This window comes from Mesorhizobium argentiipisi (SeqCode) (assembly GCF_037179585.1).
Classification (GTDB): domain Bacteria; phylum Pseudomonadota; class Alphaproteobacteria; order Rhizobiales; family Rhizobiaceae; genus Mesorhizobium; species Mesorhizobium argentiipisi.
In genome coordinates this window covers 1-102391 of sequence record NZ_JAPYKO010000022.1, presented here as the reverse complement: position 1 = coordinate 102391, position 102391 = coordinate 1, and the positions used below count along the sequence as shown (strand labels likewise).

The following is a 102391-nucleotide window of genomic DNA, read 5'->3' as shown; positions in this document are numbered from 1 at the left end:
TCTTCGCCGCCGAGAAGCTTAACTGTCTCGGCCCAGCCATCATCAACAAGCGATTCGTGTGTCATCCCCAGCGTAGAATCACAACCGATTCCGCGCCGCAATACCCTATCTTAGCGCCTATGCCCTCGAGGGGGAGATCATCCGCGCCAACAAAAAAGCCGCCGGGTTGCCCAGGCGGCCTTGAGTTCGAAGTTTCGAAGTCAGCTCAGTTCAGCTTGGCCTTCACGTCATTGAGCGCCGACTTGAACAGGTCGGCACCGGCCTTGGCATCGACCTTGGCGGCGAGCAGCGCGCGAGCGGCTTCGACGGCGATGTCGACGGCCGAGGCGCGCACTTCGCTGACGGCCTCGCGCTCGGCCTGGCTGATCTTCTGCTCGGCAAGCGCGGTGCGTCGGGCGACATAGTCCTCGGTCTTCTTGGCCGCTTCGGAAGCGAGCAGCTCAGCCTCGCGCTTGGCGGCGGCGACGATGTCGGCAGCCTCCTTCTCGGCTTCCTTACGCTTCTGCTGATACTGGCCGAGCAACTGCTGGGCTTCTTCACGAAGCTTGCGCGCCTCCTCGAGCTCAGCGCTGATCTTGGCCGCGCGGGTGTCGAGCGACTTGGCGAGCATGACCGGCACCTTCAAATAGATGACGGCGCCGAGAAAGATGATCAGGGCGATGGTAGCCCAGAGCGTGGCGAGTGATGTGGCGTCCATGATCCCTATCCTCACCGGCTCGCGGATTTGACCGCGGCCGCGATTTCGGACTTATCGGCCTTGCCGCCGACAAGCGCCTCGACGATGGCCGACGTGGTGTCCTCGGCGATCGTGCCGACTTCCTTCATCGCCTTGGCCTTGATCGAGGCGATGCTCGCCTCGGCCTCGCCAAGCTTCTTCTCGAGCTCGGCCTCGAGCTTCTTGCGCGTGCTCTCGGCGTCCGCTTTGGCAGCGTCGCTTGCCTGCTGGCCGATCTTGTTGGCGTTGGCCTTGGCCTCCGCCAGCTCCTGCTCATAGGCAGCAACGGCGGCATCCGCCTCGCCCTTCAGCCTTGCGGCATGATCGAGATCCTGGGTGATGCGGTCGTTGCGGACATCGATGATGCTGCCAAGACGCGGCATCACAACGCGCTTCAGGAACAGGTAGAAGAGCCCGAAGGTGATGACCAGCCACAGTATCTGTGACGGGAAGGTCTTGGCATCGAACGGCGGGAACGCTTCATGCTCCGCGGCAGGCACAGCGGTGCCTGCATGCGTATCGCCCTCGGCAGCGGCCGGCGCTGTTTCTTGCGCGTAGGCAGATGTCACGAACATCTCATTCCCCTGTCCATGGAACGGGGCCGCACCATGCGGCCCCTTTCGTCAGCTCTGGCTCTTACTTGAAGACCAGGAGCAGAGCGATCAGGAGCGAGAAGATGCCCAGAGCTTCGGTCACGGCGAAGCCGAAGATCAGGCGGCCGAACTGGCCATCGGCAGCCGAGGGGTTGCGGAGCGCGCCCGAGAGGTAGCTGCCGAAGATGTTGCCGAGGCCGATGCCCGCGCCGCCCATGCCGATGCAGGCGATACCAGCGCCGATAGCAGCTGCTGCAGTTGCGTCCATTTCAAAACTCCTGTGGTTTCTCTATTCGTTGCAGTTGGTACGTTGGGTATGCTGGCGCCGGGGCGCCGGTGAAAAGAGATCAATGGCTCGGGTGCAGGGCGTCGTTCAGATACATGCAGGTCAGCACTGCGAACACATAGGCCTGCAGGAAGGCGACCAGCAGCTCGAGCGCGGAAAGCGCGACGGCCATCGCAAGCGGCAGGACCGAGCCGGCGACGCCCAGGGCGCCAAACGCGCTCAAGCTGACGACGAAGCCCGAGAACACTTTGAGCGTGATGTGGCCGGCCAGCATGTTGGCGAAAAGACGAACCGAGAGGCTGACCGGGCGCGAGACGAAGGAGATGATTTCGATCGCCACCACCAGCGGCAGGAGATAGCCAGGCACGCCATGCGGCACGAACAGCTTGAGGAAGCCGAAGCCGTGCTTGGCGAAGCCGTAGACGATGACGGTGCCGATGACCAGGATCGCCAGGGTGAAGGTGACGATGATGTGGCTGGTGACGGTGAAGAAATAGGGAAACAGTCCGATCAGGTTGGCGACCAGCACGAACATGAACAGCGAGAACACCAACGGGAAGAACTGCATGCCCTGCTTGCCGGCGGCGTCGCGCAGCATGTTGCCGACGAATTCGTAGGCCATCTCGGACACCGACTGCAGCCGGCCCGGGATGAGCGCGCGGCTCGCCGTGCTCATATAGAGGAAGGCCGAGGCCAGCACGATCGTCACGACCATGAACAGGGAAGAGTTGGTGAAAGAGACGTCGTAGCCGCCAATATGCAGCGGGATGATCGCATGGATCTGGAACTGGTGGATCGGATCGACCTTGTCAGCAGCAGCCACTTTAAATCCCCGTCAAAGCCACAACCGGCTTCTTAAGTTCACTTCGGCGCCTTGCGGCGCCCCACTTCATTCTTTCGGCTCGCGCGGCTTGCCGCCCTGGCCGAATTCGGATGTCAGTCCCGCCGAGCGCAGGACATTGAGTATACCGGCGCCAAAGCCCAGCAACAGGCCGACGATCAGACCCCAAGGCGCTATTCCCGCCAGGCGGTCGATGATCCAGCCCAAGCCGACGCCGACCACCACCCCGGCGATGAACTCGCTGGACAGTTTCAGCGCCTGACCGTAACCGGTCGCAGCTTTCGCTTCGTCTTTCCCCTCGAGCCGGTCCGTGCGTCTCGTCGCAAGCGATGCTTCGAGATCGCGCCGGCGGCGCTCAAGTTCGTCGTCGCGGATGGTGGCTTCTGGCTGCCTGCCGCGGCCGGTTTCTCCGGTTCCGTCTGGCCCGGTTTTGTTGGCCATCGCAACCCCCCTGCCCGGGCAGACGATTGCCGTCCGTCCGCTTCTAAAGTCGCCGGCAACATAGTTAGAGGGTCCGCGCCCGTCAAGCCACGGGCCGAACTTCCAAGCGACGTATTTTTGGCAACAAAATCAATTGTTTATCGAGGTGCGACATCGTGCCCTTCACGCCCGCGTGAGGACTCGGCGCGAATCCGCGCGACAAGCCGCGTCCGGCGGGGCGTCCGGGGCACCTGAGGAAGGACAGCCGGAGGCGTCGTTCAGGCGCCTCGGCTTGAGCCGCCTAAAGCGCGTCGCGATCTTTCAGATTCGCTCCATGCGCTTTAGGTTTTGATTTCGCGCATGTCTTTGTCCCGAAACCGCTTACCAATTTCGGGAGACATGCTTTAGCGGCTCAGCTCCAGCCGCCGCCATAGGTACGATAGAAGATATGCAGGCCGATCCTGGTCATGCGCTGCATGGCGCGCGCCCAGCCCGGATGGACGTAATTGGCGTAGTAGTGCGTCGACGAGCCGACCTCGGGAATAAAGATCTTGCCGGCGGTGACGGCCATGGCGACCTCCTGGGCGGTCTTGTAGGAAGCCTGGTCGGTGATGCTCTTCTTCCTGCCGTCGCAGGCGAAGGAGAACTGACAGCGGTTGAACCAATCGTCGTTCTGGTAGACGACGCCGCAGATCGTCTTCGGATAGGCCGGGTTGCGGACGCGGTTGAGGATAACCTGGGCGACCGCCGCCTGGCCGCGGACCGGTTCGCTGCGCGCCTCGAAATAGATACCCTTGGCAAGGCAGGCCTGCTCGGGTTGGGAAAAGACGCTCGCCGGCAGCGGGTTCTGCATCCAGGCGTGGTCGCCCTTGCCCATCGGCGGGATGAAGCGGCCGTTGTTCGGATCATCCTGCAGCAACGCCTCGAAGGGCGACGCCTTGGCGTAGTCGGGCGCCGACTGCGCATAAGCGGTGGCGAGGATGTCCGGCTTGTCATTGTTGACGAGGGCGACAAGTGCCGCCGGCAGATCCGGATCCGGCTTCTTGTCTTCGCGCAGATGGAAGGCCTGGGCGATCTGGACTTCCTTGCCCTTGATGCCTGGCTTGGCGAAGGTGAGCTTCAGGTCGCTATCCATCGCGGGACGCAGCAGCGAGGAGGTGCGCTTGAAAATCGAGCCAGCGCTGAAATTCTTGGGGGGCGCGACCGGCGAGACCTGGACGATACGGCCCTTCTTGTCGGCGCGCACGACACGATCCTCATCGGGCGTCGCGCCGGCGGTGTTGCCTTTGCCGCGGAAGGCGACGGTGCCCACGCCCGGCAAATTCACGCCGGAGCCGGAGAGCGAGCCGGTGGTGGTGGAATCGACGAAAGGCATTTCGGCCGCATGCACCGAGCCGGCGGCGGACTTCTCGATATAGGCGTTCCAGCGGGTGTCGGACGATTCCAGGCCGGAGATCAGGCTTGCCATATCCTGATAGGCGACGGCCGACGGAAAGCCGATCCAAATGCCGAGCCCGAGCACCAAAGGAGGAAGAAAGGAACGTTTTTTCGCAACGGCGGCGGCGGCAAGCCGCATGGAAACGCGTCGATGCACTGAACTCTCCAGAACGCTACTGACCCCGGAGAGCCAAAATGAAGCATTAACCTTGATGCGGGGTTAACGACATCGATCATGTTCTTTTCATGTTTGAGGAAAGCCGGCTTGCGATTTCCACAGCGGTCCGATGAGGAATCAGGCCCGGGTGGATGCATCAGCTTTGGGTGGATCAGGCCTGGCGCAGGAAGATCGGCCAAGCGAGCGCCGCGCAGATTGCCGCCGCAAGCCACACGCCCGGCCATGCGAAGACCACCAGCAGCCACGGAATGGCGATCGGCACCAGGCAGAAGCCGATGAACACAAAACTGTTGGCAAGGCTGAGCGCGGTGCCGACATGACCGGCGCCGGCAAGCGTGGCAAGCTCGGTATAGGCGACCCCGTGCCAGGCGGAGACGGATATGCCGGCGACGACGACCATCAGCGGAAGCAGCGGCAGCAGCAACGGCGATCCGGCGGCGCCGATCACCAGAAGCCACAGCACCAGGAAGGCTAAGGCGCTCAGCGCGCTGCAGACTTTCAGGAACGGCCGGCGGTTGCCGTGGCGGTCGGTGAAGCGGCCGCTCCAGACGCGCATCCCCATGGCGCCCGTCTGAACGGCGGCGAGGCTGGCGCTGGTCACGAAGGTGCCCATGCCGGCGAAGTCATGCAGGAAGACCGAGGCGAAGGTCAGCACCGCGACCTGCGGAAAGCAGAGCAGGCCGATGGCGGTCGAGATGCGCCACACCTCGATGTTGCGCAAGGGCGCCGGACCGCTTGCAGTCGCCGCACCAAGACCTCCGCTTTCCACTAGCGGCTCGTGCAGCCAGCGCCAGGCAAAATAGGCCGCGAGCGCGGAGACGACCGCAAGCAGGCCGAAGACCGCGGTGAAGCCCACAGCCAGCGCCAGGGAAGGCAGGATGAGCGCGCCCAGCCCGCCGCCGAGCGGCACCGCCGTCTGTCTGATGCTCATGGCGAAGCCGCGTTCGCCCTCGCCGAACCAGCCCATGATGGCGCGGCCGCTGGAGCCGTTGACGCTGCCGCCGAGCAGGCCGACGACGAGCAGGCTTGCCGAGAGCAGCGCGACGCCGGGCACCGCCATTTTTGTCGGCACGACGAGCATGGCCATAATGAAGAGCCATGCCGCCGTCGCGCCCAGTCCGGTCAGGAGCACGCGGCGGTCGCCCCAACGATCGGTGAGCACGCCCCAGGGCAATTCGCTCAGCGCCACGCCGAGGCCGAGAAGCCCGAGCGCCAGGCCGAGCGAGGCATTGTCGAGATGGTAGCCCTGGCGCATCACCACCGCCGTCGCCGGAATGCCGGAGAAGGTGGCGGAGAAGCCGGCATTGGCGGCGACGCCGATGCCGAGAACTTTCCAGCGATGGTTGGGGCCGAAGGCGCGGCGGGCGGAGGCGCCGGCGCATGCATCAGGCGGTTGGCAGTCGTTGCGTGCGACGATAGCGGACATGGTTCCATTCCCGTGACGGCCGGCTAACGGCTTGACGGGCCGGATGTAGCGCCATAGCTTCGTCCATAAAATCAGGAATTTTTTGACCAACAATCCTGAGAATCGGGATGATCTCATGCGCCGCATAACATTCGACCTCGATGTCCTCAGGACCTTCATCACCGGCATGGAGTTGGGCAGTTTCGCCAAGGCGGCCGAACGGCTCGGGCGCTCGACGTCCGCCGTCAGCGCACAACTGAAGAAGCTGGAAGAGCAGGCCGCGACGCCGGTTTTCCGTAGGGCGGGACGCGGCCTGGCGCTCACCGAGGCCGGCGAGACGATGCTTAGCTATGCGCGGCGGCTGATCGAGCTCAATGACGAGGCTGCCTCCGCTATCCGTGACGTCGAGCTGGAGGGCTGGGTGCGGCTCGGCCTGCAGGAGGATTTCGGCGAGGCCGTGCTGCCCGAGGTGCTCGGCCGCTTCGCCCGCGCCCATCCCAAGGTGCGCATCGAAGCGCGGATCGGCCGCAGCCACGACCTTGCCGAGCGCGTCCTGTCAGGCAATCTCGACCTCGCGCTTGCCTGGCATGACGGCACGACCCTGCCCTACAGCCGGCATGTCGCCGACGTGCAGGCGCGCTGGATCGGCCCGGCCAAGCCGATCGAGGCAGGTCAGCGCAATGGCGAGCCGCTGCCGCTGGTGGTGTTCGAGGCGCCGTGCCTCTTGCGCACCGTCGCGACCGAAACGCTCGACCGCGCCGGCATGCGCTGGCGCATGGCCTTCTCCAGCCCCAGCCTCGGCGGTATCTGGGCGGCGGTGGCGGCGGGTCTCGGCCTGACGATCCGCACCGACATCGGCCTGCCAGCCAATGTCAGAGCAATCGCGCCGGGCGTGCTCGGGCTGCCGGCGCTGCCGATGATGGCACTGCACCTGCATCAGAAGGACGCCGAGCTCGACCCGGTGGCGATGCGGCTGGCGGAGATTCTTTTGCAGGCGGCGCTGGAGACGCTGCCTGAGGGAGCGCGAACCGGCGATGGGCTGCGAGAGGTCGCGTGAGATCTTGGCCCCTATCGCGCTCGTCATTCTATGGCGAAGCGAGGAGCGAAGCGACGCGCGCATACCATAGAATCCATTCCGTTACCTTGCGCGAGGGATGCAGCGGTGCAGAATTCTGAACCGCCGCGGCGCCTCGAAGTCACGAAAATGGATCCTCGGGTCTGCGCGCGTCGCTTCGCTCCTTGCTCCGCCCGTGGATGACGAGGGATCAGCGTCGGCGCTTTCCCAGAAGTCACCGCTTCTTCGCCCTACCCGCAAACGGATTGTCCGACGTGCGTAGCGCCATGCGGATCGGCACGCCGGGCATGTCGAAGGCCTCGCGCAGGCTGTTGGTCAGGTAGCGGACATAGGATTGCGGCGTCGCGTCCGGGCGCGAGCAGGAGACGACGAAGCCCGGCGGGCGGGTCTTGGCCTGGGTGACGTATTTGATCTTCAGCCGGCGGCCGGCGACGGCGGGCGGCGGGTGATGCGCGAGGATGCCTTCCAGCCAGCGGTTGAGCTTGCCGGTGGAGACGCGGCTGTTCCACACCTTGTGCGTCTTGATGACGCTTTCCATCAGCTTGTCGAGGCCGCGCCCGGTCTCGGCCGAGACCGTCACCGCCTGGATGCCGCGCACCTGGGGCAAGAGCCGCTCGGTCTTTTCGCGCAGCTCGGCCAGCAGCTCCTGCGGGTTGTCGATCAGGTCCCATTTGTTGAAGGCGATCACCGGCGCCCTGCCCTCGCGGATGATGAGATCGGCGATCTGCAGGTCCTGCTTCTCGAAGGGAATGGTGGCGTCGAGCACGATGATGACGATCTCGGCGAAGCGGATGGCGCGCAGGCCGTCCTGCACCGAGAGCACTTCCAGCTTTTCATGGATCCTGGATTTGCGGCGCATGCCGGCCGTGTCGAACAGCTTTATCCTGCGGCCGCGCCAGTCCCAGTCGACCGAAATGGAGTCACGCGTGATGCCGGCTTCCGGGCCGGTGAGCAGCCGCTCCTCGCCGATCAGCGCATTGATCAGCGTCGACTTGCCGGCATTCGGGCGGCCGACAACGGCGATGCGCAGCGGCTTGGTGTCGTCATAGGACGCTTCAGCGTCGGGGTCGGCGATGTCTTCGCCGATCAGCACCTCGCTGGCGGCGATCTCATCGCTGTCCTCGTCCTCGTTCTCGCCGAAGGCGCGTTCCTCGCCGAGCGCTTCTATCACCGCGTCACGCAGGTCGGGCATGCCCTGGCCGTGCTCGGCCGAAACCGGGATCGGCTCGCCAAGGCCGAGCTCCCAGGCTTCCAGCATTCCGCCTTGAGCGCCGCGCGCCTCGGCCTTGTTGGCGACGAGCACCACCGGTTTGCCGGATTTGCGCACCACTTCGGCGAAGGTGCGGTCGTCGGGCATCAGCCCGGATTTGGCATCGACCGTGAAGAAGATGAGGTCGGCCTCGCGGATCGCGATCTCCGTCTGCTGGCGCATGCGGCCGGGCAGTGTCGAAGCGGCCGCGTCCTCGAAACCGGCGGTGTCGATGACGTCGAAATGGAGATCGTAGAGCTTTGCCGCATGAACGCGGCGGTCGCGCGTCACACCAGGCGTGTCGTCGACAAGCGCCAGCTTCTTTCCGACCAGCCGATTGAAAAGAGTCGATTTGCCGACGTTAGGCCGGCCGATGATGGCGACTTTGAAGCCCATCCCGGATCACGAAGCGTTGCCCGACCCGCGGATCAGCTCGGACATCAGCTGTGCCCGCTGGCGCACATTGCGCGGGGCGGCTTCGTCCGAAGAGATCTGGTCGAACAGTTTGAGCGCGTCGGCCGACTTGCCGTCCTTCCAGGCGGCAAGGCCGAGCGCCTCGCGCGCCGAGTGGCGCAGCGGATTGGTGTCGGCGGTGAGTGCCTCGATGCGGCTTGAGACGTCGGCGTAGGAACCGTGATCGACGAGCAGCAGCGCGGCCCTCAGCCGCGCGATGTCGCGGATGCCGGCGGGAATGGCGTTGTCGGCGGCGACCTCGTCGAAATCCTTGACCGCGCCGTCGACGTCGCCCTTGTCGGCCTTGACGGTCGCGGCGCGCATGCGGGCGAGCAGCGGATAGGCGCCGTAGCCGTCCTTCTCCAGCTGATCGAGCGCGGCGATCGCCTCGTCGTTCTTGCCGTCATTGGCGAGCTTCAACGCAGCCGAGAAGGCGTCGCCCGAACGGTTGGCACGGCTCTCGTCCCAGTATCGGTAGCCGACGACGGCCGCCGTTCCCAGCACGATAAGGATGGCGATGCCGAGAATGGCCGGGCCAAAACGATCCCACAGCGCCTGCGCCTGCTCGCGACGAATCTCTTCGTTGACTTCGCGGATAAAACTGTCGTCCGACATCAATCAAAACCATTGCTGCCCCAGAAGGGGGCGCTTCTTGAGCCCCGCGTTTTAGCGAAATTTCGTCGGCATGGAAGGGGGCGGGCCGGAAAATCGGCTGGGAATGCCCGGCCCCGGCGGAGCTTGCCCGAACGCAACCGCGCCACATTTGCGCGATAGCCGGCTTCCGATCAGCCGGAGACGTCCCCGCCAGAAGGTTGCCAATGCTTCGTTCATACCGCGTCCTTGCGTTCAGTCTCGCCTCGCTCGCCTCAGCCAATGCCGCCTTCGCCGATCCGCCGAAATCGCCAGCCGCTTTGCCGGCCAAACCGAAACAGGTCGTGCTGATCTCGTTCGACGCCGCCCGCGAGATCTCGCAATGGCAGCGCAGCCGGGCGCTGGCAAAGCGCACGGGCGCGCATTTCACCTATTTCCTGTCCTGCGTCTTCCTGCTCTCTCCCGAGACGCGGCTGCAATATGCCGGCCCCGGCAAGGCCGCCGGCAAGTCCAATGTCGGCTTTGGCGCCTCGAAACAGGATGTCGCCGAGCGCCTGGAACAGGTCCGGCTGGCTTCTGCCGAAGGCCACGACATTGGCAGCCATGCCTGCGGCCATTTCGATGGCAAGGACTGGAGCAAGGCCGACTGGGTGGCCGAATTCGCGTCCGCGCGGCGCATTTTCGAAAACGCCTATGCGATCAACGGTATTTCTCCCGAGCCGCCCGGCTGGCGCGATTTCGCCCGCCATACCGTAACCGGTTTTCGCGCGCCCTATCTGTCCACCGATAAGGCGCTTTACGATGCGCTGCCCGAGGCTGGCTTTGAATACGACGCGAGCGGCGTCTCGAACGATCCGGCCGTGCCGCCGACCCTGAATGGCACAACCCGCTTTGCCCTGCCGCTTATACCGGAAGGGCCGAAATCGAAGCCGGTGGTCGCCATGGACTATAATCTCTATGTCCGCCACTCGAATGGCTTCGAGAAGCCGTCGATGGCGGACGCATTCACCGAGCGCGCCTACCAGGCGTTCCACTCCGCTTTCGAGGCTCAGTACAACGGCAAGCGCCTGCCGCTTGAGCTCGGCTTCCACTTCACATTGATGAACAACGGCGCCTACTGGAATGCGCTGGAGCGCTTCGCCGGCGACGTCTGCGTGAAGGCCGATGTCGAGTGCATCAGTTTCCGCGACTATGTCACGCGCCGGCGCGCTGGCCAGGCACAGGCGAGTGTGGGCGGCTAACTGGACCGGCCGCGCTCTAGCCTGCCGGCTGATCTTCGGGACGCATGCCAGCTTGCTCGCGTTCTAGATAGTGTTGATCGATAATCGGCAGTTGCTCGCCCTGCAGCGTCGCTTCGAAGGCTCGCAAACGTTTGTGCACCGACTGCAGTTCGACAATCGTCGACCAGGAATTCAACAGGAATTGAAGCGAATTCGTCACCTTGCCGAACGCGTTCGATATCTGATTCAGGGCGCCGAACGTGATCTTATGCGCAACCAGCGAGGGCCCAAGGATAAGCAACGAGAAGATGTTGTCGGCCTGCAGATAGGTGTAACGCACGACATTGAAATAGATGTAGTGGAAATATAGCTTGAAATAATTGCGGCGGACATTGGCGAATAATTGTGTCGTCGTCGCCGGCTGAGCCCGATCGGCATGATCTTCGCCGTAGACGAGTTCCTTGCGATAGGCTGCCTCGACGCGCTGGTTGCGGAACTGCAGGCCCGGCAGCTTGAGACCCGCCACCATGACGGAAATCGTTCCGAACAGACACCAACCCAATGCGGCAACGACCAGTGGCTGCGGGACCGTGCCGATGATCGGTAATTCGGTGATGTGGGCCTGCAGTTGAATCAAAACCGGTAGAAAGGCGATCAGGGTCATGATCGACTGGACGAAGGTCGAGCCGAGATCCTCCATGATCTGCGAGAAGCGCATCGTGTCTTCTTGGATACGCTGTGAAGCGCCCTCGATGTGGCGTAGTCGGCCCCAGTTGGCGATGAAGTAATCGTTCATCGCGGTGCGCCAGCGGAAGATCCAGTGGCTGACGATGAAGGCATTGACCACCTGCACGTTCATGCCGACCAGCGCCAGCCAGGAGAAATCGGCCAAGCCCTTGTAGAATTCGGTGTCGGTCGAGGCCGTCGTTCCCGACATCAAGCCCTGAACGTAGTCGAAGAACGGGCCATACCAATTGTTGACCGCAACCGAGACCTGAACGTTGAAGTAGATGAAGAACAGGATGACCGCAGTCATCAGGATCGACCAGTTCTGCCACGGGTGCGGGGCGTACCAGCTCCAGAAGGCGTAGAAGATCACCACGCAGGCCACGAAGTAGATGTAGAACCACAAGAACGGCTTCGACCACAGCACCGCGATGCCGATGATGGGCGGCGTGCCGGCCGCTACCGACGGCAGGCCGAAGACGGCGCCCAATTGCTCGCCGCCGAAGAACCAGAACAGGATCGCGGCAAGGCTCCAGACGGCGGCCGATGTGAAGAAAAGCTTCGGCTGCGGGAAAAAGGATACGAACACTGTGGCGGGTTTCCTCGGTCTGACCGCAATCAGCGGCATTGCTGTTCGGCGGGCATAAAGTCACACATTGGGGGGAAAGAAAATGCCCGTGCCCGATGCCCGGCATCGAACAAGCCGCAAATCATGGCGATTTTCGCGCAGCCGACCAGGCAATGACGCCGGAGGCGAGCAGCGCCGCCGCCGCCATCGTCGAGGCAAGCACGTAATTGCCCGAGGCCTGGGCGAGCAGGCCGGCTGCGATCGGGCCGACGATCTGGCCAAGACCGAAGGCTGCCGTCATCACCGCGAAGATGCGGCGAGGCGCCCTGGGCGCGAGCTGCCTGCCCATCTGCAAGCCCAGCGCCGTGATGGCGATGAAGGTGCCGCCGAGCAGGACGCCGGCGATCAACGGTCCGGCGGCGCCCTTGACGACGACACTGGCGGTGACGCCGACCACCTCGACCAGGCAGCTCGCGGCGTAAGCGGCATAGAGCCCTATCCGGCCGGCGAGCCTCTGCCAAAGCCAGGTCGAGGGAAAGCCGGCGAGGCCGGCGACCATCCAGACAGCGGCCTCGAAGACGCGCCCGCCGCCGCCCTGGCGGACGATGGCGACCAGGAAAGTGGCTGTCACCACATAGCCGAAGCCGAACAGTCCGTAGGCGACGATCATCTTCACCAGGGACCTGTCCTTCGGCAGCGCCGGCTCGCGCCCGTCGGTGACATTGGCCGGGGTGGCCGAGCCGGCGAGCAGCGCGACGACAAGCAGGCCGACGGCCGAAAGCGCTCCGGACCAGAGCCAGCCCGCGGCCCAGCCCGCATGTTCTGAGACGAGGATCGCCAGCAGCGCCGAGGACACGGCAATGCCGAGGCCCACGCCACCGAAATGCAGCGCCTGCAAATCGCGGCGGCCAACCTCAGCCAGATGGCTGAAGACGATCGAGGCCATGAACACCATGACGAAGGCGCTGGCGAGGCCGGCGAGCAAGCGGATGACGAGGAAGGCGGCTATCGTCTCGTTGAGTCCCATGAGAGCGGCGAGCACGGCGCTGGCGGCGAGGCCGGCGAACATCAGCACGCGCTCGCGGCCATGCGCCCAGCCGCCGGCCGCGGCAAAAGCGCCAATGAGGTAGCCGACATAATTGGCGGAAGCGATCCAGCCGGCATCGGCCGGCGTCAAATGCAGCTCCTCCATCATGCCGGGCAGGATAGGCGTGTAGACGAAGCGGCCGATGCCCATGGCGACGGCGAGCGCGACCATGCCGGCGAGAGCAAGCCGCAAGGGAGATGGCGAGGCGTTCATTGCGGTGCACAGTAAGTCTGCGCGCCCGCGAAACAATGCGCTTGCGTTGGGCCAGCGCCGGCAATCGCGCCGAACCGGCGTTAGGGACGGGTCATGCCCGCGGTCTCGTACACGGTGCGGCTGGCCGTCAGCCGGAAGGGCATATCGCCGAGCTCGCGCTCCGACATGGTGTCGAGCACCGGATGCGACAGCGGATCGCTGATCCAGCGAGCGATCTCGCCGTCCTCGGGCGGCCCCGCCTCGGCAACCGAAAGCCCTCTCAGAAAAGATAAAATCTTCATGGGGCTACCTCATTGTTCAAGGTTGCTTCGGCTAAATTCTGCCGTTTCCTGTCGGGTTTCAATTGAGATTTCGGTCCGTTCACTTTAGAAAAACTGGATGGCTATGCTGAACCGCGTCCATCTCAACGGCCTGCGCGCCGTGGAAACCGTCGCCCGGCTTGGATCGCTGGCGGGAGCGGCGGCGGAGCTAAACGTCTCGGTCAGCGCCGTCAGCCAGCAGGTCAAGCGCACGGAAAAGCAGTTGGGACAGGCGCTGTTCGAACGGACGCCAGGCGGGCTCGTGCCGACGGAATTCGGCGCCGCCTTCACGGCGCGGCTCAGCGCCGGCTTCCGCGAGCTTGCGCAAGCGGTGGCGCTGGCCGACGAGGCCAACGAGTGCACGCTGGTCGTCTCGGTGGCGCCGGCTTTCGCCTCGAAATGGCTGCTGCCCCGGCTGTCGCGGCATTTCGCGCGATACCCGAATGTGCTTTTGCGCATCGATGCGTCGGCCAGGGTCGCCGATCTCGACCGGTCCGACATCGATATCGCCATCCGCCTCGGTGACGGCAAATGGCCGGGCGGGCGCGCCGAGCTTCTACTTGCCCAGGAAGTGTTTCCGGTCTGCGCGCCCTCGATCGCGGCCAGGCTGAAGTCGATCGGCGATCTGGCGCAGACCTGCGCCATCACCGACGAGCGGGCGATGTTCAGCTGGGACGGCTGGTTCGAGGCGGCGGGCGTCGAGCCGGTCACCTTCCAGAAGGGCGCCCGTTTCACCGATCCGATGCTTTGCCTGGAATCGGCGATCGCCGGCCACGGCGTGATGCTCGCCTGGCAGTTGCTGACCGCCGACGCGCTGGCCGACGGCCGACTGGTCGCGCCCTTCGGGATCAGGGCGGAGAGCGGGCTCGGCTATTGGCTGGTGACCTCGGGCACCAAGAGCGAAAGCCGCAAGGTGCGCGACTTCAAGGCCTGGATCCGCGAGGAGATCGAGGCGACCATGGCGCAGTTCCGGGCGTTGGACAGCGCCGCATAACCGCTCCGCACTCTTCAACGACGCGGTTCGTCCTGCTTGAGAGCAGGCCCAGTCGATCGCGGTGGAAAGGTCAATCGCAGCGGTCTATGTAAGGATGAGAACCCCAACAAATAGCAGGCAGGATCATGACCACACATTCGCGCGGCGTTTCGGCAAGCATCGACCCGGTGAAGCTCGACCGGCTGGCGGAAGTCGCCGTCAAGGTCGGGCTGCAGCTGCAGCCGGGACAGGACCTGGTGCTGACCTCCTCGATCGCGGCGCTGCCACTGACCCGCCGCATCGTCGAGCACGCCTATAAGGCGGGCGCCGGGCTGGTGACGCCGATCTTCAACGACGACGAGATCACGCTGGCACGTTTCCGCTATGGGGCGGACGCCGGCTTCGACCGCGCCGCCGGCTGGCTCTACGAAGGCATGGCGAAGGCGTTCTCCAACAATGCCGCTCGGCTCGCCGTGCGCGGCGAGGATCCGTCGCTGCTCTCGTCGCAAGATCCGGCCAAGGTGGCGCGCGCCAACAAGGCGAACTCGATGGCCTACCAGCCGGCGCTGGAGAAGATCACCGGCTTCGACATCAACTGGAACATCGTCGCCTATCCCGACCTTGCCTGGGCAAAACAGGTGTTTCCGGGTGAGCCGGACGACGTCGCGGTGGTGAAGCTTGCCGACGCCATCTTCTCGGCTTCGCGGGTCGACGTCGAGGACCCCATCGGCAATTGGAAGGCGCACAACGCCGCTCTGGCCGAGCGCACGAAATGGCTGAACGAGCACAGTTTCGACGCGCTGCATTTCACCGGGCCGGGCACCGACCTGATCGTCGGGCTGGCGGACGGCCATGAATGGATGGGCGGTGCCTCGACGGCGAAGAACGGCATCACCTGCAACCCGAACATCCCGACCGAGGAAGTGTTCACCACGCCGCATGCAAGGCGCGTCGAGGGCCATGTCTCCTCGACCAAGCCGCTCTCCTACCAGGGCACGCTGATAGACGACATCTCGGTGCGCTTCGAAGGCGGGCGGATCGTCGAGGCCAAGGCCTCGAAGGGCGAGGATGTGCTGCAGAAGGTGCTCGACACCGATGAAGGCGCGCGGCGTCTCGGCGAGGTGGCGCTGGTGCCGCATTCCTCGCCGATCGCGAAGAGCGGGCTGTTGTTCTTCAACACGCTGTTCGACGAGAACGCCGCCTGCCACATCGCGCTCGGGCAGTGCTATTCGAAATGCTTCGTCAACGGTGCGTCGCTCAGCCAGGACGAGATCGCGACGCGCGGCGGCAACAAGAGCTTCATCCACATCGACTGGATGATCGGCTCCGACAAGATCGACATTGACGGCGTGGCCAAGGATGGCGGCCGCGTGCCGGTGATGCGCAAGGGCGAGTGGGCGTAACGGCTCTCTCGCCAACGAGAGATAGGATGGCCTTCGACATTGCGGTGAAGCGTGTCTATGAGCCGCCGGCGAAGGCCGACGGCCAGCGGGTGCTGGTCGACCGCCTCTGGCCGCGCGGCGTCAGCAAGAAGGACGCGGAACTGACGCTATGGCTGAAGGAGATCGCGCCGAGCGACGAACTGCGCAAATGGTTCGGCCACGAGCCCGAGCGCTGGCCGGAATTCCAAAAGCGATATCGGGCCGAGCTCGACGCCAACAAGGAAGCGGTGGCGCAGCTGCGCGGCCTGGTGCGCGAGGGCAAGGTGACGCTGCTCTACGGCGCGCATGACGAGGCGCACAACAATGCGGTGGCGCTGGCGGACTATTTGCGAGGCGTGAGAGAACTTCGCTAAGTTGGCGATGAGCGAAAGCGGAGGCGACGTCCGATCTCCCCCCTTGCGGGGGATGCCCGGCAGGGCAGAGGGGGTGCTGTCCCTCCAGCCTCTCAATAATCAAAAAGCGCATACTTGAGGCAGGTTCGCGTCGCACGTTGCGCCGCGTTCCTTCACACCCCCTCTGGCCTGCCGGCCATCTCCCCTGGGGGGAGATTGGCAGCTTCGGCGTCCCGCCTACTTCACCGCCTCCTCATAAACCTCTGGCTTGAAGCCAACGACAACGTCATCCCCCACCTCCAGCACCGGCCGCTTGATCATCGTCGGCTTGGCGAGCATCAGCTGCTTCGCCTTCTTCTCGTCCAGCCCCGCCTTGTCCGCCTCCGGCAGCTCGCGAAACGTGGTGCTGCCTTTGTTGAGCAGCTTTTCCCAGCCGACCTTGCCGACCCAACCGCGGAGCCTGTCGGCCTCGATCCCCTCTGCCCGGTAGTCATGAAAGCGATAAGGGACGTCATGGCTCTCCAGCCAGACGCGCGCCTTCTTGATCGTGTCGCAGGTGGTGATGCCGTACATAGTGATGGTCAAGACGGGCCTCTGTCAGATGGGTTTTCGAATCCGGCAGAAGCCTAGGCCGGCCCTATAAGCTTTGCCAGCGCTTTGCGCCGGTGCGATTTTGCTGGGGCACGGTGGCCGACCAGCTTGCGGATCATGCGAAGATGATTTGAGAAACAGACATGGCGGCCTGGATATCAACCGAGGTCGCCATGCCCGATCTTTCAAATCAAGCTGCGAAAGGCGTGCGCAGCCGAATGCCGGCAAACCTCAATAATAGAAACGCTCTTCGCTGATCTTGCCGTTCTTGACGGTGTAGAGGCCAACCTCATCCATCTTGACGCGCTCCCCGGTCGATTTGGGCGTCACGTCGAAGCTGAAGCGCAGGGCGAACTGGTCACCATTGACATAGGGACCCTCGATCGAGCCGCCGTGAACCTCATGGTTGGCTTCCCACCAGGCGCCCTTCTCCTTGACGGCTTCCTTGCCGTTGCAAACGGCCATCGGCCCTTCCATGGCCTCGTAGCTGACGATGTCGTCGGCATTGTATTTCGCGGCAGCGCCGTGGCTGTCGCCCCGCTTGAGGAGCTCGGTGAAATCTTTGGCAATTTCGGCAGTGGTCATGATTTCCTCCCGGTTTGGACCAGACATCAAGTAGGTATCGATCGTTCGCCTGCCACCGACGGCCGGCTCCGCAGGTGACAAATCGTGTCAGGATGGTGGCAACCTGGCCTATGGCGCGGCCATCAGGGGCCAGCGGTTCAGATCTTTGTAGATCGTCAGCCCGCGCGGGCTGTGAACGAGGACGAACTCCCTTGCTACAAAGCTGATCGGATCGATGGGCTGCCTGGGAATGAATTTCTTGTCATAGGCAAGCGTCATGTGCGGAACGAAATGATCTGCCGATTTGAGACCGTTTGCCTTCATCGCAACGCCAATCAACCGGCTGAGTTCGCAGACCGGTCCATCGTCTGCCAAAAGCACGAACGGACGCGATGGCGGCCTGCCTTTTGCCGCCGGGCGCCCGGGAAAACTTACGGCATGGACTAAACGTGACTTCAAACGCCGGCATTTCAACCAATTGGCCGGCTCGCTTTGCCGCGAATTCGATTTTCGATCTAAGTCTTTTGTAATCACCGACATGTTGTTGACTGACGTGAAATCGCTCTTTCAGCAGCAGCGACCCGGTTATCCCATTGAGATCGCACAAAAGTCTCTGCAATGACTAAAACGCGGCACGATCCTTGGCCTGCACAAACAGCGCGAAGAACACGCGATCCCGCAGCTTCGGCTGCAGTGGAGGAATCGGAATGCCGAATTCAAACTCTTGCTGCCGAGACATGTGTACTCGTTCGGCTGAGAACGCTCCTGTTAAAACTCCTTAGCCAGAACAAAACAGGAACATTGACGAGAGTCAAGAGCGGACGATCTTCACGTCTATGAAGTCAATAACACCCGCGCTCGATCGCAAGCCGCCGAACCAGCGCCAGTACGGTGTCGATGGTCGGCGTCGGCTGGCCGGTCAGGCGGCCGAGCTCCTGCACGGCGGTGACCAGCGCGAAGATCTCCATCGGGCGGCCGCGCTCGAGGTCCTGCAGCATCGAGGTCTTGTGCTCGCCGACATCGCCGGCCCCCTTGATGCGCCGGTCGACGGGGATGAGGAAGCGCACGCCGAGCATCTCTCCGATCGCCTGCGCCTCCAGCATCATGGCGCGGGCGACGGCGCGTGTGGCTTCGTCGGCGACGATGGCCGCAAGCGTGCTGCCGGTCAGTGCCGAGATCGGGTTGAAGGAAAGATTGCCCCAGAGTTTCACCCAGATCTCCGAGCGGATGTCCTCGCGCACCGGCGCCTGCAGCCCGGCCTTGACCATTTCGCGGGCAAGCCCGGTCACGCGCTCGCTCTTCTCGCCGGAAGGTTCGCCCAGCGAAAAGCGCGTGCCCTCGACGTGGCGGATGAGGCCCGGCGCATCGACCTCCACGGCCGGATAGACGACGGAGCCGATGACACGCTCCGGTCCGATGCGCTGCCAGATCGCGCCACCGGGATCGACTGCGTTGAGCCGCGTGCCTTCGAGAGCGCCGCCCGCCTTGTAGAAGTACCACCAGGGCACGCCGTTCTGCATGGTGACGACGGCTGTCCCCTCGCCCAAGAGCGGCGCGATCTCGTCCAGCGCCGGGGCCAGCGAATGCGCCTTCAGCGCCAGCACGACATAGTCCTGCACGCCGAGCTCCTCGGCGCGTGCCGCCGCTTTCACCCGCGCCACCGTTTCCTTGCCGTCCTCTATCAGGCGAAGGCCGTCGGCCTTGATGGCCTCGAGATGCGCGCCGCGCGCCACAATCGACAGATCGACAGAACCGGAGATCGCCAGCTTCGCGGCGAGGTAGCCGCCGATCGCGCCGGCGCCAAAGACTGTAACGCGCATCAGCCGAGCCCGAGCTTGGCCGCCAGCCCGATGCGCTGCAGCTTGCCCGTCGCGCCCTTCGGGATCTCGTCGAGGATCACCACCTTGCGCGGCACCTTGAAGTCGGCGAGCCGGGTCGATGCAAAGCCGCGGATATCGGCCTCGCTGGCGCTCTGGCCTTCGCGCAGCACGACGGCGGCGGCCACTTCCTCGCCGAGCTTGTCATGCGGCATGGCGAAGGTGACGACCTGCGCCACCGCGGGATGATCCATCAGCACGCCGTCGACCTCGAGCGGCGAAATCTTCTCGCCGCCGCGATTGATGATCTCCTTCAGCCGGCCGGTGACGCGCAGATAGCTGTCCTCGTCGAGCACGCCCTGGTCCCCGGTGTGGAACCAGCCATGGGCGAAGGCGCTGGCATTGGCATCCGGGTTCTTCTCGTAGCCCGCCGTGACGTTCGGTCCGCGAATGACGATCTCGCCGACCTCGCCGGCTTTGAGCAATCGCCCGTCCGGCGCCATGACGGCAACTTCCGGTCCGGCCGACGCACCGACGCTGCCGGGCTTGCGCAGTCCCGGCGGCAAACGGTTGGACGCCATCTGATGCGCGGCCTCTGTCATGCCGTAGGCCTCGATCACCGGGCAGCCGAAGGTCGCTTCGAGCTCGGCCATCACTTGCGCCGGCAGCGAAGCGGACGACGAGCGGATGAAGCGCAGCTTCGCCTCGGCAAGCTGTTCGGGATTGCGGGCGGCGCGCGGCAGGATCGCCTGGTGCATGGTGGGCACGGCCGTGTACCAGCTGGGCTTGGCTTCGGAGAGCCATTGGAAGAAACGCAGCGCGTTGAAGCCCGGTGTACAGAAGACGCTGCCGCCGGCGGCGAGCGAGGACAGCACCGCGGCGATCAGGCCATGGATGTGGAACAGCGGCATGATGTTGAGGCAGCGGTCGGCGGGGGTCAGCCCGAGCGTCGCGCCGATATGCGTTGCCGACGCCGCGAGATTGGCGTGGCTGAGCGGCACGAGTTTCGGCCGCGACGTGGTGCCGGAAGTGTGGAGCAGCAGCGCCACGTCGCCATCCTCGATGGATCCGGATGAAACTGGTGATCCAACGGGCTCGCCCTCGATCGTGAAGGTGCCAGCTGGGGACCCTTCAGGCACGACCAAACGCAGTACGGAGATGCCGAGGCGCTCGGCGACTTCGACCGAGGGACCTGCCTCGTCCTTGCCGACCAGGATCGCCTTGACGCCGATATCGGTCAGATAGAAATCGAGCTCGTCGGCGCGGTAGGCCGGATTGAGCGGAGCGGTGGACGCGGCCGCCGCCACGGCGGTGAAGGCAGTGGCCATTTCCGGGCCGTTCGGCAGCACGATGGCAACGCGGTCGCCGCGGCCGATGCCGAGGGCGTTGAGCCGAGCAACATTCTCATGGATCAATCGCCGCAGCCCGCCATGCGAGAGTGCCGTCCGTTCGGGCGCGGCGATGGCCGGCGCGTCGTCGGCTCCGGGGGCAAGTCGATGGGCAAGATCGGTGGCGTTTTCGCTGTTTGTCATGGTTCCAGACTATGTTTCGAACGATCGGCCGATGTCCAGCGCTGCTCAATATCCGAGCGCCAGGCCGTCTTTGCGCGGATCGGACGCGCCGGTCAGCGTGCCCTTTTCCCAGTCGATCAGCACCGCCTGTCCGCCGCCCAGCGGGTGGTCGGGCTCCACAACACGATGACCACGCCGGCGCAGGCCTTCGACGGCATCAGGATGCACGCTTCGCTCGGCCTCGACGACGTTGTGGTTATAGAAGACGCGGGCTGCATCGATCGCCTGCTGCGGGTCCATGCCGAAGTCGATCATGTTGGTCAAAAGATGCACATGGCCGAAGGGCTGGTAGCCGCCACCCATCACGCCGAAGGGCATGAGAGCACGGCCATCCTTCGTCATCATGCCCGGCATGATCGTGTGCATCGGTCGCTTGCCGGGCGCGATGGCGTTCGGGTGCTTCGGATCGAGACGGAAGCTGGAACCGCGGTTCTGCAGCACGACGCCTGTCTTCGGGCCGACCACGCCGCTGCCGAAGGAATAATAGGTCGAGTTGATGAAGCTCACCGCGTTGCGGTCGCGGTCGACGACGGAGATATAGACCGTGTCGCTGCCCGGAAGATCGAGGCGCGGCAGATGGGTCATGGCGCGCTCGGGGTCGATCGCTGCGCGCAAGCTATCGGCATAGGCAGCGGAGAGCAGCCCCTTGACCGGCACGTCGACATGATCCTGGTCGGCGAAGAACGCATCGCGATCCTGATAGGCGAGCCGGCCGGACTCGATCTCGAGGTGCAGGCGCGCGGCGCCGTCCGGATCGAGCGCGCCGAGGTCGAAGCCGGACAGCAGGTTCAGCATCAGAAGCGCGGTCAGGCCCTGGTTGTTGGGCGGCATCTGGTGGATGTGGTAGCCGCGGTAGGAGGTGCTGACCGGGGTCCGGTAATCGCCCCTGGTGGCGGCGAAATCGTCGAGCGTATGCAGGCCGCCGAGCGCGCGAAGCCGTCCGACCAGATCCTCCGCGACCGCGCCTTCGTAGAAACCGGCGCGGCCCTTCTTCGCGATGATGCGCAGCGTCTCCGCCAGCTCCGGCTGGCGATGAACATCGCCGGCCTTGGGCGGCTTGCCGCCCGGCAGGAAGATGCGCGTCGCCACCTCGTCGGCAAAGAGGTCGGTCTCGGGCTCATGCCAGTCGAAGGCGACGCGGTCGTGCACCACATAGCCTTCTTCCGCGTATCGGATGGCCGGAGCGAGCGCATCGGCCAAACCCTTGCGGCCGTGATCCTCCAACAACCGGCACCAGGCGTCGACGGCGCCTGGGATGGTGACAGCGTGCGGACCCTGCTTCGGGAGCTCGCTGAATCCCTTGTCCAGATACCAGTCGACCGTCGCGGCCTTTGGCGCACGGCCTGAGCCGTTGAAGGCAAGCACGTTGCCGTCGCCCTTCGGGCAATAGAGGACAAAACAGTCGCCGCCGATGCCGGTCGACTGCGGCTCGACCACGGCCTGCACCGCGGCCGCGCAAACCGCGGCGTCCATCGCATTGCCGCCCGCGCGCAGCATGTCGATGGCCGCAAGCGTGGCGAGTGGATGCGAGGTCGCGGCCATCACCTCGGTGGCGCGGACCGGCGAGCGGCCGGGGAACTGGAAGTCACGCATGCGGTTCTTGGTATCCCTGTATCAACGTCCGCGGCCGAAAAGCTGGGCGGCGAACAACAAGATGATCGATAGCACGATCAGGCAAGTCGAAATGGCGGCAATCGTCGGATCAATCTGATCACGCAGCGCATTGAACATGCGCAGCGTCAGCGTCGTGGTCTCGCCGCCGGAGATGAACAGCGACACCACCACCTCGTCGAAGGAGGTGATGAAGGCAAACAGCGCGCCGGAGACGATCGAGAAGCGTATCTGCGGCATCGTCACCTGGAAGAAGGCGGAGAAGCGGCCGGCGCCGAGGCTGCGCGCCACCATCTCCTGGTTCATGTCGTAGGACCGCAACCCCGAAAGCACGGTCAGCACGACCAGCGGCAGCGCCTGCACTGTGTGCGCGATGACCAAGCCGGTCAGTGTGTTGTTGAGGCCGATGCGGGCATAGAGGAAAAAGGTGCCGATGCCGATCAGGATGACGGGGATGATCAGTGAAGCGGTGAGCAGCGCGTTGATCGCGCCGGTCAGCCGCAGCGTGCGGGTGTTCATGGCGTAGGCCGCGGCGGTGCCGAGCAGCGTCGCGACGATCGCCGTCATCACCGCAACCTTGACCGAGACAATGGTGGCGTCGCGCCATTCGACCGAGCCGAAATAGCTTTCATACCAGCGCAGCGACCATTCCTGCGGCGGGAACTCTAAGAGCGACGAGCCGGAAAAGGACATGATGACGATGATCACCGACGGAGCGATCAGGAACAGCATGACAAGGCCGCCGAGCGCATAGAGCCAAAGGCGTTGCCGATGCGAGATGGGCAGGGCATTTTCCATGCTCATCGCTGACTCCACACACCGGTGGCGCGGGCGCCGAGCAGCCAGTGGAAGAGGCCGAGCAGCGCCAGCGTGACGGCGAGCAGCACGACGCCGAGGGCGGCGCCCGCGCCCCAATTGGAATAGAGGCTGGTGGTCTGCTCCATGCGCATCGCCCACATGATGACCTTGCCGCCGCCCATCAGCGCCGGAGTGACGAAGAAGCCGAGGCAGAGCACGAAGACGATGACCACGCCCGAGGCCAGGCCGGGCAGCGACAGCGGGAAGAAGACCTGCCGGAAAGTCGCGGCCGGGCTGGCGCCGAGATTCATACCGGCGCGCAAGCAGTCGACGTCGATGGTCTTCATCGAGGCGTAGAGCGGCAGCACCAGGAAGGGCAGCATGATGTGGGTCGTGCCGATCACCACACCGGCGAAATTGTTGGCGAGCGGCAGCGGTTGGCCGATGAGGCCGATATCCATCAGCCATGTATTGACCAGCCCCTTGCGCTGCAGGATGACGAGCCAGGCATAGGTGCGCACCAGCACCGAGGTCCAGAACGGCAGGATGACGAAGATCAGGCACACCCCGGCAGCGCGGCGCGGCAGTTGCGACAGCATATAGGCCAGCGGATAGCCGAACAGCACGCAGGCGCCGGTGACGACGAAAGCCACCTTGAAGGTGGTGACGAAGGTCTTGATGTAGGAGGCCTGCTCGAAAAAGCGCGCATAATTGGCGGCGCTGAGCTGACCGCTCTCGTCGAACAGCGAAAGCCAGAACAGCCAGCCGATCGGTACGATGATGACGGCGAAGACCAGAAGCAGCCCGGGCGACAAAAGCGCGAGCAGGCCACGCGATTCCCGCCGCGCGTCGGCGCGCAAGGCATCGATATTGAGCGCCCCATCGGGCCGTCCGGCGTGGTCGAGGCTGACGGACGCAATGCTCATTGGTCCGCCACCAGCACCACGTCCTGCGCATCGATGCCGAGCGTTATCGGCTCGCCCGGCGCCGGCAGTCTCGCCAGCACGTCGAAGCGGCAATAGTCGCGCAAAATCACCTGCCGGCCGTCCTTGAGCGTCGCATAGCAGACGAAGCTGTCGCCCTGGTAGATGACGTCGCCGACCGTTGCCGGCAGCGCATTGATGTCGCTAGTCTGTTCGCCAGCGATCAGGCGCAGCTTCTCCGGCCGCACCACCATCAGGTGCCGGCCCGAGGACGGCATTGGATCCTTCATGCGCAGCTTGTTGTCTTCATGCCAGACGCCGCCATTGCGGCATTCAACCGGAATGAAGCTGGATTCGCCGATGAAGCCGGCAACGAACTTTGTTTTCGGCCTAGCGTAGAGGATCTCGGGCTGATCGATCTGCTCGATGCGTCCGGCATTCATGACGGCGACGCGGTCCGACATGGTGATCGCCTCACGCTGGTCGTGCGTGACGTAGACCGTCGTCATGCCAAGCCGACGATGCAGGTTGCGGAGCTCGATCTGCATATGCTCGCGCAGGCTCTTGTCGAGTGCGGACAGCGGCTCGTCCATCAAAACGATGCGCGGCTCGAAGACAATGGCGCGGGCCAAGGCCACACGCTGGCGCTGGCCGCCGGAGAGCTGGTCGACGCGCCGTTCGCCGAGGCCTTTCAACTGTACTAGGTCCAGCGCCCGCTCGACACGCTCGGCCGTTTCGACCGTCGACACACGACGCTGCTTCAGCGGAAAGGCGATGTTGTGGAAGACGTTCATATGCGGAAACAACGCATAGTTCTGGAACACCATGCCGATATTGCGCTTGTGCGGCGGCATGGTGATGATCTCCTCGCCGCCGACCCTGATGGAGCCGGCATTGGCCCGCACGAAGCCGGCCAGGATCATCAAGAGCGTCGTCTTTCCCGAGCCGGACGGCCCGAGCAGCGTCAGGAATTCGCCCGCCGCCACGTCGAGGCTGAGATCGCTGAGGATGGAGACTGCACCGAAGCGCTTCTCGATACCGCTGATGCCGATGGGAAGCGCGGACTGCGCGAGAGACAAGAGCATCTCCTTCAACTCCTGATCATTTTCGCGAAACGATGCGGAGCGGCGTATCAGAAGCCGCTCCGACAGTTTCTGGTTACGCAATTCCGGTCGGGAAACCGCTGCGCACTTTCCTGGAATTGCTTAGCGTTACTGCTGGATCAGATTGTTGAACTTCTCGGTCGCCTCGACGAGGGTATCGCGCCAGAAGGCGGGATCCTGCAGCACCTGTTTCTTGACGTTCTCCGGCGCGGAATTGATGTCCTTGATGAGCTCGGGCGGAATCTTGCCGGTCTCGAAGGCCTTCTCGTTGGCCGGGCCATTGTCGACATAGAGCGGCAGGTTGGCCTGGAGGTCGGGGCTCACGAATTTGGCCAGCGCCTTCATAGCGACGTCCTTGTTCTTCGAGCCCTTCGGGATGACCATGCAGTCGGCGGTGAGCACGCCCTGATCGAAGGAGAAGCTGACCGGCGCGCCTTGCTTCTTCAGCGTGCCGGCGCGGCCGTTCCAGATGCTCGCCATGTCGACCTCGCCGTCCTTCACGAGCTGCATGGCTTGCGCGCCGGAGGTCCACCAGGCATCGATATGGCCCTTGACCTTGTCGACGGATTGCAGCGCGCCGTCGACGTCTACCGGATAGACTTTGTCGATCGGAATGCCCTTGGCAAGCGCGGCGACGCTCAGCGTCTCCGTTGCCTGGCTGCCGGAGAGCGCGCGGCGTCCAGGGAATTTCTCGACATTCCAGAAATCGGCCCAGGTCTTGGGGCCCTTGTCGCCGAAAACATCGGTGCGATAGATCAAGACCACCGACGTGTAGGAAATGCCGACCCAATCGTCGTGGACAAGCTTCGGGTTGATGCCGCTCTTGTCGATAACGTTGTAGTCGAGCTTCTCGAACAGGCCTTCCTTCGAGCCGCGCGCGCATTCGTCGGCGCCGAGTTCGGTGATGTCCCATTTGACGGCATTACCGGTGACCTGCAGCCGCACGTCGTCGAGGCCGTTGGTGGTGTCCTGCTTGATGGTGATGCCGAGTTCCTTGGCCGTCGGATCGAAGAAGGCCTTGGTCTCCGCTTCCTGATAAGTGCCGCCCCATGAGGCGACGGTAATGGTGTCGGCGGCCGAGGCCGGAACGGCGACCGTGGCCAGTAGGCAGGCGACGGCCAAGCCGTTAATACAGAGTCTCTTCGTCATTTTCGCTTCTCCAACCGGTGTTCCCGTTATCGTTGATTTGGTATGCGAATTTGTATACAATTTTGAGTGTAATTCTCTGGAAGCCGATGTCAACATGGGGCATCGGGTTTTTTGGTGGAGGGAGAAGCAGGACGGTTCGGACCGGCAGCGCGCCCCCGAAACGGTCTGTTCAAGCAGGCGCTAAAAGGCACTAGACTGCGATTCCATGACTGACCGTTGGAGGCGGGACGCTTGAGCAAGGAGAGAAAGAACACGCTGCGCGACTCGGTGTTCGAGGCGCTGAAGGCGTTGATCATCACCGGTCAGATCCCGCCGGGCGGTCGCGTGACGGAAAACGAGATCGCCGAGCGCCTGAAAGTCAGCCGCACGCCGGTGCGCGAGGCCTTCAACCGGCTGGAGCGCGACGGGCTGGTGATCGGGCGGCCGCGCCAGGGTTATGTGGTGGCCGAGTTCAATCTGACCATGTTCCGCGAGGCTTTCGACATCCGCGAACTGCTTGACGGGCGCGCGACGGAGCTGGCGGCGGCCAATGCGACCGCCGCCGACAAGGCGAAGCTGCGCGACATGCTCGCCGAATGCGAGCGGCTGGCGGCGATCCCGGACCGCAGCACCAGGGAGAAATTTGAGGAGCTCCAGGTCGGCATCGACCTGCACCGGGTGATCGCCGAGATCAGCGGCAACGAGATGCTCCACGGCATGCTTTGCGGCATCCTCGACAAGTGCCAGCAATATGTCTGGACGGAGCTCCTGTGGCTGGACGAATGGAAGCTCACCCGCGAGGAACATGCCGGCATTGTCGACGCGATCTGCGCCGGTGACGTCACGCTGGCCGGCGAGCGCGCCCGCGCGCATGTCCGCGGCTCGCGCGAGAACATCCTGCGCCTGCTGCAAGCCAAGTCCGATTATCAGGGATTCTTCGCCAAGGCGTCTTGAGCCTGGGCCCGTCCATCAGCTGGAAAGCATGGGGCAGTTGGCGCCGCGCCGCAGGCTGACATGCGCCACGTCGCCAACGCCGAACTGAGAGCCGTCGGCGCGGCGCGGCGCGTCGATGACGATCGGAGTCCCCTGCCCTAGCTCGGCATGCAGGCGCAGCGTGCGGCCGTGGAAGACGACGCCGCTGACCCGCGCCGGCGCGGTGCCTTCGCCGGCTTCACCAGCAACCAGCAGATCTTCCGGGCGCACGCCGATGGTGCGCATGTCGCCGGCGGCCGGCGTCTCGCCGCTGTCGGACGTCGCCTCCAGCGGCAAGTCGCCGGCGGCAAAGCGCAACCGCTCGCCGTCGCGGCCGAGGAAGCGCGACTGCAACAGGTTCATCGTGCCGATGAAAGAGGCGACGAAACGCGTTGCCGGACGATCGTAGAGCGTGGCCGGCGGCGCGATCTGCTCGATGCGGCCCTTGTTCATGACGACGATGCGGTCGGAGATCGACAGCGCCTCGGTCTGGTCGTGCGTGACCATGACGAAGGTGGTCCCCAGCCGCGACTGCAGCCGCTTCAGCTCGACCTGCATCTGCTCGCGCAGATGCGCGTCGAGCGCCGACAGCGGCTCGTCGAGCAAAAGCACACGCGGCTCGCAGACGATGGCGCGGGCTAAGGCGACACGCTGGCGCTGACCGCCGGATAGTTCCGAGACGCGGGCGCGCAGCTTGTCGGCGAGGCCGACCATGTCGAGCGCCTCGCGGACGCGGCGCGCCTGATCGGCGCCGGTGAGTTTGCGCAGCGACAGGCCGAAGCCGACATTGGCCGCGACATCCATATGCGGGAACAGCGCGTAGTTCTGGAAGACCGTGTTGACAGGCCGGTCGAAAGGCCGCAGCCCGCTGATGTCGCGGCCATCGAGCAGCACATTGCCGCTCGACGGGCTTTCGAAGCCGGCGATGACGCGCAAGCTGGTCGTCTTGCCGCAGCCGGACGGGCCGAGGAGGGTCAGGAACTCGCCCGCGGCAATATCGAGATCGACAGTATCGAGACCGACCACACCACCCGGAAAAACCTTCGAGACTTTGTCGAGACGAACGAGCGCGTCAGGCGCCATCGCGCACCTCGGACGGCTTTGTCGTGTTGACCCATAGGATCTGGCAGCGCTCGGCGCCGGGATTGCGGAAGGCATGCAGCAGCGTGCTCTTGAAGGCGAAGCTGTCGCCGGCTTTCAGCACATAGGTCGTGGCGTCTACCACCAGCTCGACTTCGCCGTTCATGACGAAGCCGAATTCGTGGCCGGCATGGGCGTAGGCTTCCGCCGTGCCGCCGCCGGGCTCCACGGTGACCAGCATGCCGGTGAGCGTCGCCGCCGGCGGCGACAGCAATGCCTTGGCGATGCCTTCGGATTTCACCGGGATCGAGCGCCGCTTGTCGGCACGCACGCAATAGAGATCGTTGACCGCTTCATTGCCGTCCGTGATCAGCGCCGACGGTTCGATATCGAGCGCCGCCGCCAGCGGCCAGATCACCTTGACGCGCAGCGAGGACATGCCGCGCTCGATCTGGCTGAGCGCACCGATGGAGATGCCGGCCTTGGCCGCGAGCTCGGCCAGCGACAGCTTGCGCTCGAGCCTGAGCGCCCGCACGCGGCGGCCGACGCGGATATCGGCATCGTCTTTCGGCTTTGCCGCCGCTTCGTCAAGAATGTCCATGCAATGGTCCTCGTTGTCTTTCCACCGGTGCGGCGCAGCGCCGCCAGGCTCCCCCTTCTCCCCCTGTGGGAGAAGGTGTCGCCGAAGGCGACGGACGAGGGGTGCTCCAGCTTGGCGACGACGGCGATCCGTCCAACACCCCTCATCCGTCTCGGCGCTGCGCGCCGATCCACCTTCTCCCACAAGGGGAGAAGGGGAATCCGCGCCACTCAGCCCCCTGCCTTCACCTTCTCGAACATCTTCGCCACGTCGTCATTCTGCTTCATCGGCCCGGTGAAGACGGTGCTCTTCAGCATCACCTCCGGATCGGCAGGCAGCTGCAGTTTCTCCAGCTCCTCCTTCGACACGCCGGCGAAGGCGGTCGAGAGTGAGCTGCCATAGCCATAGGACTGGATCAGGAACTTGCCGGAGTCGGCGTCGAGGCGGCTGTTGATGAAGTCATAGGCGAGATCGACGTTCTTGGCGTCCTTGAGCATGACGAAACCGCAGGCCCAGGTCAGCATGCCTTCCTTCGGCTTCATGAACTCGACCGGCACGCCCTGCTTCTTGAGCGAGGTGGCGGACGCATTCCAGGTCATGGCGGCGACCAATTGGCCGCTGGCCAGCGCCTGCTCGACCGAGGTCATGTCGGTGGTGTAGCTCGACAGCAGCGGCCGCTGCTCGCGCAGCTTTTCGGCCACTTTGTCCATCTGGTCGGGCGTCATGTCGAAGGGGTTCACGCCCGCCAGCAACGCCGCGACGATCGGCGTGTCGTGCACGGCGTCGATCGTCGCCATGCGGCCGGCATATTGCTTGTCCCACAGAAGGTTCCAGCTCGCCTCGGGGTTCTTCACCAGATCGGTGCGGTAGAGGATCGAGGTGTTGCCCCAATCCCACGGCACCATCCACACCTTGCCGTCGCCGGCCTGCAGGTCGGGCAGGTTCTTGAACACCGGAAAGATCGAATCCCAGTTCTTGATGCGCTTGGTGTCGATCGGCTGCAGCAAGCCTTCCTTGTTCCAGCGCGCCACCTTGTCGTAGCAGGGATGCGCGATGTCCGGGCGGAAGCCGGCCTTGACCTTGGTGAAGGCGTCGTCGTCGTCGCCGAAGATCGTCGCTTCGACGCCATCGGGATGCGCGGCAAGGAAGCTCTTGTTGAAGTCGGGCAATTCGTAGCCCGACCAGGTGAAATATTGCAACTTGTCGGCGGCAAGTGCGGCCGTCGACGACAGCGCGAGCGCCAGTGCGGCAAGGCCGGCCCGGGCTTTTTGTCCGGTGAGCGATTTCAGGTGGACTGTCATTTTCGTTCTCCTCTTCTTTGTTGTGGTTCAGGCTGGATTGCGACGCGCGGCGCCGAGGCCGCGATGACGAAGGATTTCGGCTGTGCCGGCGATAATGAAGGAGACAGTGAGGATCACCGTGCCGAGCGCCATCACGGTCGGCAGCGAACGCGGAAAGCGCAGCTGGCTCCAGATGTAGAGCGGCAGCGTCGGCTCGGTGCCGGCAAGGAAAAAGACGACGATGAACTCGTCGAAGGAAATCAGGAAGGAGAGCATGAAAGCCGACAGCACGGCGGGCAAGCTGAGCGGCAGCATGACGCGCCGGAACGTCGTCCAGTCGGAAGCGCCGAGGTCGAGCGCCGCCTCGCGGATCGTCTTCGGGATGGCGGCGAAGCGGCTGCGCATCACCACGACCGTCGTCGGCAGCGCGACCAGGATGTGGCCGAGCACGATGGAAACGCGCGATGGGCCGAGGCCGATCAGATTGACCAGGATCAGCAGCGAAATGCCGACGATGACGCCGGGGATCAGGATCGGCAGCCGGGCGATGGCGCTGATCGTAGCGGCAACCGGCGAGCGGCCGTAGAGATCCATGTAGGAAACGGTGATGCCGCAGAGCGTCGCGCCGAAGGCGGCGATGACGCCGATGACCAGGCTGTTGGCCAGGGCGCCGGAGAGCGCCGGATTGCCGTAGAGCGTGCGGTACCATTCAAGCGTAAAACCCTGCAGCGGGAACGCCGCCTGGATGGAATTGTTGAAGGAAAACAGCGGGATCAAAAGCACCGGCAGATAAAGGAAGACGAGATAGCCAAGCACATAAAGGCCGAGCCAGCGGCCGCCTGCGTTGATGTCGGCCCGGGCGCTCATGTGCGGCTGCCGAACCGGCGGTCGGCGCCGCGCGCGACCAGCACCACGCACAGGATCACCAGCATGACGCATACCGAGAGTGCGGCGCCGAACGGCCAGTCATTGGCCTTGCCGAATTGCGACTGGATCAGCGTGCCGATCATGGTGCTGGCGGGGCCGCCGACCATGGCCGGCGTGACATAGTCGCCGACCGTCGGCACGAAGACGACGAGCGCCGCGGCCAGAACGCCCGGCATTGAGTTGGGCAGCACGACGCGGCGGAAGCTGGTGAAGGGCCGTGCGCCGAGATCGGACGCCGCTTCGAGCAGCGATTTCGGGATCGTATCCAGCGCCACATAGATCGGCAGGATGGCGAAAGGCGCGTAGGCGTGGGCAAGTGTCACCACTACCGCGGCCGGCGTGTTGAGGAAGGCGAGCGTCGGCTCCGACCACAGGCCGGTCTCGATGAAGGCCGAATTCAGCACGCCGTTATAGGCAAGTACGATCTTCCAAGCGAAGACGCGAAGGAGATAGCTGGTCCAGAAGGGCAGCGTGACGAGGAAGAGCAGCAGGTTACGGCGGCGGCCGGCATGAAAGGCGAGATAAAAGGCGACCGGATAGGCGGTGACGACGGTCGCCAGCGTCACTAGACCGGCAATCACCAGCGAGCGCAGCGTCACCGTCCAGTAGAGCGGATCGGTGGCCACGGTGACGAAATTTTCGACCGTCAAACCAACCCCGAGCAGCGAGCCGTCATTTCCCCTGAAGGCGAGAAAGACCACCAGGCCAAGCGCGAACAGGATGAGGAAGAATGTAACCAGCCCGCCGGGCAGCAGCATGGCGAAGCGGAACACCGGCGAGATACGGGTTTCCGGCGATGGCCGCGCTGCAACGATGGTCGACATCGGAGTGCCTATTGGCTCCATCGGATTTTTGAAATCGACTGATGTTTTTTCATATTTGTGAAACTGTCAAGCAGATTCGCTTGTGCGCTGCACGCATTCGGCATCAACGCTCGAAAGCGTCGAGTATGCGGTACCAGGTGATTGCCGCGGCGACGCCGACTTGGCGGAAGGCGTGGAATGGGATCGGCCGGATCGGCGAGAGCGGGAAAGGCAATTGACTGACGTCTCCGGTCGCGAGGTAATCCGCCATGCGCTTGCCGAGCGCGCTCATCAGCCCGACGCCCCTGCCCTGGCAGCCGACGGCCGCGAGCAGGCCCTTTTCCGGCTCGTGCAGATGCGGCAGGTGATCCGGCGTCAGCGCCACGCGGCCGAACCAGCGCTTTTCGATGGCGATGCCGGCAAGCGCCGGATAGAGGCGCAGCAGCGCGCGTTCGCAATGCGCCCAGTCGGCGGCGCTTGAAGGCAGCGTCATGCGGCCACGGCCGCCCAGTACCATCCGGCCATCGGGACTCCGTCGGTAATAGACGAGGATGCGGCGGGAATCGGAAACGGCTTGGCCGCCGGGCAGGATGCTTGCGGCAAGCTCGGCCGGCAGCGGCGCGGTGGCGATCTGGAAGGAATGCAGCGGCACGATTGTTTGCGCGAGGCCCGGCAGAAGGCCGTCAGTATAGGCGTTGGTGGCGAGCACGACCGCCTTGGCGCGCAACTCGGCGCCGCCTTGCGTCGAGACCCGCCAGGCGCCGGCCTCTTTGGCGAGCTTCACCACCCGCTGGTGCTCGGCGATGCTGGCGCCGGCGGCCGCCGCGACGCGGGCGAGTTCGAGCGTGTAGGACAGCGGATCGATGACGCCGGCGCGGCGGTCGAGCCAGCCGCCGAGATAGCCTTTGGCGCCGGTCATGGCCGCGATCCCTGCCTGGTCGAGCAGCTCGACGTCGGCGCCCCGCGAGCCCCATTGGCGATCCCGGTTCGCCGCGGCCTTCAGCGCGGTCTCGGTGTGCGCGGCCTGGATCCAGCCGTTGCGCGTGAACGGCACCGCCAGCTTCTCGTCGCGGATCACGTCGAACACGGCATCGGCCGTCGAGGCGGCGAACGCGACAAGGGCTTCGCCGCGCTCCTTGCCGAAGTGTTCGATCAACCACTCCGGATCGTATTTGAGGCCGGGAATGACCTGGCCGCCATTGAGGCCCGAGGCGCCCTGCCCGATCGCGCCGGCATCCAGCACCTGAACGGAAAGGCCCGCGCGCGCCGCATGCAGCGCGGTCGACAGCCCCATAATGCCGCCGCCGACGATGACCGCGTCCAGCGTGGCACCGGCCGAAAGCTCAGACTGGAACGCCGTAGCCGCCTGGGGCTTTCGCCAGATCGGATCGGAAAAGGCTGCGGCCAAGAGGATCACCTACGCGCTGGAGCTTCGTGAAAATCCTATTGCCGATTTCATAGATTTGAAAGAGCGCTTCGCTGGGCCAGTTCGGCCGTGGCTGTGACAGCACATGCATGGTCATAAATGTTGCGGCTGGCGGGATAGACGTTTCCGCGAAATCGGGGAAAAGTGCCGCGCGCGAAAAAATTGAGAGGAATGATGCCATGACCGATCCGACCCGCCTGCCCGCCGATGGAATTTTCGTCGGCCGCGCCAAGACCAGCGCCGCTTCCCATCCGCTGGTGGTGACGGTGCGGGACGGACAGGTCATCGACGTCACCTCGAGCGCGGCGCCTACAGTGCGCGATCTTTGCGAGCTGAAGGATCCGGCTGACTATCTGCGCTTGGCCAAGGGCAAGGCGATCGGCGCGCTGGAAGAGATTGCGGGGAACAGCTTCGAGGCCAAACGTGACGCCGGTAAGCCCTTCCTGCTTTCGCCCGTTGACCTGCAGGCGGTGAAGGCCTCCGGCGTCACCTTCGTCGTCAGCCTGCTCGAGCGCGTCATCGAAGAACAGGCGCGCGGCTCGGCCGAAAAGGCCGACGCCATCCGCGCCGACATCGCCGGGCTGATCGGCCACGATCTGTCGAAGCTCAAGCCCGGCTCGCCGGAAGCGATGGAAATCAAGGCCAAGCTGATTTCGCGCGGGGCATGGTCGCAATATCTCGAAGTGGGCATCGGCCCGGACGCGGAGATCTTTACCAAATGCCAGCCGATGGCTTCCGTCGGCTTCGGCGCCGATGTCGGCCTGCATCCGGTCTCCACCTGGAACAATCCGGAGCCGGAGATCGCCATGATCGCCGACAGTTCGGGCCGCATCGTCGGCGCCACGCTCGGCAACGACGTCAATCTGCGCGACGTCGAAGGACGCTCGGCGCTGCTGCTCGGCAAGGCCAAGGACAACAATGCTTCCGCTTCGCTCGGGCCGTTCATCCGACTCTTCGACGAAACCTTCTCCATCGCCGACGTGAAGCGCGCCACGGTGCGGCTCAGCGTCGAGGGCGAGGACGGCTTCTCGCTGGAGGGCGCGAGCTCGATGGCCGAAATCAGCCGCTCGCCGGAGGAACTGGTCAAGGCGGCGATGGGCCCGCATCACCAGTATCCGGACGGGCTGGCGCTCTATCTCGGCACCATGTTCGTGCCTTCGAAGGATCGCGGCGAGAAGGGCAAGGGTTTTACGCACAAGATCGGCGACATCGTCACCATCTCGTCGGAAAAGCTTGGCGCGCTCACCAACCGCGTACGGCTGTCGCCCGACTGCCCACACTGGACCTACGGCGCCAGCCACCTGATGCGCGACCTGGCCAAGGCGGGGCTGATCTAAAGCCGCACCAGACGGCGGTTGGTTCGAGGCCAATCCGTGTAGCGGATGGCCGATGGTGTCGCTTGCCCAATGAATATCACCGCAGCTGATGCAATCTGATGGGATTGCTGATGGCGCGTGCGCCTGTGCCAACATCCATTGGCGATGGAGGCTTGCCAGCGCCGGAAAAAGAGAATGCTCTAGACGTTCCGGTCGGCGCCGGCAGGAGATGCGGTCCAAGGCCGCGTCGCGCTGATCCAGGAGGAGAGTTTCAACATGGGAGGAAATCGAATGCTTTCGCGGCTAAGACTGCTCGTACTTGGCTTGATCGCCATGCTCGCCATTCCGGCGATGGCCGAGGCCAAGACGTTCTACTGGATTTCGCATGGCGGCCCGGCCGATCCGGTCTGGACCTACTTCCTGGCCGGCGCCAAGCAATGGGCGAGCGACACCGGCAACAAGGTGAACACCTCCTTCCACAATGGCGATGTGGCGTCACAGCAGGAGGCCGTCCGCGCCGCCATCTCGGCCAAGGCCGACGGCATCGTCACCACGAGCCCCGATCCGGGCAGCCTTGTCGAGATCGTCAAGGAAGCGCGCGCGGCCAATATCCCGATCATCAACTTCAACACGCCCGATCCGAAGGCGAACTTCAACGCCTATGTCGGCGGCGACAACGTCACCTTCGGCAAGCACTGGGCGCAATACCTGGTCGACAAAGGCCTGGTAAAGAAGGGCGACTTCGTCTGGATGCCGGTCGAGGTCCCCGGCGCCACCTATGGCGTGCAGGAAGAAGAAGGCATCAAGAGCGTGTTCGGACCCGCCGGCATCACCTATGAGGTGACCGAAGCGACGCTCGACCAGGCCGAAGTGATCAACCGCATGGTCGACTACCTCACCGCCCACAAAGGCAAGGTGAAGGCCATCATCGGCCTCGGCGATCTCGTCACCGGCTCGATCAAGCGCGTGTTCGACCAAGCCGGCGTCAAGCCGGGCGAAATCCCGGTCGTCGGCTGGGGCAACTCGCTCGATACCACGCAGGAAGTGCTGAACGGCTATGTCAATGCCGGGCAGTGGCAGGACCCGCAGGCGACCAGTTATGTGGCGCTTTCGCTGGCCAACATGGCCGCCAGCGGCATTCCCCCGGGCTTCAACGTCATCACCGGCGCGCTCTATGAGAAGGACACCGCCGGCGTCTACGACAAGATCCTGTCCGGCAAATAATCCCTGACATTTGCGGTCGCGGCTTTCGGGCCGCGACCGCTTTCCAGTACCGTCGAGCCCTGTCTGATCGGAGTGGGCTTCAGCCAATCGTTCACGCCGCGGGCTCAATGGAAAACCGTTCCTTCATTCAAAGTTTCATCGCGCGAGCGGAATTCGGTCCGCTGGTGCTGCTTATCGTCGAGCTCGTCGTCTTCTGGGGCATCAATCCCGACTTCCTGTCACCGCAGAACATTTCGAACATCCTGGCCTTCACCGTCGAGCTCGGCCTGATCGCGCTGGCAATGACCTTGCTGATGACATCGGGCGAATTCGACCTTTCGGTCGGCTCGCTGTTCGGCTTCTCGCCGGTGCTGATGTGGACGCTCTACAACAGCGGCGTCACTTCGCTGGAGGTGGGCCTTTTGATCGCGCTGATCGTTGCTGCCCTGATCGGGCTGGTGAATGGCTGGTTTGTCACCCAGCTCAAAATCCCGTCGTTCCTGGTGACGCTCGGCATGCTGCTGGTCGTGCGCGGCTCGGCGCTGTTCATCACCGACGGCTTCCCGCAGCGCACCTGGAGCGCCGAAGGCAGCTGGCTGGCGAACATCCTAGTCGGCGATTTCTATGTCGGCCCCTTCCGCATCTACGCCTCGCTGTTCTGGTTCATCGGCGCTGCGATCGTGCTGGGCTATGTGCTGACGCAGAGCCGGACCGGCAACTGGATCCAGGCCGCCGGCGGCAATCCGAACGCGGCCCGTGCGCGCGGCGTCAACGTCAGCCGCGTCAAGGTCGGCCTGTTCATCCTCTCGGCGTTGATGGCCTCGCTGGCCGGCGTGATCTCGTCGCTGCGCACATCGGCCGCCAACCCCAACAGCGGCACCGGCTACGAGCTCGAGGTCATCGCCATGGTGGTGATCGGCGGCACGGCGCTGACCGGCGGACGCGGCACCATCATCGGCACGGTGCTCGGCATCCTGATCCTGCGCGTGATGCGCAACGGCATCGTGCTGATCGGCGTGCCGGGGCTCGCCTACAATATCTTCATCGGCGCGATCATCCTCGGCATGATGGCGCTGCATTCATGGCTCGAACGCCGGCACCAGGCGGGGACCTAAGACGATGGCCGAACCGCTCATCCGCATGACAAACATCCGCAAGTCCTACGGGCGCGTGCAGGCGCTGGTGGACGCCAATTTCCATGTCAATGAAAAGGAAATCGTCGGCCTGCTGGGCGACAACGGCGCCGGCAAGTCGACGCTGATCAAGGTGCTGTCGGGCGCCGTGCCGCTGACCAGCGGCGACATCTTCATCCGCGGCAAGAAGGTCACGCTGCGCAGCACCAGCGACGCGATCGCGCATGGCATCGAGACAATCTACCAGGACTCGGCTCTGGTCACGCAGCTGTCAATCGCGCGCAACCTGTTCCTCGGGCGCGAGCCAATCAAGGCGCCGCGCTTCCTGAACCGCATGGACCAGGATGCAATGAATGCGGTGGCGCGCGACCTGCTCAGGCAGGTCGGCATCACCAAAAACATCCCGCCGACGACACCGATCGGCTCGCTGTCGGGCGGCGAGCGGCAGGCCGTGGCGATCGCGCGCGCCATGCATTTCGACAGCGATCTCATCATCCTCGACGAGCCGACCAACAATCTCGGCGTCGCCGAGACGCAAGGAGTCTTAAGCTTCGTGCGCAGCGCCCGCGATTCCGGCCATTCCTGCATCTTCATCGCGCATAACATCCATCACGTCTTCCAGGTGGTCGACCGCATCGTGGTGATGCGCCGGGGCAAGGTGGTGGCCGACGACATCGATCCGAAAAAGACAACGGTCGCCGAGGTCGAGCGCGTCATCACCGGCATGTCGGACAAGGAAATCCGCGACGCGATTTCCGACGGCCCGCAGCAGCATGGCTGAGGGCTGACCGGCAGGCCGATCGGCGGCCGGCAGCCGCTTCACGCCCGCCGCTGGCACAGGATTGCATCAGCGCCTATGACTGGACCCATGAAAGCCACCGTAGCCGACATCGCCCGGAGCTGCGGCCTGTCGACCGCGACCGTCGACCGGGTGCTCAACAACCGCCCAGGCGCAAGCGCGGCCAATCGGCAGCGCGTGCTGGAAGCGGCCAAGCAGCTCGGTTATCTGCCGACGCTCGACCAGGTCGTGCTGCCGTCGAAGCCGGCGCATCTCGAATTCTTCCTGCCGATCGGATCCAACGCCTTCATGGCCGATCTCGCCCATCACATCGAGGATTATGCCCAGCGCCTGCCGCTGGTCGCTTCCTGCCGCATCCACAACCTTGCCGGCATTTCGCCGGGCGCGCTGCAGAGCGCTCTGGAGAATCTGTCGCTCAAGGCCAATGGTGTCGGCGTGATCGCTGTCGATCATCCGCGCACGCGCAACATCCTGCGCGAGCTGGTCGACGCCGGGATCCGACTGGTCACGCTGATTTCCGACGTGCCGGCCGCGCCCCGTTCGGCCTATGTCGGCATCGATAACCGCGTGGCGGGCCGCACCGCGGCGCTGCTGATGGGCCGCTTCCTTGGCGGCCGTACCGGACATCTGGCGATGGTGGTCGGCTCGCGCTCCTATCGCGGCCACGAGGAGCGCGAGATGGGTTTTCGTTCGGTGCTCGCCGAAGAGTTTCCCAACCTCACGGTTTCAAGCGCCGCCGAGAGCAATGACGACCCGGACGCCAGCTATCGCGCGACCATCAAGGCGCTGCACAACGAACCGGAGCTGCTCGGCATCTATTGCGTCGGCGCCGGACGGTCCGGCGTGGCCAAGGCCTTGCTCGAGATCAAGCCGCGCAAGAAGCCGGTCTTCATCTGCCACGACCTGACCAAGGAAACACGGCGCTATCTCGTCGACGATCTCGCCGACGTTGTCATCGACCAGAATGCGCGGCTGATCGCGGAGCAGTCGGTGATCCGCCTGCTCGGCTCCATCGCCTCGTCGGCGCCGTATCTGACGAAGAAATTCATCGAGCCGCGGCTGATCTTCAAGGAAAACGTGCCGGTGCAGTAGCGCGGGCGGCCGTTCGCTTATTTGTCTGACGATTGATCCCGCAATTCTGCACAGCAGCTATGCAGGTTTCGCAATTGCCGAATCGTTAGGCACCTCGTATTTATCTGGGTGTCGGCCGTCTCCTCCTCCCAGATGTGATGCCGACGCTGAGTGCGGTACACCTCCTCCCGTGCCGTATTCGAAATCGAGCCCGCTGCCACCTCCTCCCGGCAGCGGGCTTTTTCTTTGCGTGCCAAAGGCGGAGGCGAAGCCACCTGATGCTATGCTGACCAGGTACGCGCCTAGCCTTTCGCCGTCACCAGATTGGAGCTGAGTTCGAAAGCGACTCCCGATCCATCCGCGTAAGACTGCAGCACGGGCGCGCTCCCGCTCATGATGTCCTCCACGACGTGCTTGCGTTCCTGATCGGCCATTGCCTTGCCGGCGGCGCTCATGCCGACCAGGGCCATCGTGTTCAACCGCAGGAGAGGCGCCCCGTCCTCAAAGCGTATCCTGCGCGATATTGTCCTTGACCGGACGTCGTGGAAGCCGGCGTCCCGGAGCAGCGCCTCGATCAGCGCCACATTCCCAAAGCTGTGGCGCAGGTCCATCACCGGGCCGAGGAGGCGCTCGGCGACGCGGCGGAGATCCCGAAAGAAGCGGATTTCATCATCGGGGCGCCACGTGGCAACGGCCAGCCGGCCGCCCTGCGCCAGTGCTCGCCGCATCTCCGCCGCCGCAGCGGACTTGTCGGGAAAGAACTGCAGCCCTTGTTGACAGACGACCACATCGAACTGCTCTCCGTCATGGAGGGGCAGTGCACCGGCATTGCCTAAGCGCCAATCGATGTCTGGCGCCACGGTGCGCGCGACAGCAAGCATATCTGCGTTGATGTCGATGCCGAGGACATATCCGGCGGCACCGAGCCGTTCCCTGGCAACCCTGGCAACTATTCCCGTGCCGCAGGCGATGTCCAACACACGATGGCCTGGAGACAGCTTCAGTTCTTCGAAGGTCACTTCGGCCCAGGGGCGGAAGAGAGGACCCACGAGCCAGCGCTCATACATCTCCGGAAAACTTGCCTGACCCATCGTCTAGCGCCCGTTTCCGGAACAGCATAACAGAATCAGGACGAGGCGAAGAGATCAGCGCGCCCGGAACGAGGCGATGAGGCTTTCGGCCATGCGCACGAATTGCGCGCTCGGGCCTTCGGCGCCGACGCTCTGCATTGAGACGCGCGCGCCTTCGAGCAGCAGCGACAGCGTGTCGGCGAGAAGCTCAGCCTGGCCGATGCCGGCATCGCGGCAAAGCGCGACCAGCTTTTCGCGCTGGGCTTCCTTCAGTTCCTTGATGACGCGCCTTGCCGGGTGATCGGTCTCGGTGAGCTCGACGGCGGCATTGGCCATGTCGCAGCCGCGGCTGTCGGCGCTCAACAGCTCCGAAGCCTTTTGGACCCAGGCATGCAACTGGGCGAGCTTGTCGCCGGGATGCTTGGCCTCGAACTCGTCCCAGATCCTCGAAGCCTTCGCCGCTGTTGCGCGCAGGCATTCGACGATCAATTCGTCCTTCGATTCGAAATGACGGTAAAGCGTCATCTTGTTCGTGCCGGCAGCCTCGGTGATGGCGTCGACGCCCACACCCTTGATGCCGTGCTTGTGGAACATGTCCTGCGCCGTCTCCAGGATTCGGTCCCGGGGGCGGGAACGCTCCGCGACGCCGTCAGTCATCATGATCTCCTTTCGCCGTTTCCAAAAAAAAAAGTCGCCACCTCTTGACTAGGGTGTTACCGGTCTGTAACTTCCAGCATGTTACTTACTGGTAACACCTATATCACTCGCCGTCAAACGACAAGGCCTTCCGATAGCCCTGCCAGAGTGAGATAGGACGCAAAACCTGCCTGTCATGCGGCTTCGGCCGGTGAATTTGAGAAAAAGCGGTCCGTGATCAAGCGATGCGGGCCGAGCAAGGAGCCGCTCCTATGCAAAAGCGCAAAGACCTGACGATCGACGAAGCCATCCGGGATCCGATGATCCGGCTGGTGATGAAGGCGGACGGGATCGACCCCAAAGCCTTCGAACGGATGCTGCGCCAGCGCGCGGCCGACCGGACGCCGGGCAATATCCCGCCATCCTTCCTGCAGGATTCCGGCTCCGGCCGGGCCCGGCGCCTGCGCCATTTCGCAAACCCGTTCGGCGAGGCGTCCGCATCATGGTGAGCTTCTTCATCCACCGTCCGATCTTCGCGTCGGCGATCGCCATCATCATGGTGCTCGCCGGCGCGATCGCCTACTTCCTGTTGCCGGTCTCGCAGTTCCCCGACATCACGCCCCCGCAGGTCGTGGTCAGCGCGCACTATCCCGGCGCCAGCGCACAGGTCGTTGCCGATACGGTCACCACGCCGCTCGAGCAGCAGATCAACGGCGTGCAGGGCATGACCTACATGTCATCGACGAGCTCGAACGACGGCTCGTCGACCATCACCATCACCTTCGATGTCGGCTATCCGCTGAGCACGGCGGCCGTCGACGTGCAGAATCGCGTCAGCCAAGCGGCATCCTCCCTGCCGGCCATCGTCAACCAGGGCGGCGTGACGATCAAGAAGCAGAATCCCAATTTCGTGCTGATCGTCGACCTGACCTCGCCCGACGGCTCGGTCGATCCAGTGGCGCTGAGCAACCTCGCCTATCTGCAGGTGGTCGATCCGCTGAAGCGCCTACCCGGCGTCGGCGACGTGCAGATCTTCGGCGAGCGCCGCTATTCGATGCGCGTCTGGCTCGACCCGGACAAATTGGCCAATCTCGGCATCACCGCCGTCGATGTGCAGAACGCGATCTCCGAGCAGAACGTGCAAGTGGCAGCGGGCAAGATCGGCCAGTCGCCGGCGCCCGCCGGCACCGCCTTCGAGATGCAGGTCAATGCGGTGGGCCGCCTGAGCGACCCGAAGGAATTCGGCGATATCGTCGTGCGCGCCAATTCGCAGAACGGCTCGCTTGTACGGCTGCGCGACGTCGCCCGCATCGAACTCGGCGCGCTGCAATATTCGTCCTCCGCTTTCTTCGGCAAGGACCCGACCGTGGTTTTGGCCGTCTACCAGATGCCCGGCTCCAACGCCCTCGACCTGCAGCAGCGTGTCAAGGACAAGATGCAGGAGCTGTCGAAGCGCTTCCCGAAGGGCGTCAGCTACGCCATGCATTACGACACGACGCGCTTCGTGTCGGCCTCGATGCACGACGTGCTGATCACGCTCGGCGAAGCGCTGGTGCTGGTCGTCGCGGTGGTGTTCATCTTCCTACAAAGCTGGCGCACCACCATCATCCCGACCATCGCCATTCCCGTCTCGCTGATCGCGACGCTGGCGGTGATGTATATGCTGGGCTTCTCACTCAACATGCTCTCGCTGCTCGGCATGGTGCTGGCGATCGGCCTCGTCGTCGACGACGCGATCGTCGTGGTCGAGAATGTCGAGCGACAGCTGGAAGCCGGGCTCAAGCCGCTGGCCGCGACGCGCGCGGCGATGGCCGAGGTGACCGGACCGATCATCGCCACCACCGCGGTGCTGATGGCGGTGTTCGTCCCCGTCGCTTTCATCCCGGGCGTCTCGGGCCGGCTCTATAACCAGTTCGCGTTGACCGTCGCGATCTCGGTCGGCATCTCGGCCTTCAACTCGCTGACGCTGTCGCCTGCGCTGAGCGCTGCGTTCCTGCGCCATCGCGGTGAGACGCAGTTCGTGCTGTTCCGCTGGTTCAACGCCGGCTTCGACTGGCTGTCGCATGCCTATGCGCATGGGGTGCGCATTCTGATCAAGCTGCGCTGGATCATGCTTGGCCTGTTCGCGGCCGGCCTCGTCGCCACCTATTTCGTCTGGCAGAAATTGCCCTCGACCTTCCTGCCGGTCGAAGACCAGGGTTATTTCTTCGTGGTCATCCAGCTGCCCGACGGCGCGTCGCTCGAACGCACCGACGCGGTGGCACAGAAGGCGCGCGACATCCTGCAGAACACGCCCGGCGTCGACATTGTCGGCTCGATCAGCGGCCTGAACTTCCTGACCAGCGCCGCGCAGTCGAACTCGGCGGTGGAGTTCGCCATCCTGAAGCCGTGGGACGAGCGCGGACCTGACCAGAGTGCGTCGAAACTGGTCGAGCAGGTGCGCGGCAAGCTGTTGCAGATGCCGGATGCGTTCGCGCTGTCCTTCGACCCGCCGTCGATCCCGGGCATAGGCACCACCGGCGGTTTCGAGTTCCAGGTGGAGGACCTCTCGGGGCGCGGCAGCGCTGCGCTGAACGACGTCACGCAGGCGCTGATCGCCGAGGCGCGCAAGCAGCCGGAGCTCAACCCGCAACAGCTGTTCTCGTCCTTCTCGACCTCGACGCCGCAGTTCAACTACGACCTCGACCGCAGCAAGGCGAAGCTGCTCGGCCTTAACCTGCCGGACGTCTTCAACACGCTGCAGATCTATCTCGGCTCGCTCTACGTCAACGACTTCAACCTGTTTGGCCGCACCTTCCGCGTGACCATCCAGGCCGATAAGGACGCGCGCGCCGACGCCACCGACATCTCGCGGCTCTATGTGCGCAACGCGTCGGGCGGCATGGTGCCGCTGAGCACGCTGGGCAGGCTGGTGCCGATCGTCGGACCGGAGACCGTGCCGCATTACAACAACAACGCGTCTGCCCTTATCAATGGCGGTGCCGCCCCCGGCTTCTCGTCCGGACAGGCGGTCGCGGCCATGGAGCGGGCGGCGGCGAATGTGCTGCCGCGCGACTTCGGCTACGAATGGACCGGCATCACCTATCAGGAGCTCAAGGCCGGATCGATCGCCTCGGTGGTGTTCGGACTGGCGATCGTCTTCGTCTTCCTGATCCTGGCGGCGCAGTATGAAAGCTGGGCGATGCCCTTCATGGTGCTGCTTGCCGTGCCGCTCGCTCTGTTCGGCGCCTTCATCGTGCTCCTGCTGCGCGGCATGCAGATCGACGTCTATTCGCAGATCGGCTTCGTCATGCTGATCGGCCTGGCGGCGAAGAACGCGATCCTGATCGTCGAGTTCGCCAGACGCCGACGCGAGGAAGGCTTGACCATCGTCGAAGCGGCGATGGAAGCCGCGAGGCTTAGACTGCGGCCGATCCTGATGACCGCCTTTGCCTTCATCCTCGGCGTGCTGCCGCTGATGTTTGCGACGGGCGCAGGCGCCGCCAGCCGGCAATCGATCGGCACCACCGTCTTCGGCGGCATGGTGGCGGCGACCATCCTGTCGCTGGTCTTCGTGCCTGTCTTCTACGCCGTGATCGAGCGGTTGCGCGAACGCGGCGAAAGGGAGCCTGCCAAGGCGCACGACGATGCACCTCAGCAGGACGAAATTGAACCGACCGCCGAGCCGGCGCTTCAGCCGCTGGCCCAGGCAGCCGAATAAGAATTGGAGATCAATTATGCGTAGATGGAAAATCGCCTTGGGGACGGCCGTCGCGCTGGGCGCGATCTCGGTGGCCAGCGTGCACTTTCTCGACATGGGCAATTTGAGCGGCGGCGCAGCGGGTGCTGCGCCAGCGCCGGCGGCCTTCGTGATGCCGGTGCCGGTGGTGAATGTCGTGAAGAAGACGCTGCCGATCTATCTCGACTATGCCGCGCGGGTGGAGTCGATCCGCAGCATCACGCTGCAGGCGCGCGTACCGGGCTATCTGCAGGAGCAGACGGCGGCCGACGGCAGCGACGTCAAGCAGGGTGACCTGCTCTACCGCATCGCGCCCGACGACTATCAGGCCGCGCTCGACCAGGCGAAGGCGCAGGTGCAGCGCGATACCGCGACGCTCGAATATGCAAAGTCCAATCTCGGCCGCGGCACCGACCTTGCCAAGGCCGGCTATCTCGACAAGGACAGCTTCGACCAGCGCACCAGCAATCTGCGCACGGCCCAGGCCGCCCTTGCCGTCGACCAGGCGGCGGTGCGGACGGCCGAGCTCAACCTCGGCTATGCCGAGATCAAGGCGCCGTTCTCGGGCCGCATCGGCCGCAACCAGGCTTCGGTCGGCACGCTGGTCAGCGTCGCCGGCACGGTGCTCAACACGCTGGTGCAGCTCGATCCGATCTACGTGACCTTCAATCCGAGCGAGACCGACCTCGTGCAGATCGAGCAGGCGAAGGCCAACGGTCCGATCGCCGTCGACGTGCTGTTGCCCGGCGAGACCCAGCCCAGCCAGAAGGGCGAGCTGACGTTCATCGACAACACGATCGACCACTCGACCGGCACGATCACCGCGCGCGCCACGATCGGCAATGCCAAGTTCACGCTGCTGCCCGGACAATATGTGCGGGTGCGGCTGCATGTGAAGGAACAGCCCAACACGCTGATGGTGCCGCAGGTGGCGCTGGGTTCCAGTCAGCTCGGCAAGTACCTCTATGTCATCGGCAAGGGCAACACCGTCGACCAGAAGCTGGTCTCGCTTGGGCCCACCGACGGCGACCTGATTTCCGTGACCTCCGGCATCTCCGAGACCGACCAGGTGATCACGGGCAATTTGCAGAAGATCGGACCCGGAATGCCGGTTTCTCCCTTGCCGCAACCGAAACCGGCCAGCTGATAACCCCCATCAGTTTCCGGTCCGACGGCGCCCTCGACACCCACGTCGGGGGCGCCGTTTTGTTATGCGGTTTCAGACGGCTCCGACGTCGGCTCCGTGCGCGGCTTCGCGGGATTGCTTGTAAGCAGCGCGACCAATCCGGCAATATCGGCGCGCTCGGCCTTGGCCGGCAGCATGAAGGCGCAATAGGGCTGGCCAAGGCGAACGGAGACGGACGACAGCGCAATCAATCGGCCCGCCTCCAGATCGGCACTCGCCATCACCCTCTGTCCCAAGGCTATCCCAAGCCCCCAGCCGCGCGGCGCCGATCGCCAGGCTGGAGAGACCCACGCGTCGGCCATGCGATGGGTCGGGCGCGCGGTTGTCCCCGGCGGCGGCGAACCAGTCCACCCAGCTCGGATGCGAGGCGTAGTTGGGACCCCAGTTGGTGTGGATGAAATGGCTCTCATGCACATCGGCCAGGCCGGACGGCCCCTTCCCGTAGCGCTGCCAGAACTCAGGGGCGGCGACCGGCAGCACCTCATCATGAACGAGCCGCACCATCTTCAGCGCCGGATAGTGATAATCTCCATAGGAGATGCGCAGGTCGATGTTCTGGCGCATGACGTCGACGGGATCATCCTCGACCCGGACATCGATCGCCATCTGCGGAAAACCGTCGAGCAGCACCGCGAGCCTCGGCGCCAGCCAAAGCTCCGCAAGGGAGAACGGCACACTGACCACAAGGCGCGTGCGCAAACCGCCTTCCAGCATGCGTCGGCCGACCGCAGCGATCTCGCCCAGCGCATGCGCCGTCTGCGGATAGATGGCGTGGCCGGCATCGGTCAGCGCGATGCGGTTGCCGTTGCGCACGAAGAGCTGCTTGCCGAACCAGTCTTCCAGATTGCGGACCTGTTGGCTGACGGCGGCAGAGGAGACACCGAGCTCGCTTGCGGCAAGCGTGAAACTGCCGGCGCGGGCCGCGACCTCGAAGGTCCGCATCGCATTTAAAGGCGGAAATTTTTCCACGTTTACCCTCGAAAGTTTTTCTTGGGAGAGCCTAACAATTTTCCTCGTTGCGGCAAAGATTTCCTTGCCGTGTAGTGACCTCCGGATTTCGGAGGTCGCTATGATCGAAAACATTCTCGACCTGGATCGCTACCCGCTGAACCGCGAAGGCAGTGCCGAATGGCAGCAGTTGGTGGGCGAGTCCAAGGCTGCGCTCGCGGCAAACGGCATGTTCAACCTGGAAGGGTTCCTGCGCCCCGGCATTGCCGAAAAGGCCGTCGCCGAGATCCGGCCGGTGATGGACACGCGCTCGCATGTCCACAAGCGCATGCACAACATCTACTTCAAGCCGTCGATCCCGGAGCTTTCGCCCGACCATCCGGCGCTGCGCAAGGTCGAGACGATCAGCCATACGGTCTGCGCCGACCAGATTCCCGGCAGTATCGTTTTGTTGATCTACGAATACGAGCCGCTGGTGCGGTTCCTGGCGGCGGCGATGGACAAGCCGCAGCTTCATGTCATGCAGGATCCGCTGGCCCGCGCCAATGTCATGGGCTACCGCGCCGGCGAAGCGCTCAACTGGCATTTCGACCGCTCGGAATTCACCACGACGCTGCTGCTGCAGGCGCCGGACCGTGGCGGCGACTTCGAATACCGCACCGACCTGCGCTCCGACGACAACCCTAATTATGATGGCGTGGCGAAGCTGCTCGAGGGACGCGATCCCGAGGCAAAAATCCTGCGCATCAAGGCCGGCACGCTGAATGTCTTCCGCGGCAAGAACACAGCGCACCGCGTCACCACCGTCGGGGGTAGCCGCGAACGCATGATCGCCGTGTTCTCCTACTATGATCGTCCGGGCGTCATGTTCACCGATGAGGAGCGGATCGGCTTCTACGGCCGCGCCGCCTGAGACTGCCGACACAAAAATCCGGAGCTCCTGGAAGTCGACTATTGTTAGATTGTCGACAATCTGCTTGTCTTGCAGAAATTCCTATCGGGGTGAGCGCATGGCAAAGCTGGATTTCGGTCCGATCGCGGATACGACGCGCAGGGCGGAGATCGTCGCCCTGCTGCGGCGTGCCATCCTGACCGGACAGTTGGAGCCGGGGCAGAAGCTCAATGAGCTTAGGATTTCCGAGCAGATGCGGGTGAGCCGCGCGCCGCTGCGCGAGGCGATGCGCGAGCTGGTGCAGGAAGGCATCCTGACCAGCATTCCTTATGCCGGGACCTTCGTCATCGACGTCACCGCCAAGGACATCATCGATGCCTATTCGCTCAACAAGGTGCTCGATGAATTCGCCATCGAACTCACCTGGCCGCAGCGCGACCAGCGCTTCTTCGACGAGCTCGACCGCCGCCACGAGGCGGTGAAGCAGGCGACGCGCGCCGTCGATACCACCCGACAGATCGAAACCGCGCTGCAGCTGCACGGACTGGTCTACGAATGGGCCGATAATTCGGTGCTGCTCGAAACCTGGCAGCGGCTGACCAGCCGGCTGCAGATGTATTTCGCCCTGCATCAGCGGGCGCTCAACGAGCCGGTTCCGGCCGAGGGCGTGCACGAGACCTATGTGGCGCTGCTCAAAGGCGCGGATTTGCGAGCCGCCCAGCACCATGCGCGCGAGCATATCGACGTCGATTTCGAAGAGCTTCTTGCCTATGCGCGCGGACTCGAAAAGCGCGCGTCGAAGAACTGACACGCAAGGGACAACACCAAGTGAAGATCAAGAACATCAAGGCCTATCATGTCGTGCAACCCTTCGTGGACGGGCCCTACCGCATGTCGAAGGGACGCGTCGCCGACTGTTTCGATGCGGTGATCGTCGCCATCACGTCCGACAGCGGCGTGACCGGCTGGGGCGAGATGGCGCCGCTCGGCAATTTCTATTCGGCCGCCTTTCCGGCGGGAACGCGCGCGGGCGTGCCGGAGATCGCGCCGCATCTCATCGGCCAGGATCCGCGCGGGTTTGCCGGCATCGGCCGGTTGATGGACACGGTGTTGAAGGGCCATCCTTACATCAAATCGGCGCTCGACATGGCGTGTTGGGATCTCGCCGCACGCGCGGCCGACGTACCGCTTGTGACCATGCTCGGCGGCCGCGAGAGCGATGTGGCGGAGACCTACCGGGTCGTCACCCATGGCACGCTCGATCAGATGGCGGCTTTGGCCAAGCGGATCATTGCCGAGGGCTGCCGCCGCCTGCAGGTAAAGGTCGGCGGCATCGTGCATGACGACATCGAGCGCGTGACCACGGTCGCCGCGGCCGTGCCGAAGGGCACGGTGATCTTCTGCGATGCCAATGCCGGCTGGACGCCGTATCAGGCGCGCCAGTTCGCCGACGCCACGCGCGGAATCGACTACACGTTCGAGCAGCCCTGCACGACGCTCGAGGAGAACATGTCGGTGCGCCGCATACTCGACAAGCCGATGGTGCTGGACGAATCCGTCACCTCGCTGGGCGAAATGCTGGAGATCCACCGCCTCGGCGCTGCCGACGGGCTGACGCTGAAAATCTCACGGCTGGGCGGCGTAACCCAGACCCGCCTGATCCGCGACGTCGCCGTCGATCTCGGCTTCATGATCACGGTCGAGGACACTGGCGGCGCCGAGATCGACACGGCGGCCATGGCGCATCTGTCGCTGTCGACGCCGGCGGAGCGTCGGCTGCACGCCATCGCCTTCCACGAATGGGTGACGGTGCGCACGGCCAGGAATGCGCCACCGGTGACCGGCAGCCACATGGGCATCCCCGACGGCCCCGGCCTCGGCATCGATGTGGATCCCGCCCTGCTCGGCGAACCCTTCTTCGAGATCGGCTGAGATGAAGATCAGGCGCGTCAAGGCGACCCCGATCAACTACAGGCTGGAGGCGCCTTACGTCGGGGCCTTCGGCGAGCTCGACGGCTTCTCACCGACTGCGTCAGCTGGCCGATGGACATCACCGAGGAAGGCCCGTTCGCGCCGAAGAACAACACCGTGCCGGTGCCGGAAAGCCACGGCCTCGGGGTCACGCTGTCGCGGGAGAAGCTCGCCGCCTGCCGTCGCGACTTCGTCGAAAACGGCCCCTGCAACAAGTATCACGACCCGGAAAAGCCGGGGACCTACCGCAGACTGCCGCTGAATTAGGAGGATGTCGAAAAGCTAGCAGGACTTATCTTGAAAAAGGCGGCCACAAGTCGCCCGGCCGACAGACAGTTCATCAAGAAAATCTGACTTTCCCGTCCCAACCAGCGGATGGACCGGTCGGAACCGCATGCTACAGTCCGTCGACGGATATTTATGGGTGCCGGGAACAGGAGAACTTCACGGAACTCGCAAATTGAATGCACTCGCCAACCACAACAACTGGGGAAAGGGCTTAGACCCATGAGCAAGAACTATCGCATTCTCGATCTCATCCGGCGCGGCCGCACGCCACTCGAAAACCATCTGATCGACGGCCTGATCGACGGCCGCATCAGCCGCCGCGAATTCGTGCGCCACGGCAGCCTGCTCGGCCTGTCGCTGCCGCTGCTCGGCCGCATCGGCATGGCGGCCGGCTTCGGCGCGGCGCCCTCGCTCGCTCGCGCCGGCGCGCCCGGCGCCACCATCCGCGTCGGCAGCAGTGTGCCGGCGGCGGCGATCGACCCGGTCACCATTGCCGACGCCGGCGGCCTTTTGGTCATGCAGCAGGTCGCCGAGTTCCTTTGCGTCGACGGTCCGGACCTGGTGCTGAAGCCGGCACTGGCGGAAAGCTGGTCGCCCAACACCGACGGCACGGTTTGGACCTTCAAGCTGCGCAAGGGCGTGAAATTCCATTCTGGCGGCGAGATGAAGGCCGAAGACGTGGTCGCCAGCATCGACCGGCTCGCTGACCCCGCCAATTCGTCCAACGCGCTGTCGGTGTTCAGCGGCATCCTGCAGAAGGGCGCGACCAAGAAGGTCGACGACTACACGGTCGAATTCCACCTCGACGCGCCGAACGGCAACTTTCCCTACATGGTCTCGTCGGACAACTACAACGCCGTCATCATCCCGGCGAGCTACAAGGGCGGCTATGAGCAGAGCTTCGACGGCACCGGCCCGTTCAAGCTCGAGAAATACACGCCCAAGGTCGGCGCCTCCTTCGTGCGCAACGACGACTACTGGGGCGACAAGGCCTTGCCGGACCGCACCGAATTCACCTTCTTCACCGACATCCAGCCGCAGATCCTGGCGCTGCAGGGCGGCCAGATCGACATCATCAACCAGATGCCGGTGCTGGCGGGCGTCGCCGTGCTCAATGACCCGAACGTCGACGTCATCAGCCTGAAGTCGTCCGCGCATCAGCAGCTGCATATGCATTGCGACGAGGGCCCGACCAAGGACGCCCGCGTGCGCCGCGCCATCGCGCTCTGCCTCGACCGCGAGAAACTCGCCGCCGGCCTGATGAAGGGGCGTTCGGCACTCGGCAACGACAGCCCGTTCGCCCCCGTCTATCCTTCGACGGATACCAGCGTGCCGCAGCGCAAGCAGGACATCGCCCAGGCCAAGCAACTGATGGAAGCGGCGGGCGCCGGCAAGGGCTTCAAGATGACGCTCACCACCGAGCGCTATCTGGAAATCCCGGAATACGCCCAGCTCATCCAGAACTGGGTCAAGGAAATCGGCATCGAGCTCGAGCTCAACATCCTCGACCAGAGCGCCTATTACGGCGATGCGGTGTTCGGCAAGTCGAACTGGCTGGATTCGGCGATGGGCATCACCGACTACGGCCATCGCGGCGTGCCTAACGTCTATCTCGCGGCACCCTTGAAGAGCGACGGCACCTGGAATGCCGCCCACTTCAAGAACAAGGACTACGACCAGATGGCGGCGAGCTATATCGCGGCCCTCGACCTCGAGGCGCAGAAGGCCACCGCCGGCAAGATCCAGAAGCTGCTGCTCGAGGAAACGCCGGTGATCTTCGGCTACTTCTACGACTACCTGACGGCGATGGCGAAGGGCGTGACGGGCGTGCAGCCGACCGCCATGTCGCAGCTGTTCCTCGAGAAGGCGTCGAAGGCCTAGGCGGAGAAGAACAATCCTCCAAACAGCCGGCTCTCTTTTCCGAGGGCCGGCTCCAACAGGAGTATTCGCCATCCTCTCCTTCCTCACCCGGCGCCTGGCTCTGTCGCTCGTCACGCTGTTTTTGCTCAGCGTCATGGTGTTCCTCGGCGGCCAGGTGCTGCCGGGCAATGTAGGGCGGGCAATATTGGGGCCGTTCGCCGACCAGCGCGCGGTCGACGCGCTCAACCATTCGCTCGGCGTCGATCGGCCGCTGCTTGTGCAGTACGGAAGCTGGATCTGGAACTTTCTTCACGGCGATATGGGGACGTCCTATGTGTTCCGCGCGCCGGTGGCCCCCTTCGTCATCGAGGCCTTGGGCAATTCGATGAAGCTGGCGCTGGTCGCCTTCGTGCTGGTGGTGCCGATCGGCATCCTCGGGGGCGTGATCGCCGCTCTCAATTTCAACCGGCCGCTCGACCGCATCATCAGCCTCGGCGGCCTGTCGGTCACGGTGCTGCCGGAATTCGTCACCGGCATCATCCTGATCCTGATCTTCGGGGTGTGGCTGCGCTGGCTGCCGATCGCCGCCGCCTGGCCGAAAGGCGCCGGCGTCTTCACCCAGCTCTACTACCTGATCCTGCCCTCGCTGCCGCTTTTCTTGGTGCTGTTCGGCTATATCGCGCGCATGGCGCGCTCCGGCATGATCGAGGCGCTCGATTCCGACTATACGCGCACTGCCGTTTTGAAGGGCCTGCCCTGGCGCACCGTGATCTGGCGCCATGTGCTGCGCAACGCGCTGTTGCCGACCATCACGGTGATCGCCACCCAGACCGGCTATCTCATCGGCGGGCTGGTCGTGATCGAGACGCTGTTCCGCTACCAGGGCATCGGCTCGCTGATCTTCACCGCCGCGCGCGGCAAGGACTTTCCGATGCTGGAGGCCGGCATCCTGACGATCGGCATCGTCTATGGGGTGGCCACGCTTATCGCCGATTTCCTCTATTCCGTGCTCAATCCGCGCATCCGGCTGGGAGCAGAGCAATGAGCGCGACCGACGCCCCCGTCAGCCTGCCGACGCCCGACACCGCACAGCGCAGCCCCTGGGGCGAGGTGCTGCATTCGCTCTCCAGGTCCGGCACCTTTCTCACCGGGCTTGCGATCGTTGTCTTCTGGATCGTCTGCGCGCTGTTCGGCCAGCACTTCGTCCCCTACGATCCACTGGCAAGCGACATTATCAACGCGCTGACGCCGCCTGCGGCCGATCACTGGTTCGGCACCGACCAGCTCGGCCGCGACGTCTTCTCGCGCGTCATCGTCGGCTCGCGCGACATCCTCACCGTGGCGCCGCTGGCAACCATCCTTGCGACCATTGCCGGCACGGCGCTTGGCCTCGTCATCGGCTATTTCCGCGGCATCGTCGACGACATCGTCAGCCGCGTGCTGGAAGCCTTCATGGCGATCCCGGTTGTGATCATTGCGCTGCTCGCCATCGTCGCGCTCGGCACGTCCAAGATCACCGTCATCGTCGTCATCGGCCTGAGCTTCGCACCGATCATTGCCCGTACCGTGCGCTCGGCGGTGCTGGCCGAACGTGAGCTCGACTATGTGGCCGCGGCAAAGCTGCGCCACGAAGGCGCCCTGCACACGATGTTCGTCGAGATCCTGCCCAACGTCATCCCGCCGATCCTGGTCGAGACCACGGTGCGGCTGGGCTATGCCATCTTCGCGGTCGCCACGCTCTCCTTCATGGGCTTCGGCATCCAGCCGCCCTCGCCCGACTGGGGCCTCTCGATCTCCTCCAACTACGGCATGATCGGCGGCGGCTTCTGGTGGACGGTGCTGTTCGATGCCCTGGCCATCGCCTCGCTGGTGATCGGCGTCAACCTGGTGGCCGACGGCGTGCATGGAGCGTTCAATGACTGAGCCTGGCCAGGCCGCCAACGCGCTCGAGCTGAAGGACCTCTCGGTCGCCTATCGCGTCGGCCGCCGCAACCGCGCGGTGCTGCGCAACGTCAACCTGACCATCAAGGGCGGCGAGGCCTATGGCCTGGTCGGCGAATCCGGCTGCGGCAAGTCGACGGTTGCGCTCTCGGTGGTGCGCTATCTGCCGCGCAACGGCTCAATCACCGGCGGCTCGATCGCGCTCGACGGCAAGGATGTGATGAAGCTCGACGCCGAAGCGCTGCGGCGTGCCCGCGCTGACAGCGTGTCCATGGTCTATCAGGACCCCGGCAAGGCGCTGAACCCGTCGCTGCGCATCGGCCGCCAGATGACCGAGATCTTCGAGCTTGCCGGCATCACCGGACAGGCAGCGGAAGACAAGGCGCTCGCCATGCTGAACCGGGTGCGTATCTCCGACCCGGCGAGCGTCATGCAGCGCTACCCGCACCAGCTCTCCGGCGGCATGCAGCAGCGCGTGGCGATCGCCATGGCCTTGGCCAACGACCCCTCGATGCTGATCCTCGACGAGCCGACCACCGGCCTCGACGCAACCGTCGAAGCTGAGGTGCTCGACCTGATCGCGCAATTGAGAAGAGAGCTGTCGGCCTCCATCCTGTTCATCAGCCACAACCTCGCCGTTGTCGCCAACATGTGCGACCGCGTCGGCGTGCTCTATGCCGGCATGCTGGTCGAGGAAGGCTCGACCAGGGACGTGTTCAATGACCCGCGCCATCCCTACACGGTGGCGCTGCTGCGCTGCCTGCCGCGCGGCGGCCAGCGCAAGGACCAGGGCCGGCTCGACACCATCCCCGGCTTCCTGCCCGGCATCGGCGCCAATATCGTCGGCTGCGCCTTCGCGGACCGCTGTGCGCTCGCCACCGAACGCTGCCGCGCGGAGCCGCCGCCGCTCTACGAGCTGGGCAACGGCCGCCTGTCGCGCTGCCACTATCACGACAAGGCGCAGTCGCTGCCGCGCGCGACGCCCGCAGAGATTGCTGCCGCCCAGCCAAAGCAGGCGCCGCCGGTGCTGCAGGTCGAAGGGCTGAACAAGACCTATGCCAGCCACGGTCGTCCGCTGAGGGCGGTGAAGGACGTCTCTGTGAGCCTCAGGCCCGGCGAGACACTCGGGCTGGTCGGCGAATCCGGCAGCGGCAAGACGACCTTCGCCAGGCTCCTGCTTGGCCTCGTCGCGCCCGACGATGGCGGCTCGATCGAGCTCGAAGGCAAGAAGCTCGCGCCCCGGCTCGCCAGCCGCTCGGAAGACCAGGTCAAGGCGGTGCAGATCGTCTTCCAGAACCCGGACTCGGCGCTCAACCGCTCGCATTCGATCCGGCATATCCTCAGCCGCGCCTTGAAGCGGCTGGGCGGGCTTACCGGCAAGACGCTGGACACGCGGCTCGAAGAGCTCGTCCGCTCGGTGCGGCTCACCGACCGGCATCTTGCGGTCAAGCCGCGCCAGCTCTCGGGCGGACTGAAGCAGCGCGTGGCGATCGCGCGCGCCTTCGCCGGCGATCCGCGCATCGTCGTGTGCGACGAGCCGACCTCGGCGCTCGACGTCTCGGTGCAGGCGGCGATCCTCAACCTTCTGGCCGACCTGCAGTCGAGGCAGGACGTCAGCTATATCTTCATCTCGCACGACCTTGGCGTAGTACGCTATCTCTCCGACAAGATCGCTGTGCTTTATCTCGGCCGCATCATGGAGTTCGGGCCATCGGAGGCGGTCTTTTCCGGCCCGCATCATCCCTACACGGAAGCATTATTGTCGGCGGTTCCAAAACTCGACCGCACCGAGAGCTCGCGCATCCGCCTCGACGGCGAGATCCCAAGCGCGGCCAACCCGCCGACCGGCTGCGTTTTCCACACGCGCTGCCCACGCAAGATCGGCGCGATCTGCGAGACGCAGGAGCCTGACCTCACCGAAGCCCAGCCAGGTCACACGATCCGCTGCCATATTCCCTATGCGGAACTGGCAAGGCTGCAAAAGCCGAGGGCCGTGGAGCCGGCGTGATCAGAACGCTGCCGCGCCCCCCATTGGCGGATATCCCGAAGAAAGCGACTGCCGCGTCCGACGGCTCCTTCTGAAGGACCTCGCCCAATCAGATGGGAGCGGCTTGATTGAGGCCCCATTCAGCGCATAGCTTCCTGCAGTCAGGGAGGGTGCGATGGATCTTTTCAAATTGGATAGCGGCGTGGCGTTGGTGACGGGCGCCGGCAGCGGCATTGGCCAGGCGATCGCCATCGGGCTTGCGGAAGCCGGCGCCGATGTCGCCTGTTTCGGTCATGCCTCGAACGGCGGACTTGAGCAGACGGCCGAGAAGGTCAGGGCGCTCGGCCGCAAGGCGCTGGTGCTGACGGGCAGTGTGACGTCCGGGGCCGACCTGGCCATGGCGATCGGCCGGGTCGAAGCCGAGCTCGGCGCGCTGACTGTCGCCGTCAACAACGCCGGCATTGCTGGCTCGGAAGCGGCCGAGACCATGCCGCTGGAAAAATGGCGCAAGGTGCACGAGGTCAATGTCGCAGGCGTATTTTTGTCCTGTCAGGCAGAGGCGCGCGTGATGCTACCTCGACGCGCAGGCTCCATCATCAACATCGCCTCGATGTCGGGCACCATCGTTAACCGGGGGCTGACGCAGGCGCATTACAACTCCTCCAAGGCTGCCGTCATCCACATGTCGAAGAGCCTGGCCATGGAGTGGGCTGATCGCGGCCTGCGCGTCAATGTCATCAGTCCGGGCTACACGCTGACGCCGATGAACAAACGGCCAGAGGTCGCGGAAGAAGTGAAGGTGTTCAAACGCGACACGCCGATGGGCCGCATGGCAGCGCCGGAGGAAATGGTCGGACCGGCCGTGTTCCTGGCCAGCCGCGCATCCAGCTTCGTTACCGGCCTCGACCTGATCGTCGACGGCGGTTACGTCTGCTGGTGAATGATGGGGTGTCCCGCGGGACACCCCATCATTGTTGATTTCGCGACTGGAACGTTGGCAAGAGCATGCCGCATTACTCCGCCGCCACGCCTTTCACCTCGAGATAGCTCTCCATCGAATCGTCCAACGCCTGCAGCCACGGCGTGTGGTGCAACGGCGCCATGGTGCCGGTCATCAGCGAGCGATAGGCGTTGTCGCGGAAGGTCATGATGTTTTCCATCTTGTGGTGCTCCCACTCCATGAAGGTGCGGTTGACCGCCTCGACATCAAAACCCGGATAGTCGGTCTGGTCCATCAGCTCCTTGGTGTAGTCGCCCTGGAACCAGATCATCTGCTCGGCGTCTTCGAGGGTCTCTTCCCGGGCACGCCACTTGGCGCTGTGCTCGGCCATCGCCTCGGCGGAGGGCAGCTTGATGCGGCCAAGCATCACGTCGCGCGCGTACCAAGCCTGCGCGTCGAACATGTTGAAGGTGTAGAACTGGTCCTGCATGCCGATGTAAAAAAGCTTCGGGTTCTTCTCCCAGACCACGCCTTCATAGAGATCGAGCGGCCACATGCGGTTGGCGGTCTTGAGCTTGAGGTCGTCGGTGAGGAAGGGGAAGGAATGCAGGTAGCCGGTGCACAGGATGATGGCGTCGACATCCTTGGTGGTGCCGTCCTTGAAATGCGCCGTCTTGCCGACGACCTTCTGCAGCAGCGGCACTTCCTTCCAGTTCTCCGGCCATTTGAAGCCCATCGGCTTGGAGCGGTAGCTGGAGGTGATGGATTTGGCGCCGTATTTGTAGCATTGCGAACCGATGTCCTCGGCCGAATAGGAGCGGCCGATGATCAAGATGTCCTTGCCCTTGAACTCCATCGCGTCGCGGAAATCATGGCTGTGCAGGATGCGGCCGTTGAAGGTGGGGAAACCTTCGAAGAAGGGTACGTTGGGCACCGAGAAATGGCCTGAAGCGACCACGACATTGTCGAATTCCTCCGAATAGGTCACGTCGTTGGTGCGATCATGCGCGGTGACGGTGAACTTCTTGGTCTCGTCGGAATAGGTCACCATGCGCACCGGGCTGTTGAAGCGCACCCATCCGCGCAGCCCGGATTTCTCGACGCGGCCCTTGATATAATCCCACAGCACGGCCCGCGGCGGATAAGAAGCGATCGGCCGGCCGAAATGCTCCTCGAAGGTGTAGTCGGCGAATTCGAGGCATTCCTTCGGGCCGTTCGACCAGAGATAGCGATACATAGAGCCGTGCACCGGGTCGCCATGCTCGTCGAGGCCGGTGCGCCAGGTGTAGTTCCACAAGCCGCCCCAGTCGCTCTGCTTCTCGAAGCAGACGATTTCCGGGATCTCGGCGCCCTTGTCGGCGGCCGACTTGAAGGCCCTCAACTGGGCCAGGCCCGACGGTCCGGCTCCGATGACGGCGACACGAGATTTCATTGCGGGCGTCCTCCTTTTTTGATTTCCCCAGCGAAACAAATTTCACTGACAGTGACAGTAATTGGGTCTTTGGTGCTGTCAACAAACATCTGCGGCGACGGCGTTTGCGCGGAACGGTTTTTCTGGGCGAAGGCGGCGGCGTCACGTTGAAGCAGGCGCGCCCTGCAACATCCAGCGGCTTGCTGTCGCGGTTGCGCTCTTGTATCGCCACCGAATATGTTCACCTTGAGTGAAATAAATCCGCGAGAGTCGGGGGCGACATGGCGAACAAGAAGTCCGGCACCAAGTCCACCGATGCGGCAGCGAAGGGCAAGGCGCCGCCGAAGCGCGTTTCGGCCGACGGCCGCACGATCCGCACGCCGCTGACGCAGGACCCGCACGCCATCCGCGACACGCGCGAGAAGGTGCTGGAAGTGGCGATCGGCCATGAGGTGCGGGCGTTCCGCAAGAAGCTCGGCATCACCGTCGCCGATCTCGCCACCGCCACCGACATTTCGCTCGGCATGCTGTCGAAGATCGAAAACGGCATCACCTCGCCGTCGCTGACCACATTGCAGGCGCTGTCGCGAGCGCTGGGCGTTCCGGTGACCGCCTTCTTCCGGCGCTTCGAGGAAGAGCACAGCGCCGTTTTCGTCAAGGCCGGCGAAGGCGTCGATGTCGAGCGGCGCGGCACCCGCGCCGGCCATCAATACAACCTGCTCGGCCATATCGGCGCCAACACCAGCGGCGTCGTCGTCGAGCCCTATCTCATCACGCTGACCGAGAATTCGGACGTGTTCCCGACCTTCCAGCATGCGGGCATGGAGTTCCTCTACATGCTCGAGGGCGAGGTCGTTTACCGGCACGGCAACAATCTCTATCCCATGAAGCCGGGCGACAGCCTGTTCTTCGACGCCGATGCGCCGCACGGCCCGGAAGAGCTGACGCGGCTTCCGATGCGGTATCTGTCGATTATCTGCTATCCGCAAAACAGCGCCGGGTGAGTCGCTTGGTTCCTCGCTCCACGAAAGTGGGGAGAGGTGGCTCGGCGAAGCCGAGACGGAAAGGGGAGCGCCCTACGAAGCCTCCTCTCCGTCCGCTTCGCGGACACCTCTCCCCCGCTTTGCGGAGGCGAGGAACCCAAGTCTTCAATCCGGCCCAAATCCCGGGCTGGTCGGCCTGCCGTCGTCGAGCTTCGACAGCCATTCCACCAGCGTCGGCCTATATCGCGTCAAGCCCTTATAGGTGGCGAGCTCTTCCGGCAGGTCGCGGATGACGCGGTGCAGGCGGCGCGCCCATTTCGGCTGCGTGACCAGCTCGTCCATTTTGATCAGATAGCAACGGATCGGGAAGACGATGGCGTTGGAACGCGGCAGCCGCCAGAAGCTTTGCAGCTCGACGCGCAGATGCACCTTCTGGCCGACGTTTTCGGGCGTGACCGTGGCGCGGTCCGGGCCCCATTTGTGATAGTTTTCGGGGCTGGTGTCGAGGCGCGGATTGATGGTCATCGTCCAGTTGAGGCGCCTGGCCGGCTTGCCCTGCTGGATGTTGGTGAGGAATTTCAGCGCGCGGGTGAAAATGCCCTTCTCATGCGCCAGCGGCACCGGCGCGTGCCATTCGAAGAAGTTCATGCCGATGTCGAAGTCGAGCGACCAGTCGGCCTGGGTGGTGACCATGCCGGCATCCATCCACAGATTGCCGTCGCGCTGGTCGAGGATGCAGAAATCGCCCTGGCTCTGGCGGGTGATGTATTCCATCGGGCCATAGGGCAGCGTCGAGGTGTCGCCGAAGGTGAAGGTGTCGTCGATGCCAAGCGGCCGGTTGATCCAGCGCCAGCGATCGCCGTTTCGCTCCAGTGTGAAGTGCTCGGGATAGCCGAGCGCCTGCTGCTCCATCAGAAGCTCGAGCAGGTCCCAGCCGGCAAGCGTCATATGCGGCAGCGACTGGCAGCGCAGCGGATCCTCGGCCAGCACCAGCGCGCGGTCCTGCATCTCGGCGACATAGTGCTCGTCGACGTCGATCAGGTTCTCGAGCACGCTGCCTTTCGGCCCGACCACATGCGGCTCGATGTTGACCGCGTACATGTAGGAGTCTTCGTTGAACGGGAAGGGAAAGCGCCGGATGTGCTCCGGGCTATTCCTGAAGGTGTAGTCGTCGCGAAACGTTTCCTTGCGAAAGGTGATGCCCATTGACGCCTCCTATCTTTCCAGGACCAGCGACTTGCCCTCGAAGCGCGAGACGCAAGGCATGATCTTGCAGCCGGAACGGTGGTCTTCCTCACTCAGCCAGTGATCGTTGTGGATGAACTTGCCGTCGGAGGAGATCACATTGGTCTCGCACTGGCCGCAAACGCCGCCGCGGCAGAGATAAGGCGGGTCGACGCCGGCGGCTTCGATCGCCTCGAGCAGGCTCTGCTGCTCGCCGACGCGGATCGTCTTGCCGCTGACGGCCAAGGTCACGTCGAACGGCGCGCCGGGCTGGGGTGCCGCGAAATGCTCGAAATGCACGGTCTCCGGCGGCCATCCGAGGCTAGCCGCGCGGTCACGCACCCAGTTGATCATGCCGGCCGGGCCGCAGACATAGAGATGCGTGCCGAGCGGCTGCGAGGACAAGAGCCGGTCGAGGTCGATGCGCTCCTCGCGGTCGTCGTGGTAGAGCCTGACCCGGTTGCCATAGCGCTGCTGCAAGACATCGGCATAGGTGCCCAGCGAAGCCGTGCGGCAGGTGTAGTGCAATTCGAAATTGCCGCTGGCGCCTGCCAGCTGCGACGTCTGCGCCATGAAAGGCGTGATGCCGATGCCGCCGGCCAGCATCAGGTGCTTCTTCGCCCGGAGATCCAGCGAGAACAGATTGACCGGATAGCTGATCACCATCTCCTGGCCGGGCTTGACCTGCCGGTGCATGAACAGCGAGCCGCCGCGGCCGGCATCGTCTCGGCGCACCGAGATCGTGTATTCGCGTGTGTCGAGCGGCGAGCCCATCAGCGAATAGGGGTTGAGCCTGGTGCGGTCGCCGTCACGCATCTCGACCACGACATGGGCGCCGCCGGAAAAAGTCGGCAGCAGCTCGCCGTCGCGGCGGCGGAAGTGAAAGCGGGTGACCAGCTCGTTGACCGGGACGACGTCGCTGACGACGACGTCGAGCTTGGTGGTGCCGGTGCTCATCGGAAGACCTCCTCGATCGGAGGACTCTCTGAGCGATCCTCGGCGTTGATGCACACGCCCTGGAACGCGGCGAGACGCCGCGAATAGTGATCGCGCACCAGAAGCAGCAGGCCGCAATGCGAGCAGAGCGCCGGCTGCGTCGTCACATTCTCGGTGATGCCCTTGCAGTGCACGCATTGCACGCGGCGCGCCAGCGAGCCGCGATGCTCGGTCTCAATGGAGGTGTGGTCGATGCCGGCTTCGAGCGCCACCTGCATGGCCTGGCCGATCAGGCCTTCGGTGCCGGCAAGATAAAGGCGCAGCCCCATATGGGCGTTGGTCAGGGTCTGCTTGAGCCGCGGCAGGAGGCTGGCGAAGGAAGGCGCAATATGGAGTTGCGCGGGCTTCAGTGCTTCGAGAGCTGCCACGTGCTTGCCCTCAGGCCCCGGAATAAAGACGATTTCCGCGCCGTCGAAAAAGCCGGACGGCGCCTTGCCGGCCATGTTGGTTATCGCGAGCGCGCCTTCGGCGTCGGCGATGAAGAGATGATGCTTGCCGGGCTGCGGAGAGAGCGTTCCGTAAACGGGCCGGCTGATGATCGTCTTGGCTGCCATTCTTCCTTAGATCAGTTGGAGGATGATCTTTTCCGAAAACCGGTTCCCACTTTTCGGGATCATGCTCTAGTGCCTTAAAACCCCTCCCCGCTGATGATGCCTCAACCCTCGGCGGTGCGCTTGGTCTTCTTCGGATCGTCAAACGGCAAGGGCTGCGCCGTCGCTTTGATGGAGCCGCTCCGGTTGCGAATCTCGAGCTTGGTGTCCTTGACCGCGCAGTCGACGTCGAGACGGGCGATGCCCATCGATTTCTCGACCAGCGGCGAATACATGGCGCAGGTCACCACGCCGACCTTTTTGCCGTCGCGGTGGACGGGCGCGCCCTCGTCCGCCGGCTCCTTGCCGTCGAGCAGCACGCCATAGATCTTGAAGCGTTCCTTGCCCTTCAGCCGATAATGCTCCTCGGCGCCGCGGAAGCCGGTCTTGCCGGGACTGACAGTGAAATCGAGGCCAAGCTCCCACAGCGTGTCGCCGGGACCTTCGTTCTCGAATGGATATTTCTGCGAATTGTCGTAGGGGTAGAAGAGCAGGTAGCTCTCGACGCGCAGCATGTCGAGCGTGGTGAAGCGGCACGGGATGATGCCGGCGCTTTTGCCCTCCTCGAGGATCCTGTCCCAGATCGTGCCGGCGTCCTGGCCGCGGCAGAAGATCTCGTACCCGCGCTCGCCGGTGTAGCCGGTGCGCGAGATCATCACCGGAAAGCCGAAGAGCTGCGTCTGCATGTGATGGAAATAGTTGAGGTCGCGGATGCCCGGCACATGCTTGGCCAGGTAGTCAACGGCGGTCGGGCCTTGCAGCGAAAGGTCGTGCAGATTGTCATCGAAGCGCAGCGAGACATCGCGGCCCATGGCCGCCCGCTGCAGCTCCTCATGGCCGGTGCCGGAGCCGTGCACGACCATCCACGAGTTCGGGCTGATGCGGTAGAGGATGCAGTCGTCGGTGAATTTGCCGGCCTCATTCAGCATGCAGGCATAGGCCGACTTGCCTGGATAGATCTTTTCCACGTCGCGCGTCGTGGCGAGGTCGATCAGATGCGAGGCATGCGGCCCGGTGATGTGGACCTTCTTCAGGCCGGAGACGTCCATCAGCCCGGCCTTGGTGCGGATGGCGATATATTCCTCGTCGGCATTCTTGTCGTAGGTCCAGGCGGTGCCCATGCCGCTCCAGTCCTCGAGTTTCGAGCCGAGCGCGCGATGGCGATCCGCCAGGGTCGAGAATCTCCAGGATGCTGTCATCCGATCGTCCTCCGTGCGATTTAAGCCGTTGCTGTTCCCTGCTCCTGCTTGGTGGCGGAGCTTGGTCGAATATTGACCGCAAACGGCGAAGCCCTGCAATCCCCTTGAAGCAAATAATTTCATTGTCAGGCAAATTTCTTGCCTTGGAACAAACGGTTTACGATGCGTAAATCCGGCTTGACAATTTCGGGAATCGGGCGGAATTTATGAAAAAAATTTCACTCCGTTGAAAGAGTGGACGCCCAGTCTTTCAGGGCCGGACGTCGCCAGAAGGGGAAAAAACGATGTCCGACCTGCAGCAGCGCATCGAAGCGCTGTACCGTTCCGACGTGCGCGGATCCGTGCTCCTGATCGTGTGCCTGTGGGCGACGATCCTCTTCGTCCTCCTGATGACCTGGGCCTACATCCCCGACAGCGGGATCAAGGTCGTGGTGGCGATCGCGGCCGCAGCGGTGCTGATCTTCAACACCGCCGCAATCCTCGCCATGCTCAACCACTACAAGGAAGACAAGGACTTCATCTACGGACTCGACATAAAGAACGCCGACGCGGCCCGCAACCGTCAATCCTGAAGGGAGAAACCATGGCCCGCTATATCCCGCCGGAGCAGAACAAGGCCGGACAGATCCTCGACATCGCAGTCGTGGTGGTCGCTATCTTCGTGGCGCTCTGGCTGCCGCTCAAGCTCGGCCTCGCCGGTGCGGCGAAGTCGATCGATCCGCTCGACGCCAAGACCTGGGACGCGCTCGGCCAGAACGCCACCATGGCCTCGATCTGGGAGAAGCTCGGCTACACGCCGGAGACGGCGCACGACATCATCCAGAACCGCTTCCACTACATCATCGATTGGCCGACGCTGATCATTATGGCGATCGTGCTGATCGCCTATTTCGTCTTCCTGTTCCGCGCCTCCGATAAGGAATATCGCGAGGTCATCAACGAGAAGTTCGAAGACAAATAGGCTTCGGCGACAAAGAGACTTTTGACGACAAAAAGTCCGGGGAAAACATCATGTGGATGGGATTGTCTTACGTTTGCTGGGGCATCTCGGTCGTGCTTGCGGCGTGGATGCTCTACGACTGGTTCAAGGTCGATACGACCTATTCCGAGGAGACTTTGACGTCTTCCCGTGAAGGTGAGCTTGAAGCCGTTTCCGAAAAACACCGGATCTGAGTGGGGACTGATATGACGGCTGCGGTTGAAACGGGACAAACGACGACAATCCACGGCGACAGGGTCTCGCTGCTTCGGGTGCTCGGCCCGGCACATGTGTGGGCGCTGGGCGTCGGCATCGTGCTGGTCGGCGAGTTCACCGGCTGGAATTTCTCCGCCGACAAGGGGGGCGCGCTGGCAGCGCTGATCGTCTGCTGGGTCGTCGGACTGCTCTACACCTCGGTCGCCATGATCGACTCGGAGGTGACGTCGACGGTCGCCGCCGCCGGCGGCCAATACGCGCAGGCCAAGCATATCGTCGGGCCGCTGATGGCCTTCAACGTCGCGCTGTTCCTGGTGTTCGCCTACACTATGCTCGAAGTGTCGGACGCGATCCTGCTCGGCGACACGATCGTCGCCAAGGCCGGCGTCGAGGGGCTGACGCACAACTCCTTTATCGCCGCCACCATCGTCGTGCTCGCCTGGCTCAATTATCGCGGCGTGCTGATGACGCTCAACGTCAATTTCGTCATCACCGCGATCGCCTATGTCTCGATCGTCATCCTGTTCTTCTCCGTCAGCCCGTGGACTCAAGGCGCGGTGCTGAAGCTCAACGAGCTGGTCACGCCCGGCAACGCGCTGCCCTATGGCTGGATCGGCGTCATCGCAGCGTTCCAGTTCGGCATCTGGTATTATCTCGGCATCGAGGGCACCACCCAGGCAGCCGAGGAAGTGCGCTCGCCGGCGCGCTCCCTGCCCTACGGCACCATGGCCGGCATGATCACGCTTTTGATCGCCGCCGCTATGACCTGGTATGTCTGCGCCTCACTGATGCCCTGGGAATATCTGGGCATCACCTATTATCCGCTGTGGGACGCCGGCAAGCTGACCGGCAGCCCGCTGCTCGAGAACCTGCTCTTCATCGCGACGCTGCTGGCAGCGCTTGCCTCGGCCAATGGCTGCATCAACGATGCGGCGCGCGCCTGGTTCTCGCTCGGCCGCGACCGCTACCTGCCAAGCTGGTTTTCGGCGGTGCATCCGAAATACCGCACGCCTTATCGCTCGATCTTGTTCCTGCTGCCGATCGCGCTGGCCTTCGCCTTCATCGCCGACCTCAACCAGGCAATCACCTTCTCGATCCTGTCGGGCGTGCTGCAATACACCTTCATGAGCATCAACATCATGATGTTCCGCAAGAAGTGGCCATTGGGCACGATCCGCCGCGGCTACACGCACCCCTTCCATCCGCTGCCGGCGATCGTTCTGTTCTGCCTGTGCATGGTGACCTTCTTCGCCATCTTCCTCGGCTTCGGCTCGCAGCTGATCGCGATGACGGTTTTCTATTTCCTGATTTCGCTGTGGTTCCACTTCTACCGCTACAAGTTCGTGCGGCGCGGCGACCAGTTCTCCATGCCGTGGCCGAAGCCGCAGGGTTATTGAGCGGAGTAAAGGCCCGCCTGTTCACGGCGGGCGGTGGCGTATCGAAATGTCGGAGCTGACGTCAGTACTCCTTGCCGGGGCGATCGCATTGGCCGTCGCCGCTCACATTGCCTGGCTGGCGCGTGCCGGCCGCAACAGGGCGAAGGCGGCTTTGGCCGCAGATATGGCGAGCATCCGCAGCGTCGTTGCGGATGCCGCCGACATTTCCGACCGCACGGCCGGCGTCGTCACCTGGGCCGGTTCCTGGAACGGCCAGCGCGTTCAGCTGCGCACCATCGTCGACACGCTGGCGACACGAAAGCTGCCGACGCGCTGGCTCATGATTTCGATCACCGAGCCGGTCGCGGTGCCGGGTGTCTTCGACATGATGATGCGGCCGAATTCGGCGACGACATTCTCCAATTTCGACCGTCTGCCGCACACGCTGCCGAAGGTGCTCGGCTTTCCCGCCGACGCGGTGCTCAGGACGGACCGCAGAGGCGTCGCCTTCCCGCAGGATCTGATCGCCGCGCATACAGACATCTTTGCGGAAGGGCGCGCCAAGGAATTGCTGATCTCGCCGAAGGGCGTGCGCATCGTGTGGCTGCTGGCCGAGGCCGAGCGCGCGCGCTATGGCGTGTTCCGACAGGCCGCCTTCGGCGATGCCGGGATCGATCCGGCCTTGATCGAACGGCTGCTCGAGGCAGCCTGGACGCTTCGCCAAGCCATCAACCGGCGCGAAAGGCGGGCCGCATGAGCGACGAAACCGCCACCCCTGCTCCCGCGAATCCCTATCTCGTGCTCGGCGCCGCGATCGTCTTGCCGGCAAGCGGCCATGTCATGCTCGGCGTGCCGGCGCGCGGCCTGCAGTTCCTGTTCTTCATGGTGATTCTTGGCTGGATAACGGCCAAGCTGGCGCCGGCCGACGCCAGCTTCATCGGCCGCCATGCCGGCGGCTTCCTGATCTATGCCTTCTCTATCCTCGACGCCTACCGGATTGCGCGTATCCGCCATGCGATCTGGGTTCACAAGGCGCGCCCGGACGGCGATAGTGCCAAGGGCAATGCGCCGTCCAATATGTAACCACAGGAAAATTTATTTCATACCAATTGAATTCGGCTCACGCATTGGGTACATCATCTGAGAGCCAAAAATTGTCGGAGGCTGGGATGTGCGGAATCGTCGGACTTTTCTTGAAGGACAAGGCGCTGGAGCCGAAGCTCGGCGCCATGCTGTCGGAGATGCTGGTGTCGCTCAGCGACCGCGGACCGGACAGCGCCGGCATCGCCATCTATGGCGCGGCCACCGGCAATGAAGCCAAGATCACCGTGCAGTCGCCGAAGCCCGATCGCGATTTCCGCGGCCTCGACGCCGATCTCGCCAAGGCGATCAGCGCGCCGGTGAGCGTCGCGGTCAAGTCCACGCATGCGGTGATCAGGACCACGCCGGACAAGGTCGACGCCGCCCGCGAGGCGCTGCAGACGCTCCGGCCCGACATCCGCATCATGGGCGCCGGCGAGGCGGTGGAGATCTACAAGGAAGTCGGCCTGCCCGAAGCCGTCGTCGATCGCTTCGACGTACGCGCGATGACCGGCACGCATGGCATCGGCCACACGCGCATGGCGACCGAATCGGCGGTGACGACGATGGGCGCGCATCCTTTCTCGACCGGCGCGGACCAGTGCCTGGTGCATAATGGCTCGCTCTCCAACCACAACAATGTGCGCCGCGAGCTGATCCGCGACGGCATGACCTTCGAAACCGAGAACGACACCGAGGTAGCCGCTGCCTATCTCTCCAACCGGATGGCGCATGGCAAGAATCTCGGTGAGGCGCTGGAAGGCACGCTTTCCGACCTCGACGGCTTCTTCACCTTCGTCGTCGGCACCAAGAACGGCTTCGGCGTGGTGCGCGATCCGATCGCCTGCAAGCCCGCCGTGATGGCCGAGACCAACCAGTATGTCGCCTTCGGCTCCGAATATCGCGCGCTGACCAAGCTTCCCGGCATCGACAATGCGCGGGTCTGGGAGCCCGAGCCCGCAACCGTTTATTTCTGGGAGCATTGAGCCCATGCCGGCAACCACAATGTCGAAGGCCGAGCGCGATCAGAGCCATGCGAGGGTCTTCGACCTCTCGCAGCATTCGCTGCGCGAGTTGAACCAGGCGCTGCACAAGCTCACGCCCGGCTCGAACGAGACCGCCTGGGAAGTGCTCCATCCAAAGGGTAGCCATTCCGTGGCCGTCGGCGTCGATCAGCCGATCACCATCGATGTGCGCGGCAGCGTCGGCTATTACTGCGCCGGCATGAATGACGGCGCGGCGATCACCGTGCATGGCTCGGCAGGCCCCGGCGTCGGCGAGAACATGATGTCGGGCTCGATCGTCATCAAGGGCGACGCCAGCCAGTATGCCGGCGCCACCGGCCGCGGCGGCTTGCTGGTCATCGAGGGCAACGCCTCGTCGCGCTGCGGCATTTCGATGAAAGGTATCGATATCGTCGTGCATGGCAATATCGGCCATATGTCAGCCTTCATGGCGCAGTCCGGCAACCTCGTGGTGCTGGGCGATGCCGGCGACGCGCTGGGCGATTCCATCTACGAGGCGCGGCTCTTTGTGCGCGGCAAGGTGGAGAGCCTCGGCGCCGACTGCATCGCCAAGGAGATGCGGCCCGAGCATATCGCATTGCTGCAGGCCCTGCTCGACAAGGCCGGCGTGACCGACGTCAAGGCCTCGGAGTTCAAGCGTTACGGCTCGGCCCGCAAACTCTACAATTTCAACATCGATAACGCCGACGCGTATTGAGGCAAGATGACCTACCGCAACCCGCCGACGACGCCGCGCAAATCCGCGACCTTCGACGACTACACGCTTTCCGAAATCCGCCGCGCGGCCGCGACCGGCATCTATGACATCCGCGGCGCCGGCGCCAAGCGCAAGCTGCCGCATTTCGACGACCTGCTGTTCCTCGGCGCTTCGATCTCGCGCTATCCGCTCGAAGGCTATCGCGAGCGCTGCGACACCTCGGTGGTGCTCGGCTCCCGCCACGCCAGGAAGCCGATCGAGCTGAAAATCCCGATCACCATCGCCGGCATGAGTTTTGGATCGCTGTCCGGTCCCGCCAAGGAAGCGTTGGGGCGCGGCGCCACGCTTTCCGGCACCTCGACCACGACCGGCGACGGCGGCATGACCGAGGAAGAACGCGGGCATTCCAAGACGCTGGTCTATCAGTACCTGCCCTCGCGCTACGGCATGAACCCGCGCGACCTGCGCCGCGCCGACGCCATCGAAGTGGTCGTCGGCCAGGGCGCCAAGCCCGGCGGCGGCGGCATGCTGCTCGGACAGAAGATCTCCGACCGCGTCGCCGAGATGCGCACGCTGCCCAAGGGCATCGACCAGCGCTCGGCTTCGCGCCATCCCGACTGGACGGGGCCGGACGATCTCGAGATCAAGATCCTCGAGCTGCGCGAGATCACCGACTGGGAAAAGCCGATCTACGTCAAGGTCGGCGGCGCCCGTCCCTACTATGACACCGCGCTCGCGGTGAAGGCCGGCGCCGATGTCGTCGTGGTCGATGGCATGCAGGGCGGCACTGCTGCCACCCAGGAAGTGTTCATCGAGAATGTCGGCCAGCCGACGCTTGCCTGCATCAGGCCGGCCGTGCAGGCGCTGCAGGACCTCGGCATGCACCGCAAGGTGCAGCTCATCGTTTCCGGCGGCATCCGCAACGGCGCCGATGTCGCCAAGGCGCTGGCGCTCGGCGTCGACGCGGTGTCGATCGGCACGGCAGCACTTGTCGCGCTCGGCGACAACGATCCACGCTGGGAGGCGGACTACAACGCGCTCGGCACCACGGCCGGCGCCTATGACGACTGGCACGAAGGCCGCGACCCGGCCGGTATCACCACTCAGGACCCCGAATTGATGAAGCGGGTCGACCCGATCGCGGCCGGACGGCGCCTGGCGAACTACCTCAAGGTGATGACGCTCGAAGCGCAAACAATTGCCCGCGCCTGCGGCAAGAACAGTCTGCACAATCTCGAGCCCGAGGATCTCGTCGCGCTCTCGATCGAAGCCGCCGCCATGGCCGGCGTGCCTTTGGCCGGCACCAACTGGATACCCGGCAAGAACGGCTTCTAGGACAAACTTCCAAGAACATAAGCGAGGAACTACATAATGGGGAACGATCTCGCCGCATTCGCCAAGGAGAACGGCGTCAAATATTTCATGATCTCCTACACCGACCTGTTCAGCGGGCAGCGCGCCAAGCTGGTGCCGGCGCAGGCGATCGCCGACATGCAGAAGGACGGTGCAGGATTTGCCGGCTTCGCCACATGGCTCGACCTGACGCCGGCGCATCCCGACATGCTGGCCGTGCCGGACCCCGATTCGGTCATCCAATTGCCGTGGAAGAAGGACGTCGCCTGGGTAGCCGCCAACTGCATCATGGACGACAAGGAGGTGAACCAGGCGCCGCGCAACACGCTGAAGCGGCTGATCGACGAAGCCGCCCGCGACGGCATGCATGTCAAGACTGGCGTCGAGGCCGAGTTCTTCCTGATCTCGCCCGATGGCAAGGCGATCTCCGACGAATACGATACAGCCTCGAAACCCTGCTACGACCAGCAGGCGGTGATGCGGCGCTACGACGTCATCGCCGAGATCTGCGACCATATGCTGGCGTTGGGCTGGGGCCCGTACCAGAACGACCATGAGGACGCCAACGGTCAGTTCGAGATGAACTGGACCTTCGATCACGCGCTGGCGACCGCCGACAAGCACTCCTTCTTCAAGTTCATGGTCAAGTCGATCGCCGAAAAGCATGGCCTGCGCGCTACATTCATGCCCAAGCCCTTCCAGGGCCTGACCGGCAATGGCTGCCATGCGCACATCTCGGTGTGGGACGAGACCGGCAAGACCAATGTCTTTGCCGACAATTCGCAAGAGCTCGGCCTGTCCGCCAAGGGCAGGAACTTCCTCGGCGGCATCATGAAGCATGCCTCCGCGCTTGCCGCGATCACCAACCCGACGGTGAATTCCTACAAGCGCATCAACGCGCCGCGCACCATTTCGGGCGCGACCTGGGCGCCGAACACCGTGACCTGGACCGGCAACAACCGCACCCACATGGTGCGCGTGCCCGGGCCCGGCCGTTTCGAATTGCGCCTGCCGGACGGTGCCGCCAACCCGTATTTGCTGCAGGCCGTCATCATCGCCGCCGGCCTCGACGGTATCCGCTCGAAGGCCGACCCCGGCAAGCGCTACGACATCGACATGTATCAGCTCGGCCATACCGTTACGGACGCGCCGAAACTGCCGCTCAACCTGCTCGATGCGCTGCGCGAGTTCGACAAGGACAAATCGCTGAAGGCGGCGCTGGGTGAGGAATTCTCGTCGGCATATCTAAAGCTGAAGCAGCAGGAATGGAATTCCTATGCTTCGCACTTCACGCAGTGGGAGCGCGACCACACGCTGGATATCTGATATCTCGGCGGTGCGAGCGACCTCGGAATGAACTGATGAAATATTCGATCTTCTCGCTCGCCCGCGCCGCTCTCTCCGGCCACAAGAATTGGCAGCCGACATGGCGCGACGCAGCGCCCAAGGACCGCTATGACGTGGTGATCATCGGCGGCGGCGGCCATGGCCTCGCCACCGCCTGGTTCCTGGCCAGCGAGTTCGGCATCCGCAATGTCGCGGTGCTGGAAAAGGGCTGGATCGGCTCCGGCAATGCCGGTCGCAACACCACCATCATCCGCTCCAATTACGGCCTGCCCGGCAACACCGGCTTCTACGAATTATCGATGAAGCTCTGGGAGCGGATGGAGCAGGACCTCAACTACAACGCGATGGTCAGCCAGCGCGGCGTGCTCAACCTCTATCACTCCGACGCGCAGCGCGACGCTTTCGCCCGGCGCGGCAACACCATGCGCATCAACGGCATCGATGCGGAGCTGCTCGACCAGGCGGCGCTCAGGAAAATGCTGCCGTTCCTGAATTTCGACAATGCGCGCTTTCCCGTGCAGGGCGGCCTCTTGCAGCGGCGCGGCGGCACGGCGCGGCATGACGCCGTGGTGTGGGGCTACGCGCATGCGGCGAGCGCGCTCGGCGTCGACATCATCCAGAATTGCGAGGTCACCGGCTTCACGCGCGACGCCAACGGCAAGGTGACCGGCGTCGAGACGTCGCGCGGCAAGATCGGCGCCGGCAAGGTCGGCATGGCGGTGGCGGGCTCTTCGTCACGCGTGGCGGCCATGGCGGGGCTGCGGCTGCCTATCGAAAGCCATGTGCTGCAGGCCTTCGTCTCCGAAGCGATCAAGCCGCTGATCCCCGGGGTCATGACCTTCGGCGCCGGACACTTCTATGTCAGCCAGTCGGACAAGGGCGGGCTGGTCTTCGGCGGCGACATCGACGGCTACAATTCCTACGCCCAGCGCGGCAATCTGCCGGTGGTGGAGGATGTCTGCGAAGGCGGCATGGCGCTGATCCCGATGATCGGCCGCGTGCGGCTGCTGCGCCAGTGGGGCGGCATCATGGACATGTCGATGGACGGCTCGCCGATCATCGACAAGAGCCCGGTGGACGGCCTCTATATCAACGCCGGCTGGTGCTATGGCGGCTTCAAGGCGACGCCCGGCTCGGGCTTCGTCTTCGCCCATCTCATCGCCGGCAATCAATCGCACAAGGAAGCCGCGCTCTTCCGCCTCGACCGCTTCCAGCGCGGCGCCATGATCGATGAGAAGGGCCAGGGCGCCCAACCGAACCTCCATTAGGGATAGCGCATGATGTTCTCCAAAAACCGCTTCACACTTTTTGGCATCATGCTCTGAAGACCCAGCCATGCGCATAGTCTGTCCCTTCTGCGGCGAACGCGAACTCGGCGAGTTCACCTATCTCAGCGATGCCAAGCCGCAACGCCCGGCGGCCGATGCCGGCGAAGACGCGGTCTACGACTACGTCTATCTGCGCGACAATATCGCCGGCGTGATGAGTGAGCACTGGTACCATGGCGGCGGTTGCCGCGCGTGGCTGAAGGTGACGCGCAACACGCTCACGCATGAGATTTCGGCCGTCGAGCCGGCGGCAGGCGCAGGCGCCGCCAAGGCTGGTGCGTGATGCGCGGCGATCAGGCAAACCGGCTGAACAATGGCGGTCTCATCGACCGCTCGGCCGCGCTCAACTTCCGCTTCGACGGCAAGACGTTCTCGGGCTTCAAGGGTGACACGCTGGCTTCCGCGCTGGTTGCCAACGGCGTCAAGCTCGTCGGCCGCTCGTTCAAATACCATCGTCCGCGCGGCATCCTGACGGCGGGCTCGGAAGAACCCAACGCGCTGGTCGAGCTGCGCAGCGGCGCAAGGCGTGAGGCAAACACCAAGGCGACGACCGTCGAGCTCTATGAAGGGCTCGAAGCCGCCAGCCAGAACCGCTGGCCGTCGCTCAATTTCGACGTCATGTCGGTCAACCAGCTGTTCGCGCCGATCTTCGTCGCCGGCTTCTACTACAAAACCTTCATGTGGCCGGCGAAGTTCTGGGAAGCGATCTACGAGCCGGCGATCCGCCGCGCCGCAGGTCTCGGGCGCGCTGCCGGCGTTTCCGACCCCGATCACTATGACAAGGCCTGGGCCCATTGCGACGTGGTGATCGCTGGCTCCGGCCCGGCGGGCCTGGCGGCAGCCCTTGCCGCGGGCCGGAGCGGCGCGCGCGTCATCCTATGCGAGGAGGATTTCGTGCTCGGCGGCCGCCTGCTCGCCGATGGCGGCACCATCGACGATCTGCCGGCATCCGAATGGATCGCGCGCACGCTCGCCGAGCTCGCGGCCATGCCCGATGTGCGCATCATGACGCGCACGACGCTGTTCGGTGTCTATGACGGCGGCACCTATGGCGCGATCGAGCGCGTCAACGACCATCTGCCGGTGCCGCCGGAGCATCAGGTGCGCCAGCGGCTGTGGCGGATCGTGGCCAAGCGCTGCGTCGTCGCCGCCGGCGCGATCGAACGTCCGATCGTCTTTGCCGGCAACGACAGGCCGGGCGTGATGATGGCGTCGGCCATGCGCAGCTACATCAACCGCTACGCAGCCACGCCGGCGAGACGCATCGCGCTGTTCACCAACAATGAGGATGGCTGGCGCACAGCGGAAACGGCAATCGCGTCGGGTCTTCAAGTGGCCGCCGTGATCGACGCGCGGCCGGACATTTCGCCGACCCATCGCTCGTTGGCCAGCAAAGGCGGCTTTCCGGTACTGCACGGCGCTGTCGCCGGCGTCGACGGCGGCAAGGGCGGCGTGCGCAAGATATCCGTCTCGCTGACCGGCGGCGCCCGCGCCGAGGTCGAGGCCGACGGGCTTGCCGTCTCGGGCGGCTGGAACCCGGCAGTCGGCCTCACCTCCTACCATCGTGGCCGGCCGAAATGGCGCGACGACATTGCCGCCTTCGTGCCGGATGGCGAGCCGCCCGGGATGGTGGCGGCGGGCGCAGCCAACGGCGCCTTAGGACTTGGCGCCTGCCTGCGCGAAGGGTTTGACGCAGGTGCTGCCGCAGCACGCGACGCCGGCCGCAGCGGCAATATCGGATCGATGCCGGTCGCCGACGACGAGGCCTTTTCGATCACTCCCCTCTGGCACGTCGCCGGCAAGGGCAAGGCCTTTGTCGACCAGCAGCACGACGTCACAGCTTCCGACGTCGAGCTGGCGCAGCGCGAGGGGTTTGAATCCGTCGAGCATCTGAAGCGCTACACGACGCTCGGCATGGCGACCGACCAGGGCAAGACCTCGAATGTCGCCGGGCTCGCCATCATGGCCGCGGTCAGCGGCAAGTCGATCCCGGAGACGGGCACGACGATCTACCGCCCGCCTTACGTGCCGGTCGCCATCGGCGCCTTCGCCGGCCATCACCGCGACGAGAATTTCCATGCGACGCGGCTGACGCCATCGCATCACTGGGCGGCCGAACAGGGCGCCATCTTCGTCGACACCGGCCTGTGGAAGCGCGCGCAATGGTATCCGCGCGCCGGCGAGAAGGACTGGCTGGAATCTGTGACCCGCGAGGTCAAGGCGGTGCGCAGCGGCGTCGGCTTCTGCGATGTCTCGACGCTGGGCAAGATCGACGTGCACGGGCCCGATGCCGGCGCCTTCCTCGACCACGTCTACATCAATGCCTTCTCCAGCCTCGCCGTCGGCAAGGCGCGCTACGGGCTGATGCTGCGCGAGGACGGCATCGTCTATGACGACGGCACGACCTCGCGGCTCGCCGAGGACCATTACTTCCTCACCACCACGACGGCGAAGGCCGGACTGGTGATGCAGCACCTGGAATTCTGTCGGCAGGTGCTGTTCCCCGAACTCGACGTGCAACTGACCTCGGTCTCAGACCAGTGGGCGCAGTTCTCGATCGCCGGACCGAAGACTCGCAATCTCTTGAAAGAGATCGTGGATCCGGCCGAGGACCTGTCGAACGAAGGTTTTCCGTTCATGGGCGCGCGCGAGGTCAAGCTGCGCGGCGGCCTGAAGGCAAGGCTGTTCCGCATCTCCTTCTCCGGCGAGATGGCGTTCGAGATTTCGGTGCCGGCGCGCTATGGCGAAGCGCTGGTGCGCAATCTGATGATTGCCGGCAAGCCGTTCGGCGTAACGCCTTACGGCACCGAGGCGCTCGGCGTTATGCGCATCGAAAAAGGCCATGTCGCCGGGCCGGAGCTCAATGGCACCACCACCGCGGGCGATCTCGGCCTCGGCAAGATGATGTCGACCAAGAAGGATTTCATCGGCCGCGTCATGGCCGGCCGCGAGGCGCTGGTCGCGCCGAACCGGCAGGTGGTCGTCGGCATCAAGCCGACCGACAAGGCGCGCCGCCTGCGATCCGGCTCGCATATCATCCCGAAAGGTGAGACCCCCGGTCCCGACAACGACCAGGGCTATGTCACCTCGGTCTGCTTCTCGCCGGTGCTCGACCAGTGGATCGGGCTCGGCCTCGTCGAGCGCGGCCGCGAGCGCATCGGCGAGATCGTGCGCGCGCATGATCCGCTGCGCGGCGAGGACTACGATGTCGAGCTTTGCAATTCCGTCTTCTACGATCCGGATGGAGGGCGCCAGCGTGGCTGATTTTTCCTGGGACATCCGCAGCCCGCTCGACCGTGCGCTGGTCGCCGGCCCTTATGGCGCGCAGGGCGACGCCGGCGTGGCGCTGACCGAGATCCGCGATTTCGATCTCGTGCAGGTGATGGCGCGGCGTGGCAAGGCCGGCGAAATGGTGAAGGTCGCGCAGGCGCGCTTCGGCATCGCCGTGCCGGAAACGCCTAAGGCGGTGGATGCGGCCGACGCGGCGCTGATCTGGTCGGGGCCGGACCAATTCCTGGTGCTGTCCAAAGGCGGCAGGCATTCGATTGAGGCGCTTGGCTCTGTCTTTGCCGGTTCGGCTTCGCTGTCCGACCAGTCGCATGCGCGGGTGCTGATCAGCATATCCGGAGAGAAGGCGCGCACGATGCTCGCCAAACTGTCGTCGATCGACCTGCATCCCGATGTGTTTGCTGTGGGTGTCGCGGCGGCCACGTCGATGGATCACACCAGCGTGACACTCTGGCGCGGCAAGGATTGGGCGGATGGGCAGGCGGTGTTCAATCTTCTGGTGTTCGCGACTTTCGCCGAGAGCCTGTGGCATACGATTCTGGACTCGGCCGCGGAGTATGGCGTGACAATTACCCATTCCGAGGAGTTGGCGTAGCGGTGCGCAGGCTCCCCTTCTCCCCTTGTGGAAGAAGGTGGATCGGTGCGCAGCGCCGAGATGGATGAGGGGTGTTCCAGCGGAGTGAGACGTTGGCATTCCCTGGAGCACCCCTCATCCGTCGCCTTCAGCGACAACCTTTCCCGCAAGGGGAGAAGGGGGAGCTGGTGCTTGCCAAACGCATTCCCGCTGCTATTCTCTCGACGAAAATAATTTTACACACAGGCAAACTTGTTTCTCGCTCGGAGGAGGGTTTGAGATGAGCCAGTCGCCCTACCCCGCCGTGCTGTCCGGACCGCCGCGTCCAAGCCTGATCCTGCGGCCGGGCCAGATCAGCCTGCCGCCGGGCGTGGAACGCTACACCGTGCAGGGCAATGGCGCGGTGCTGATCGATGTCGAGGCGGGCGACAGCGTCAGCGTCACCAATGTCGAGGGCGGCCAGCCTTGCGAGCTGCTGGCCTGGGACAAATCAGGCGCGACGGATCCCGGCATTTTCGGCGAACGGTCGAACAGCAATGCCGCCGGCATCAGGACGCTGCTCGCCGAAGGCGACGACAGCCTTGCGGCGCTGCGTCTCAGCCTCGCGCGCCGCAATGTGCAGCTCGACCAGCCGAAGGCCGTGCGCGTGTTCGGGGGCGCTACGCCCGCCGGCACCGAGCAGAGCTTTGCCATTCAGCGCGACGGCGCGCTGCTGATCGCCGCGCCAGGCGGGCCGATGCTGGTTGACGGCCACAACACCGCGACGCCGCTGACTGTTCTGGTGCGCCGCGCCACGATCCGCCTGAAGACGAGGTCGCAGCTTCCCGATCCGCTTGCCGATCCGGTGCTTGATCTTCGGGTGAAGTCGGCGACCGCCGAGGCCTATTTCGTCAAGGCCGGCGATTATCTGCAGATCATCGATGTCGATGGCCGGCAATGCACCGACTTCCAGTGTTTTTCCGCGCGCAAGCTGGACAAGGGCCGCGACCTGCCGCTCGACGTGACGACGACCCGTACGCTGATGGGTTCGGCCTATCCGATGCCTGGCCTGCATTCGAAATATTACGACCAGGACATGGAGCCGCTGGTCGAGGTGGTGCAGGACACGTGTGGCCGGCACGACGCCTTCGCGCTTGCCTGCGCCGCCAAATATTACGACGACATCGGCTATCCCGGACACACCAACTGCTCGGAGAATTTCAACAAGGCGCTGTCGGACAAGGCGGTAAATCCCCGCGCGGGCTGGATGGCGATCAACTTCTTCTTCAACACGGCCATCGACGCGCACGGCGTGATGGTGTCGGACGAGCCGTGGTCGCGACCCGGCGACTATGTGCTCTTGAGAGCCCTGACCGATATCGTCTGTGTGTCCTCGGCCTGCCCGGACGACACCACGCCCGCCAATGGCTGGGATCTCACCGACATCCATGTGCGGACCTATTCCGGCCAGCGCAAATTCTCGCGAGCGATCGCCAGACGCATGAAGCCCGACTCGGAACCGAAAATGACCCGCGAGACAGCCTTTCATTCGAGCTTTGCCAAGCACACGCGCGACTTCGTCGAATATCGCGGCTATTGGCTCGCCAATTCCTTCGCCAAGGAAGGCCCCCTCGCCGAATACTGGGCCTGCCGGCAGGCCGCCGTGATCATGGACCTGTCGCCGCTGCGCAAATTCGAGGTCACCGGGCCGGATGCCGAAGCGCTGCTGCAATACACACTGACCCGAGACGTCAAGAAGCTCGGCGTCGGCCAGGTCGTCTATACGGCGATGTGCTACGAGCATGGTGGCATGATCGACGACGGCACGTTGCTCAGACTCGGCAAGGATAATTTCCGCTGGGTCGGCGGCGACGATCTTTCCGGCGAATGGCTGCGCGAGACCGCGAAAAAACTGGGCCTCAATGTGCTGGTGCGCTCCTCCACCGACCAGATGCACAACATCGCGGTGCAAGGGCCGAAGAGCCGCGACATATTGAAGGAAGTGGTCTGGACCTCGCCGGTGCAGCCCTCGATCGGCGAGCTCGAATGGTTCCGCTTCGCCGTCGCCCGCATCGGCGGCGGCAACGGCGTGCCCGTCGTCGTCTCGCGCACCGGCTATACCGGCGAGCTCGGTTACGAGATCTGGTGCCATCCGCGCGACGCTGAAAAAGTGTTCGACGCCGTCTGGGAGGCCGGCCAGCCGCACGGGCTGAAGCCGATGGGCCTGCAGGCGCTCGATATGGTGCGCATCGAGGCGGGACTGATCTTCGCCGGTTACGAATTCTCCGACCAGACCGATCCTTTCGAGGCCGGCATTGGCTTCACCGTACCGCTCAAGACCAAGGCCGACGACTTCATCGGCCGCGACGCGCTGATCCGGCGCAAGGAGCATCCGCAACACAAGCTCGTCGGCCTCGACATCGATGCCAATGTCGCCGTCGGCCACGGCGACTGCGTCCATGTCGGCCGCGCCCAGATCGGCGTCGTCACCTCCGGCATGCGTTCGCCGGTGCTCGGCAAGAATATCGCGCTGGCACGGCTCGACGTCACTCACGCCGAGATCGGCACGGAGGTAGAGATCGGCAAGCTCGATGGCCACGCCAAGCGGCTACCGGCGCGTGTCGTGGCCTTCGCCCATTACGATCCGCAGAAGACCAAGCCACGTTCCTGATAGCGGCAACCCCTGCCTTCTCCCCTTGTTCCAGGGAACGCCAACGTCTCACTCCGCTGTAACATCCCTCATCCGTCGCCTTCGGGCCACAAGGGGAGAAGGGAAGAGCATGTTTCGCAAGCGGGGTGTGCATGACATTCACAAAACGCTTGACGCGAAAGCGCGCCGGATCAATCTTCACTGTTAAGAAAAAAATACGACTGAGTGGAAACTCGACAGTCGCTCGATGATTTGCCGGGGAGCAAGCTTCGCCAGAGCCGAAGCGTCGCCGGCGGGGAACAGAAAAAGGGGAAGACACAAGATATGAGCACGATAAGCACGGCCCTCGAGCAGCCTGCAGAAAGCAAGCTGCTCAGGCACATCGACTGGCGTGGCGCCTTCTGGGTGGCAAGCGGCGTCCCAGCGCTGGTCCTGTTCTCGATCGGCGGCATTGCCGGCACGACCGGGAAGCTCGCCTTCCTGATCTGGACGGTGTCCATGATCATGGGCTTCCTGCAATCCTTCACCTATGCCGAGATCGCTGGCCTGTTCCCGAACAAATCGGGCGGCGCTTCGATCTACGGCGCCACGGCCTGGTTGCGCTATTCGAAATTCATCGCGCCGCTGTCGGTGTGGTGCAACTGGTTCGCCTGGTCGCCGGTGCTATCGCTCGGCTGCTCGATCGCCGCCGCCTACATCCTCAACGCACTGGCGCCGATCCCGGTGTTCAGCGAGACCTCGCCGGAAGTCGTGGCCTACATAGCGGCGCATGCGGGGACGGCGCCCGCCGATGCGATCACCGCGGTGACTGCCGCGGCGACACCGGCGATCCGCACCTGGACGCTGTGGGACCACACGCTCGGCCCGGTCTCGTTCACGCTTAACGCCACCTTCTTCATCGGCGCGGTGCTGATGCTGATCATCTTCGCGATCCAGCATCGTGGCATCCTCGGCACCGCCAACGTGCAGAAATATATCGGCCTGCTCGTCATCATCCCGATGCTGATCGTCGGCATCGTGCCGATCTTCACCGGCCAGATCGACTGGGCGAATTTCTTGCCGCTGGTGCCGCTGGCAGCCGCCTATGCGCCTGATCCGGGCTCCTGGAACATCGCCGGCTGGACGCTGGCGCTTGGCGGCATGTTCATCGCCGCATGGTCGACTTACGGCTTCGAAACCGCGGTCTGCTACACGTCGGAATTCAAGAACCCCGGCACCGATACTTTCAAGGCGATCTTCTACTCCGGCCTGCTCTGCATGCTCCTGTTCATCCTGGTGCCCTTCACCTTCCAGGGCGTGCTCGGCCTGAACGGCATGCTGGCGACGCCGATCGTCGACGGCTCGGGCGTTGCCGACGCGCTGGCCGGCATGGTCGGCGGCGGCAAGCTGATCCACAGCCTGCTGGTCATGCTGATGATCCTGGCGCTGGTGCTCTGCATCATGACGGCGATGGCCGGCTCCTCGCGCACGCTCTATCAGGGTTCGGTCGACGGCTGGCTGCCGCGCTATCTCAGCCACGTAAACGAGCATGGCGCGCCGACGCGGGCCATGTGGACCGACCTCTGCTTCAACCTGATCGTGCTGGCGATCGCCTCTGCAGACGCGACGAGCTTCTTCTTCATCCTCGCCGTGTCGAACTGCGGTTACATCATCTTCAACTTCCTCAATCTCAATGCCGGCTGGATCCATCGCATCGACAACGGCCACATCAATCGTCCCTGGAAGGCGCCGACCTGGCTGCTCGGCATCGGCGCGATCTTCGCCTATGTCAACGCGATCTTCATGGGCGCCGGCGCCAAGGTGTGGAACCCGTTGGCGCTGTGGGCCGGCCTGATCACCGCTGCCTTGATCATCCCGGTGTTCTGCTTCCGCCACTACATTCAGGACAAAGGTAAGTTCCCCGAACACATGCTGGCCGACCTCGGCATGGCGGGGGCCGACCTCTCGGTCAAGAAGGCGGGCATGCTGCCTTATCTGACGCTGATCGCCGGCGTGGCGGTGATGCTGATCGCCAACTGGGTGTTCGTCATCTGACACGGCAACCTGAAAACAGACGGGCGCGCTTCGGCGCGCCCGTTCGTTTTTTGCGATCCCGTCAGCCGGCCTTGCGGACAACTTCATTTTCGAAGAACCGGTTCGGCGGCCGCTTCAAGCCGAGACTCTCGCGCAGCGTCGATCCTTCATATTCGCGTCTGAATATCCCGCGCCGCTGCAGCTCGGGCACCACCTTCTCAGCGAAATCATCCAGGCCTGCGGGAAGGTAGGGAAACATGATGTTGAAGCCGTCGGAGCCTTCGCCGACGAGCCATTCTTCCATCTCGTCGCCGATGGTCGCGGGCGTGCCGACAAAGGCGAGGCCGGAATAGCCGCCAAGCCGCTGGGCCAACTGGCGCACAGTGAGGTTTTCCTTGCTCGCTAATTCTATGACGCGTTCGCGGCTGCTCTTCGAAGCATTGGTCTCCAGAATGTCCGGCAACGGCCCGTCCGGATCGAAACCCGACGCGTCGTGGCCGAGCGCGATCGACAGCGAGGCGATGCCGCTCTCGTAATAGACAAGGCTGTCTAGCTTCGCCCGTTTGGCCCGCGCTTCCTCGACGCTGTCGCCGACGATGACGAAGGCGCCGGGCAGGATCTTGATGTCGTCGCGCGTGCGGCCAAGTTTCTGTGCCCGGCCCTTGACGTCGGCAAAGAAGCGCTGGCCGGATGCCAGATCAGGCGGCGCCGCGAATATCACTTCAGCCGTCTCGGCGGCCAGCTGCCGTCCTGTCTCGGACGCGCCGGCCTGGACAATGACCGGCCAGCCCTGCACCGGCCGGGCGATGTTAAGCGGCCCGCGCACCGCCAGATGCTCGCCTTTGTGATCGAGCACATGCAGCCGCGACGGGTCGAAATAGAGGCCGCTTTCGGCATCACGGATGAAGGCATCGTCGGCAAAGCTGTCCCACAGGCCGGTGACCACATCGTAGAACTCGCGCGCCCGGTGGTAGCGCTCGTCATGCTCGACATGTTCGTCGAGGCCGAAATTCAGCGCGGCGTCCGGGTTGGAGGTGGTCACGATGTTCCAGCCGGCGCGGCCGCCGCTGATATGGTCGAGCGAGGCGAAGCGCCGCGCGATGTGATAGGGCGCGTCGAAGGTCGTCGATGCGGTCGCGACTAGGCCGATGTGATCGGTGACGGCGGCGAGCGCCGACAGCAGCGTGAACGGCTCGAAGGAGGTCACCGTATGGCTGCGCCGCAGCGCCTCGATCGGCATGTTGAGCACGGCCAGATGATCGGCCATGAAGAAAGCGTCGAACTTCGCCGCCTCGAGCGTCTGCGCGAAACGTTTCAGATGCGCGAAGTTGAAATTGGCGTCCGGGTAGGCGCCTGGATAGCGCCAGGCGCCGGTGTGGAGACTGACGGGGCGCATGAAGGCGCCGAGCCGCAATTGCCGTTTTTGTGACATGGGAATAATCCAGCGATGACGAGCGTTGCCGCTCCGATATCGGTGCAGGATCGGCCTGCATCGCGCCGCTGAAAAGGAGTTCTGTTTTGCGGAAGCGTTCCCGCGGAGCATTTTTTTGGCCCGACGCGCGGAGCCTGGATATAGATCATCCGCCACCGGCTCGCACCGATGGCGGATGATCCGAGGTCGCCACCTTTAACTTATTCCGCAGCCAAGGCCAGCTGCGGTCTTTCGATGCCTTCGACGTTCTCCGGCTCGGGCGCCTGCTCGTCGGTCTTGGCCTTCTTCGGCGCGCGGCCGAAGAACAGGGCGTAGCCGGCCGGCAGCACCAGAATGGTGAGCACCGTAGCGACGAGGATGCCGCCCATCATGGCGTAGGCGAGCGGTCCCCAGAAGACGGCGCGCGAGATCGGGATCAGCGCCAGCACGGCGGTGAGCGCCGTCAGCATGATCGGCCGGAAACGGCGGACGGCCGCGCCGACGATCGCTTCCGATCGCTCCATGCCGGCGGCTATATCCTGGTCGATCTGGTCGACCAGGATGATCGAGTTGCGCATGATGATGCCGAGCAGCGCGATGACGCCGAGGATGGCGACGAAGCCGAACGGCGCGCCGCTGATCAAGAGCGCCGCGGCGGCACCGATGATGCCGAGCGGGCCGGTGGCCAGCACCAGCATCGACTTGCCGAAATGCTGCAGCTGGACCATCAGCAGCACGACGATGACGGCGAGCATGATCGGCGCCTTGGCCGCGATCGAGGCCTGGCTTTCGGCCGAATCCTCGGCGCCGCCCTGGATCTCGACCTTGTAACCGGGGGCGAGGCCGGCGCGCAGGTCCTTCATGTCGTTATACATCTTGGTCACGACGTCATTCGACTGCACGCCGTCCGGCAGCGTGGCGCGCACGCTGATTGTCGGCAGGCGGTCGCGCCGCCATTCGACGCCCTGCTCCATGACCGGCACGACCTTGGCCACCTGCGAGAGCGGCACCGAGCCACCGAAATCGGTCGGGATATAGACCGAGTCGACTGAGGAGAGCAGGTGGCGGGTCGCCTCCGGCTCGCGGGCGACGATCGAGACCGTCTCCTCGCCGTCGCGGAAGTCGTCGAGGGATGCGCCAGACATGGTGGCCTGCAGCATCTGGCGGATGCGTTGCGAGGTGACGCCGAGCGCGCGGGCGCGATCCTGGTCGATCACCAGCTTCATCGCCGGCACCGGTTCCAGCCAGTCGTCATGGACGGCGCCGAGTAGCGGATTGGCCTGGAACCTCGCCTTCACCTCGTCGGCGATGCGGCGCACCTCCTTGCGGTCCGGACCCATGACGCGCATCTGCACCGGCCAGCCTGTCGGCGGACCGAGGAAGAGACGGTCGACCTTGCCGCGGATCGAGGGGAAGTCCTGCGCCAGGATCTTGCGCATCTTGACGATCAACCGCTCGCGCGCCGGCTCGTCCTTGGCCATCACCAGGAGCTGGGCGAAGTTGGAATTGCGCAGCTGCTGGTCGAGCGGCAGGAAGAAGCGCGGCGCGCCCTCGCCGATATAGGTGGCGATGAAGCGCTTGTCGGGATCGTCCATCATCTTGGCTTCCAGCGCCTTTGCCTGGTTCTCGACCTCCTTGATCGAGGTGCCTTCCGGCAGCCACAGGTCGACCAGGATTTCCGGGCGCGAGGATTGCGGGAAGAAGTTCTGCGGGATGAACTGGAAGGCCCAGAGGCTGGTGGCGAAGGTGACCAGCGTCATCACCAGAACGATGATGCGGTGGCGCACGGCCCAGGCGACCGTCGCGCGCAGCCGGCGGTAGAAGCGCGTGTCGAAGACATCGTGGTGAGTGCCGGCATGCTTGCGCTGCTTCAGGATCATATAGCCCAGCCACGGCGTGAAATAGACCGCGACGAACCACGACACGATCAATGCGATGCCGACGACATAGAAGAGCGTGCGCACATATTCGCCGGCGGTCGACGCGGCGAAGCCGACGGGGATGAAGCCAGCCGTGGTGATCAGCGTGCCGGTCAGCATCGGGAAAGCCGTCGAGGTATAGGCGAAGCTCGCCGCCTCGATCTTGACCAGCCCCTCCTCCAGCTTTCGCTCCATCATCTCGACGACGATCATGGCGTCGTCGACCAGAAGACCGAGCGCAATGATGAGCGCGCCGAGCGAGATGCGCTGCAGGTCAATGCCGATCTCATACATGATGGCGAAGGTGGCGGCGAGCACGAGCGGAATGGCGATGGCGATCACCAGGCCCGAGCGCCAACCGATCGACAGCAGCGAGACTGCAAGCACGATGAGCAGCGCTTCGCCGAGCGCCTCCATGAACTCGTTTACGGCATCCTTCACGACCTCCGGCTGGTCGGAGATCTGGTCGACCGAAACGCCGTAGGGCAGTCCGGCCTCGAAGCGCTGGTAGGTCGCCTCGACGTCCTTGCCGACATCCCTGACATTGAAGCCCTTGGCCATGACGACGCCGACCTGGACGCTCTCATGGCCGTTGAAGCGGTATTTGCGCTCGTAAGGATCCTCGAGGCCGGAAGAGACGGTGGCGATGTCGCCGAGGCGCGTCACCTGGTTGCCTGAGCGCAGCCTCAGCTCGCGGATATCGGCGGCCTTGGTGACGTCGCCCTCGACCGAGATGCGCACTGAGCGCAGGCCGGTGTCGACCGAGCCCGCCGGATCGACGGCGTTCTGCCCCTTCACGGCGTTCTGCAGGTCAAGGATGGTCAGGCCGCGCTCGGCGAGCGCCTTTGACGAGACGTCGATATAGATCTTCTCGGGCTGGTCACCGATGATGACGGCCTTTTCGACGCCCGGCGTCGTCAACAGCATGTCGCGCGCCTGGATGGCGAATTTCTTCAGCTCCGGATAGGTGAAACCGTCGCCGCTGATCGAATGCAGCGTGATGAAAGTGTCGCCGAACTCGTCATTGAAATAGGGACCGAGCAGGCCTTGCGGCAATTCGTTGGAAATGTCGCCCACCTTCTTGCGCACCTGATAAAAGGCGTCCTTGACCTCTTCGGCATTGGTGTCGCCCTTGACCTGCAGCGTGATGATGGCGCTGCCGGCGCGGGTGTAGGAGCGCACGAAATCCAGATGCGGCGTCTCCTGCAGCTTGCGCTCGATCTTGTTGACGACCTGGTCCTCCATGTCCTGGATCGAGGCGCCCGGCCAGATCGCCTGCACGACCATGACGCGGAAGGTGAAGTCGGGGTCTTCCTTCTGGCCCATGCGCATCAAGCCGAGCACGCCGGCCAGGATGATCAACCCGAACAGGAAGCGCGCGATGCTCGGATGTCCGATCGCCCAACGCGAAAGATTGAAGGGCCGCTTTTCAGTGCTGCTGTCGCTGGTGGTCATGGCACACGTCCAGTCCAATTGATCGGCAAGGCATGCATGGCATGCCGCCCATGAATTTCTCGCTCGGGCTTCCGGGCGGCGAGACCCCTCAAGCGGAGAGAGACTCGCAAATCGCGCTGGACACGGCACTGCTGCGGGGGAGCCAACATGCCGGCATCTCACGATCGGGCGTCCGCCGCCCGGAACCCATGCCTCCCCCGGCTCGCGGCTCTACGCAGCGAGAGCGGGAAAGGCGTCTGTTGCGCCTGACTTCAGGTCTTAGTTTGATGCATGTCGTTGTCCCAAAACCGCTTCGCACTTTTGGGCGACAAGCATCAGTGCAGGCTGCCAGTCGTTGCGACGTCGTCCTCCGCCGAGGGGGATTGCTGGGGGTCGCCAGAAAGCTTGACCTTCAGATTGTCGGTCATGAACTGGGTGCCGGCCGCGACTACGACGTCGCCCTGTTTCAGGCCGTCGGCAACGGCAACGCCGTCGACTGTGAAATTGGCCACCTTGATCGGGCGCGGATGCACCGTGTCGGAAGCGCGATCGACCGCCCAGACGATCTGCTTGCCGTCCTTCTCAGCCATCGCCGTCAGCGGGATCGAGACGAGCTGCGTCTTGCTGCCGACGGTCGCCTGGACATTGGCGGTCATGCCAAGCAACACGCGCGGGTCGTTGGGCAGCGAGACCCGGATCGCGAAGGTGCGCGACTGCGGATCGGCGCTGCCGGCGACCTCGCGGACCTTGCCGTCAAGCGTCAGCCCTTCCTCCGACCAGAAGCTCGCCTTGACCTCCTTGCCGGGCTTGAAGCCGGCGATGTCCGTCTCCGGCACCGCGATCGACACTTCCTTCTCGCCGTCGACCGCGACGGTCATGACCGGCGTGCCGGCGGCGACCACCTGGCCGACATCGGCGGAGATGGCGGTGACGATGCCGTTCTTGCTGGCCTTCAGATCGGCGTATTGAACCTGGTTCTGCGCCTGGGCCAACGCCGAGCGGGCGGCGTCGCGGGTTGCCACCGCCTGGTCGTAGGTCAGCCGCGCCTGGTCGAGCTGCGACTTCGGCGCGAAATTCTTGGCATAGAGTTGCTCGGCGCGCTTCCTGGCGAGGTCGACTGTCTCGACCTGGCGCTCGGCGGCGTCGAGGCTGGCCGTAGCGCTCTTGACCGACAGCTCGTAATCGGCAGGATCGACGCGGGCGAGCACATCGCCCCCATTCACGTGCTGGCCGATATCGACCAGACGCTCAGTGACCTTGCCGGCGATACGGAAGCCGAGATTCATCTCGGTGCGGGCGCGCACCGAGCCGGAATAATCGAGCTGACGGGTGGTCTGAGCCTCGCCGATTTCGACCACTTTCACCGGCCGGAGGACTTCCTGGACGACCTTGGCCTTTTCCTGGCTGCAGCCGGCAAGGCCGAGCACTGCTGCGATGACGGCGGCGGTTGGGAGGCCTGCGGCCGGCAGTCTTCGGAGGATGGAACTGGGGAGGATGGAACTGGACAAAGACACGTTAGCACTCCCGAACTGGAGATGATTTATCGACCGCACCTGGCGGACGGCTTCTATTTCAAGGCTCTGATGGCGTAGTCGATAAGTTCGTCGGGCATTGCCCGGTTGGTCTTGGCAAGGCACTGCGCCACCATTTGCGGGTGACACAGAATGACGGTCGCGGCGCCGAAGCAGCGCGAGGCCGTCTCCGGGTCCTGCTCCCTGAACTCCCCGGCCTCGATGCCCTCGCGGATCACCTCGGCGTATAGGTCGTGGATGCTGTTGACATGCTTGTCGATGACGGACCAATCGCGCTCCAGCGCGACGATGACCATCTCATGCACCTTCTGCTCGTCGAGCATGGTCTCGAGCGTCATCTTGTACTGGGCATGGATGTAGCGGCGCAGCCGCTCCTCGGCGCTGACCGGGAGATGCATGATCTCGTAGGCCATCTTGTAGCTGGCGCCGAGCATGCGGCCGCACACGGCCTGGTGGATTTCCACCTTGGAGGCAAAGAAGCGGTAGATATTGGCCGGCGACATGCCGAGCTCGCGGGCGATGTCGGCGACATTGGTCTTGCCGTAGCCGTAGTGACGGAACAGCCGCTCGGCGCAATCGAGAATGCGGGTCACATTCTCCTGTCTGGCGGGGTCTGCCACGATGTTGGCGGCTTCGGACATGACGCTTTCGTTTGATGAGTGACGAATTTCAATTTTCGTCAGTCGTAAAACGAAAGCAGCGCGGAGTCAACGCGAAATCGACGTACGCGTATAATTTGGTGACAGATGGTGACAGTTGCGAGGATCTGCGGTGTGATGAGAAAGAGAATATTCTTAAGCGCAGCGATCCTTCGCACCCCTCTCTGTCCTGCCGGACATCTCCCCCGCAAGGGGGGAGATTGGCGGCTTCAGCGGCGGCGCTTCACCGTGCGACGTTGGTGGTTGGCGAAAGCGGTGACGAGATTGATCTCGCCCCTTGCGGGGGAGATGGCCGGCAGGCCAGAGAGGGGTGGGCGGGAACTCGGCCTCGCCCATTTGAGGCTCACGCCCCCTTAGCCATTTCCCGCAACCTGAACTTCTGGATCTTCCCTGTCGAGGTCTTCGGGATTTCGGCGAACAGCACCGCCTTCGGCACCTTGAAGCGGGCGAGCAGCCCTCGGCAGTGCTCGATGATCTCGGCCTCGGTCGCGGTCTTGCCGGGCTTCAGCTCGACATAGGCGACCGGCACCTCGCCCCATTTCTCGTCGGCGCGGGCAACCACACCGCAGGATGCAACCGAGGGATGCTTGTAGAGCGCGTCCTCGACTTCGATGGAGGAGATGTTCTCGCCGCCCGAGATGATGATGTCCTTAGAGCGGTCCTTGAGCTGGATGTAGCCGTCGGGATGCATGACGCCGAGATCGCCCGAATGGAACCAGCCGCCGGCGAAGGCTTCGTCGGTGGCCTTCCTGTTCTTCAGATAGCCCTTCATGACGATGTTGCCGCGGAACATAACCTCGCCGATGGTTTCGCCGTCGGCCGGGGTTTCCACCATGGTCTCCGGGTTCATCACCGTGAGGCCCTCGAGCGCGGCATAGCGCACGCCCTGGCGCGCCTTCTTCGCCGTTCTCGGTCCCTTCTCCAGCGCGTCCCACTCATTGTGCCATTCGTTGACGACGGCCGGGCCGTAGGTTTCGGTCAAGCCGTAGAGATGGGTGACGGCGAAGCCGGCATCGGCCATGCCGGAAAGCACGGCCTGCGGCGGGGGTGCTGCGGCGGTGTTGAAGGTGACGGTCTGCGCGAACTGGCGCTTGTCCTCATCCTTCGCGTTGATCAGCACCGACATGACGATCGGCGCGCCGCACAGATGGGTGACGCCATGATCGGCGATCGCGTCATATATCGGCTTTGCCCGCACCCAGCGCAGGCAGACATGGGTGCCGGCCTGCACGGCCAAGGTCCAGGGGAAGCACCAGCCGTTGCAATGGAACATCGGCAGCGTCCAGAGATAGACCGCGTGCTTGGCCATGCCGGCATGGATGGTGTTGGTGTAGGCCATAAGCGCCGCGCCGCGGTGGTGATAGACGACGCCTTTCGGATTACCGGTCGTGCCGGAGGTGTAGTTGAGCGAGATGGCGTCCCATTCGTCGTCGGGCATCGACCAGGCAAAAGCCTCATCGCCGCCGGTGAGAAAATCTTCGTAGTCGAGCGTGCCGATCCGCTCGCCCTTCGGATAGGGAGCGTCGAGGGCATAGTCCGGATCGTCATAGTCGATGACCAATGGCCTGGCCTTGGCCAAGGCCATCGCCTCCTTGACGACGCCCGAGAACTCGCGGTCGACGATCAGCACCTTTGTGTCGGCGTGGTCGAGCTGGAAAGCGATGACGGCGGCGTCCAGGCGCGTATTCAGCGAGTGCAGCACCGCCTTCACCATCGGCACGCCGAAATGCGCTTCCAGCATCGGCGGCGTGTTCGACAACATCACCGTCACCGTATCGCCCTTGCCGATGCCACGTTTCGCAAGCGCCGAAGCGAGCTTCAGCGAGCGGCGCCAGAACTCGCGATAGGTGATGCGCTGGCTGCCATGAATGATGGCGATGTGGTCGGGGTAGGTCTTGGCCGCGCGCTCAAGATAGGTGAGCGGCGTCAGCGGTTGGTGGTTGGCGGCGTTCCTGTCGAGATCCTGTTCGTAGGGATTGGCCATCCCGTTCTCCCCGATGTTCTTTTCGAGCTTTCTAACCTTAGGCCCGCCGTCACGCTATCCCCCCTTCCGCGGCTGAAAATGCTATGCTGCGCCGGCTTGGTAGAATGGCGATCCGGATTGAGCCGCGCGGCGAGGTGATTGCGCCTCGCGCAAGCAAATTTGACTTTTGTCGAGAGCCGTGACTAATGTCAGCCGAGGAGGCGGCATGGCGATCAGACCGGCAGAACAGCTCATCCACAAGGCCGCCTGGCTTTACTATGCGCACGGCCTTCGCCAGGACGAGGTGGCGAACCAGCTCAACATTTCACGCGCCTCGGTCGCCATGTATCTGCGCAAGGCGCGCGAGACCGGCATCGTCAACATCTCGACCTCGACGCAGCTCTTCACCGACGACGTCATGGCGCGGCGACTGGAGGATGCCTTCGGCCTGGACGCCGTCTGGATTGCGCCGGAAAATGCCTATCTCGCCGATCCCTCGACCGATATCGCCGTGCTGGCGGGAAGCGTCTTTCTCGAGCTGGTGAAGAAGGGTGACCGCATCGGCGTCGCCTGGGGCCGCACCGTCTATACCATCGCCGACATCATGTCCTTTGCCGACCTGCAGGACGTCACCGTGGTGCAGCTCTGCGGCAATCTCGGCGCGCCCTATTCCTATCGGCCCGACCAGTGCACGATGGAGATCGCGCGGAGGCTCAACGCCAAGGGACTGAACTTCTACGCGCCGCTGGTGCTGTCGACGGAAGAGCTGGCGAAGAGCCTGCGCGCCGAGCCGGTGATCCGCGATCAGCTGGGCGGCATCGCCGCTTGCGATCTGGCGCTCTATTCCGTCGGCGCGGTCGATGCCGACAGCCATCTGGTGAAATGCGGCGCGCTATCGCCGGCCGAGATGGAAGCGCTGCGCAGCCAGGGTGCGGCCGGCGTCATCGCCGGGCAGATCATCGACGCCAGGGGCGAGGTTCTCGACTGCAGCTACAACCGGCGCGTCATCTCCGCCGAGCTCGCCTCGCTGCGCGCGATCGAGAAGCGGCTGATGGTGGTGCAGGAAGACACCAAGTTCGAGCCGCTGCTTTCGGCCATCGCCGGCGAGCTCTGCACGCATCTGGTGATCGGCGCCCATATGGCCGAGCGCCTGCTGCAGCACGCCGGTGCGGCAACCAAAAAGGCCTCTTAGAAATCCTCTCGCCGCTTCTGTCATAAAGGCGTCGCGGCTTTCTGTTCATGAGCAAAAAGACGAGTATCGGACGGATCGACATGAAGAACCTTTGGAATGACGCCGACGCGGAAAAGATGGTTGCCGACTATGCCAAGAAGGGGGTCGGCCGCGACCTTGCGCTGCGCGTCTATACGACCCGCCTGCTCGGTGGCGAGCCGCGTCTGGTGCTGCATGGCGGCGGCAACACCTCCTGCAAGACCAAAGCCACCGATCTCGTCGGCGACGAATGGGACGTGCTCTGCGTCAAGGGCAGCGGCTGGGACATGGCGGTCGTCGAGCCGCAAGGCCTGCCGGCGGTGAAGATGGGCGCGCTGCTCAAGGCGCGCTCTCTGGACAAGCTCTCCGACGAGGACATGGTGGCGCTGCAGCGCTCCAACCTTATCGATCCCTCCTCGCCCAACCCCTCTGTCGAAACGCTGCTGCATGCCTTCCTGCCGCATAAGTTTGTCGACCACACGCATTCGACGGCGATCCTCGCCATCGTCGACCAGGAAGACAGCAAAGCGCTGATCAAGACCGTGTTCGGCGACAGCCTAGGCTACGTGCCTTACATCAAGCCGGGCTTCGACCTCGCCAAGGTCGCGGCGGAAGTCTTCGACACCGACCGAAAAGTCGAGGGCCTCATCCTCGACAAGCACGGCATCTTCACCTTCGGCGACGATGCCAAGCAGGCCTATGACCGCATGATCCACTATGTGACCATGGCCGAGGACTATGTCGCCAGAAACGGCAAGCCGCAGGCGGCCAAGGCAGCGCTGCCGGCAAAGCTCGCGAAGCCCAGCGACATCGCGCCGACGCTGCGCGGCGCCGTGGCCGTGGCGCGCGGCGAAGGCCGCTTCGACCGCATGATCAGCGACTTCCGCACCTCGGACGCGATCGTCGACTTCATCAATTCCGCCAAGATCGCCGAGTTGGCCGGGCGCGGCGTGTCGACGCCGGACCTGTCGATCCGCATTAAGACCGGACCGATGGCGGTACCGGCGCCAGACGCCGACAAGCTCGACGATTACAAGGCTGCCGTCCGCAGCCATGTCGATGCCTTCGTCAAGGACTACACCGCCTATTTCGAGACCAATGACGCGCTGGACGACGTCAAGCGCACCATGCTCGACCCGATGCCGCGCCTGACGCTGGTGCCGGGCCTCGGCATGTTCGGCCATGGCCGCACGCTGAAGGACGCGAAGATCGCGTCGGATGTCGGCGAGATGTGGATCGAGGCGGTGCGCGGCGCGGAAGCGATCGGCAAATTCCATCCGCTCTCCAAGGCCGATCTCTTCCCGCTCGAATACTGGTCTCTCGAGCAGGCCAAGCTCGCCTCCAACAAGCCGAAGCCGCTGACCGGCCAGGTCGTGCTGGTCACCGGCGGCGCCGGCGCCATCGGGGCCGCCACGGCAAAACTGTTCGCGGCCAACGGCGCGCATGCCGTGATCGTCGATCTCGACCCGGCCAAGGCAGCGGAAGCGGCGAAGGCGGCCGGCAACAACTCGATCGGCGTCGGCGCCGACATCACCAAACCGGCCGAGATGCGCGCTGCCTTCGACAAGGCGGTCGCGGTCTATGGCGGCGTCGACATCCTGGTCTCTAATGCCGGCGCCGCCTGGGAAGGCCGCATCGGCGAATTGGACGACGCCACGCTGCGCAAGAGCTTCGAGCTCAACTTCTTCGCCCACCAGTCGGCGGCGCAGAATGCGGTGCGCATCATGCTGGAACAGGGTACGGGCGGCGTGCTCCTCTTCAACACCTCCAAGCAGGCGATCAATCCCGGGCCGAAATTCGGCGCATACGGCATTCCGAAAGCCGCGACATTGTTCCTGTCGCGGCAGTATGCGCTTGACTACGGCGCCTATGGCATCCGCTCCAACGCGGTCAACGCCGACCGCATCCGTTCCGGGCTTCTTACCGACGCGATGATCGCCAGCCGTTCCGGCGCGCGCGGCGTGTCCGAAAAAGAATACATGTCCGGCAATCTGCTGGGACAGGAAGTGACGGCCGACGACGTCGCGCAGGCCTTCCTGCACCAGGCGCTGGCCGAGCGCACCACGGCGGATGTGACGACGGTGGACGGCGGCAACATCGCGGCGGCGCTGCGCTGAACATATAGGTATGCCTTGGAGCGGTACTTCGTTTCGCGAAAACGAAGAACCGCTCCATCGTCCCTGTTTTGACGCAGTTTGGGACCGAAGGCCTTCCGCGCTTCTGCTGAAGAACTGCTCGAACCCGTCAAAATCCGCACCAATCCTTCGCGTATTGCTCAACCAGTTTAAGGGGTGCCTCGTGTTTCGCATGCGGCTCCAACCTTGATCATTGGTGGAGCTCCAGATGGCGGCGAAAAGACTTCGTATTGGCGTGCTCTTCGGCGGGCGCTCCGCCGAGCATGAAGTATCGCTGCTTTCAGCAACCAACGTCATGGCTGCCTTGGACCCGGCGAAATACGATGCCGTTCCGATCTTCGTCACCCGCGAAGGGCAATGGCTGCTGAGCCGCTTTGAGGACGGCGCGCTGGCGACGCCGTCGGCCGGCACGCAGCTCTGCCTGGTGCCGGGCGGCCATGGACGGACGCTGGCGATCCCTGCCGGCGGTGTGCCCCACGACCTGCCTCCCATCGATATCCTGTTTCCGGTCCTGCACGGCCTGCATGGCGAGGACGGCGCGGTGCAGGGCGTGGCCGAGGTGGCACGCGTGCCGCTCGCCGGCTGCGGCATCCTCGGCTCCGCCACGGCGCTCGACAAGGACATCGCCAAGCGGCTGCTGAAGGCGGCCGGACTGCCTGTGGCGCGCTCGGTGACGATCAATGAAGGTGCCGCGCCTCCGCTGGCCGAACTGGAAGACCAGCTCGGCCTGCCGCTGTTCATCAAGCCGGCGCGGCAGGGCTCGTCGGTGGGCGTCGCAAAGGTCAATGCCAGCCAGGAATTCGATCGGGCGCTGACAGAAGCATTCCAGCACGATCGCAAGCTGCTGGCGGAGGAATTCGTTCGTGGCCGCGAGATCGAGTACAGCGTGCTGGAAGATCCCGAGGGCGAACTCTTCGTCTCGCGGCCGGGCGAGATCGTGCCCGCGGAGAGCCACGGTTTCTACAACTACAACGCCAAATATATCGACGAGAACGGCGCGGCCTTGATCGTGCCGGCGGACCTTTCACCGGAGGTCGAGCAAGCCATGCGGGATGCGGTTGCAAGGGCGTTCAGGGCGCTCGGCTGCGACGGCATGGCCCGCGTCGACTTCTTCCTGATGCCGGACATGAATTTCCTAATCAACGAGCTCAACACCATTCCGGGCTTCACCAACATCAGCATGTACGCCAAGGCCATGGCGGCGAGCGGCGTCAGCTATCCGGAGGTCATCGACCGTCTGGTGGCCCATGGGCTGGCGCGCGCCGGCCGGTGAAAAAGACCGGAGGATTCGAAATCTCGGCAGCGGCCGGTTGGCCGCGTCGCCACATCACTCCGGCAGGCCGGCCTTGCGGAAGCCGTCGACGAAATGCTCAAGCGTCGCGTCGTCACGGAACGGCTCCGTCTCGACCCAGCGCTCCGTGGAGAAATGCGGATTGCCGACGAGGAACAGCGCGACCTCGGTGCGCGCCTCGTCGAGACGGCCGAGCTGCGCCAGGCTTGCCGCCAGAAAGCGGCGCGAGCTTGTGCGGTAGGTCTCGTCGCGGCGCAGCGTCTCGACGGCGGCTTCGTAGTCACGGGCCGCATACTGTGCCTGGCCGAGCGTCAGATAATACCAGCTCGGCGGAAAGGGGTTGAGCCGGAAGGCCTTGCGGATGTGCTCCAGGCCCTCGTCTACCCGCCCGCCCAGCACGTCGATATCGGATAATGTCGCCCAGATATCCGCCTCGTTCGGGTCGAGCTCGATCGCCTTGGCGAATTCCGCCTCGGACCGTTCGAAATCGCGTTCATAGGCAAGAAGGTTCGCCAGAACCCAGCGGCAACCGGCATCGTTGGGATCGATCGCCACAGCCTTGCGCGCCAGTTCCAGGGCCGTGCTGCGGGCAGGCTCGAACGGCTCGCCCCAATGCACCCAGCCCATCCAATGGTTCATGGCCAGCCAGCGATAGGCCTCCGCGTAGTCCGGGTCGAGCGAAACCGCGCGCGTCAGCATCAGATGCGCTTCGCGCGCCATTTGCGGCGACTCGTCGAACAGTTTTCGCGCCCGCACCACGAGATCATAGGCTTCGAGATTCTTCGGCCGGTTGCGCTCCGGCAACGCGCGCAGCCGCCCGAGCAGCGCCTCGACGATCTTGGCCGTCGCCTCGTCCTGAACGGCGAAAATGTCTTCGAGGCTGCGATCGAAACGCTCCGCCCAGAGATGCTCGCCGCTCAGCGCGTCGATCAACTGCGCATTGATGCGCACGCGCCCAGCGGCGCGCCTTGCGCTGCCTTCCAGGAGGTAGCGCACGCCGAGCTCCCCGGCGATGGCGCGCACGTCCATGGCCTTGCCCTTATAGGCAAAGACCGAGTTGCGCGCGATGACGAAGAGGCCCGGGATCCGGGAGAGATCGGTGATCAGATCTTCGGTCAGGCCATCGGCGAAAGAGTCCTGCTCAGGATCGCTGCTCCGATTGACGAAGGGCAGCACGGCGATCGACGGCTTGTCGGGCATCGGCAAGGGTTTGCGTGTGGCGTCGGGTTGTTCGACGGTACCGGCGAAACGATAGCCGACGCGCGGCACCGTCGCGATCCACTCGCCGCCACCGGTCGCCGGGCCAAGCAGCTTCCTGAGCTGCGCGATCTGTACGGTGAGGTTGCCTTCTTCGACCGCGGTGCCCGGCCAGGCCGCGTCCATCAGCTCGGCCTTGGCCAGGATTTCGCCCGGACGCGCGACGAGCGCTTCCAGGAGCTTCAGCCCGCGATGGCTGGCGGCGACGGGAACATCGCCCCGGAGCAGCGTTCCCGCGCCCGGATCAAGCACGAACGGTCCGAAAGCGAAGCGCGATCCCTGCATGCGGCGATCTATAGCCGATTTGGAAGTTTTGAGAACTATTTGGGACGGCTTAATTACGCCGCCAGCCGCCTGCGGCACACTGCAATCTCGATCAGGTCGGGGGTTTTCGAACCCTCATTCGATGGAGGTTGCAATGAACGATACCTTCACGCCCTCTATGTGTCTGGCGGCAGCACCGGCAATGCACTCAAGGCGCGGGCGCTTCAGCCTGGCGGCCTTGCGCAGCCTTATCGCCGAGCGCCGCAAGCAGGCCTATTTCCGCTTCGAGCTCAAGCGGATAGCGACGGACAATCCGCATCTGATCGACGACATCGGGCTGACGAGGAAAGAGGTCGAGGCCGAGATCGCCAAACTGCCCTTCTGGCAGCGATAGGACCGCCTCGGATCGGCTGAAGACAGAGAGCGGCCCGTTGGACCGCTCTCCTCACTTGCCTGGCAAAAACCTTACTTGGCGTTCGGGTTCGGCATCCAAGCCGGCATCGCGACATCGGCATGGGCGAACTGCGGCAGCTTGGCCGACAGGTCTTCCATGTTCTTGATATCCTTGTCGATCAGCTCCTTCTGGGTGATCAGCGTCGGCGGCACGATGACATTGTGGCCGGGGTCCTCGCCGGCGAGCAGTTGCGCCAGCGCGCGCACCGAGACCTGGCCGACCACGGCGGGATTGGTGGCGGCGGTCGCCGCCCAGGCGCTGTCCGGTTCGCGCATCGCGGCGATGTCCGAGGTCGAGATGTCGGCCGAATAGATCTTGATCTTCTTGTTGAGCCCGGCCTCATCGACGGCGATCTTCACACCCTTGGCGAACTCGTCATAGGGGGCGAACATCACGTTGATGTCGGGATGCGCCTGCAGCACCGAGCGCGCTTGGTTGGCGACGGAGTTGGCGATCGGGTTGTCGAGCGTGCCGAACTGCGCGACCTCGCTGATGCCCGAATATTTCTTCTTCACATCCACCCAGGTCTCGTTGCGGCGGTCGAGCGGAGCGATGCCGGCAACATAGACATAACCGGCCTTCCAGCTCTCGCCATTGTCCTTGACCGCCTGCTCGAGCGCCAGCTTGGCGAGGTCTTTGTCCGACTGCTCGATCTGGGGGATCTTCGGGTTCTCGACATTGACGTCGAAGGCGACGACCTTGATGCCGGCATCGACCGCGCGCTGGGCGGCGTCCTTCATCGATTCCGTCAGGCCGTGCTGGATGATGATGCCCTGCACGCCGAGCGCGATCGCCTGATCGACCATGTCGGCCTGGAGCGCCGCATCCTGGCGGCTGTCCAGCACGCGCAGGTCGACGCCGAGCGCCTTGGCCTGCGCCTCGACGCCGGAGAGATAGGCCTGGAAAAAGTCGCCGGTCGAAAGGTAGCGCACCAGCGCGATCTTGACGCCCGGCTTGTCGAACGGCGCCGGACGGTCCGCGGCAAGCGCCGTCCCCTGCATCAGCAGCGCCGCGCCGGCGAGGCCGAGTGCCGCCTTCCCCAAAAGTCTTCTTGTGATGCTCACTTCGTTTTCCTCCATTTGTTATGCCCCGGTCGAAACTATCTCTTGCCCCTGCCGGAAAGGGCGAAGGTGAAGACAAGGGCGACGACAAGCACCGCGCCCTTGACGAAATCCTGCGTGTAGTAAGGGGCGTTCATCATCGTCAGGCCTTGCAGCAGGACGCCGACGAACACCGCGCCGACGGCCGTGCCGAAGGCGTTCGGCTTGGCGGCGCCAAGCACCGCGTAGCCGATGAGCGCCGCCGCGACTGCGTCGAGCAACAGATTATTACCCGAGGCGATGTCGCCGCGTCCAAGCCGTGCGGCGAGCAAAATCCCGCCGATCGAGGCAAAAACTCCCGAAATCACATAAGCCCAGATTTTGTATGCCTTGACAGGCGCGCCGGCGAGCTCGGCCGCCCTCTCGTTGCTGCCGACCGCATACATCATGCGGCCGAAGCGGGTGTATTCGAGGAAGAACCAGATCAGCACCGCAAGCACGACGAGCACGACGACCGAGACCGGGATCAGGTTCGGGATGAAGAAGTCGATGCGGTGGCGGCCGAGCGCCAGGAAGGCTTCCGAAAACTTGCCGTTGGCGACCGAGCCGTCGGGCATGGTCATGCCGGTGGCGATCGAGCGGCCTTCCGTCGGAATGCGCTGCAGGCCGAGCAGCAGGAACATCATGCCAAGCGTGGCCAGCAGGTCGGGCACGCGCATATAGACGATCAGCCAGCCATTGATCAGGCCGACGATGACGCCGATGACAAGGCAGGCGAGGACCGCGACGATCGCGTTCTGCTCCAGCACGACCATCGCGTAGGATGCCGCCATCATGGCGCTGGTGGCGACCGAGCCGATCGACAGGTCGAAGCCGCCGACGACGAGCGTCGCCGTGACGCCGAGCGCCAGCACGCCGGTGATGGCCACCGACTGGAAGATGAAGACGGCGCTCTGCGGCGACGCAAAACCATCGGCGGCGACTGCGAAATAGGCGATCAGCCCGACCAGCAGGACGATGAAGCCGTAGCGGATGGCGTAGTCGCGCAGTGTCATCGAACGCTCCCGCGCCGTTGCCTTGCCCGCCAAACTGGAACTCATGCCTGCACTCCGGGTCTCGTCATCCTGCGATCTCACGCCGCGCTGTGAAGCGGTCCACCGGCCACTTCCGCCAGCAGCCGGTCGAGATCGATGTCATCGTTGCGGTGCTCGCCGACGATCGTGTGTTCCGACATCACCAGGATGCGGTCGGCAGTCTCCAGCGCCTCGTCGAGCTCGGTAACGAAGATCAGCGTCGCGCGGCCGTCGGCGCTTGCCCTCAGCTTGGCGGCGATGTCGCGACGCGCCGAGATATCGACACCCTGGAAAGGCTCGTCGAGGATGAAGAGGCGCGAGGCCTGCGACATCCAGCGCGCCACCATCACCTTCTGCTGGTTGCCGCCGGAAAGCGCGGAGAGTTCGTCCTTCTCCGAGCGGCAGACGATGCCGAGCTCGTCGATCTGGCGGCGGGCGGCGACGCGCTCAGCGCGCTTCTTCATGACGCCGAAGCCCGACATGCGCTTGAGGAACGGCAGGCTGATGTTGCGTTCGATGTTGAAGCCGCCGACGATGCCGCTGGCGGCGCGGTCCTTGCTGACTAGAAAGACACCGGCGGCGATCGCCTCGCGCGCCGAGCCCGGCGCGTAGGGCTTGCCGTCCATGTGCATGCTGCCGGCAAGCGGCCTGCGCACGCCGAATAGCGTTTCCGCCAAAGCCGTCTTGCCGACGCCGACCAGGCCGGTGATCGCCACCACCTCCCCGGCGCCGAGCGTCATCGAGATCGGCCGCGAACCTTGCGCCAGCCGCAGGCCCTCGGCGGTGAAGACGGCTCGGGCCGAGCTTCTTGCAACCACCTTGTCGAGATGGATCTTGCGGCCGAGCATGGCGTTGACCGCGCCCTCATAGTCGAGCGGCTTCCGGTCGAAGACGCCGGAGACGACGCCGTCGCGGATCGACACGATGCGATCGGCGAGCCGCCTGATGTCGGACATGCGGTGCGAGATGTAGAGGATGGCCACACCCTGCCCGCGCAGCCGGTCGATCAGCGAAAACAGCCGGTCGGCCTCTACGCTCGACAGCGAAGAGGTGGGCTCGTCCAGGATCAGCACCTTGGGCCGATGCGCCATGGCGCGGGCGATGGCCACCATCTGCCGATCCGCCAACGACAAGTCGCTGACGCGGGCCTTGAGGTCGATGGCGAGTCCCATGCGGTCGGCGACAGCCCCGGCTTCGGCTCGGACATCGGCAGGCTTGAAAAGCAACGACGCGCCTTTGCCGCTCAGCCGGTCGAGCGTCAGATTGGTGGCGACGTCGAGATCGGCGACGACGCCGTCATTGATGTTCTGGTGCACGGTGACGATGCCGGCGCGAATGGCTTCGGCAGGGGTTTGCGGGTCGAAGGCCTTGCCGGCGAGCCGCATCGTGCCGGCACCGCGCGCATAGACGCCGCTGACGATCTTGACCAGGGTGGATTTGCCGGCGCCGTTGGCGCCCATGAGCACGGTCACCTCGCCCGCAAAGAGGTCGAGCGAGATGCCGCCAAGCACCTCGTTCTGGCCGAAGGATTTCCTCAGGCCTTCCACATGGAACACGGCATCTGCGCCCATCCGTTCCTCCCGGATCGTGACGCTATGGGCTCATTCGGCAATTGTCAACACGATTGACATTTGCCAGAGAGCTTCCTAGCTTGGCCCCGCCGCCGTGGCTCCGCTATCGTCGGAAACCACGCGCAGGAGGGAGAGCATGGCCGGGAAGTTCGAAGCATTGTCGGTGGAAACGCTGCCTAAGCGCCTTGGCGACACCGCGGCCCTGACCGAGCGCATCGGCAGGGACACCAGTCGCTGGAAGGTACAGGAGGTCGGCGATGGCAATCTCAACCTCGTCTTCATTGTCGAAGGCGACAAGGGTGCCGCAGTGGTCAAGCAGGCGCTGCCCTATGTGCGGCTGGTCGGCGACAGCTGGCCGCTGCCGCTCAAACGCTCCTTCTTTGAATATCATGCGCTGACCAGGCAGGAGCGCCGTGCGCCCGGCTCGGTACCGGCGATCTACCATTTCGACGAGACCCAGGCGCTGATCGTGATGGAGTATCTGGCGCCGCCGCACATCATCCTCAGGCGGGCGCTGATCGACGGCCGCGAACTGCCGAACATCGCGCGCGACATCGGCCTGTTCATGGCCCGCACGCTGTTCCGCGGCTCGGATCTCTCGATGGTAACGAGGGAGCGCAAGGCCGACCTAGCGCTGTTCGCCGACAATGTCGAGCTCTGCGACATCACCGAGAACCTGGTGTTCTCAGACCCCTATTTCGACGCCAAGATGAACCGGCATACTTCGCCGCAGCTCGACGGCCTGGTCGCCGAACTGCGCGCCGACCGCGACCTCAAGGTCGAGGCACAGCGGCTGAAGCATCTCTTCGCCGCCAATGCCGAGACGCTGCTGCATGGCGACCTGCATTCAGGCTCGATCATGGTGACCGACAGCGAGACCCGGATGATCGATCCGGAGTTCGCCTTTTACGGCCCGATCGCTTTCGATGTCGGCATGCTTCTTGCCAATTTCTGGATAGCCTTCTTCTCGCAGCGCGGTCACGAGGAGAAGGACAGCCGCGATTCGATGCGCGCCTATCTGCGCGGTGTCACGGCCGAGACCTGGGCGACCTTCCGCGCCGAGTTCTCGCATCTGTGGCGGACCGAGCGCAGCGGCATCCTCTACCAGAGGAGCCTGTTCGAGGATCAGGGCGATCTGCTCGGCTCCGAACAGGCGCTCGACCACATGCTGCACTCCATCTGGACCGACCTGCTGGGCTTTGCCGGCATCGAGGTGCACCGGCGCATCCTCGGGCTGGCCCACAATGCCGATTTCGAGACCATTGCCAATCCCGATCTGCGCGCCACATGTGAGGCCAAGGCTTTGCGCTTCGGACGCCATATCGCGGTCAACCGCCGCCAGATCCACAGCATCGACGAGGTCAACAATCTGGCCGCGCTGATCGAACAGGAGAAGAGCCTTTGAACGTCGGCGAACGCCACTATCGCACCATCTGGCTCAGCGACGACAAGCGCTCGGTCGAGATCATCGACCAGCGCTGGCTGCCGCATGAGTTCCGCATCGAAAAGATCGGAAGCGTCGCCGGCATCGCCGCCGCGATCCGCGACATGTGGGTGCGCGGCGCGCCGCTGATCGGCGTCACCGCGGCCTATGGCGTCGCCATCCAGATGATGGACGATCCGTCGGACGAAGCGCTCGACACGATATGGGAGACGCTGCACAGGACACGGCCGACGGCCATCAATCTGCGCTGGGCGTTGGACGAGATGCGCCGGCACCTCAAGCCGCTCGCGCCGGAGGAACGCGCGGAGGCTGCCTACAAGCGGGCCGCCGAGATCGCCGATGAGGATGTCGGGCTGAACCGCGCCATCGGCGAGAACGGGCTTGCGATCATCAGGCAGATCGCGGCGAAGAAGAAGCCGGGCGAGAGCGTCAACATCCTCACCCATTGCAATGCCGGCTGGCTGGCGACGGTCGATTACGGCACCGCCACCGCGCCGATTTACCTCGCGACGGAAGCCGGCATTCCGGTGCATGTCTATGTCGACGAGACCAGGCCCCGCAACCAGGGCGCCCAGCTGACCGCCTGGGAGATGGCTGGGCACGGCGTGCCGCACACGCTGATCGTCGACAATGCCGGCGGCCATCTGATGCAGCATGGCGACATCGACATGGTGATCGTCGGCACCGACCGCACCACCGCCAATGGCGATGTCTGCAACAAGATCGGCACCTATCTGAAGGCGCTGGCCGCCGCCGACAACGACGTGCCCTTCTATGTCGCGCTCCCCTCGCCCACCATCGACTGGACCGTGGCCGACGGGCTGAAGGAAATCCCGATCGAAGAGCGCTCCGGCGACGAGGTTTCGCTGGTGTGGGGCAGGACGGCCGACGGAAAGGTCGCGCAGGTGCGCGTCTCGCCGGATGCGACGCCGGCGGCGAACCCTGCCTTCGACGTGACGCCGGCAAGACTGGTCACCGGGCTCATCACAGAGCGCGGCGTGGCGAAGGCCTCGCGCGAGGGGCTGAAGGCGATGTTTCCCGAGCGCGGGTAATTAGCTGATCTCCCCCCCTTGTGGGCATATGCGCTAAGATAGCTTTGGCATGGCTTGAAACTTGCGCTTTCGTGGTGGCTCGCGCCAACGATGTCGCAAGGCATGGAGATTCTGGCGCAGGGTTGCCAAGGGCGGCTG

At 64.1% G+C, this 102391-nt stretch carries 92 protein-coding genes; 47 read left to right on the top strand and 45 right to left on the bottom strand.

The annotated features are described in order from the left end of the window. Positions 1–205: 205 nt before the first annotated feature. From O7A05_RS25355 to O7A05_RS25325, 7 genes are all read right to left on the bottom strand, one after another. Positions 206–697 carry a F0F1 ATP synthase subunit B gene (locus O7A05_RS25355; protein ID WP_337095663.1) on the bottom strand — a complete coding sequence of 164 codons (492 nt, stop codon included), beginning with the start codon at positions 695–697 and terminating at the stop codon, positions 206–208. A gap of 11 nt (positions 698–708) precedes the next feature. After that, the gene (locus O7A05_RS25350; protein WP_337095662.1) at positions 709–1290 is read right to left on the bottom strand and encodes a F0F1 ATP synthase subunit B; all 582 of its coding nucleotides are present in this window, start codon (positions 1288–1290) and stop codon (positions 709–711) included. Positions 1291–1351: 61 nt separating this feature from the next. Further along, positions 1352–1576, bottom strand: coding sequence for a F0F1 ATP synthase subunit C (locus O7A05_RS25345; RefSeq protein ID WP_027164582.1), 225 nt, complete (start codon positions 1574–1576; stop codon positions 1352–1354). 79 nt (positions 1577–1655) lie between these two features. Beyond that, positions 1656–2417: a F0F1 ATP synthase subunit A gene (locus tag O7A05_RS25340; RefSeq protein WP_337095660.1), complete on the bottom strand. Its 762-nt coding sequence runs from the start codon at positions 2415–2417 to the stop codon at positions 1656–1658. Positions 2418–2483: 66 nt separating this feature from the next. Then, positions 2484–2876 (bottom strand): AtpZ/AtpI family protein, encoded by a 393-nt coding sequence (locus O7A05_RS25335; protein WP_337095659.1) that lies wholly within the window; start codon positions 2874–2876, stop codon positions 2484–2486. A 391-nt stretch (positions 2877–3267) separates the two neighbouring features. After that, positions 3268–4449, bottom strand: coding sequence for a cell wall hydrolase (locus O7A05_RS25330; protein ID WP_337095658.1), 1182 nt, complete (start codon positions 4447–4449; stop codon positions 3268–3270). Positions 4450–4621: 172 nt separating this feature from the next. Beyond that, the gene (locus O7A05_RS25325; RefSeq protein ID WP_337095657.1) at positions 4622–5896 is read right to left on the bottom strand and encodes an MFS transporter; all 1275 of its coding nucleotides are present in this window, start codon (positions 5894–5896) and stop codon (positions 4622–4624) included. A 115-nt stretch (positions 5897–6011) separates the two neighbouring features. Between O7A05_RS25325 and O7A05_RS25320 the strand changes: the two genes are divergently transcribed. After that, on the top strand, positions 6012–6932 hold the full coding sequence (locus O7A05_RS25320) for a LysR substrate-binding domain-containing protein (protein WP_337095656.1): 921 nt from the start codon (positions 6012–6014) through the stop codon (positions 6930–6932). A gap of 232 nt (positions 6933–7164) precedes the next feature. Here the strand turns inward: O7A05_RS25320 and der are convergent, their stop codons facing one another. Both der and O7A05_RS25310 read right to left on the bottom strand, forming a co-directional pair. Continuing rightward, entirely contained in the window at positions 7165–8595 is a 1431-nt protein-coding gene (gene der / locus O7A05_RS25315) for a ribosome biogenesis GTPase Der (protein WP_337095655.1), read from the bottom strand. Positions 8596–8601: 6 nt separating this feature from the next. Further along, positions 8602–9267: a tetratricopeptide repeat protein gene (locus tag O7A05_RS25310; protein WP_337095654.1), complete on the bottom strand. Its 666-nt coding sequence runs from the start codon at positions 9265–9267 to the stop codon at positions 8602–8604. A gap of 203 nt (positions 9268–9470) precedes the next feature. Here O7A05_RS25310 and O7A05_RS25305 point away from each other — a divergent pair, with 203 nt between their 5' ends. Beyond that, positions 9471–10484: a polysaccharide deacetylase family protein gene (locus O7A05_RS25305; RefSeq protein ID WP_337095653.1), complete on the top strand. Its 1014-nt coding sequence runs from the start codon at positions 9471–9473 to the stop codon at positions 10482–10484. Between the two features lie 16 nt (positions 10485–10500). Here O7A05_RS25305 and sbmA read toward each other — a convergent pair whose 3' ends face one another. From sbmA to O7A05_RS25290, 3 genes are all read right to left on the bottom strand, one after another. Further along, positions 10501–11778 carry a peptide antibiotic transporter SbmA gene (gene sbmA, locus O7A05_RS25300; RefSeq protein ID WP_337095652.1) on the bottom strand — a complete coding sequence of 426 codons (1278 nt, stop codon included), beginning with the start codon at positions 11776–11778 and terminating at the stop codon, positions 10501–10503. Between the two features lie 121 nt (positions 11779–11899). Then, a complete protein-coding gene (locus O7A05_RS25295) occupies positions 11900–13057 on the bottom strand; it encodes a YbfB/YjiJ family MFS transporter (RefSeq protein ID WP_337095651.1) in 1158 nt (385 codons plus the stop codon). Between the two features lie 80 nt (positions 13058–13137). Further along, positions 13138–13338: a hypothetical protein gene (locus tag O7A05_RS25290; RefSeq protein ID WP_337095650.1), complete on the bottom strand. Its 201-nt coding sequence runs from the start codon at positions 13336–13338 to the stop codon at positions 13138–13140. Positions 13339–13435: 97 nt separating this feature from the next. On the opposite strand from O7A05_RS25290, the gene O7A05_RS25285 reads away from it, so the two are divergent. From O7A05_RS25285 to O7A05_RS25275, 3 genes are all read left to right on the top strand, one after another. After that, positions 13436–14350 carry a LysR substrate-binding domain-containing protein gene (locus O7A05_RS25285; protein WP_337095649.1) on the top strand — a complete coding sequence of 305 codons (915 nt, stop codon included), beginning with the start codon at positions 13436–13438 and terminating at the stop codon, positions 14348–14350. A 125-nt stretch (positions 14351–14475) separates the two neighbouring features. Beyond that, the gene (locus O7A05_RS25280; RefSeq protein ID WP_337095647.1) at positions 14476–15732 is read left to right on the top strand and encodes an aminopeptidase; all 1257 of its coding nucleotides are present in this window, start codon (positions 14476–14478) and stop codon (positions 15730–15732) included. Between the two features lie 26 nt (positions 15733–15758). Further along, complete coding sequence (locus O7A05_RS25275) at positions 15759–16124, top strand: DUF488 domain-containing protein (protein ID WP_337095645.1); 366 nt, start codon at positions 15759–15761, stop codon at positions 16122–16124. Positions 16125–16340: 216 nt separating this feature from the next. Here O7A05_RS25275 and O7A05_RS25270 read toward each other — a convergent pair whose 3' ends face one another. The 10 genes from O7A05_RS25270 to O7A05_RS25225 all read right to left on the bottom strand — a co-directional run bounded on the left by O7A05_RS25270 (position 16341) and on the right by O7A05_RS25225 (position 26230). Further along, the gene (locus O7A05_RS25270) at positions 16341–16688 is read right to left on the bottom strand and encodes an ArsC family reductase (RefSeq protein ID WP_337095644.1); all 348 of its coding nucleotides are present in this window, start codon (positions 16686–16688) and stop codon (positions 16341–16343) included. A 237-nt stretch (positions 16689–16925) separates the two neighbouring features. Further along, complete coding sequence (locus tag O7A05_RS25265) at positions 16926–17279, bottom strand: nuclear transport factor 2 family protein (protein ID WP_224605356.1); 354 nt, start codon at positions 17277–17279, stop codon at positions 16926–16928. Positions 17280–17387: 108 nt separating this feature from the next. Further along, positions 17388–17798, bottom strand: a complete 411-nt coding sequence (locus O7A05_RS25260; RefSeq protein ID WP_337095642.1) for a 2'-5' RNA ligase family protein — start codon at positions 17796–17798, stop codon at positions 17388–17390. Between the two features lie 302 nt (positions 17799–18100). Next, positions 18101–19078 carry a 2-dehydropantoate 2-reductase gene (locus O7A05_RS25255; RefSeq protein ID WP_337095641.1) on the bottom strand — a complete coding sequence of 326 codons (978 nt, stop codon included), beginning with the start codon at positions 19076–19078 and terminating at the stop codon, positions 18101–18103. Beyond that, entirely contained in the window at positions 19078–20607 is a 1530-nt protein-coding gene (locus O7A05_RS25250) for an acyl--CoA ligase (protein WP_337095640.1), read from the bottom strand. Before O7A05_RS25250 ends, O7A05_RS25255 begins: the two co-directional genes overlap by 1 nt. A gap of 45 nt (positions 20608–20652) precedes the next feature. Further along, a complete protein-coding gene (ggt, locus tag O7A05_RS25245; RefSeq protein ID WP_337095639.1) occupies positions 20653–22239 on the bottom strand; it encodes a gamma-glutamyltransferase in 1587 nt (528 codons plus the stop codon). A 21-nt stretch (positions 22240–22260) separates the two neighbouring features. Continuing rightward, the gene (locus O7A05_RS25240) at positions 22261–23061 is read right to left on the bottom strand and encodes an ABC transporter permease (protein ID WP_337095638.1); all 801 of its coding nucleotides are present in this window, start codon (positions 23059–23061) and stop codon (positions 22261–22263) included. After that, positions 23058–23981 carry an ABC transporter permease gene (locus tag O7A05_RS25235; protein ID WP_337095636.1) on the bottom strand — a complete coding sequence of 308 codons (924 nt, stop codon included), beginning with the start codon at positions 23979–23981 and terminating at the stop codon, positions 23058–23060. The genes O7A05_RS25240 and O7A05_RS25235 overlap by 4 nt, the downstream gene beginning before the upstream one ends. Then, a complete protein-coding gene (locus O7A05_RS25230) occupies positions 23978–25057 on the bottom strand; it encodes an ABC transporter ATP-binding protein (protein ID WP_337095668.1) in 1080 nt (359 codons plus the stop codon). The genes O7A05_RS25235 and O7A05_RS25230 overlap by 4 nt, the downstream gene beginning before the upstream one ends. Before the next feature lie 132 nt (positions 25058–25189). After that, entirely contained in the window at positions 25190–26230 is a 1041-nt protein-coding gene (locus O7A05_RS25225) for an ABC transporter substrate-binding protein (protein ID WP_337095635.1), read from the bottom strand. A gap of 231 nt (positions 26231–26461) precedes the next feature. On the opposite strand from O7A05_RS25225, the gene O7A05_RS25220 reads away from it, so the two are divergent. After that, positions 26462–27163 carry a GntR family transcriptional regulator gene (locus O7A05_RS25220; protein WP_337095634.1) on the top strand — a complete coding sequence of 234 codons (702 nt, stop codon included), beginning with the start codon at positions 26462–26464 and terminating at the stop codon, positions 27161–27163. Positions 27164–27178: 15 nt separating this feature from the next. On the opposite strand, the gene O7A05_RS25215 is transcribed toward O7A05_RS25220, so the two are convergent. The 6 genes from O7A05_RS25215 to O7A05_RS25190 all read right to left on the bottom strand — a co-directional run bounded on the left by O7A05_RS25215 (position 27179) and on the right by O7A05_RS25190 (position 33259). Beyond that, complete coding sequence (locus O7A05_RS25215; RefSeq protein WP_337095633.1) at positions 27179–28264, bottom strand: ABC transporter ATP-binding protein; 1086 nt, start codon at positions 28262–28264, stop codon at positions 27179–27181. Further along, positions 28254–28862: a cupin domain-containing protein gene (locus tag O7A05_RS25210; protein WP_337095632.1), complete on the bottom strand. Its 609-nt coding sequence runs from the start codon at positions 28860–28862 to the stop codon at positions 28254–28256. Before O7A05_RS25210 ends, O7A05_RS25215 begins: the two co-directional genes overlap by 11 nt. Positions 28863–29071: 209 nt before the next feature. Next, on the bottom strand, positions 29072–30142 hold the full coding sequence (locus tag O7A05_RS25205) for an ABC transporter substrate-binding protein (RefSeq protein ID WP_337095631.1): 1071 nt from the start codon (positions 30140–30142) through the stop codon (positions 29072–29074). Between the two features lie 27 nt (positions 30143–30169). Beyond that, positions 30170–30988, bottom strand: a complete 819-nt coding sequence (locus tag O7A05_RS25200; RefSeq protein ID WP_337095630.1) for an ABC transporter permease — start codon at positions 30986–30988, stop codon at positions 30170–30172. Further along, positions 30985–31872, bottom strand: coding sequence for an ABC transporter permease (locus tag O7A05_RS25195; RefSeq protein ID WP_337095629.1), 888 nt, complete (start codon positions 31870–31872; stop codon positions 30985–30987). The genes O7A05_RS25200 and O7A05_RS25195 overlap by 4 nt, the downstream gene beginning before the upstream one ends. A 103-nt stretch (positions 31873–31975) precedes the next feature. Next, complete coding sequence (locus O7A05_RS25190; RefSeq protein WP_337095628.1) at positions 31976–33259, bottom strand: NAD(P)/FAD-dependent oxidoreductase; 1284 nt, start codon at positions 33257–33259, stop codon at positions 31976–31978. 197 nt (positions 33260–33456) lie between these two features. Here O7A05_RS25190 and O7A05_RS25185 point away from each other — a divergent pair, with 197 nt between their 5' ends. The 5 genes from O7A05_RS25185 (at position 33457) to O7A05_RS25165 (ending at position 38820) form a co-directional block, all read left to right on the top strand. Beyond that, positions 33457–34614, top strand: a complete 1158-nt coding sequence (locus O7A05_RS25185; protein WP_337095627.1) for a fumarylacetoacetate hydrolase family protein — start codon at positions 33457–33459, stop codon at positions 34612–34614. A 270-nt stretch (positions 34615–34884) separates the two neighbouring features. Continuing rightward, positions 34885–35817 (top strand): sugar ABC transporter substrate-binding protein, encoded by a 933-nt coding sequence (locus O7A05_RS25180; RefSeq protein ID WP_140544152.1) that lies wholly within the window; start codon positions 34885–34887, stop codon positions 35815–35817. A 107-nt stretch (positions 35818–35924) separates the two neighbouring features. After that, positions 35925–36911, top strand: coding sequence for an ABC transporter permease (locus tag O7A05_RS25175; protein WP_337095625.1), 987 nt, complete (start codon positions 35925–35927; stop codon positions 36909–36911). 4 nt (positions 36912–36915) lie between these two features. Continuing rightward, positions 36916–37710: an ATP-binding cassette domain-containing protein gene (locus O7A05_RS25170; protein WP_337095624.1), complete on the top strand. Its 795-nt coding sequence runs from the start codon at positions 36916–36918 to the stop codon at positions 37708–37710. An 87-nt stretch (positions 37711–37797) separates the two neighbouring features. Further along, complete coding sequence (locus O7A05_RS25165) at positions 37798–38820, top strand: LacI family DNA-binding transcriptional regulator (protein WP_337095623.1); 1023 nt, start codon at positions 37798–37800, stop codon at positions 38818–38820. A gap of 281 nt (positions 38821–39101) precedes the next feature. Here O7A05_RS25165 and O7A05_RS25160 read toward each other — a convergent pair whose 3' ends face one another. Together O7A05_RS25160 and O7A05_RS25155 are read right to left on the bottom strand one after the other, a co-directional pair. Continuing rightward, complete coding sequence (locus tag O7A05_RS25160) at positions 39102–39890, bottom strand: class I SAM-dependent methyltransferase (RefSeq protein WP_337095622.1); 789 nt, start codon at positions 39888–39890, stop codon at positions 39102–39104. A gap of 54 nt (positions 39891–39944) precedes the next feature. After that, positions 39945–40526, bottom strand: a complete 582-nt coding sequence (locus tag O7A05_RS25155) for a TetR/AcrR family transcriptional regulator (RefSeq protein ID WP_140544202.1) — start codon at positions 40524–40526, stop codon at positions 39945–39947. A 251-nt stretch (positions 40527–40777) separates the two neighbouring features. Here O7A05_RS25155 and O7A05_RS25150 point away from each other — a divergent pair, with 251 nt between their 5' ends. Genes O7A05_RS25150 through O7A05_RS25140 form a run of 3 tightly spaced genes read left to right on the top strand, consistent with a single transcriptional unit; the run spans position 40778 to position 45370 of the window. Further along, positions 40778–41014 carry a hypothetical protein gene (locus O7A05_RS25150; protein WP_337095621.1) on the top strand — a complete coding sequence of 79 codons (237 nt, stop codon included), beginning with the start codon at positions 40778–40780 and terminating at the stop codon, positions 41012–41014. Next, positions 41008–44205, top strand: coding sequence for an efflux RND transporter permease subunit (locus tag O7A05_RS25145; protein WP_337095620.1), 3198 nt, complete (start codon positions 41008–41010; stop codon positions 44203–44205). Before O7A05_RS25150 ends, O7A05_RS25145 begins: the two co-directional genes overlap by 7 nt. A 16-nt stretch (positions 44206–44221) precedes the next feature. Then, positions 44222–45370: an efflux RND transporter periplasmic adaptor subunit gene (locus O7A05_RS25140; RefSeq protein ID WP_337095619.1), complete on the top strand. Its 1149-nt coding sequence runs from the start codon at positions 44222–44224 to the stop codon at positions 45368–45370. Positions 45371–45442: 72 nt separating this feature from the next. On the opposite strand, the gene O7A05_RS25135 is transcribed toward O7A05_RS25140, so the two are convergent. Then, positions 45443–46378, bottom strand: coding sequence for a LysR family transcriptional regulator (locus O7A05_RS25135; protein WP_337095618.1), 936 nt, complete (start codon positions 46376–46378; stop codon positions 45443–45445). A gap of 100 nt (positions 46379–46478) precedes the next feature. Here O7A05_RS25135 and O7A05_RS25130 point away from each other — a divergent pair, with 100 nt between their 5' ends. From O7A05_RS25130 to O7A05_RS25090, 9 genes are all read left to right on the top strand, one after another. After that, positions 46479–47270, top strand: a complete 792-nt coding sequence (locus O7A05_RS25130) for a HalD/BesD family halogenase (protein ID WP_337095617.1) — start codon at positions 46479–46481, stop codon at positions 47268–47270. Between the two features lie 97 nt (positions 47271–47367). Continuing rightward, positions 47368–48057 (top strand): GntR family transcriptional regulator, encoded by a 690-nt coding sequence (locus O7A05_RS25125; RefSeq protein ID WP_337095616.1) that lies wholly within the window; start codon positions 47368–47370, stop codon positions 48055–48057. 20 nt (positions 48058–48077) lie between these two features. Further along, positions 48078–49181 carry a mandelate racemase/muconate lactonizing enzyme family protein gene (locus O7A05_RS25120; protein ID WP_337095615.1) on the top strand — a complete coding sequence of 368 codons (1104 nt, stop codon included), beginning with the start codon at positions 48078–48080 and terminating at the stop codon, positions 49179–49181. A gap of 111 nt (positions 49182–49292) precedes the next feature. Then, positions 49293–49487 carry a hypothetical protein gene (locus O7A05_RS25115; protein WP_337095613.1) on the top strand — a complete coding sequence of 65 codons (195 nt, stop codon included), beginning with the start codon at positions 49293–49295 and terminating at the stop codon, positions 49485–49487. Between the two features lie 240 nt (positions 49488–49727). Continuing rightward, on the top strand, positions 49728–51389 hold the full coding sequence (locus tag O7A05_RS25110; protein ID WP_337095612.1) for an ABC transporter substrate-binding protein: 1662 nt from the start codon (positions 49728–49730) through the stop codon (positions 51387–51389). 70 nt (positions 51390–51459) lie between these two features. Beyond that, a complete protein-coding gene (locus tag O7A05_RS25105; RefSeq protein ID WP_337095667.1) occupies positions 51460–52413 on the top strand; it encodes an ABC transporter permease in 954 nt (317 codons plus the stop codon). Next, positions 52410–53291 carry an ABC transporter permease gene (locus O7A05_RS25100; protein ID WP_337095611.1) on the top strand — a complete coding sequence of 294 codons (882 nt, stop codon included), beginning with the start codon at positions 52410–52412 and terminating at the stop codon, positions 53289–53291. The genes O7A05_RS25105 and O7A05_RS25100 overlap by 4 nt, the downstream gene beginning before the upstream one ends. Further along, complete coding sequence (locus O7A05_RS25095) at positions 53284–55317, top strand: ABC transporter ATP-binding protein (protein WP_337095610.1); 2034 nt, start codon at positions 53284–53286, stop codon at positions 55315–55317. The genes O7A05_RS25100 and O7A05_RS25095 overlap by 8 nt, the downstream gene beginning before the upstream one ends. 154 nt (positions 55318–55471) lie before the next feature. Further along, complete coding sequence (locus tag O7A05_RS25090; RefSeq protein WP_337095609.1) at positions 55472–56236, top strand: SDR family oxidoreductase; 765 nt, start codon at positions 55472–55474, stop codon at positions 56234–56236. Between the two features lie 73 nt (positions 56237–56309). Here O7A05_RS25090 and O7A05_RS25085 read toward each other — a convergent pair whose 3' ends face one another. Then, positions 56310–57668: an NAD(P)/FAD-dependent oxidoreductase gene (locus O7A05_RS25085; protein WP_337095608.1), complete on the bottom strand. Its 1359-nt coding sequence runs from the start codon at positions 57666–57668 to the stop codon at positions 56310–56312. Between O7A05_RS25085 and O7A05_RS25080 the strand changes: the two genes are divergently transcribed. Further along, positions 57668–57901, top strand: a complete 234-nt coding sequence (locus tag O7A05_RS25080) for a hypothetical protein (protein ID WP_337095607.1) — start codon at positions 57668–57670, stop codon at positions 57899–57901. The two genes, O7A05_RS25085 and O7A05_RS25080, sit on opposite strands and share 1 nt — an antisense overlap. Before the next feature lie 27 nt (positions 57902–57928). After that, on the top strand, positions 57929–58651 hold the full coding sequence (locus O7A05_RS25075; protein ID WP_337095606.1) for a helix-turn-helix domain-containing protein: 723 nt from the start codon (positions 57929–57931) through the stop codon (positions 58649–58651). Between the two features lie 144 nt (positions 58652–58795). Here the strand turns inward: O7A05_RS25075 and O7A05_RS25070 are convergent, their stop codons facing one another. The 4 genes from O7A05_RS25070 to O7A05_RS25055 form a co-directional block, all read right to left on the bottom strand. Continuing rightward, complete coding sequence (locus tag O7A05_RS25070) at positions 58796–59836, bottom strand: heme-dependent oxidative N-demethylase family protein (protein WP_337095605.1); 1041 nt, start codon at positions 59834–59836, stop codon at positions 58796–58798. A gap of 9 nt (positions 59837–59845) precedes the next feature. After that, positions 59846–60811 carry a PDR/VanB family oxidoreductase gene (locus O7A05_RS25065; RefSeq protein ID WP_337095604.1) on the bottom strand — a complete coding sequence of 322 codons (966 nt, stop codon included), beginning with the start codon at positions 60809–60811 and terminating at the stop codon, positions 59846–59848. Continuing rightward, positions 60808–61404 (bottom strand): dimethylamine monooxygenase subunit DmmA family protein, encoded by a 597-nt coding sequence (locus O7A05_RS25060; RefSeq protein WP_337095603.1) that lies wholly within the window; start codon positions 61402–61404, stop codon positions 60808–60810. The genes O7A05_RS25065 and O7A05_RS25060 overlap by 4 nt, the downstream gene beginning before the upstream one ends. 101 nt (positions 61405–61505) lie before the next feature. Next, a complete protein-coding gene (locus tag O7A05_RS25055; RefSeq protein WP_337095602.1) occupies positions 61506–62639 on the bottom strand; it encodes an aminomethyltransferase family protein in 1134 nt (377 codons plus the stop codon). Between the two features lie 284 nt (positions 62640–62923). On the opposite strand from O7A05_RS25055, the gene O7A05_RS25050 reads away from it, so the two are divergent. The 16 genes from O7A05_RS25050 to O7A05_RS24975 all read left to right on the top strand — a co-directional run bounded on the left by O7A05_RS25050 (position 62924) and on the right by O7A05_RS24975 (position 80565). Continuing rightward, positions 62924–63211 (top strand): hypothetical protein, encoded by a 288-nt coding sequence (locus tag O7A05_RS25050; RefSeq protein WP_337095601.1) that lies wholly within the window; start codon positions 62924–62926, stop codon positions 63209–63211. An 11-nt stretch (positions 63212–63222) separates the two neighbouring features. Beyond that, a complete protein-coding gene (locus O7A05_RS25045; protein ID WP_337095600.1) occupies positions 63223–63600 on the top strand; it encodes a hypothetical protein in 378 nt (125 codons plus the stop codon). A 50-nt stretch (positions 63601–63650) separates the two neighbouring features. Continuing rightward, positions 63651–63812 (top strand): hypothetical protein, encoded by a 162-nt coding sequence (locus tag O7A05_RS25040; RefSeq protein ID WP_095768770.1) that lies wholly within the window; start codon positions 63651–63653, stop codon positions 63810–63812. A gap of 12 nt (positions 63813–63824) precedes the next feature. Continuing rightward, entirely contained in the window at positions 63825–65231 is a 1407-nt protein-coding gene (locus tag O7A05_RS25035) for an APC family permease (RefSeq protein ID WP_337095599.1), read from the top strand. Positions 65232–65277: 46 nt separating this feature from the next. Continuing rightward, on the top strand, positions 65278–65967 hold the full coding sequence (locus O7A05_RS25030) for a hypothetical protein (protein ID WP_337095598.1): 690 nt from the start codon (positions 65278–65280) through the stop codon (positions 65965–65967). Continuing rightward, entirely contained in the window at positions 65964–66293 is a 330-nt protein-coding gene (locus tag O7A05_RS25025; protein WP_337095597.1) for a hypothetical protein, read from the top strand. Before O7A05_RS25030 ends, O7A05_RS25025 begins: the two co-directional genes overlap by 4 nt. Before the next feature lie 86 nt (positions 66294–66379). Beyond that, positions 66380–67276, top strand: a complete 897-nt coding sequence (locus O7A05_RS25020; RefSeq protein ID WP_337095596.1) for a class II glutamine amidotransferase — start codon at positions 66380–66382, stop codon at positions 67274–67276. Between the two features lie 4 nt (positions 67277–67280). Next, complete coding sequence (locus O7A05_RS25015) at positions 67281–68012, top strand: GXGXG domain-containing protein (RefSeq protein WP_337095595.1); 732 nt, start codon at positions 67281–67283, stop codon at positions 68010–68012. A gap of 6 nt (positions 68013–68018) precedes the next feature. Then, entirely contained in the window at positions 68019–69347 is a 1329-nt protein-coding gene (locus tag O7A05_RS25010; RefSeq protein ID WP_140844228.1) for an FMN-binding glutamate synthase family protein, read from the top strand. A 36-nt stretch (positions 69348–69383) separates the two neighbouring features. Beyond that, on the top strand, positions 69384–70691 hold the full coding sequence (gene glnT, locus O7A05_RS25005; protein WP_337095594.1) for a type III glutamate--ammonia ligase: 1308 nt from the start codon (positions 69384–69386) through the stop codon (positions 70689–70691). A gap of 35 nt (positions 70692–70726) precedes the next feature. After that, positions 70727–71980 (top strand): sarcosine oxidase subunit beta family protein, encoded by a 1254-nt coding sequence (locus O7A05_RS25000; protein WP_337095593.1) that lies wholly within the window; start codon positions 70727–70729, stop codon positions 71978–71980. A 67-nt stretch (positions 71981–72047) separates the two neighbouring features. Continuing rightward, the gene (locus O7A05_RS24995) at positions 72048–72323 is read left to right on the top strand and encodes a sarcosine oxidase subunit delta (RefSeq protein ID WP_337095592.1); all 276 of its coding nucleotides are present in this window, start codon (positions 72048–72050) and stop codon (positions 72321–72323) included. Beyond that, positions 72323–75304 carry a sarcosine oxidase subunit alpha gene (locus O7A05_RS24990; protein ID WP_337095591.1) on the top strand — a complete coding sequence of 994 codons (2982 nt, stop codon included), beginning with the start codon at positions 72323–72325 and terminating at the stop codon, positions 75302–75304. The genes O7A05_RS24995 and O7A05_RS24990 overlap by 1 nt, the downstream gene beginning before the upstream one ends. Next, on the top strand, positions 75297–75923 hold the full coding sequence (locus O7A05_RS24985) for a sarcosine oxidase subunit gamma (RefSeq protein WP_337095590.1): 627 nt from the start codon (positions 75297–75299) through the stop codon (positions 75921–75923). Before O7A05_RS24990 ends, O7A05_RS24985 begins: the two co-directional genes overlap by 8 nt. A 259-nt stretch (positions 75924–76182) precedes the next feature. Then, positions 76183–78552 (top strand): DUF1989 domain-containing protein, encoded by a 2370-nt coding sequence (locus O7A05_RS24980; protein WP_337095589.1) that lies wholly within the window; start codon positions 76183–76185, stop codon positions 78550–78552. Between the two features lie 303 nt (positions 78553–78855). Beyond that, positions 78856–80565, top strand: coding sequence for an APC family permease (locus O7A05_RS24975; protein WP_337095588.1), 1710 nt, complete (start codon positions 78856–78858; stop codon positions 80563–80565). Between the two features lie 61 nt (positions 80566–80626). On the opposite strand, the gene O7A05_RS24970 is transcribed toward O7A05_RS24975, so the two are convergent. The 5 genes from O7A05_RS24970 to O7A05_RS24950 form a co-directional block, all read right to left on the bottom strand. Continuing rightward, entirely contained in the window at positions 80627–81976 is a 1350-nt protein-coding gene (locus tag O7A05_RS24970; RefSeq protein WP_337095587.1) for an LLM class flavin-dependent oxidoreductase, read from the bottom strand. Positions 81977–82176: 200 nt separating this feature from the next. After that, positions 82177–85329 carry an efflux RND transporter permease subunit gene (locus O7A05_RS24965; RefSeq protein ID WP_337095586.1) on the bottom strand — a complete coding sequence of 1051 codons (3153 nt, stop codon included), beginning with the start codon at positions 85327–85329 and terminating at the stop codon, positions 82177–82179. Between the two features lie 314 nt (positions 85330–85643). Next, positions 85644–86777: an efflux RND transporter periplasmic adaptor subunit gene (locus O7A05_RS24960; protein ID WP_415927051.1), complete on the bottom strand. Its 1134-nt coding sequence runs from the start codon at positions 86775–86777 to the stop codon at positions 85644–85646. Between the two features lie 98 nt (positions 86778–86875). After that, on the bottom strand, positions 86876–87481 hold the full coding sequence (locus O7A05_RS24955; RefSeq protein WP_337095585.1) for a TetR/AcrR family transcriptional regulator: 606 nt from the start codon (positions 87479–87481) through the stop codon (positions 86876–86878). A gap of 361 nt (positions 87482–87842) precedes the next feature. After that, positions 87843–89483, bottom strand: coding sequence for an acyl-CoA synthetase (locus O7A05_RS24950; protein ID WP_337095584.1), 1641 nt, complete (start codon positions 89481–89483; stop codon positions 87843–87845). 205 nt (positions 89484–89688) lie between these two features. Here O7A05_RS24950 and O7A05_RS24945 point away from each other — a divergent pair, with 205 nt between their 5' ends. The 3 genes from O7A05_RS24945 (at position 89689) to O7A05_RS24935 (ending at position 94080) form a co-directional block, all read left to right on the top strand. Further along, complete coding sequence (locus O7A05_RS24945; protein ID WP_337095583.1) at positions 89689–90654, top strand: sugar-binding transcriptional regulator; 966 nt, start codon at positions 89689–89691, stop codon at positions 90652–90654. A gap of 80 nt (positions 90655–90734) precedes the next feature. After that, positions 90735–92789: a bifunctional aldolase/short-chain dehydrogenase gene (locus tag O7A05_RS24940; protein ID WP_337095582.1), complete on the top strand. Its 2055-nt coding sequence runs from the start codon at positions 90735–90737 to the stop codon at positions 92787–92789. Positions 92790–93015: 226 nt separating this feature from the next. Continuing rightward, positions 93016–94080: a D-alanine--D-alanine ligase family protein gene (locus tag O7A05_RS24935; RefSeq protein ID WP_337095581.1), complete on the top strand. Its 1065-nt coding sequence runs from the start codon at positions 93016–93018 to the stop codon at positions 94078–94080. A 54-nt stretch (positions 94081–94134) separates the two neighbouring features. On the opposite strand, the gene O7A05_RS24930 is transcribed toward O7A05_RS24935, so the two are convergent. After that, positions 94135–95640 (bottom strand): winged helix-turn-helix domain-containing tetratricopeptide repeat protein, encoded by a 1506-nt coding sequence (locus O7A05_RS24930; protein ID WP_337095580.1) that lies wholly within the window; start codon positions 95638–95640, stop codon positions 94135–94137. A gap of 133 nt (positions 95641–95773) precedes the next feature. Here O7A05_RS24930 and O7A05_RS24925 point away from each other — a divergent pair, with 133 nt between their 5' ends. Then, positions 95774–96013, top strand: coding sequence for a DUF1127 domain-containing protein (locus O7A05_RS24925; RefSeq protein ID WP_337095579.1), 240 nt, complete (start codon positions 95774–95776; stop codon positions 96011–96013). A gap of 71 nt (positions 96014–96084) precedes the next feature. Here O7A05_RS24925 and O7A05_RS24920 read toward each other — a convergent pair whose 3' ends face one another. From O7A05_RS24920 to O7A05_RS24910, 3 genes are all read right to left on the bottom strand, one after another. Next, positions 96085–97137: a substrate-binding domain-containing protein gene (locus tag O7A05_RS24920; protein WP_278162985.1), complete on the bottom strand. Its 1053-nt coding sequence runs from the start codon at positions 97135–97137 to the stop codon at positions 96085–96087. Positions 97138–97172: 35 nt separating this feature from the next. Continuing rightward, positions 97173–98168 (bottom strand): ABC transporter permease, encoded by a 996-nt coding sequence (locus O7A05_RS24915; RefSeq protein ID WP_337095664.1) that lies wholly within the window; start codon positions 98166–98168, stop codon positions 97173–97175. 77 nt (positions 98169–98245) lie between these two features. Then, positions 98246–99757 carry a sugar ABC transporter ATP-binding protein gene (locus O7A05_RS24910; RefSeq protein ID WP_337095577.1) on the bottom strand — a complete coding sequence of 504 codons (1512 nt, stop codon included), beginning with the start codon at positions 99755–99757 and terminating at the stop codon, positions 98246–98248. A 136-nt stretch (positions 99758–99893) separates the two neighbouring features. Here O7A05_RS24910 and mtnK point away from each other — a divergent pair, with 136 nt between their 5' ends. Continuing rightward, positions 99894–101162, top strand: a complete 1269-nt coding sequence (gene mtnK / locus O7A05_RS24905) for an S-methyl-5-thioribose kinase (protein WP_337095576.1) — start codon at positions 99894–99896, stop codon at positions 101160–101162. Further along, complete coding sequence (gene mtnA / locus O7A05_RS24900; RefSeq protein WP_337095575.1) at positions 101159–102253, top strand: S-methyl-5-thioribose-1-phosphate isomerase; 1095 nt, start codon at positions 101159–101161, stop codon at positions 102251–102253. The genes mtnK and mtnA overlap by 4 nt, the downstream gene beginning before the upstream one ends. The last annotated feature ends 138 nt before the right edge of the window (positions 102254–102391 follow it).

Coding starts and splice junctions, on each gene's coding strand:
- O7A05_RS25355 (WP_337095663.1), bottom strand. CDS start 697: ATGGACGCCACATCACTCGCCACGCTCTGGGCTACCATCGCCCTGATC.
- O7A05_RS25350 (WP_337095662.1), bottom strand. CDS start 1,290: ATGTTCGTGACATCTGCCTACGCGCAAGAAACAGCGCCGGCCGCTGCC.
- O7A05_RS25345 (WP_027164582.1), bottom strand. CDS start 1,576: ATGGACGCAACTGCAGCAGCTGCTATCGGCGCTGGTATCGCCTGCATC.
- O7A05_RS25335 (WP_337095659.1), bottom strand. CDS start 2,876: ATGGCCAACAAAACCGGGCCAGACGGAACCGGAGAAACCGGCCGCGGC.
- O7A05_RS25325 (WP_337095657.1), bottom strand. CDS start 5,896: ATGTCCGCTATCGTCGCACGCAACGACTGCCAACCGCCTGATGCATGC.
- O7A05_RS25320 (WP_337095656.1), top strand. CDS start 6,012: ATGCGCCGCATAACATTCGACCTCGATGTCCTCAGGACCTTCATCACC.
- der (WP_337095655.1), bottom strand. CDS start 8,595: ATGGGCTTCAAAGTCGCCATCATCGGCCGGCCTAACGTCGGCAAATCG.
- O7A05_RS25310 (WP_337095654.1), bottom strand. CDS start 9,267: ATGTCGGACGACAGTTTTATCCGCGAAGTCAACGAAGAGATTCGTCGC.
- O7A05_RS25305 (WP_337095653.1), top strand. CDS start 9,471: ATGCTTCGTTCATACCGCGTCCTTGCGTTCAGTCTCGCCTCGCTCGCC.
- O7A05_RS25295 (WP_337095651.1), bottom strand. CDS start 13,057: ATGAACGCCTCGCCATCTCCCTTGCGGCTTGCTCTCGCCGGCATGGTC.
- O7A05_RS25290 (WP_337095650.1), bottom strand. CDS start 13,338: ATGAAGATTTTATCTTTTCTGAGAGGGCTTTCGGTTGCCGAGGCGGGG.
- O7A05_RS25285 (WP_337095649.1), top strand. CDS start 13,436: ATGGCTATGCTGAACCGCGTCCATCTCAACGGCCTGCGCGCCGTGGAA.
- O7A05_RS25280 (WP_337095647.1), top strand. CDS start 14,476: ATGACCACACATTCGCGCGGCGTTTCGGCAAGCATCGACCCGGTGAAG.
- O7A05_RS25275 (WP_337095645.1), top strand. CDS start 15,759: ATGGCCTTCGACATTGCGGTGAAGCGTGTCTATGAGCCGCCGGCGAAG.
- O7A05_RS25265 (WP_224605356.1), bottom strand. CDS start 17,279: ATGACCACTGCCGAAATTGCCAAAGATTTCACCGAGCTCCTCAAGCGG.
- O7A05_RS25260 (WP_337095642.1), bottom strand. CDS start 17,798: ATGTCGGTGATTACAAAAGACTTAGATCGAAAATCGAATTCGCGGCAA.
- O7A05_RS25255 (WP_337095641.1), bottom strand. CDS start 19,078: ATGCGCGTTACAGTCTTTGGCGCCGGCGCGATCGGCGGCTACCTCGCC.
- O7A05_RS25250 (WP_337095640.1), bottom strand. CDS start 20,607: ATGACAAACAGCGAAAACGCCACCGATCTTGCCCATCGACTTGCCCCC.
- ggt (WP_337095639.1), bottom strand. CDS start 22,239: ATGCGTGACTTCCAGTTCCCCGGCCGCTCGCCGGTCCGCGCCACCGAG.
- O7A05_RS25240 (WP_337095638.1), bottom strand. CDS start 23,061: ATGAGCATGGAAAATGCCCTGCCCATCTCGCATCGGCAACGCCTTTGG.
- O7A05_RS25235 (WP_337095636.1), bottom strand. CDS start 23,981: ATGAGCATTGCGTCCGTCAGCCTCGACCACGCCGGACGGCCCGATGGG.
- O7A05_RS25225 (WP_337095635.1), bottom strand. CDS start 26,230: ATGACGAAGAGACTCTGTATTAACGGCTTGGCCGTCGCCTGCCTACTG.
- O7A05_RS25215 (WP_337095633.1), bottom strand. CDS start 28,264: ATGGCGCCTGACGCGCTCGTTCGTCTCGACAAAGTCTCGAAGGTTTTT.
- O7A05_RS25210 (WP_337095632.1), bottom strand. CDS start 28,862: ATGGACATTCTTGACGAAGCGGCGGCAAAGCCGAAAGACGATGCCGAT.
- O7A05_RS25205 (WP_337095631.1), bottom strand. CDS start 30,142: ATGACAGTCCACCTGAAATCGCTCACCGGACAAAAAGCCCGGGCCGGC.
- O7A05_RS25200 (WP_337095630.1), bottom strand. CDS start 30,988: ATGAGCGCCCGGGCCGACATCAACGCAGGCGGCCGCTGGCTCGGCCTT.
- O7A05_RS25195 (WP_337095629.1), bottom strand. CDS start 31,872: ATGTCGACCATCGTTGCAGCGCGGCCATCGCCGGAAACCCGTATCTCG.
- O7A05_RS25185 (WP_337095627.1), top strand. CDS start 33,457: ATGACCGATCCGACCCGCCTGCCCGCCGATGGAATTTTCGTCGGCCGC.
- O7A05_RS25180 (WP_140544152.1), top strand. CDS start 34,885: ATGCTTTCGCGGCTAAGACTGCTCGTACTTGGCTTGATCGCCATGCTC.
- O7A05_RS25175 (WP_337095625.1), top strand. CDS start 35,925: ATGGAAAACCGTTCCTTCATTCAAAGTTTCATCGCGCGAGCGGAATTC.
- O7A05_RS25170 (WP_337095624.1), top strand. CDS start 36,916: ATGGCCGAACCGCTCATCCGCATGACAAACATCCGCAAGTCCTACGGG.
- O7A05_RS25165 (WP_337095623.1), top strand. CDS start 37,798: ATGAAAGCCACCGTAGCCGACATCGCCCGGAGCTGCGGCCTGTCGACC.
- O7A05_RS25160 (WP_337095622.1), bottom strand. CDS start 39,890: ATGGGTCAGGCAAGTTTTCCGGAGATGTATGAGCGCTGGCTCGTGGGT.
- O7A05_RS25155 (WP_140544202.1), bottom strand. CDS start 40,526: ATGACTGACGGCGTCGCGGAGCGTTCCCGCCCCCGGGACCGAATCCTG.
- O7A05_RS25150 (WP_337095621.1), top strand. CDS start 40,778: ATGCAAAAGCGCAAAGACCTGACGATCGACGAAGCCATCCGGGATCCG.
- O7A05_RS25145 (WP_337095620.1), top strand. CDS start 41,008: ATGGTGAGCTTCTTCATCCACCGTCCGATCTTCGCGTCGGCGATCGCC.
- O7A05_RS25140 (WP_337095619.1), top strand. CDS start 44,222: ATGCGTAGATGGAAAATCGCCTTGGGGACGGCCGTCGCGCTGGGCGCG.
- O7A05_RS25130 (WP_337095617.1), top strand. CDS start 46,479: ATGATCGAAAACATTCTCGACCTGGATCGCTACCCGCTGAACCGCGAA.
- O7A05_RS25125 (WP_337095616.1), top strand. CDS start 47,368: ATGGCAAAGCTGGATTTCGGTCCGATCGCGGATACGACGCGCAGGGCG.
- O7A05_RS25115 (WP_337095613.1), top strand. CDS start 49,293: ATGGACATCACCGAGGAAGGCCCGTTCGCGCCGAAGAACAACACCGTG.
- O7A05_RS25110 (WP_337095612.1), top strand. CDS start 49,728: ATGAGCAAGAACTATCGCATTCTCGATCTCATCCGGCGCGGCCGCACG.
- O7A05_RS25100 (WP_337095611.1), top strand. CDS start 52,410: ATGAGCGCGACCGACGCCCCCGTCAGCCTGCCGACGCCCGACACCGCA.
- O7A05_RS25095 (WP_337095610.1), top strand. CDS start 53,284: ATGACTGAGCCTGGCCAGGCCGCCAACGCGCTCGAGCTGAAGGACCTC.
- O7A05_RS25090 (WP_337095609.1), top strand. CDS start 55,472: ATGGATCTTTTCAAATTGGATAGCGGCGTGGCGTTGGTGACGGGCGCC.
- O7A05_RS25085 (WP_337095608.1), bottom strand. CDS start 57,668: ATGAAATCTCGTGTCGCCGTCATCGGAGCCGGACCGTCGGGCCTGGCC.
- O7A05_RS25075 (WP_337095606.1), top strand. CDS start 57,929: ATGGCGAACAAGAAGTCCGGCACCAAGTCCACCGATGCGGCAGCGAAG.
- O7A05_RS25070 (WP_337095605.1), bottom strand. CDS start 59,836: ATGGGCATCACCTTTCGCAAGGAAACGTTTCGCGACGACTACACCTTC.
- O7A05_RS25065 (WP_337095604.1), bottom strand. CDS start 60,811: ATGAGCACCGGCACCACCAAGCTCGACGTCGTCGTCAGCGACGTCGTC.
- O7A05_RS25060 (WP_337095603.1), bottom strand. CDS start 61,404: ATGGCAGCCAAGACGATCATCAGCCGGCCCGTTTACGGAACGCTCTCT.
- O7A05_RS25055 (WP_337095602.1), bottom strand. CDS start 62,639: ATGACAGCATCCTGGAGATTCTCGACCCTGGCGGATCGCCATCGCGCG.
- O7A05_RS25050 (WP_337095601.1), top strand. CDS start 62,924: ATGTCCGACCTGCAGCAGCGCATCGAAGCGCTGTACCGTTCCGACGTG.
- O7A05_RS25045 (WP_337095600.1), top strand. CDS start 63,223: ATGGCCCGCTATATCCCGCCGGAGCAGAACAAGGCCGGACAGATCCTC.
- O7A05_RS25040 (WP_095768770.1), top strand. CDS start 63,651: ATGTGGATGGGATTGTCTTACGTTTGCTGGGGCATCTCGGTCGTGCTT.
- O7A05_RS25035 (WP_337095599.1), top strand. CDS start 63,825: ATGACGGCTGCGGTTGAAACGGGACAAACGACGACAATCCACGGCGAC.
- O7A05_RS25030 (WP_337095598.1), top strand. CDS start 65,278: ATGTCGGAGCTGACGTCAGTACTCCTTGCCGGGGCGATCGCATTGGCC.
- O7A05_RS25025 (WP_337095597.1), top strand. CDS start 65,964: ATGAGCGACGAAACCGCCACCCCTGCTCCCGCGAATCCCTATCTCGTG.
- O7A05_RS25020 (WP_337095596.1), top strand. CDS start 66,380: ATGTGCGGAATCGTCGGACTTTTCTTGAAGGACAAGGCGCTGGAGCCG.
- O7A05_RS25015 (WP_337095595.1), top strand. CDS start 67,281: ATGCCGGCAACCACAATGTCGAAGGCCGAGCGCGATCAGAGCCATGCG.
- O7A05_RS25010 (WP_140844228.1), top strand. CDS start 68,019: ATGACCTACCGCAACCCGCCGACGACGCCGCGCAAATCCGCGACCTTC.
- glnT (WP_337095594.1), top strand. CDS start 69,384: ATGGGGAACGATCTCGCCGCATTCGCCAAGGAGAACGGCGTCAAATAT.
- O7A05_RS25000 (WP_337095593.1), top strand. CDS start 70,727: ATGAAATATTCGATCTTCTCGCTCGCCCGCGCCGCTCTCTCCGGCCAC.
- O7A05_RS24995 (WP_337095592.1), top strand. CDS start 72,048: ATGCGCATAGTCTGTCCCTTCTGCGGCGAACGCGAACTCGGCGAGTTC.
- O7A05_RS24990 (WP_337095591.1), top strand. CDS start 72,323: ATGCGCGGCGATCAGGCAAACCGGCTGAACAATGGCGGTCTCATCGAC.
- O7A05_RS24980 (WP_337095589.1), top strand. CDS start 76,183: ATGAGCCAGTCGCCCTACCCCGCCGTGCTGTCCGGACCGCCGCGTCCA.
- O7A05_RS24975 (WP_337095588.1), top strand. CDS start 78,856: ATGAGCACGATAAGCACGGCCCTCGAGCAGCCTGCAGAAAGCAAGCTG.
- O7A05_RS24970 (WP_337095587.1), bottom strand. CDS start 81,976: ATGTCACAAAAACGGCAATTGCGGCTCGGCGCCTTCATGCGCCCCGTC.
- O7A05_RS24965 (WP_337095586.1), bottom strand. CDS start 85,329: ATGACCACCAGCGACAGCAGCACTGAAAAGCGGCCCTTCAATCTTTCG.
- O7A05_RS24955 (WP_337095585.1), bottom strand. CDS start 87,481: ATGTCCGAAGCCGCCAACATCGTGGCAGACCCCGCCAGACAGGAGAAT.
- O7A05_RS24950 (WP_337095584.1), bottom strand. CDS start 89,483: ATGGCCAATCCCTACGAACAGGATCTCGACAGGAACGCCGCCAACCAC.
- O7A05_RS24945 (WP_337095583.1), top strand. CDS start 89,689: ATGGCGATCAGACCGGCAGAACAGCTCATCCACAAGGCCGCCTGGCTT.
- O7A05_RS24940 (WP_337095582.1), top strand. CDS start 90,735: ATGAAGAACCTTTGGAATGACGCCGACGCGGAAAAGATGGTTGCCGAC.
- O7A05_RS24935 (WP_337095581.1), top strand. CDS start 93,016: ATGGCGGCGAAAAGACTTCGTATTGGCGTGCTCTTCGGCGGGCGCTCC.
- O7A05_RS24930 (WP_337095580.1), bottom strand. CDS start 95,640: ATGCAGGGATCGCGCTTCGCTTTCGGACCGTTCGTGCTTGATCCGGGC.
- O7A05_RS24925 (WP_337095579.1), top strand. CDS start 95,774: ATGAACGATACCTTCACGCCCTCTATGTGTCTGGCGGCAGCACCGGCA.
- O7A05_RS24915 (WP_337095664.1), bottom strand. CDS start 98,168: ATGACACTGCGCGACTACGCCATCCGCTACGGCTTCATCGTCCTGCTG.
- O7A05_RS24910 (WP_337095577.1), bottom strand. CDS start 99,757: ATGGGCGCAGATGCCGTGTTCCATGTGGAAGGCCTGAGGAAATCCTTC.
- mtnK (WP_337095576.1), top strand. CDS start 99,894: ATGGCCGGGAAGTTCGAAGCATTGTCGGTGGAAACGCTGCCTAAGCGC.